Annotated in this window: 94 protein-coding genes, 1 tRNA gene, 1 other RNA gene and 4 pseudogenes (2 of these 100 cut by a window edge); 49 read left to right on the top strand and 51 right to left on the bottom strand. The window is 39.1% G+C overall.

The annotated features are described in order from the left end of the window. Together bla and CBM24_RS08645 are read left to right on the top strand one after the other, a co-directional pair. Positions 1 to 733 carry the 3' portion of a BlaB/IND/MUS family subclass B1 metallo-beta-lactamase gene (gene bla / locus CBM24_RS08650; protein WP_088160893.1) on the top strand. The gene continues 20 nt to the left of window position 1, outside the view, so 733 of the gene's 753 nt are visible here — the last part of the coding sequence; its start codon lies off the left edge, out of view; it ends in the stop codon at positions 731 to 733. 219 nt (positions 734 to 952) lie between these two features. Further along, positions 953 to 1,026: transfer RNA gene (locus CBM24_RS08645), tRNA-Ala, on the top strand. A 63-nt stretch (positions 1,027 to 1,089) separates the two neighbouring features. Here CBM24_RS08645 and CBM24_RS08640 read toward each other — a convergent pair. Further along, on the bottom strand, positions 1,090 to 1,518 hold the full coding sequence (locus tag CBM24_RS08640) for a nuclear transport factor 2 family protein (RefSeq protein ID WP_083663549.1): 429 nt from the start codon (positions 1,516 to 1,518) through the stop codon (positions 1,090 to 1,092). Positions 1,519 to 1,860: 342 nt separating this feature from the next. Here CBM24_RS08640 and CBM24_RS08635 point away from each other — a divergent pair, with 342 nt between their 5' ends. Further along, entirely contained in the window at positions 1,861 to 3,063 is a 1,203-nt protein-coding gene (locus CBM24_RS08635) for a hypothetical protein (protein WP_232475793.1), read from the top strand. Positions 3,064 to 3,066: 3 nt separating this feature from the next. Here CBM24_RS08635 and CBM24_RS08630 read toward each other — a convergent pair whose 3' ends face one another. After that, on the bottom strand, positions 3,067 to 4,191 hold the full coding sequence (locus CBM24_RS08630; RefSeq protein ID WP_088160892.1) for a lipid II:glycine glycyltransferase FemX: 1,125 nt from the start codon (positions 4,189 to 4,191) through the stop codon (positions 3,067 to 3,069). 260 nt (positions 4,192 to 4,451) lie between these two features. Between CBM24_RS08630 and CBM24_RS08625 the strand changes: the two genes are divergently transcribed. Together CBM24_RS08625 and ybaK are read left to right on the top strand one after the other, a co-directional pair. Further along, on the top strand, positions 4,452 to 6,113 hold the full coding sequence (locus CBM24_RS08625; protein WP_088160891.1) for a DNA polymerase/3'-5' exonuclease PolX: 1,662 nt from the start codon (positions 4,452 to 4,454) through the stop codon (positions 6,111 to 6,113). A gap of 3 nt (positions 6,114 to 6,116) precedes the next feature. After that, complete coding sequence (gene ybaK, locus CBM24_RS08620; protein ID WP_088160890.1) at positions 6,117 to 6,593, top strand: Cys-tRNA(Pro) deacylase; 477 nt, start codon at positions 6,117 to 6,119, stop codon at positions 6,591 to 6,593. Position 6,594: 1 nt separating this feature from the next. Here ybaK and CBM24_RS08615 read toward each other — a convergent pair whose 3' ends face one another. From CBM24_RS08615 to CBM24_RS08580, 8 genes are all read right to left on the bottom strand, one after another. After that, positions 6,595 to 7,362, bottom strand: a complete 768-nt coding sequence (locus CBM24_RS08615) for a methyltransferase domain-containing protein (RefSeq protein WP_088160889.1) — start codon at positions 7,360 to 7,362, stop codon at positions 6,595 to 6,597. Positions 7,363 to 7,404: 42 nt separating this feature from the next. Then, entirely contained in the window at positions 7,405 to 8,388 is a 984-nt protein-coding gene (locus CBM24_RS08610; protein WP_070569302.1) for a lipoate--protein ligase, read from the bottom strand. A 133-nt stretch (positions 8,389 to 8,521) separates the two neighbouring features. After that, on the bottom strand, positions 8,522 to 9,526 hold the full coding sequence (locus CBM24_RS08605) for a glutathione synthetase (protein ID WP_088160888.1): 1,005 nt from the start codon (positions 9,524 to 9,526) through the stop codon (positions 8,522 to 8,524). A gap of 13 nt (positions 9,527 to 9,539) precedes the next feature. Then, positions 9,540 to 11,372, bottom strand: a complete 1,833-nt coding sequence (locus tag CBM24_RS08600; RefSeq protein ID WP_088160887.1) for a flavohemoglobin expression-modulating QEGLA motif protein — start codon at positions 11,370 to 11,372, stop codon at positions 9,540 to 9,542. Continuing rightward, a complete protein-coding gene (locus tag CBM24_RS08595) occupies positions 11,362 to 12,141 on the bottom strand; it encodes an N-formylglutamate amidohydrolase (RefSeq protein ID WP_088160886.1) in 780 nt (259 codons plus the stop codon). Before CBM24_RS08595 ends, CBM24_RS08600 begins: the two co-directional genes overlap by 11 nt. 818 nt (positions 12,142 to 12,959) lie before the next feature. Then, entirely contained in the window at positions 12,960 to 14,246 is a 1,287-nt protein-coding gene (locus CBM24_RS08590; protein ID WP_232475730.1) for a Glu/Leu/Phe/Val dehydrogenase dimerization domain-containing protein, read from the bottom strand. Continuing rightward, entirely contained in the window at positions 14,218 to 15,345 is a 1,128-nt protein-coding gene (hppD, locus tag CBM24_RS08585; RefSeq protein ID WP_088160885.1) for a 4-hydroxyphenylpyruvate dioxygenase, read from the bottom strand. Before hppD ends, CBM24_RS08590 begins: the two co-directional genes overlap by 29 nt. A 31-nt stretch (positions 15,346 to 15,376) precedes the next feature. Beyond that, positions 15,377 to 16,534 (bottom strand): homogentisate 1,2-dioxygenase, encoded by a 1,158-nt coding sequence (locus CBM24_RS08580; RefSeq protein WP_075991796.1) that lies wholly within the window; start codon positions 16,532 to 16,534, stop codon positions 15,377 to 15,379. 317 nt (positions 16,535 to 16,851) lie between these two features. Here CBM24_RS08580 and CBM24_RS08575 point away from each other — a divergent pair, with 317 nt between their 5' ends. Then, a complete protein-coding gene (locus CBM24_RS08575; protein WP_088160884.1) occupies positions 16,852 to 17,826 on the top strand; it encodes a fumarylacetoacetate hydrolase family protein in 975 nt (324 codons plus the stop codon). A 10-nt stretch (positions 17,827 to 17,836) separates the two neighbouring features. Continuing rightward, positions 17,837 to 18,736 carry a flavin reductase family protein gene (locus tag CBM24_RS08570; RefSeq protein WP_088160883.1) on the top strand — a complete coding sequence of 300 codons (900 nt, stop codon included), beginning with the start codon at positions 17,837 to 17,839 and terminating at the stop codon, positions 18,734 to 18,736. A gap of 106 nt (positions 18,737 to 18,842) precedes the next feature. Here the strand turns inward: CBM24_RS08570 and CBM24_RS08565 are convergent, their stop codons facing one another. The 10 genes from CBM24_RS08565 to CBM24_RS08520 all read right to left on the bottom strand — a co-directional run bounded on the left by CBM24_RS08565 (position 18,843) and on the right by CBM24_RS08520 (position 29,380). Continuing rightward, positions 18,843 to 20,357: an FAD-dependent oxidoreductase gene (locus CBM24_RS08565; RefSeq protein WP_232475729.1), complete on the bottom strand. Its 1,515-nt coding sequence runs from the start codon at positions 20,355 to 20,357 to the stop codon at positions 18,843 to 18,845. A 79-nt stretch (positions 20,358 to 20,436) separates the two neighbouring features. Then, the gene (locus tag CBM24_RS08560; protein ID WP_088160881.1) at positions 20,437 to 21,954 is read right to left on the bottom strand and encodes a polyamine aminopropyltransferase; all 1,518 of its coding nucleotides are present in this window, start codon (positions 21,952 to 21,954) and stop codon (positions 20,437 to 20,439) included. Beyond that, complete coding sequence (locus tag CBM24_RS08555; RefSeq protein ID WP_088163497.1) at positions 21,947 to 22,165, bottom strand: DUF350 domain-containing protein; 219 nt, start codon at positions 22,163 to 22,165, stop codon at positions 21,947 to 21,949. Before CBM24_RS08555 ends, CBM24_RS08560 begins: the two co-directional genes overlap by 8 nt. Before the next feature lie 13 nt (positions 22,166 to 22,178). Next, positions 22,179 to 23,597 carry a hypothetical protein gene (locus CBM24_RS08550; protein ID WP_088160880.1) on the bottom strand — a complete coding sequence of 473 codons (1,419 nt, stop codon included), beginning with the start codon at positions 23,595 to 23,597 and terminating at the stop codon, positions 22,179 to 22,181. 3 nt (positions 23,598 to 23,600) lie between these two features. Further along, positions 23,601 to 23,960, bottom strand: coding sequence for an S-adenosylmethionine decarboxylase family protein (locus CBM24_RS08545; RefSeq protein ID WP_088160879.1), 360 nt, complete (start codon positions 23,958 to 23,960; stop codon positions 23,601 to 23,603). Between the two features lie 81 nt (positions 23,961 to 24,041). Continuing rightward, positions 24,042 to 25,799, bottom strand: coding sequence for an aromatic amino acid hydroxylase (locus CBM24_RS08540; RefSeq protein WP_088160878.1), 1,758 nt, complete (start codon positions 25,797 to 25,799; stop codon positions 24,042 to 24,044). Between the two features lie 133 nt (positions 25,800 to 25,932). Then, positions 25,933 to 27,132 carry a tyrosine--tRNA ligase gene (gene tyrS / locus CBM24_RS08535; RefSeq protein ID WP_088160877.1) on the bottom strand — a complete coding sequence of 400 codons (1,200 nt, stop codon included), beginning with the start codon at positions 27,130 to 27,132 and terminating at the stop codon, positions 25,933 to 25,935. Between the two features lie 240 nt (positions 27,133 to 27,372). Beyond that, the gene (locus tag CBM24_RS08530; RefSeq protein ID WP_075991791.1) at positions 27,373 to 28,212 is read right to left on the bottom strand and encodes a hypothetical protein; all 840 of its coding nucleotides are present in this window, start codon (positions 28,210 to 28,212) and stop codon (positions 27,373 to 27,375) included. A 229-nt stretch (positions 28,213 to 28,441) separates the two neighbouring features. Then, complete coding sequence (locus CBM24_RS08525) at positions 28,442 to 28,861, bottom strand: SH3 domain-containing protein (RefSeq protein WP_046675658.1); 420 nt, start codon at positions 28,859 to 28,861, stop codon at positions 28,442 to 28,444. 12 nt (positions 28,862 to 28,873) lie between these two features. Further along, a complete protein-coding gene (locus tag CBM24_RS08520; protein ID WP_088160876.1) occupies positions 28,874 to 29,380 on the bottom strand; it encodes a BON domain-containing protein in 507 nt (168 codons plus the stop codon). A gap of 233 nt (positions 29,381 to 29,613) precedes the next feature. Here CBM24_RS08520 and CBM24_RS08515 point away from each other — a divergent pair, with 233 nt between their 5' ends. From CBM24_RS08515 to istB (CBM24_RS08500), 4 genes are all read left to right on the top strand, one after another. Further along, positions 29,614 to 30,717, top strand: a complete 1,104-nt coding sequence (locus CBM24_RS08515; RefSeq protein WP_075991789.1) for a DUF695 domain-containing protein — start codon at positions 29,614 to 29,616, stop codon at positions 30,715 to 30,717. A 61-nt stretch (positions 30,718 to 30,778) separates the two neighbouring features. After that, a complete protein-coding gene (locus tag CBM24_RS08510) occupies positions 30,779 to 31,294 on the top strand; it encodes a murein L,D-transpeptidase catalytic domain-containing protein (protein WP_198386066.1) in 516 nt (171 codons plus the stop codon). Positions 31,295 to 31,471: 177 nt separating this feature from the next. Next, positions 31,472 to 33,049, top strand: a complete 1,578-nt coding sequence (gene istA, locus CBM24_RS08505; protein WP_232475728.1) for an IS21 family transposase — start codon at positions 31,472 to 31,474, stop codon at positions 33,047 to 33,049. Between the two features lie 39 nt (positions 33,050 to 33,088). Next, entirely contained in the window at positions 33,089 to 33,805 is a 717-nt protein-coding gene (istB, locus tag CBM24_RS08500) for an IS21-like element helper ATPase IstB (protein ID WP_070568336.1), read from the top strand. A 70-nt stretch (positions 33,806 to 33,875) separates the two neighbouring features. On the opposite strand, the gene CBM24_RS08495 is transcribed toward istB (CBM24_RS08500), so the two are convergent. The 4 genes from CBM24_RS08495 to CBM24_RS08480 form a co-directional block, all read right to left on the bottom strand. Further along, on the bottom strand, positions 33,876 to 34,904 hold the full coding sequence (locus CBM24_RS08495; protein ID WP_088159862.1) for a tyrosine-type recombinase/integrase: 1,029 nt from the start codon (positions 34,902 to 34,904) through the stop codon (positions 33,876 to 33,878). After that, on the bottom strand, positions 34,891 to 35,895 hold the full coding sequence (locus CBM24_RS08490; protein ID WP_070568342.1) for a tyrosine-type recombinase/integrase: 1,005 nt from the start codon (positions 35,893 to 35,895) through the stop codon (positions 34,891 to 34,893). Before CBM24_RS08490 ends, CBM24_RS08495 begins: the two co-directional genes overlap by 14 nt. Then, a complete protein-coding gene (locus CBM24_RS08485) occupies positions 35,888 to 37,120 on the bottom strand; it encodes a tyrosine-type recombinase/integrase (RefSeq protein ID WP_070568339.1) in 1,233 nt (410 codons plus the stop codon). Before CBM24_RS08485 ends, CBM24_RS08490 begins: the two co-directional genes overlap by 8 nt. Before the next feature lie 484 nt (positions 37,121 to 37,604). After that, positions 37,605 to 39,107, bottom strand: a complete 1,503-nt coding sequence (locus tag CBM24_RS08480; RefSeq protein ID WP_088160874.1) for a hypothetical protein — start codon at positions 39,105 to 39,107, stop codon at positions 37,605 to 37,607. Positions 39,108 to 39,248: 141 nt separating this feature from the next. On the opposite strand from CBM24_RS08480, the gene yiaA reads away from it, so the two are divergent. Continuing rightward, positions 39,249 to 39,716 (top strand): inner membrane protein YiaA, encoded by a 468-nt coding sequence (yiaA, locus tag CBM24_RS08475; RefSeq protein WP_046675653.1) that lies wholly within the window; start codon positions 39,249 to 39,251, stop codon positions 39,714 to 39,716. Between the two features lie 99 nt (positions 39,717 to 39,815). Here the strand turns inward: yiaA and CBM24_RS08470 are convergent, their stop codons facing one another. Together CBM24_RS08470 and CBM24_RS08465 are read right to left on the bottom strand one after the other, a co-directional pair. After that, positions 39,816 to 41,561, bottom strand: a complete 1,746-nt coding sequence (locus CBM24_RS08470) for a sensor histidine kinase (protein WP_088160873.1) — start codon at positions 41,559 to 41,561, stop codon at positions 39,816 to 39,818. After that, entirely contained in the window at positions 41,558 to 42,895 is a 1,338-nt protein-coding gene (locus CBM24_RS08465) for a sigma-54-dependent transcriptional regulator (protein ID WP_088163495.1), read from the bottom strand. The genes CBM24_RS08470 and CBM24_RS08465 overlap by 4 nt, the downstream gene beginning before the upstream one ends. Positions 42,896 to 43,123: 228 nt before the next feature. Between CBM24_RS08465 and CBM24_RS08460 the strand changes: the two genes are divergently transcribed. The 3 genes from CBM24_RS08460 to CBM24_RS08450 all read left to right on the top strand — a co-directional run bounded on the left by CBM24_RS08460 (position 43,124) and on the right by CBM24_RS08450 (position 47,381). Next, positions 43,124 to 44,719 (top strand): ABC-F family ATP-binding cassette domain-containing protein, encoded by a 1,596-nt coding sequence (locus tag CBM24_RS08460; RefSeq protein ID WP_088160872.1) that lies wholly within the window; start codon positions 43,124 to 43,126, stop codon positions 44,717 to 44,719. Between the two features lie 288 nt (positions 44,720 to 45,007). Then, entirely contained in the window at positions 45,008 to 46,744 is a 1,737-nt protein-coding gene (locus tag CBM24_RS08455; protein ID WP_088160871.1) for a GMC family oxidoreductase, read from the top strand. A 4-nt stretch (positions 46,745 to 46,748) separates the two neighbouring features. Beyond that, positions 46,749 to 47,381: a gluconate 2-dehydrogenase subunit 3 family protein gene (locus CBM24_RS08450; RefSeq protein ID WP_088160870.1), complete on the top strand. Its 633-nt coding sequence runs from the start codon at positions 46,749 to 46,751 to the stop codon at positions 47,379 to 47,381. Positions 47,382 to 47,437: 56 nt separating this feature from the next. Here the strand turns inward: CBM24_RS08450 and CBM24_RS08445 are convergent, their stop codons facing one another. Continuing rightward, entirely contained in the window at positions 47,438 to 48,337 is a 900-nt protein-coding gene (locus tag CBM24_RS08445) for a flagellar motor protein MotB (protein WP_075994703.1), read from the bottom strand. Between the two features lie 103 nt (positions 48,338 to 48,440). Then, complete coding sequence (locus tag CBM24_RS08440; RefSeq protein ID WP_088160869.1) at positions 48,441 to 48,965, bottom strand: hypothetical protein; 525 nt, start codon at positions 48,963 to 48,965, stop codon at positions 48,441 to 48,443. Between the two features lie 476 nt (positions 48,966 to 49,441). Here CBM24_RS08440 and CBM24_RS08435 point away from each other — a divergent pair, with 476 nt between their 5' ends. From CBM24_RS08435 to CBM24_RS08420, 4 genes are all read left to right on the top strand, one after another. After that, positions 49,442 to 49,816, top strand: a complete 375-nt coding sequence (locus CBM24_RS08435) for a hypothetical protein (RefSeq protein ID WP_088160868.1) — start codon at positions 49,442 to 49,444, stop codon at positions 49,814 to 49,816. A 65-nt stretch (positions 49,817 to 49,881) separates the two neighbouring features. Beyond that, complete coding sequence (locus CBM24_RS08430) at positions 49,882 to 51,855, top strand: transglutaminase domain-containing protein (protein ID WP_088160867.1); 1,974 nt, start codon at positions 49,882 to 49,884, stop codon at positions 51,853 to 51,855. Then, the gene (locus CBM24_RS08425) at positions 51,852 to 53,753 is read left to right on the top strand and encodes a DUF3857 domain-containing protein (RefSeq protein WP_088160866.1); all 1,902 of its coding nucleotides are present in this window, start codon (positions 51,852 to 51,854) and stop codon (positions 53,751 to 53,753) included. Before CBM24_RS08430 ends, CBM24_RS08425 begins: the two co-directional genes overlap by 4 nt. Before the next feature lie 28 nt (positions 53,754 to 53,781). Beyond that, complete coding sequence (locus CBM24_RS08420) at positions 53,782 to 54,498, top strand: HAD family hydrolase (protein ID WP_232475727.1); 717 nt, start codon at positions 53,782 to 53,784, stop codon at positions 54,496 to 54,498. A 122-nt stretch (positions 54,499 to 54,620) separates the two neighbouring features. Here CBM24_RS08420 and CBM24_RS08415 read toward each other — a convergent pair whose 3' ends face one another. Both CBM24_RS08415 and rnpB read right to left on the bottom strand, forming a co-directional pair. Beyond that, positions 54,621 to 56,012: a sigma-54-dependent transcriptional regulator gene (locus tag CBM24_RS08415; RefSeq protein ID WP_088160865.1), complete on the bottom strand. Its 1,392-nt coding sequence runs from the start codon at positions 56,010 to 56,012 to the stop codon at positions 54,621 to 54,623. Between the two features lie 67 nt (positions 56,013 to 56,079). Further along, positions 56,080 to 56,459, bottom strand: an RNA gene (gene rnpB / locus CBM24_RS08410) — RNase P RNA component class A. 151 nt (positions 56,460 to 56,610) lie between these two features. On the opposite strand from rnpB, the gene CBM24_RS08405 reads away from it, so the two are divergent. Beyond that, positions 56,611 to 57,639, top strand: coding sequence for a helix-turn-helix transcriptional regulator (locus tag CBM24_RS08405; RefSeq protein ID WP_088160864.1), 1,029 nt, complete (start codon positions 56,611 to 56,613; stop codon positions 57,637 to 57,639). A gap of 40 nt (positions 57,640 to 57,679) precedes the next feature. Here the strand turns inward: CBM24_RS08405 and CBM24_RS08400 are convergent, their stop codons facing one another. The 3 genes from CBM24_RS08400 to argS are packed head-to-tail and all read right to left on the bottom strand — an operon-like array spanning position 57,680 to position 61,751. Then, a complete protein-coding gene (locus CBM24_RS08400; protein ID WP_088163493.1) occupies positions 57,680 to 58,870 on the bottom strand; it encodes an NAD(P)/FAD-dependent oxidoreductase in 1,191 nt (396 codons plus the stop codon). Between the two features lie 15 nt (positions 58,871 to 58,885). Further along, positions 58,886 to 59,962 carry an oxidoreductase gene (locus tag CBM24_RS08395; RefSeq protein ID WP_088160863.1) on the bottom strand — a complete coding sequence of 359 codons (1,077 nt, stop codon included), beginning with the start codon at positions 59,960 to 59,962 and terminating at the stop codon, positions 58,886 to 58,888. Positions 59,963 to 59,966: 4 nt separating this feature from the next. Continuing rightward, positions 59,967 to 61,751: an arginine--tRNA ligase gene (gene argS / locus CBM24_RS08390; RefSeq protein WP_088160862.1), complete on the bottom strand. Its 1,785-nt coding sequence runs from the start codon at positions 61,749 to 61,751 to the stop codon at positions 59,967 to 59,969. Between the two features lie 108 nt (positions 61,752 to 61,859). On the opposite strand from argS, the gene CBM24_RS08385 reads away from it, so the two are divergent. Beyond that, on the top strand, positions 61,860 to 63,251 hold the full coding sequence (locus CBM24_RS08385; RefSeq protein ID WP_046675638.1) for an arginine decarboxylase: 1,392 nt from the start codon (positions 61,860 to 61,862) through the stop codon (positions 63,249 to 63,251). A 533-nt stretch (positions 63,252 to 63,784) separates the two neighbouring features. On the opposite strand, the gene CBM24_RS08380 is transcribed toward CBM24_RS08385, so the two are convergent. After that, positions 63,785 to 64,291 carry a thioredoxin family protein gene (locus CBM24_RS08380; protein ID WP_232475726.1) on the bottom strand — a complete coding sequence of 169 codons (507 nt, stop codon included), beginning with the start codon at positions 64,289 to 64,291 and terminating at the stop codon, positions 63,785 to 63,787. A 450-nt stretch (positions 64,292 to 64,741) separates the two neighbouring features. Here CBM24_RS08380 and CBM24_RS08375 point away from each other — a divergent pair, with 450 nt between their 5' ends. The 3 genes from CBM24_RS08375 to CBM24_RS08365 are packed head-to-tail and all read left to right on the top strand — an operon-like array spanning position 64,742 to position 68,606. After that, the gene (locus tag CBM24_RS08375) at positions 64,742 to 66,319 is read left to right on the top strand and encodes a glycerol-3-phosphate dehydrogenase/oxidase (RefSeq protein ID WP_088160860.1); all 1,578 of its coding nucleotides are present in this window, start codon (positions 64,742 to 64,744) and stop codon (positions 66,317 to 66,319) included. Positions 66,320 to 66,356: 37 nt separating this feature from the next. Then, a complete protein-coding gene (glpK, locus tag CBM24_RS08370; protein WP_088160859.1) occupies positions 66,357 to 67,856 on the top strand; it encodes a glycerol kinase GlpK in 1,500 nt (499 codons plus the stop codon). A 9-nt stretch (positions 67,857 to 67,865) separates the two neighbouring features. Next, on the top strand, positions 67,866 to 68,606 hold the full coding sequence (locus CBM24_RS08365) for an MIP/aquaporin family protein (RefSeq protein ID WP_088160858.1): 741 nt from the start codon (positions 67,866 to 67,868) through the stop codon (positions 68,604 to 68,606). A 77-nt stretch (positions 68,607 to 68,683) separates the two neighbouring features. Here CBM24_RS08365 and CBM24_RS08360 read toward each other — a convergent pair whose 3' ends face one another. Together CBM24_RS08360 and CBM24_RS08355 are read right to left on the bottom strand one after the other, a co-directional pair. Then, positions 68,684 to 69,643, bottom strand: a complete 960-nt coding sequence (locus CBM24_RS08360) for a GNAT family N-acetyltransferase (RefSeq protein ID WP_075991769.1) — start codon at positions 69,641 to 69,643, stop codon at positions 68,684 to 68,686. A 5-nt stretch (positions 69,644 to 69,648) separates the two neighbouring features. After that, positions 69,649 to 70,482: a 1-acyl-sn-glycerol-3-phosphate acyltransferase gene (locus tag CBM24_RS08355; protein ID WP_088160857.1), complete on the bottom strand. Its 834-nt coding sequence runs from the start codon at positions 70,480 to 70,482 to the stop codon at positions 69,649 to 69,651. Between the two features lie 252 nt (positions 70,483 to 70,734). Between CBM24_RS08355 and CBM24_RS08350 the strand changes: the two genes are divergently transcribed. The 13 genes and pseudogenes from CBM24_RS08350 to CBM24_RS27245 form a co-directional block, all read left to right on the top strand. Next, positions 70,735 to 71,397: a CBS domain-containing protein gene (locus CBM24_RS08350; protein WP_075991767.1), complete on the top strand. Its 663-nt coding sequence runs from the start codon at positions 70,735 to 70,737 to the stop codon at positions 71,395 to 71,397. Positions 71,398 to 71,443: 46 nt separating this feature from the next. After that, complete coding sequence (locus CBM24_RS08345; protein ID WP_088160856.1) at positions 71,444 to 72,328, top strand: NAD kinase; 885 nt, start codon at positions 71,444 to 71,446, stop codon at positions 72,326 to 72,328. A gap of 310 nt (positions 72,329 to 72,638) precedes the next feature. Continuing rightward, the gene (locus CBM24_RS08335) at positions 72,639 to 73,376 is read left to right on the top strand and encodes an isoprenyl transferase (RefSeq protein WP_088163492.1); all 738 of its coding nucleotides are present in this window, start codon (positions 72,639 to 72,641) and stop codon (positions 73,374 to 73,376) included. 113 nt (positions 73,377 to 73,489) lie between these two features. Then, complete coding sequence (bamA, locus tag CBM24_RS08330; protein ID WP_075991764.1) at positions 73,490 to 76,054, top strand: outer membrane protein assembly factor BamA; 2,565 nt, start codon at positions 73,490 to 73,492, stop codon at positions 76,052 to 76,054. A 423-nt stretch (positions 76,055 to 76,477) separates the two neighbouring features. Beyond that, complete coding sequence (locus tag CBM24_RS08325; protein ID WP_046671928.1) at positions 76,478 to 77,011, top strand: OmpH family outer membrane protein; 534 nt, start codon at positions 76,478 to 76,480, stop codon at positions 77,009 to 77,011. A 103-nt stretch (positions 77,012 to 77,114) separates the two neighbouring features. Beyond that, entirely contained in the window at positions 77,115 to 77,681 is a 567-nt protein-coding gene (locus CBM24_RS08320; RefSeq protein ID WP_088163491.1) for an OmpH family outer membrane protein, read from the top strand. 361 nt (positions 77,682 to 78,042) lie between these two features. Continuing rightward, positions 78,043 to 78,717 (top strand): TetR/AcrR family transcriptional regulator, encoded by a 675-nt coding sequence (locus CBM24_RS08315; RefSeq protein WP_070569195.1) that lies wholly within the window; start codon positions 78,043 to 78,045, stop codon positions 78,715 to 78,717. Positions 78,718 to 78,963: 246 nt separating this feature from the next. Further along, positions 78,964 to 79,986, top strand: a complete 1,023-nt coding sequence (locus tag CBM24_RS08310; RefSeq protein ID WP_157698597.1) for an IS5 family transposase — start codon at positions 78,964 to 78,966, stop codon at positions 79,984 to 79,986. 227 nt (positions 79,987 to 80,213) lie between these two features. Further along, complete coding sequence (locus CBM24_RS08305; protein ID WP_088160854.1) at positions 80,214 to 81,512, top strand: 4Fe-4S dicluster domain-containing protein; 1,299 nt, start codon at positions 80,214 to 80,216, stop codon at positions 81,510 to 81,512. Positions 81,513 to 81,519: 7 nt separating this feature from the next. Next, a complete protein-coding gene (locus CBM24_RS08300) occupies positions 81,520 to 82,314 on the top strand; it encodes a (Fe-S)-binding protein (RefSeq protein ID WP_075994698.1) in 795 nt (264 codons plus the stop codon). A 428-nt stretch (positions 82,315 to 82,742) separates the two neighbouring features. Then, positions 82,743 to 82,990, top strand: a pseudogene (locus CBM24_RS08295) (heterodisulfide reductase-related iron-sulfur binding cluster); the annotation flags it as partial. A gap of 428 nt (positions 82,991 to 83,418) precedes the next feature. After that, positions 83,419 to 83,666 (top strand): annotated as a pseudogene (locus tag CBM24_RS08290) (heterodisulfide reductase-related iron-sulfur binding cluster); the annotation flags it as partial. A gap of 428 nt (positions 83,667 to 84,094) precedes the next feature. Further along, positions 84,095 to 84,335: pseudogene (locus tag CBM24_RS27245) on the top strand (heterodisulfide reductase-related iron-sulfur binding cluster); the annotation flags it as partial. Positions 84,336 to 84,578: 243 nt separating this feature from the next. On the opposite strand, the gene CBM24_RS08285 reads toward CBM24_RS27245, so the two are convergent. Next, positions 84,579 to 84,923, bottom strand: a complete 345-nt coding sequence (locus CBM24_RS08285) for a hypothetical protein (protein ID WP_088160853.1) — start codon at positions 84,921 to 84,923, stop codon at positions 84,579 to 84,581. Positions 84,924 to 85,121: 198 nt separating this feature from the next. Next, a complete protein-coding gene (locus CBM24_RS08280) occupies positions 85,122 to 85,712 on the bottom strand; it encodes a TIGR00730 family Rossman fold protein (RefSeq protein ID WP_075991760.1) in 591 nt (196 codons plus the stop codon). 285 nt (positions 85,713 to 85,997) lie between these two features. On the opposite strand from CBM24_RS08280, the gene CBM24_RS08275 reads away from it, so the two are divergent. Beyond that, positions 85,998 to 88,361 (top strand): glycoside hydrolase family 127 protein, encoded by a 2,364-nt coding sequence (locus tag CBM24_RS08275; protein ID WP_088160852.1) that lies wholly within the window; start codon positions 85,998 to 86,000, stop codon positions 88,359 to 88,361. Positions 88,362 to 88,464: 103 nt separating this feature from the next. Here the strand turns inward: CBM24_RS08275 and CBM24_RS08270 are convergent, their stop codons facing one another. Continuing rightward, complete coding sequence (locus CBM24_RS08270) at positions 88,465 to 90,450, bottom strand: glycoside hydrolase family 97 protein (protein WP_088160851.1); 1,986 nt, start codon at positions 90,448 to 90,450, stop codon at positions 88,465 to 88,467. Positions 90,451 to 90,719: 269 nt separating this feature from the next. On the opposite strand from CBM24_RS08270, the gene CBM24_RS08265 reads away from it, so the two are divergent. Further along, positions 90,720 to 91,388 carry a DinB family protein gene (locus CBM24_RS08265; protein ID WP_157698411.1) on the top strand — a complete coding sequence of 223 codons (669 nt, stop codon included), beginning with the start codon at positions 90,720 to 90,722 and terminating at the stop codon, positions 91,386 to 91,388. Between the two features lie 4 nt (positions 91,389 to 91,392). After that, positions 91,393 to 91,824, top strand: coding sequence for an SRPBCC family protein (locus CBM24_RS08260; RefSeq protein ID WP_088160849.1), 432 nt, complete (start codon positions 91,393 to 91,395; stop codon positions 91,822 to 91,824). A gap of 192 nt (positions 91,825 to 92,016) precedes the next feature. Here the strand turns inward: CBM24_RS08260 and CBM24_RS08255 are convergent, their stop codons facing one another. After that, on the bottom strand, positions 92,017 to 93,042 hold the full coding sequence (locus CBM24_RS08255; protein WP_088160848.1) for a hypothetical protein: 1,026 nt from the start codon (positions 93,040 to 93,042) through the stop codon (positions 92,017 to 92,019). A gap of 221 nt (positions 93,043 to 93,263) precedes the next feature. Continuing rightward, positions 93,264 to 93,578, bottom strand: a complete 315-nt coding sequence (locus CBM24_RS08250) for a hypothetical protein (protein ID WP_157698410.1) — start codon at positions 93,576 to 93,578, stop codon at positions 93,264 to 93,266. A 383-nt stretch (positions 93,579 to 93,961) separates the two neighbouring features. Between CBM24_RS08250 and CBM24_RS27240 the strand changes: the two genes are divergently transcribed. After that, positions 93,962 to 94,153 carry a hypothetical protein gene (locus CBM24_RS27240; protein WP_157698409.1) on the top strand — a complete coding sequence of 64 codons (192 nt, stop codon included), beginning with the start codon at positions 93,962 to 93,964 and terminating at the stop codon, positions 94,151 to 94,153. 655 nt (positions 94,154 to 94,808) lie between these two features. Here the strand turns inward: CBM24_RS27240 and CBM24_RS08245 are convergent. Then, entirely contained in the window at positions 94,809 to 95,135 is a 327-nt protein-coding gene (locus CBM24_RS08245) for a hypothetical protein (protein ID WP_198386065.1), read from the bottom strand. Positions 95,136 to 95,514: 379 nt separating this feature from the next. Here CBM24_RS08245 and istA (CBM24_RS08240) point away from each other — a divergent pair, with 379 nt between their 5' ends. The 5 genes from istA (CBM24_RS08240) to CBM24_RS08220 all read left to right on the top strand — a co-directional run bounded on the left by istA (CBM24_RS08240) (position 95,515) and on the right by CBM24_RS08220 (position 101,236). Continuing rightward, complete coding sequence (gene istA / locus CBM24_RS08240) at positions 95,515 to 97,080, top strand: IS21 family transposase (protein WP_088160845.1); 1,566 nt, start codon at positions 95,515 to 95,517, stop codon at positions 97,078 to 97,080. A 59-nt stretch (positions 97,081 to 97,139) separates the two neighbouring features. Then, on the top strand, positions 97,140 to 97,868 hold the full coding sequence (istB, locus tag CBM24_RS08235; protein ID WP_088160844.1) for an IS21-like element helper ATPase IstB: 729 nt from the start codon (positions 97,140 to 97,142) through the stop codon (positions 97,866 to 97,868). 123 nt (positions 97,869 to 97,991) lie between these two features. Next, positions 97,992 to 99,224 (top strand): tyrosine-type recombinase/integrase, encoded by a 1,233-nt coding sequence (locus tag CBM24_RS08230; RefSeq protein WP_070568339.1) that lies wholly within the window; start codon positions 97,992 to 97,994, stop codon positions 99,222 to 99,224. Beyond that, positions 99,217 to 100,221: a tyrosine-type recombinase/integrase gene (locus CBM24_RS08225; RefSeq protein WP_070568342.1), complete on the top strand. Its 1,005-nt coding sequence runs from the start codon at positions 99,217 to 99,219 to the stop codon at positions 100,219 to 100,221. The genes CBM24_RS08230 and CBM24_RS08225 overlap by 8 nt, the downstream gene beginning before the upstream one ends. Next, a complete protein-coding gene (locus CBM24_RS08220) occupies positions 100,208 to 101,236 on the top strand; it encodes a tyrosine-type recombinase/integrase (protein ID WP_088160843.1) in 1,029 nt (342 codons plus the stop codon). Before CBM24_RS08225 ends, CBM24_RS08220 begins: the two co-directional genes overlap by 14 nt. A 70-nt stretch (positions 101,237 to 101,306) precedes the next feature. Here the strand turns inward: CBM24_RS08220 and CBM24_RS08215 are convergent. After that, positions 101,307 to 101,693: pseudogene (locus tag CBM24_RS08215) on the bottom strand (ATP-binding protein); the annotation flags it as partial. Positions 101,694 to 101,868: 175 nt separating this feature from the next. Between CBM24_RS08215 and CBM24_RS08210 the strand changes: the two are divergent. The 3 genes from CBM24_RS08210 to CBM24_RS08200 are packed head-to-tail and all read left to right on the top strand — an operon-like array spanning position 101,869 to position 105,114. Next, positions 101,869 to 103,110: a tyrosine-type recombinase/integrase gene (locus CBM24_RS08210; RefSeq protein ID WP_088159863.1), complete on the top strand. Its 1,242-nt coding sequence runs from the start codon at positions 101,869 to 101,871 to the stop codon at positions 103,108 to 103,110. Positions 103,111 to 103,118: 8 nt separating this feature from the next. Next, positions 103,119 to 104,111, top strand: a complete 993-nt coding sequence (locus CBM24_RS08205) for a tyrosine-type recombinase/integrase (protein WP_088159864.1) — start codon at positions 103,119 to 103,121, stop codon at positions 104,109 to 104,111. Further along, entirely contained in the window at positions 104,098 to 105,114 is a 1,017-nt protein-coding gene (locus CBM24_RS08200) for a site-specific integrase (protein WP_088163413.1), read from the top strand. Before CBM24_RS08205 ends, CBM24_RS08200 begins: the two co-directional genes overlap by 14 nt. Positions 105,115 to 105,189: 75 nt before the next feature. Here the strand turns inward: CBM24_RS08200 and CBM24_RS08195 are convergent, their stop codons facing one another. The 8 genes from CBM24_RS08195 to CBM24_RS08160 form a co-directional block, all read right to left on the bottom strand. Continuing rightward, positions 105,190 to 105,537 carry an ATP-binding protein gene (locus tag CBM24_RS08195; protein WP_088160841.1) on the bottom strand — a complete coding sequence of 116 codons (348 nt, stop codon included), beginning with the start codon at positions 105,535 to 105,537 and terminating at the stop codon, positions 105,190 to 105,192. A gap of 31 nt (positions 105,538 to 105,568) precedes the next feature. After that, positions 105,569 to 107,101 (bottom strand): IS21 family transposase, encoded by a 1,533-nt coding sequence (gene istA / locus CBM24_RS08190; RefSeq protein ID WP_232475725.1) that lies wholly within the window; start codon positions 107,099 to 107,101, stop codon positions 105,569 to 105,571. Between the two features lie 218 nt (positions 107,102 to 107,319). After that, positions 107,320 to 107,799, bottom strand: a complete 480-nt coding sequence (locus CBM24_RS08185) for a hypothetical protein (protein WP_088160839.1) — start codon at positions 107,797 to 107,799, stop codon at positions 107,320 to 107,322. A gap of 837 nt (positions 107,800 to 108,636) precedes the next feature. Next, positions 108,637 to 109,698, bottom strand: coding sequence for a restriction endonuclease (locus CBM24_RS08180; RefSeq protein ID WP_088160838.1), 1,062 nt, complete (start codon positions 109,696 to 109,698; stop codon positions 108,637 to 108,639). Between the two features lie 15 nt (positions 109,699 to 109,713). After that, positions 109,714 to 112,878: a hypothetical protein gene (locus CBM24_RS08175; RefSeq protein ID WP_088160837.1), complete on the bottom strand. Its 3,165-nt coding sequence runs from the start codon at positions 112,876 to 112,878 to the stop codon at positions 109,714 to 109,716. Next, positions 112,868 to 113,425, bottom strand: a complete 558-nt coding sequence (locus CBM24_RS08170) for an ABC-three component system middle component 1 (protein ID WP_088160836.1) — start codon at positions 113,423 to 113,425, stop codon at positions 112,868 to 112,870. Before CBM24_RS08170 ends, CBM24_RS08175 begins: the two co-directional genes overlap by 11 nt. Next, positions 113,403 to 114,716, bottom strand: a complete 1,314-nt coding sequence (locus tag CBM24_RS08165; protein ID WP_088160835.1) for an ABC-three component system protein — start codon at positions 114,714 to 114,716, stop codon at positions 113,403 to 113,405. The genes CBM24_RS08170 and CBM24_RS08165 overlap by 23 nt, the downstream gene beginning before the upstream one ends. Continuing rightward, positions 114,709 to 115,343: the 3' portion of a ComEC/Rec2 family competence protein gene (locus CBM24_RS08160; RefSeq protein ID WP_088160834.1), read on the bottom strand. The gene runs 433 nt beyond the window's last position; 635 of the gene's 1,068 nt are visible here — the last part of the coding sequence; the start codon falls outside the window, past its right edge; it ends in the stop codon at positions 114,709 to 114,711. The genes CBM24_RS08165 and CBM24_RS08160 overlap by 8 nt, the downstream gene beginning before the upstream one ends.

The raw sequence follows: 115,343 nt of genomic DNA, 5'->3' as shown, positions 1-115,343 counted from the left end.
TCATATTCGCGCAACATTTGCTGGTGTATGCCTGAGCATTGGTTTACTCGGTCTTTCCCCATCTCTACAAGCGCAAGAAAAGCCTCTTTTAATAGAGAAGATAAATCCGCAACTGTATCTTTACACGACCTTTAATACATTTGAAGGGACCAAATATGCTGCTAATGCGGTATACCTAATTACAAAAAAAGGCGTTATCCTTTTTGATACACCATGGGATTCCACACAATATCAACCCTTATTGGACAGTATCAAACAGAAACATAATTTACCCGTCATTGCTGTTTACGCGACACACTGGCACGAAGACCGGGCAGGTGGCTTTGCTTATTACAACCGCATTGGAATTCCAACCTATGCAACAAAAATGACGAACGAACTGCTAAAAACAAATCACAAAGCCCAGGCCACTCATCTTGTTTCCACCAATAAAACCTACAGCGTCGGCGGACAATCTTTTGTTTTGAACTTTTTTGGTGCCGGACACTCCATGGACAATGTTGTTGTCTGGTTTCCCAAATATAAGATCCTAGACGGTGGTTGTTTTATAAAAAGCTCCGAAGCCCAAGATCTAGGATTTACGGCAGATGGGGATATAAAATCCTGGAAGCCATCCCTAGCGAGGTTATTGGCAAAATATCCCGAAATTAATATGGTTATTCCTGGGCACGATGCCTGGAAAGATAAAGGTCAGATAAAGCGAACCGAAGCGCTGCTTACAGGAGGACACTAATACATTGTTCATATCCTCCAGTACGCCTGTAAACTCTCTTGTTTTTCAATAGGATAAAAATATCTTTAAGGAACCAAATAGATAAAACCATTGATTATAATGCATTTAGATCGTCAAAAAAAAGCAACTAGAAAACAGATCTACAAAAAACAGTAGAAAAATAAAAAAGAGGCTTAGTTTATCCAAAAAAGTACTATCTTAGCGACACCAAATAAAGCAGGGGCATTAGCTCATTTGGCTAGAGCGCTTCGCTGGCAGTGAAGAGGTGATCAGTTCGAATCTGATATGCTCCACAAAAAAAGGGTACTTAAGTACCCTTTTTTTATTTTTAATCGACCAATTTTGACAGCAAATTCTTATTTATAAGAGTTTACAGATTTAGAAATTTTCCAGGTTCCGTTTTCTTTAACAAGTGTGATCAGATCTGTTTTAGCAAAACCATCAAATTGCATCGTAACTTTCGCTATTGCATAATCAGGTAATTCTTCAACGATCTGTGTTGTTGTTCTGCAGTTCATCTTGATTCCTTTTTGTTTTTTCAAAAATTCAATCATCTCATGACGGCTATGTTTCAAATCTTGTTTACCGCAAATTTTCTGGTCAAAATCAGCTGTAAAAAGCTTGTCCAAATTAGCTACCTGACCTTCGGTCATTGCTCCAACGTATTCATCGATGGCTAAATCAGCAGTAATTAAATTGCGTTCTTCTGGTTTAACTGAAGCCATTGAGCAAGTAGAGATTGCAATCATTGCCGCTGCTACAAATGTTTTTACTAAAGTTTTCATATCTTTTTCAATTTTATAATGTATTAGTATATTTTCTTATTTTATTGTCGCTTACTATATAAATTTGTTGCGTACTTTTTTTATTTATTTTCTGATTCAAAGTTAAGACAACTCATATATTGATTTCATTACATTTAGATTAACATTACATTAAAATCGGTAAATGATATTTTTTTCTAGGCGAATGAAATTTCCAATCAATTCTCTTTATAGCCAAAACGTGACAGAATGAATAAATTATTGGTTTGAATATTGTTATTCTATCTATTTCCTGCTAGATTGCATTCTTTCATGACACACTACGATAGCGCATATATTTTTTATATTAAATGTTCTATTTTGATGGTTCTACTTGTACTTGCCGATACTGCATATGCACAACGTCCCGTCAATGAAATAGAAACTACCAAACATCTCGCTGATACAAGTAAACAACGGGACCTGATTGATATTGGAAAAGAAATATTACATATCAAGCCACCCCAAACAGTCGATAGTACAGGAAAGAAAATCTATTTTTCCTTTTTACCCTTTTCGACAAATGTTCCTGGAGGCGGGCATGCTTTAATTACAAGTACAACCGCAGGGTTTTATTTAGGAGATCGTTCCGATACCTATATGTCCAAAATGACATTTACGCCCTACACAAATTTTGGAAAACGATTTGGCCTGCCAATCCGTTCTTACATCTGGTTAAAAGAGAATACATGGGTGATTGATGGCGATATCCGCCTACTAAAATATCCGCACGAAACTTGGGGTATCGGCAAAGAGCATCATGGTGATCAGCAGATTAATTTAGATTACACCTACTTTCGTTTATACCAACATGCATTAAAAAGAATTCATGGAGGCCTTTTTATGGGCATTGGTTATGACCTGGATTATAGAATGAATATTAAGTCTACGAGCAATACCAAGCTCGAAGACTACACTTCCTACCCTTATGGAACAGATTTAAAAGACAATACCATGTCTTCAGGAGTCAGCTTCAATTTAATTTACGATACGCGCGCCAATTCGATCAATACCTGGTCGGGTAACTATGCCAATTTACAGTTCCGTGTAAATCCGACATTTTTAGGAAGCGATCAGAACTGGAAATCGCTATTTCTCGAAGTTAGACGATACCATAGGCTTACCCAAGACAGAAATCGCCAAAATATGATTGCCATAAGGAGTTTCTTCTGGACGGTATTTAATAGTAAAGCGCCCTATCTTGATCTTCCGAATTTAGGATGGGATCCATACAATAGTTCGGGAAGAGGCTTTCCAGTCAGCCGCTTTCGTGGCAAATCACTTTACTATTTAGAAACGGAATATCGTCGTGATATCACCCAAAATGGCTTATTTGGATTTGTTGCATTTATGAACTTTACCACATTAAACGGACCAAAGAATTCCATGTTCGAAGACTGGAACGTCGGCACTGGTGCTGGTGCACGAATTAAATTTAACAAAAACTCGGGCACCAACATTGGAATCGACTATGGTATCAGTAAGAATCACCGCGGCGTTAGGCTCACCTTGGGTGAGGTCTTCTAATTTCTAACTTAAATGATAGCGCTGGTTTTTAAACTCCATTGACGCATAGTACTGATATTTCCTATTGTCCAAGGGATAATCCCAACAGCCCATACGATGGTAGATTTCACCACCAAATCCTGTTTTGAAACGATAAAGGCCATATAAAGGGTGTGAAGGATCTGCCTGTGGCGATACTCCAAAGAAATCATATTCCGTACAGCCTTTTTCTTTCGCAAGCTGCATCGCACGCCATTGCAAAGCGTATGTCGCCATATAATTACGATTTTCGGAAGCAGAAGCTCCATATAGATAAGTCCCCCGATTTGCCGCAATTACCAAAAACATAGCGGCCAAAGGCTGGTTATCCACTTCGGCTACTAAAAGATATACATCTGCGGGAGATAATGTATCACTTGCCCTTGCAGAAAGAACGATCTTAAAATAGCTTATATCATGTAAAAAAAAGTTGTTTCGAAGAGCTGTCTGCCGATAAAGCTCATACCAAACCGCCAAACTTTCAAGCCCCAGCGAACGCACACGTACTCCTTTTCGCTCTGCTAAATTGATATTATATCTCGTCTTAGATTTCATATTTCCAAGCAACATATCCTCACCCTTTCTAAGATCCATAAAAATAGTATTGGAAGGCAGTATATCTGTATTGGCTTTATGAAAGTTCCAGTTTTCTGTATTAAAATTAAAGCGCATTTCCTGAATACGTTTCTCCGGTACCCCTAGCCAGTTACCATGAAGATCATAACAATCATCCTCTTTAGCCCAATGTGATTCCCAAGATAGATCATAGCGTATCATTATACAATTTGGTGGCAGATGGGAACGTAAGCTCTCCGATAACTGTTCTAAAAAATAGCCCTGGTTTTCATCTGAAGGTTCAATCTCAGGCCCATAAGGTACATAGGCAATGCTATGTTCCTGATCTATGGCTTGTATGATAATTAATAGATCGCCGATAAAATAGGTATCGTCTTCGACCCCAACATACAGATCGGATTGTTTGGATTTAAAATTAAATGCCTTGGATTGTATACCTTGCATTTTTTTTACTGCAGACCAATAAGCAGTTTGTTGAATAATACCTGTTTTATAAAGCCCACTGATTTCTTTGTCACTAATGTCTGCTATCATGATATTTTACTATTTAATAGGGTTGTTTTTATAAGATATGCTCAAAATAACCACAATTTTAACACCCAAAAACGGCAAACATAGCCAAAATGTTTGGTTAAGCACACATGCATTTGTCACTTTGTTGTTAATTTCAAGAAATAGAGAAAAACAGGCATTTAAAGTAGCTTTTTTACATTATTTAACGCTATAATATCCGTATTTGAATTGTTATTTTGACCTAAAATTTAAGATATTTGTAGCTTAACAATTCAAATACGATGGACAATAAAGCGATCTCAAAAATTTTCAAATTATGTAGCCAATTGATGGAGCTTCACAACGAAAATCCTTTTCGAACAAAATCCATTGCAAGTGCCTCTTTTAAGTTGGACAAGCTACCTTTCCGTATTGAAGAGGCCAGTCTTGAAGATTTGAGTGCACAGCCAGGAATAGGAAAAAGTACGGCTGAAAAAGCCAAAGAAGTTGCCGCTACAGGAACTTTCAAAGAGCTTGAGGATCTTATTGAAAACACACCATCCGGTATTATTGAAATGTTAAATATTAAGGGCCTTGGCCCTAAAAAGATTCAAATTATCTGGAAAGAACTCGAGATTGAAAGTGTGGGCGAATTACTTTACGCCTGTAATGAAAACCGTCTCGTAGAAGCAAAAGGGTTTGGTCTTAAAACGCAGGAAGACATCAAAAAATCCATTGAGTTTTCTATTTCCAACAAGGGATGGTTTTTATATGCAAAAGTACTTCCACTGGCAGAAAAATTTTTCAACGAATTGAAATTGCATTTCCCTTCTTCGCTGCTGTCATATACAGGAGATTTCAGAAGAAAATGCGAGGTTTTGAGTACCGTAGATCTTTTAATATCGGAAAGTATAGACAACGTCGAAAAATTCCTCGATGGATTTACTTTAGTGGAAAAAACAGAAAACTCCATAGAACTGACCGATGAATTGGGGTTTACTTTCAAAGTATTCAGTAGTAATATCAATGATTTTTATCGCGACCTGGTTCTTAGTACTGGATCCACTGCACATCTCGATCTTCTATTTAATATTCTACCGGATCTTCCTTCACTTTCCAGTGAAGAGGCCATTTACCGTAACTTGGGTTTAGATTATATTGAACCCGAATTACGAGAGGGGTTGAATGAAATAGTGCAGGCTCAAACGCATTCACTGCCAAAGCTGATTCAATACAAAGATCTCAGGGGAACACTCCACAATCACTCCACCTATAGTGACGGCGTACATTGCCTCGAGCAAATGGCATTACATTGTAAAGATGTCCTGGGGCTAGAATATTTGGGTATATGCGATCACTCGCGAACGGCAGTTTATGCCAACGGCCTCTCCATTGAGCGATTGGAGCAGCAGTGGAATGAGATTGCGACATTAAACGAAAAATTGGCTCCATTCAAGATTTTCAGGGGAATTGAATCTGATATTCTAGCTGACGGTTCATTAGACTATCCCGATGAGGTGTTGGCTAAGTTTGACTTCGTTGTCGCCTCCGTACACTCCAATCTGAAAATGGACGAAGACAAAGCCACAACAAGACTAATCAAAGCGATCGAAAATCCGTATACAACAATCTTAGGCCATCCAACAGGAAGACTATTATTAAGTAGAGCCGGATATCCCTTAGATTTTAAACGGGTAATCGATGCTTGTGCGGCAAATGGCGTTGTCATTGAGATAAATGCAAATCCTTTACGATTAGATCTGGATTGGAGATGGCACCGTTATGCAGTAGAGAAAGGAGTTTTACTTTCCATCAATCCCGATGCCCATCGTACAGAGGGATTGCACGATATGCAATATGGTGTATTGGTGGCGCAAAAGGGTGGTTTGCAGGCAAGCAACTGTTTGAATGCATACGCGCTAGATGCCATAACGACCTATTTTAATAAGAAAAAACAAGGCTAGGGTATGTCGAGTAAAACAAATGCTGTTCGGCTGTTGGACACAGCAAAAATTAAGTATGAACTCAGAGCATATGAGGTAGACGAACAGGACGTCAGTGCTGAGCATGTCGCCGAAACCCTAGGTTTGTCACCCGAAACGCTTTATAAAACCCTGGTCTTAAAAGGCAACAAAGATCCTTATATTGTTGCCGTAATTCCCGGAAACGCACAGCTCGACCTTAAAAAAATAGCGAAGGCCTCTGGGAATAAAAACTGCGAAATGCTCCCAATGAAAGACCTTTTAACGGTGACCGGCTATATTCGTGGTGGCTGTTCACCTATTGGCATGAAAAAACAGTTCTCAACCTTTATTGAAGAGGCCGCACAATTGGAGACAGCGATTTCGGTAAGCGCAGGAAAAAGGGGGCTTCAGATTATTTTAGCCCCAACAGACCTGGCTACGATCACAGCTGCCCATTGGTCCGATTTGATCGATATGTGAATTACCCTTTACGCCCATATAATAAAATGCGCTTGAAAGAATAGATCGCTGGAAATTTAGTGAAATGTTTTTCGATACGTGTTTTAAATTCAGTTACAAACACAGACTTCTTATCTTCCTCCAATTGTTCCATGTAAGGAATCAAAGCAGACCCAGCGATAAAATTGTAAAGCATGTCTGCATCAGCAGCAATGAGCGGATATACACGAAGAGAAAGGTTTAATTGATCCAGGCCATTATCAAATAACAATTGCGCATAAGTATCCATATCCAATACCGAAGAAGGCCTATCCCAGCCCCTTAAATAGGATCGATAGGGTTCTTCCGTCGCCAATTCAAATAGAATTTTATTGAGTATATTTTCGGGCTGATAAGGCATTTGTATCGCCAATTGCCCGCCAACATTAAGCTTAGAAATAATTTGAGGGAAAAGAGCCTGATGATCTTCCAGCCATTGTAAAGCAGCATTACTGAATATAAGATCCCAGGTTTTTGGCTCTGCAATGAAGTTCTCAACGGAACTTTGCCTAAATTTCAGACGTTCCGTTTCCAACTTATGGCTTTTAGAAAGCATTTCCGCAGAAGAATCTATCCCAAGAAAGGTCGCTTGAGAGAATTGTTCGCTTAAGATAGCTGTCTGTTCACCTGTACCGCAACCTAAATCGACGGCATGTTCCATTTTATCGGTAGTAATTAGTTCAGATAAATCATAAAACGGTTTAAAACGGACATCTTTAAATTGATTGTATATAGCTGGATTCCAAGGCATATATTTATTAATTAACACCCGTATAGGGCAGTACTACATTTTCTATTTAAACAAAGTAAGAATTTCTGCGGGTTCAACTTTTCCAAAATACGTCGTCAAATCAATTGATTTCAGTAAGGTATCAATCTCTCCTACTTCATGCTTTTCACCAATCAATAAATTTTCAAGTTCATGAATTGATCGGGATGCAAAAAAATCACCGAAAATTTTAGCCCGTTCAATGTATCCTTTATGTACATCCAAATGCAACTCGATGAATCCCGCAGGGATCTTAATTGCTTTTTTAAAGTTATAATTTGGTGAAAAACCGAAGTTCCAATCCCATGTTTCATACTTCTCTTCAACCAATTTTTCTATATTTTTAATATCCGAAGCGGTAAACTCAATCATTTTGGCTGCCGGATTCTCACGTTTTATTTCTTCAATCAACAATTCCTTAAAATCTCCAGTCGTAAAACCAGCAGGTAGATATTCAATTAAGTTTGTGACACGTGCGCGATTCGATTTTACAGCCTTATCTACAAACTTCAATGGATTGACCTTTAAAGCATCGCTTAATACCTGCATCTGCGAATCAATCAATATCGTACCATGTTGAATCATCTTCCCATTTTTTGCAAGCTTGGCATTTCCACTAAACTTCTTCCCATCTACCAGGAGGTCATTTCTTCCTTCTAATTTTGCAGGGATATCCAATTTGTTCAAAATATGTACAATCGGCTGTGTAAAGGTAGAAAAATCCATAAAATCATGATTTCCCAATAAGGTATGAAAAGAAAAATTTAAGTTTCCAGCATCATGATAAACAGCACCACCGCCAGACATTCGTCGCACAACCTTAATCTGATGCTCGTTGACATAATCAAGATTGATTTCGGACAAGGTATTCTGAAATTTACCCACGATAATTGAAGGGTCATTTACATAGAGTAAAAAAATATCCTCTTCAGGAAATTTACCCAATAAATACTCCTCTGAAGCGATGTTAAAATAGGCGTTGCGGGATGGAGAATCGATAATCAGCATATTTTTCTTTTTTCAAAAATAACAAGAATTTAATTCCTGTAATTCATTTCAAATTCATAATTACCGCAAATCATCTAGCTTAGCACTCCCGCAGCGATTTCAACAACATCAATTTTCATCGATACAATTGTCATCAACCTCGTTCTCTGAAAGCAACCTTCTCCGCTAATTTTTCAATAATAAGCGCCGAAAAATCTTCTTTTACAATTTCTTCCGTCTGGCATAATGCACCAGGACTAAATACATTGATTTCCATAATACGATCTCCTACCACATCCAAACCAACAAAATACATTCCGTCTTGAACTAATTTATTCCGGATCTTATCAACCATAAGCAATAACTCCGGTGAAATAATAGCTTCTTGCGTCTTTGCACCTTGATGCACATTGCTCCGAATCTCATCCCCCTGTTGCACGCGATGAACAGCAGCATACTTACCATTGATCGAAATAGGCTCTCCATTTAGTAAAAAGAATCTAATATCACCGCGGGCAGCTTCCGGAAGATATTCCTGGCCAATCACATAACCATCTCGGGCAATAGCCTCTACAGTTTGCTTGAGGTTTTGCTGATTATCCTTATTGATTAAAAACACGTTTTTACCGCCGGACCCCTTCAAGGGTTTCAAAATAATAAGCTTATTCTGTTGTTCAAAAAATTCAATGACATCGGCATAGTTTCGGGTTACAATTGTTTTAGGTCGAATAGATTCATCAAATCCCTCGAGATACAACTTATTACTAGCCCGACTAAGGCTATCGGGATCATTGATAACCAATACACCTTTTTCTTTTAGGAGAGCGGCAAATTGTAGGGCTGAAGCGGCAGCCCAAGGTCGGCTAACCATATCCAGGACTGGATCAAACCGTAGCCAAACCACATCCATATCTTCCAACATCATCTTCGTTTTCTCTGTTGCGCGCAATACTTCCATGAGGCTATTGGTAGAGGTAAGCATCTGATCAGGGAGTACTTTTCGCACATGGGCGGCAATATGGGCCGACTCATAGTAGAAATTGGCCAAGCCAATATAATAAATTTCATGTCCCATTTGATGGGCTTTCAATGCCAAAACAGTCGTCGTGAAACGAGCAGTTTCTTTATGGGTTTGATTGATCACGAATGCTATCTTCATATAAACTATCTGATTACTGAATCATTTGAAATATTCCATTACTTTTTTTGAGCTGTAACAAGGCATCCTTGTATGGGTCCATTAGATACCTTGGTGTCAGGACCGGAGCCTTCAAGACACCCTTTAACATGAGTTCTTCAACGATTGGGATATAATCTTCGCGGATTTTACCCATCGTCAACAGGGATAGATCTCGCCCGCTCTTGATATAATTAGTCAATTCGATTAAACCACTCAAGTATAATGCATCTTTGGTAAGCCCACCACTTCGATAGACCCGCATTGTCATTTGAAAAGCTGTTTCGGTCAAAAATTGGTACTTGTCTACCAATACTGAAAATGTATCAATAAATGAACCGCCCTGCTGCATATGATGGACAGCGATAACTCTGCCTGCCAGAATACGTAGTCTATTATTTGTCAGACCGCCCACCAAATACTCAGCAAGTACAGCGAGGCCTTCCTGCAGTTTTTCATAACCGGGAACCCCTAATCTAAAGAGACTGAACGGCTGTTGCTTCCCATTATAGTAAGTAACAATATGTGTACCGACCTCATGTTGAATCAATGCCTTTACCCTATTCCTTGGCAAACTATACTGCTTACTTATATTGAGTACGCCTTGATTTACCATCACGCCATAAATATCATCCCGTAGCCGCACTGTGGTGCCAAAGCTTGGATCTTGGTTTTTCAGATAATCCAATTCTTCCTGGGCGAGCTTAGCGAACTCTTCGGCATAGACAATTTCCTCTTCTTTCGTTCTCACTTCTCGATCCGTTGTCGTAATGGTCAAAATTGCCTGAGCCTTTTCCAACAATTTTTCATTGACAGTACCAAAAACCTGCATACTGCCCAACAAAAATCCTTCTTTTCCCCGCTCACTCAACATGGTCATCATCTGATCAAGCTCCTTGCGTTTATCACGAAACAAATAAGCAATGGAAGGATCAAATAAATCTTCGATATGCAAGTTATAGAGGTTTCTCTTGATAATATCTGGATCAATAGGCATGGGCCTATATCGAAACACAGGAGTTTTTCGGTAATTCCCCTTCTTAAATTGCTGCCAAGCATCGTAAGAATTTGTTGGTGTAACCAATAATAAAAAATCAAATCGTTGACTTTCCCGCGCTAACTTCTGATCAATCTCCCAAGCTAAAGGAAGCATCTTTTTAGGCTGGCTTATTTTAAATGCCGTAGGTTTAGATAAGGTATGTATACGTATGAATTCAAAGAATGTTTTCGACAGACTCCTGGATATGGCTTCACGGAAATGACGCAGATCGATCGGTAAAATTTGCTGATCTACCCCTAAAAGGTATTTCGGTTTTATCTCCAGCCCCATGTAAAATATATTGGTGTTCAGATTATCCAACTGTACACTCGAAGGGGATAAACTTTGCGTTGCATTTGTTTTGGAATCTGTCAGTATCTCCACTTTGGAAATCGATTCCTCTGTTGTCAGTTGCTTACCTAGATACTGAGCGATAGCCTGTACATTTTTCCGCGCAATATGAATTTGAATATCTTCCTCCTGTGCGGAATCTGCTGCCCAAGCCTCAATAATCAAACAGGCACCAAACTCTTCGACAAGTTGATTGAGGATTGGAGCGATCCATTCAGAAACATTCATCTGTGGATCTCTTACCCTAAAGTAAGCTGGTTCTGATTTAACCAACTCTGCCAGCATAGGATCTTGACTAAAAAACTGTCTGTATAAAAACAGATAAGGAACAACTTGATTAAATACCAGTTTGTTTTTTGGCGGAATCTGTACGTGGAAAACCTCCTTATTTTTGATCATTTTTAAAATGCCAGCAAGTTGTTTCGCATTATCTTTCATAGGCAAAATAATTTTCCAGTGTTCCAATGCTGTGTAAGAGAAGTTGTTTATACTCCTGAAGCTTTTGTGGATATACTTCCCCAGTCCATTCGTCCATAAAGTCTTTCCGAAATTCGACAGAAAAAATACAGCCTTTATCACCAAACTTATCATTCAAATACGCAGAAAGGAATCCGCCCTTAAACTTGACATTCTCACGGACGTCGTAAACTTGTCCATCTTTTCCAGTCTGTAGTGCTTCCAAAATCTGATCAGTCAGCGTTCGCCATTTTTTATGATTATGTTGCGTCCCAATATTGATCTGAGGGTCGGTTTCATTATTTAAACTAGTTTCAGCCCCCCCGCGACGCATATTATAACTATGAATATCATATACGATAAAATAGCCATAATGATCAATCGTGTGCTGAATCGCTTGGCTTATTTCTTCATAAATGCCATCATAGGCTGCATACAGCTGACCTTTTAGTTCATTGGGTAGATCTGTTCGCCATACCCGCATCCCCCAAGATTGCTCAGGTGTAAGATAAATAGCATCTTCTCGTTTTCGATTAAGATCCAGTTGAAACCTCGAAGTTCCAGATACAAATCGATTACAGGGTAATTCGGCCAAAATAGCCGTATAAGGATCCTCTTCGCGTAATCGTTCCTCGTCTGAAATATTTATGTAGGGCATCAAATGCGCATCGATCTGATGGCCATCATGAATGGCAAAAGCCCAAAGTGGGCTATCGTAATTTTCAAATTGATAGCGATATGTTAAAGACATGTACCTTTTTTTAAACAGTTTACGTCAAATAGACAGCATTGATTGCTGACCTTTTTGTTTAGATAAACGCTTATGAGCAACAAAAGGTTTGAAAATTAACTGGATTGTCTTGAGAATTAGGGGCTCCCCTTCTTATCCGAAACGAGGCTGTTAAAAATCGTTAAACAGCTAACGGATTTAGTACATTGGCATCTTTGTTGAATATTGTTAAGTAGTTTCATAAATTTAGGTTAATAATTTAGTTAGTTTATAAAAAACCTGTTAGTCCCCGCTAACAGGTTTTTTATTTCCCCTAAAAAGAAAACAAAATAAATAGTAGTACATTTTATTGAAAATCAATAGCCAATAGTCAAAAAATGTTAAAAAGTAAAAAAAACTCCAATCAGATGAAACATTTCTTGAACTTACTACGTTATATAGGTACTTTTCATAAATTTAGGTTAATAATTGGTTAGGAAAACTCCTGTTGCTCCCCGCTTCGGGAGTTTTTGTTTATCAGTACTTTAAGAAAAATAAAAAACAAAAAATTTCATCAAGAGGACCAGTATTTGAAAACTACAGGATGAAATTTGTTTTTAGTCTACCCCGTTTTGATCTTTCAACAAAACTTCAAAAAAATCAAATTTCAGGCAGAAATTTTAATAACAAAAAAATGACAATATGTTCATACTAAGAAAATAAGTTTTGGCATAGGTATTGCACTGTTTTAAGCATTCATAAATTTAGGTTAATAATTGGTTAGTTAAAACACTTGAAGTTCCCCGCTTCAAGTGTTTTTTTTATAGCGTTATAGCAGAAGTAAATTAGAGTTTAGCCTCTTATTGTTCGTTACCGGTTTCCACCAACTGTTTTAATGCAATTTCATATGCTCTCGATGATATATGTGTCTTTTTAGAAGAAACGGTCCTAATTTTCTTTAATGCTTCAAAAATCACACTGGAAACATCCGAAAAAATTGCGTCATCACTAATTTCGATATTACGTTGCATTAAATAAGCAAATACTCTCGCCATACCACAATTCGCAATAAAGTCTGGTATGACCGCAACATGCTGATCTGCGAACTCCATAACAGGCCCATAAAATATTTCTTGATCTGCAAATGGTACATTGGCACCTGAAGCGATCACCTCAAGCCCATGATTTACCATGTGCTGGATCTGATCTTTTGACACTAGGCGGGAGGCCGCAGCAGGCACAAAAATATCCGTTTCCAGGCTCCATATTTCTTTTTGTATCTGATCAAAGGGAATCAGATCCGGAGAACAAAGCTCATTGCCTTTTCGCTCTAAAAACAAACGGGTAATATCTTCCTCTCCAAATCCTTCCGGATTGATCAGTCCGCCGACTCGATCAATTATACCAACTATTTTTACACCAAGTTTAGACAGATAAAATGCCGCTGCGGCAGCAACATTACCCCAACCTTGAATTACCGCTCGCTTTCCAAAGCAATTTTCGTCAAAAAGTTCATAATAATGACGAATTGACTCTGACACGCCATATCCCGTGATCATATCTGCCACTTTGTACTTGCGCTTCAGATCCGGGCTGTATGAGCTATCTTCCAATACTTTGGAAACCCCATAACGCAATTGTCCAATTTGATGAATACGATTGCTTTCATTCACCTTAAAGTGACCATTCAAAATGCCTTCTTGAGGATGCCATAGTCCATATTCTTCCGTCAACGGGATTACATCATGAATTTCATCGATATTCAAATCTCCACCTGTCCCATAATAGTTTTTCAATAGCGGTGTGACAACCTTAAACCAACGTTCTAAGACTTCATTTTTCCTTGGGTCATGTGGGTCGAAATCAATTCCAGATTTTGCTCCCCCTATTGCAGGGCCCGATACCGTAAATTTGACCTCCATTGTTTTTGCTAAGGATTCTACCTCATGCCTATCCAATCCAGCCCGCATTCGGGTGCCCCCGCCAGCTGCACCTCCACGTAAGGAATTGATAACAATCCATCCCCTGGCATCAGTTTCACTATCTTTCCATTCGAAAACAATTTCCGGACTTTTATGCTCAAAAGCCCGCAATAATTCCTTCATCCCTTCCATATTTCTATAAGTTTCCTCGGCGTTCTTGTTCACGTTCTATTGCTTCAAAAAGAGCCTTAAAATTTCCTGCGCCAAAACTTTGTGCCCCCTTACGTTGGATGATTTCATAAAATAAAGTTGGTCTATCTTCTACCGGTTTTGTAAAAATTTGCAGCAAATAACCTTCTTCATCACGATCAACTAGAATACCCAGTTCTTGGATGATCCGTATCTCTTCATCAATTTTTCCAACTCGTTCGGGCAACATATCGTAATATGCTTCGGGAGGAGCACCCAAAAATTCTACTCCCCTTGCTTTAAGTTCCCGCACGGTGGCCACAATATCTTTGGTTGCTAGAGCCGCATGCTGAACACCTTCACCTTCATAAAATTCAAGGTATTCTTCTATCTGCGATTTTTTCTTTCCTTCGGCAGGCTCATTAATTGGAAACTTAACAAAGCCATTTCCATTGCTCATCACTTTACTCATCAAAGCCGAATATTCTGTATTAATTTGCTTGTCATCAAAAGATAAAATATTGACAAACCCCATCACATCCTGGTACCATTTTACAGTTTCATTCATCTTATTCCAGCCAACATTACCCACACAATGATCAACATAAAGCAGTCCAGTTTCCGTTGGATTGTAATCGCTTTCCCATTTTTCATATCCTGGCATAAATGGACCAGCATAATTGCGGCGTTCAACAAACATGTGAACTGTTTCGCCATAGGTATAAATGCCTGCTGTCCAAACTTCTCCATTTTCATCCTTCAGAAGTTGTGGTTCCTGATAGACTTTCGCTCCCCTATTTGTTGTTTCTTCAAATGATTTTCGTGCATCATCTACCCAAAGCGCCAATATTTTGACACCATCACCATGTTTTTTAACATGTTCTGTTATAGGGTGGTCAGATTTCAACGCTGTGGTAAGCACTAAACGTATTTTATTTTGTTTTAACACGTAGGATACCCGATCTCGAACGCCTGTTTCCGGTCCGGCATACGCATCCGACTGGAAACCAAAAGCTGTTTTGTAATAATGTGCGGCCTGTTTGGCATTGCCAACATAAAATTCAATATAATCTGTGCCATTAATAGGTAGAAAATCTTGCGCTTGGGCAATCTTTTCTGCAAATGTATTTGCCATAATTTATATAAAGGTTATTCTTTTATTTTTCCTAACTCATCCAAGATTTATAATAATCTGGATCTTCTATATCGAGTGCTTCTTGGGTTAACATCAGTGGTCGAAAAGGATCGATCATCACGGCCAACTCCTCGGTTTTCACTTGCCCAATGCTTTTTTCCACCGTCCCTGGATGAGGTCCATGCGGTATACCACCTGGATGTAACGTTATCTGTCCCCTTTCCACGGATTTTCGACTCATAAAATCGCCATCCACATAATATAGGACTTCATCTGAATCTACATTACTATGGTTATATGGTGCTGGAATCGAATGAGGATGGTAATCATACATACGAGGGCAAAAACTGCATAAGACAAAATTGTCTGTTTCAAAGGTCTGGTGAACGGGTGGCGGTTGATGCAATTTACCTGTTATCGGCATGAAATCATGAATCGAAAATGCCCATGGAAAATGATAGCCATCCCAACCAACAAAATCAAATGGATGGCTCCCATAAACATACGGATAAATCATCCCTTGCTTCTTGATCTTCACTTCAAAGTCACCCAGTTCATCAAAAGTTTCCAAATTTTGAGGTACCCGAATGTCCCGCTCAAAAAAGGGCGCATGTTCCATCAATTGACCAAATTCATTGCGATAACGTTTGGGCGTACGTACGGGAGAGAATGATTCAACAATAAACAGTCGATTATCTTCCTGTTCAAATTCCATTTGATAAATCGTTCCTCGGGGGATTACCAAATAATCTCCATACTTGAAGGGGATACTCCCATATCCAGTCTTGAGTTTCCCCATCCCCTGATGGATGAAGACAATCTCATCTGCCTGGCTATTTTTATAAAAATAGTCATCCATCGACCGACGGGGAGCTGCTAAGGATATATGTAAGTCCTGATTAACCAACACAGGTGTCCTGCTTTCGAGGTAGTCATCTTTTGCCTGTACCTGAAATCCCTTTAGACTGGTATGTTTAAGATGTTTGTCGCGGGCAATCCGGGGAGACACATCATAAGGCTCTCTTATTTGTTTAACGAGTGTGGGTGGATGACAATGGTACACTAAGGAATAAAGACTGGAAAAACCATGTGTGGATACTAATTCCTCGGCATAAAGCGTGTTATCGGGCTTTCTAAAAACAGTATGTCGCTGCATTGGAATTTGCCCTTGTTTAACATAAAATGGCATAATTCTACGATTTAAACGGTTATAAAATTAAATGAATATCCAAATTGCCAATAGAACTATCGGCAAGTAGTAAAAGAGAAGATTAGTATTGTGCAAAAACGATATCAGCTATGATTGCTTTATTAAAAGCAACATAGGGCATGGAGGACGCAAAGCGATGTACACCACGATTGATCATTTTTTATAGTTTATAATGCTTTAATAAAGGTAAGAATATTTTTCTATTTTCAAGAGAAGAAATATTTTTTTCAAATCTTATACAATATATTTGTGTCGAATGCTAACAACATTGAATAACCAAATAGAACACTTCATATATGAGAATTGTCACTAGCACTAAAAATGGTCAACAAGAATTGGGCATTGTTATAGACGACCGCTTTTATAGTTGCTCAGTCATCGATCAAAACCTTCCCACAACGATGTCGGACTTCCTCAAAGGTGGCGAAGAGACCATGAATCAGCTACAAATCTTTGAAACAGCTTTGCGTCAAGGAGCTATGAACAGGCCCTATCGTCTACTAGACGATATCCAACTCATCGCCCCCGTGCCACAGCCAACATCTTTTCGTGATGCTTACGCTTTTCGACAGCATGTCGCAACCTCGAGAAGAAACCGCGGATTAGATATGATCCCTGAATTTGATGAATTTCCCGTTTTTTATTTCTCCAACCATCAGTCCATACAGGGACCTGGTCCCGTTCAATGCATGCCCTTACATTTAAATCAACTGGATTTCGAACTAGAAATTGCAATAGTCATCAACAAACCAGGAATCAATATCCCCGCTGCTCAGGCGGATGAGTATATTGCTGGCTATATGATTATGAATGATTTTAGTGCCAGAAAACTCCAAATGGAGGAAATGAAATTGAGTTTGGGCCCTGCCAAGGGCAAAGATTTTGCAACAGCAATTGGACCTTACTTGGTGACAAAGGATGAATTGGAACCTTATAAGGTTCAACCTGCAGCAGGACATATTGGCGACTGTTATGAGCTCAATATGACTTGTAAAGTAAACGGCACGCAAGTCTCAGCGGGTAATTTTGCGAGTATGCACTGGACTTTTGCAGAAATTATTGAACGTGTTTCCTATGGTGTACAAATTTCCCCTGGTGATATAATCGGTTCTGGGACAGTCGGAACAGGCTGCTTTCTTGAGCTCAATGGTACAGCACGCATAGCGGATCCTAATCATAAAGACCAATGGCTCGACCTTGGCGATGAGATTGAACTAGAAATCACGGCGCTCGGAAAACTTTCCAATTCTATTGTATTATACCATTCATAAATCTACGGATATGACCTCTTCCTTTGAAACCATCACCTTTGAATCTGTTAAAGACAAAGCTATTATAGATAATTTAATTAAGTATGCTGTTGCACCGCGGCCAATTTGCTTTGCAAGCACGATCGATAGCAATGGAAACATAAATTTAAGCCCCTTCAGCTATTTTAACCTGATGTCCCATCAGCCGCCAATCTGTGTTTTCTCTCCATTGCGACGCATGCGTGATGGTAGTACCAAACATACATTGGATAATATACAGGAGGTTAATGAAGTTGTCATCAATATTGTTAACTACGATATGGTCCAGCAACAATCACTTGCCAGTACCGAATATGGCAAGGAAATAAATGAATTTGATAAGTCGGGTTTTACGCCCATTCCCTCTATTCGAGTCGCACCACCTCGTGTAGCCGAATCCCCAGTCCAGCTGGAATGTCGGGTCAGAGAGATTATCGCATTAAGCGATGAGCCAGGAGCTGGAAATCTCGTTATCGCCGAGATCCTCTATATGCATGTCCATAAACACTTGTTGGGCAAGAACAATACCATTCAACAAAAAGATTTGGATCTGGTAGCCCGGCTCGGTGGTGATTGGTATTGTCGTGTAACCGACGAAAACTTATTTATTGTCCCGAAGCCCCTCCGTAGCCTGGGAATTGGCATAGACCAACTTCCAGAAAAAATTAGATTTTCGAATGTATTAACCGGAAATCACCTGGGGTTGCTGGCTAATGTAGAAACACGACCAACATTAAAAGACCCGCAGCAAGAAGATAAGTACTTCAACTATCTGAAGCTAAACTTTGAAGACAGCCCATCAAAGTTCACACAAAAAATTCACGAATATGCTGCCCAACTATTAGATGCGGGCAAACTTGATGAAGCCTGGCAAATTTTATTAAGGGGCTAGTATTAAAGTATCTTAGCATATAAATCTCTTTCACTTTCCTTGTGCTGCACTAAGTATATGGAAAGTGAAAACTTAACCAGACCGTTAGCTTTGTAACAACGCGCACTTAGCTAAGATCGGCAATCAGCTGATCTACGGCATCTAAACCTTGATAAAAAGCTTCCTCAAAAATCGAAATACCGCTTAAATCGGAGTGTGCAAAGTATACTTTGTCCCCAATCGATTTTGCTAGTTCAGTACGCGCTTGTGAAGTCAAAAATCCCTTGACTGGGCTAATCATACCATGCCCATGTCTAAATATTTCCATACTAATAATCTCCTTCTCTATTCCATAGTGAGCTTTTTCAAGATCAGTTAAAATAAAGCTCTTCCATTGTTGATCCGTCCAAGCAAATAACTGCTTTCGATTTTGTTTTAAATCGCCATCTCCTAAACTGTGATAATAACTAATTACAAATGGACTATTGAATTGCTTTAAGCTTTGATGCTGATCGTAAACGTATCCTAAACCATGCCCCTTATAGATGATATTCTCCCAAGAAAGAGGTACACCATCAGCAAAAGGAAAGCGACGCAAGACAATAGTGGCTACAATCCAGGGCGCATAATGAAATTCCCTAGTTATTGAAGTTCTATTCGGTAACAAATACTGATTGACGAATTGGGGACAGCAATTTATAATACGGTCTGCTTTTATAACTTTCGTAATTGCTTTAGCTACGTCATATACAGAAACTTCTACTTTCTCGGCTTTGAAGTCAATCCGAAAGGCCATATTCTTATTCAAGACTTTTCCTTTGACATATTTTTTGAGATGAGAGGCCAGCCGCCCATTTCCCTCTTGCCAAGTCAACACCAGATCCTGATAGTCGTCCCAATCGTGTTTGCGACTTGCAAAATAATGTATCCCTGCAAATGCAGAAGTACACTTTATTCCAGTACCATAGTCATCTCGGCAACAATAATTTACATATTCTAGAAGAGCTTCGGTATGATATCCCTGACTTTTCAGCCAAGATAGCATATCCTGCCCGTCAAGAACTGTTCGATCATGGGTCTGTGAAGCATTACGCATGGGAATATCAAATACATATTTACCATCGGCGCCTTTCAACTTTTTGAAATCTTGCATTTGCCGAAAGAACCGCGCAAGTTCTGCGGATTCAGCATCCGAAATCCCATAGCTGGGTACAATTCCCTCCTGCCATACATTATGAATAAACAGTCTTTCATGCGGTGCAAACGAAAGCTGTTCTTCATCAAAAATGGGCTTGCCTGTGCTAGTCCATTCTTTTATAATTCCCGATTCTTCCAAAAATTGAAGCAGTTCCCTATTGGAGGCATTGGGAATAGGAAGATAATGTGCGCCCAAAGGATAAGCACTATGTGCATTCTGACCATTCCGGGCATTTTCTCCAACCTCATCTTCTAAATCCAAAAGGATGAAATCAGAATAGCCCTTCTGTTGTAGACGGTAAGCAGCTGAAAGCCCTGCTATGCCGCCACCCACAATCAGGATGGGTACTTCTATTACTTCGGTCGAAGCGGGGAAATCCGGAAATCGAAGCCGGTGCCCCAAAATATGATTGGTTCCTGTTAGCTGCAGAAAAATATGGTTCACTTTCGTTCGACAGGCCTGTAAAAATTGAGCACCGAGTGCCAATAAAACTGTCGCTTTGAGAAATCCTCGCCTTGATTGATTAGATTTTACCCCATTCCTCATCAAAATACCGCACTAAAATTTGATTATCCAATCGATTTATTTCTACCTTTTCCGTTGTACGCATATCAGCTGGAAAATTTGTCAATTCTTCAAACTTATAATTATAATAACGAACTTTATCTACACGGCGACGTAATTGAGTAAAGCGTTGCTGCATATTCATAGAGAATAAACAAAAACCCCATTCTCCAAATGACGGTACATAAGTATGGTATGCAATATTATTCGGAAAAACCGAACCGATGGTCTCATGTATACACCAATAAGATTTGGGAGCGAAATAGGGCGAAGTTGTCTGTACCGAAACCATGGTGTTATCTGTCATTAGAGCTGCCAAAGTTTGATAGAAGCTGTTGGTGAACAATTTCCCTAAACTATAATTAGAAGGATCTGGAAAATCAATAATCATGACATCATATTTATCCTTTGCCGACTTGGCCCATATAAAAGCATCCTGATTGATGACAGTTACCCGAGGATCGTTTAGCGAACCTTGATTATACCGAACCAACAGCTCATTCGTCTTAAATAATCTTGTCATTCCTTCATCTAAATCGACCAACGTTACCTTTTTTACTTCAGGATATTTTAAGATTTCCCTTACAGCAAGCCCATCCCCTCCTCCAAAAACTAAAACATTGGAAATATCTTTAGCCATGGACATGGCTGGATGCACCAATACTTCATGATAACGATATTCATCTTTTGTGTTAAATTGTAGATTATTGTTTAGGAACAACTGATAATCACCTCTATTTTCTGTCAAGACTATACGCTGATAGGGCGTAGAATGTTTGTAAATAATATTATTCCCATATAATTGGCTTTCGGAATACTTCAACAGATCATCTGAATAAAAAAAAACTATGGATAGCAATACCAAACAAGAAACAGATTTCATCTTTATCCAAATTGGATTTTTCAATTTTTTTGAAAGGTAGAACGATAAAAATACACCAACCAAGATATTGATAATACCAAAAAATAACGATGTACCCATAACGCCAAGCTTTGGGATAAGCAGTATAGGAAATAAAACCGAAGCGATCAAAGCTCCAATGTAATCGAAGGCAAAAACATTGGAAACTAAATCTCTAAACTGTATTCTATCCTTCAAAATATTCATTAACAGCGGGATTTCCATTCCACAGAGGCAGCCTGTCAGAAACACGAAGAAATAGAGCACAAACTGAAAATGTTCGATCTGCTGGAACATCAAAAACAAAACGACAGAACTGCAACCACCAATAAGTCCGATCATCAATTCTATATCGATAAATCGATCAAATAAATTTTTGGTAATATACTTTGCCAAAAACGATCCCACCCCCATTGAAAACAGGTATGTACCAATTATAAATGAAAACTGCTTAACAGAATCTCCCAATAGGTAACTCGCCAATGCGCCAGCAACCAACTCATAGATCAGACCACAAGTAGCGATGATAAAAACTGCCAATAAAAGAAATATGGGCAGATTATTTCTCTTACCCATGTATTGCTGCAGCTATAATTATAGAGATCCCTAAAATAAATGCAGCAAAAACAATCGCCAAGGCCATATTTTTGTTCTGTACAATTTCCTGCCAGGATTTTTCCGGGGTTAAACGCTCAATAACCCAATAAGCCAACAACAATACAGCTATCCCTACAATTGAGTAGATTAATGAAGCTGCTACTCCTTTATAAAATAATTCGTAATTCATGTTTATATTGTTTTTATTTATGACCAGAACCGTCTTCATCATAGTATGATCGGTAGTAATGTCCCCTAGAACCCGTATAGGTATGATCCTCCAATGTATTTGTGCTGATTGTTGTTTTACAACTGGTCGACGAATTAACAAGGACTGTTATTACAATAAATGTGGCAACAAAAATGAACAAAACAAACCCTAAACCTCTAAATTTTAAAATACTAAAAAGATTTACGTGATCAAGTCTTATAAAAAAATCTTTATTTTTTAATTCTGAGGACCAATAGCGGTAGACCCACAGTAAAATAATCGCTCCTACCAAAAAGGAGATGAAAAGAAGGTAGCTTGTACCTCCATAGGTTAATTTATAATCCTCAGAGAGCTCAACATCAAGCGCCATATCTCGGGAAGCATTGGATAACGACGTTACAAAAACAAGATGATAGATACCAGGCTCCACACGACAAAAATCTACGGTCAATCCTCGCGCATAATTAATATCATTATCTTCATGTACAAAAGAATTTGTTTGGATCACCGCATTTGTTTTTTCATTTACCAGCTTAATCTCCAGAAAAAGAGGATAATTTTTAGCTTCAGATATACCTTCAAGCAGCAATGTTTTTGAAACCTCTCCTTTTAGTTCAAAAGACGTCCCTATAAATTCGCTACTGGCTTTCTTGACCTTAAACGTCTCATCAAAAGTATAGACATCACTTCCGATCTGTTTAAAATTTAATGCAAGAAAGATGGACGCTATTAATAAGACCAAAATAACCCCAAGTTTCTCAAACTTTCGCCCTACAAGGTCACTTGTGAATTTATAATCTTTATAAAAATCAAATAGACTAAAGTATGACTTCTCGTCAATATAAGAACCTTGATAGTATTCGATATCATCGTCTATAAACTCTTCTGAAATAAAACGATCTTCATCTATCGTTCGAATATAGGTCTTGACAGTAGATTCAGTATCTAAATCTTCAAACACAAAACCTTCGGCATAGATGACGCGCTGGCGATCTGTATATGTTAAATCATAATTTCCTCTCTCGAATTTACAAACGCTATCGGGGGTAACGATCACCTTTTTCTTAGAAATAGCATGTAGAACACTTGTGTAATCAACACCATCGGCTAAATAAATCGGATTTTTATTACCATTATTTAATCCTACATATTCATTGCCATAAGCCCCTGTTGTTGTAAGTCTAAGAATTTTGGTTATAATCCTATAATTCATCCGTTTAAATTGAATGGATTCATTCAATTTAGCCCATTGCAAGATTTTGGGAACTTCAAACTTTTTGACAAACGTCAGCGTCGCCAGTGTTGTTCCTTTAAAATAACTATGGCAGTTGACACATACAAAACCAGAGAAATCAGATACATCCACAATAAATTTATGAACATGGCCACAGTCAGCACAAACAACTTCCATATACTATCTATCTACGACTGTTTCGTTAATAACAATGGCATTAAAATAGTCCTTGAAAAGACTGCCTAATCGAAAGACTTTATCACTATTATCTTTCAGATAGTTGCACAAATAAATATCCAATGTGAGTTGTCCAAACTCAGGCCACGTATGGATACATATATGTGATTCCATTAAGCAAATTGCAGCTGTAAATCCTCCCCCCTGAAAAGTATGCGTCGAAGTGCCAACAATGTTTAAATGATTGACCTTAATCTGATCTTTCGTAAACTCCAAAAATGGATCCAAACTAGTTAATAACAATACGTCCTCAACTTGCAAAGTCAAAAGCAAGTGTCTCCCTGGAGTATACTTATCATTCATCAAAAATAATGCGGTTAATTTTGTTTCCGCAAATATAGAAAGTTTTACATGATTTACGATAATAATCCACGATCATCTAACCTAGTGGTTATTTAAATCTTCCTCCTTAGCAACACGTAACCCATCATCAATCAGTTTTTTCAAATTTGGATATCGGATAATAAATTCCAAGAGCCTCTGTTCGGCCTGAGTAGTTAATTCCCCTCCATCATTAGTCCGGGCAATTTCAAATAATTCAACCAAACCTAACCAATGATCTGCATTTTCCGGTCCCAATTGACTGAAAATCTCCAGCCATACTTTCTGATCAAAACCGTTGTCCCGCAAATTCCGTATCGCAGCATGACAATTCACTAGTTTTACATCTTCCGTCTCGGTAGATATTGTAGATAGATCCTGATCCAAATGCTCTTCCAGCGCATCATAGGCATCTTTATCTGCAGCGCCTGCAAATACAGATACTATTTCCGCTCCGACAGCCATATCGTATGTTCCCCATTCAGGTTTAAAATATACCTCTTCCCTATCGCTACGATATACCTCACATCCTATAAATGAAATCAAAACAATCTTGCCAAATTGACGTACAATCTTTTGAACAATTCCCGATACAATAATCCCTGAAGCAAAGTTTAACGAACACTGCTGCCCTTCCACTATACCATATTGAATCAATGTTGCTTCATCAAAATCGGCTAAGTTATGATCTGCACCACGCAAGTGTCCTACTGGAGAGCCAAACCCTTCGCTATGATAAATTATACCGTGCCCTTCAAGCTGTTTACCTGCTACAGCCAAAGCTGTAGGTCCTTGTGTTTGAATATAAGAAAGATTTTTATCCGCGTTGGCCAACTTAAAAACGCCCGACACCTGCAAACCGGAACTATATTCCACAGTGCAAACAGCTTTACAGTCTATTGCCTTGTCAAGGCTCTGTTTGCCCCCTACGCGAAAAGCCATGGTATCAGCAAATTTATCCAATACGAGCTTTAGGTGTTCAAAATCCGGTGTAACAAATAGCTGTGGTTGTGGTTTGGTAATATCATAAGGATATTCGATTGCATTTAAACCATACGCCAACTTGGGCACATCCTCCTGCATACAGCTTGCGCTTTCTCCAATGGAAGACAGTAAACCAGCTCCATAAATTTTGGGGTTATGAAGATCTCCAATAAGTCCATATTCCACAGTCCACCAATGTAACCTGCTCAACAATGCCATCTCCGAAGGCTCGCCCATATTATCTTGAATGATCTGCAAATTTTTCTCTGCTTCCGCCAACTCAGCCGCCGTTGTTGTAGCGTGTTCTTTTAAAATAGATAGGTGGCGAATAGCTTCGTAGAGTTCAAAATCTTTGCCCGAAGAAAGTGCTTTCGTACCAACCTCCCCAAAGTACTGCAAATATGCAGCATAATCTGGCTCACCGATTATAGGCGCATGTCCTGAAGATTCGTGAATAATATCTGGTGCCGGTGTATATTCGATATGTTCCAATTGACGTATGTCTGCAGCAATAACTAGTACGCGGTGCGCCTGAAATTCCATAAAAGCAGCCGGCGGAATAAATCCATCCACAGTCACAGCCCCCCAGCCAATTAATTTTAGACTATCGTTCATGTCCTGTAGGTTCGGGATGGTCGCGATGGATAATCCTGCTTTCTTCAATCCCGGAATATAAGGGTAGTAGGCTACATCTTTCAAGAAAGAATAATTCTGACGCATGACATAACGCCACAATGCTTGATCCAGCGCGGTATAACGTTCATATCGTTGGGCTACTACATAGCGTTTCAAATGTTTGGGCAACCGCTCCAAAACAATATTATTATATGTTTCCATCTATAATTGGTATGAAAATAAAGTATGAGACTCCTATATGAAGGTAGAAATTATTTATGGTTTAAGAAAGGACCACGATGTTATTTTACTACTTTTAGCAAAACATTAAAAAAGTATACCCTCACAAACCTTACTAGATAACTCTAAAATAAGCCCTTTTACCTAATTTAATTTTAAAACAAGTATTCAAATCAAGCATCAGCTCCGGATTCAGCTGTTTTATTGAATCGATCTGCACTGCACCGCCTATAATCAATCTTCGCATCGCTGACTTTGTTGCTCCCTTTAGGAAATGACATAGATCGACCAGTTTAATCTGTTCACCAAACTGTTCGCGCAATACTTGACCCGACACCTCCTCAAAAGCCTTTTCTTCTAATTTCTTGCTCTGAAATTGCTTAACAAAAAAATTAACCGCACTGGTCGCAAACTCTTCGCCATGGTATTGAGCAACTAGATTATGTGCAATAAGTTTCTTAATTTCCATTGGATTTTCGCCCATTTCAATACGGGTCTTCATGCCAAGTTTGGTTTCCTGATTGAAATCAGTTGTCAAGTCAATATATTCTGGAATTAAATGATCAGGAATAGACATGGTTTTACCAAACATTTCATTCGGTTCATCCAAAAGACCGATCGTATTGTTTAATGATTTGCTCATTTTTTCTTTTCCGTCCAGCCCGCGCAACAACGGCATACACAGTACTATTTGTGGATCCTGTCCAAAAGATTCCTGTAGCTGCCGGCCCATCGCGCAATTGAACAGTTGGTCCGTTCCGCCCATTTCGATATCACTATTGACATGTACGGAGTCAAAGCCCTGCAATATCGGGTAAAGCAATTCATGCATGGCTATTGATTGGTTTTCGTTAAAACGCTTATTAAAATCATGCCGTTGCATCAATTGAGCGACAGTGACTTTCGATACCAGCTGGATAATTTCTGTAAAATTTAGTTGATCCAACCAGTCTCCATTAAAAACAACTTTCGCTTTTGATACATCAATAATTTTAGACAGTTGCGCAATGTAAGTTGCCGCATTGTGCGCTATCGCATCCTGACATAAAGGTTTACGGGCTTTATTTTTTCCTGTAGGATCACCGATCCGAGCTGTAAAACTACCAACGAGAATCACGACTTCGTGCCCCAGCTGCTGAAACTGGCGTAGTTTCTTTAACACTACAGCGTGCCCTAAATGAAGATCCGGTGCTGTTGGATCAAAACCAAGTTTTATAATCAATGGTCGGTTCTTTTCTTCAGACTCCTTCAACTTCGATGCAAGCCCCTCCTTCGGTAAAATAATTTCGATATTTTCTTCTAACTCTTTTAACATGATGTTATATAAAATAAAAAAAGCCCGAACGTTATGTTCGGGCTTAGCTATAAATAATAATTTGAATTTCTTAATTTAATAGGCATAGGGGTCCCGAACGATTATCGGGCGATAATAATTAAAGAAAAATGGAAGACGTAATATGTTGTTCATTTTCTTCATTGCTTGACAAAGGTAGTGCTATATTTTTAAAATGCAAAAATATTGGCATCCATACTTGATTCAAGATGCATTTTTAAATTATCCGCCGGTATTTTTATTTATCAATTTTCCGGCTCCATTATAAACATACTTTTCTGTATTCCCTTTATCCTTTTTCTCCACGACCTTTTGCACTAACAATGAATTCTTAAAATACTCATGGTAAAAGCAGTTATTAAGGTTATATTTCCGCTCAACGAGATTATTATTCTGATACAGATCAGTGTAATCAATTTTAGCTTTCCGATAGGTATGTTTTAGTAATTGACCATTGGCATCAAATGACTTTGATTCCTGTATCTGCCCACCACAATTCAATTTGGCGCTGTACATTAAGGTATTGTCTAATCGGTAGTCAGCTCGGGTATGGTCAAAATCATTCTCAACCGTATAGTAATTATCAAAGAAGACTTTTGTCACTTTTTTACCACTATTTGCAGCTCGGTAGAATACCGTTTTTTCCTGACTGATTTTCCCATTCTTAAAATTGCGCTGCACACTTGAACTATCCGTTATGGTATATTGAAAGTCTGGCAATGCAGCAGATTTCACAGTCATTTGCTGCAATACACCATGTCTTACGATAACATCACCGGTACGCCCATCTTTTTCAATTTTAAAATCACCATCGACGATGCCATCCTGATTAATCGTAATAAATGCATTGGAAAGTCCCATAAATTGATTCTTTTGCAGAATATATTTACCCTGTTTCAACTTCGTTTCTTTACCTTTTTCAAGTACCCGGATTGTATCCTTTGGATATTCTGACAAATGCAATTGATAACGATCTTTGTCCAAGCGAACATACTCTTGCGCAACTCCCAACTGAACAGCTAAACACAAGCATAATGATATGATAAAACGTGATTTCGACATAATGTAATAAAATTGTTGCAATCATAGTAATACAATTATTACACCAAAAAATTAAAATTCGGTTGATTTTCCAAATAATTCCCCAATACGATAGATGCTGTAGTACCTCCATATTACAGAACAGACAAGCTTAATCGTGAAATGAAAAAAGGGGAGTTATTTATCAATAACTCCCCTTTTTTCAAAGCCAATTGGTACTGGTACCCATCATGCAAATAACATTCGAGAACTAAACAGACTCTAAATATTGTGCATAACAATACCCTTCTTCATTATCTTTGGTTCTGACCAACCACCATTGATCATTAGCCTTACTAATCAATGTGATGATTTCTCCTTTAGCAGCTTTTCCCACGATAGGCTGGTCTGTACCAGGGCCTTTTCTAATATTCAAATTGCTATTTTCTGTTATAACTTTCACCTGGCTTCCGGGCACTTCCGTTGCCACATCTACATTTAAGACCACATCTCCAGTTTGGAAATTAGGATCTATATTACCGTAGATTTCCCAGAGCTTATTTTTCACATCTGCTGTTGGTGCTGTACCACGAATTTGCAATACTCCATCCATTTCGGCGTAGTTCAGGTCATTTACACCTGAAGACTGTGCCGTATCTAAAAGAACCTTATATTTTTCCTGCAATGACATAACTTCACTATTTTATTTTTTGACAACAATACCGCTTAGATCCACTTTTTTTGGATTTAAGTTATCCAAACCTTGTTTTAAGGTGATTATCTTAGGCTGCTCCAAAGTACCTGTAACAGCGATCACACCATCCTTTACACTTGCCTGTACCGTAGGAAAATCCTTCATAAACGTATTCACTGCTGCTCCAAGCACCGCATCATTATTGGATACCTCAATAGGAGCTGGAGTCGACGACACTGGGGCGCTAACGATAATATTGTTTTGAATAGACTTGATGTCCTTATCGCCTGCTGTTTTAGCAATAGACTCCACTTGTTGCTTTTCTTCTTCGGAAGCAACCGTGCCACTTAAGATAACTTCCCCTTTTTTAACGTCGACGTCCACGGTTTTACGACCGGTAAGTGCATTTTCGATCTTTTCTTCCAACTTCTCATCAGATAAACCTGATTTGCAAGCCGTAAAGGAAAGCACAACTGTAGTTGCCAATAGACAAAATGTTAATTTGCTAAATTTCATAAGACCAATTTTAATTTATAATTCCAACAATAATCCTAACAAACTCCATACGCAATTGTTTGTCCAATTATTTTTAAACTTAAATTCCCTTGCCGGATTATAATTATATAATTAAATTTAGGAACAGAGGTATTCATGATTATTTCATTCGGATCATTTAATCCTCTGTGGTTATAAAAACGCTTTAAGTAACAGATACGCACTTTGATGATTCAATCAAACAGCTATTAATTATGGGATTTTTGAACAATATTTTTGGTAAAAAAGAAAATAAAAAGGACAGTATAGCGGATTTTTGGGATTGGTTTACAAAAAACGAACACGCATTTTTTCAAATCGTCAAGACTGGAGAACAAATTGATCAGAATTTTTTCAGCAAACTTTCGCCGAAGATCGATGCTCTTCGTAAGGAACTGTATTTCTTAACGGGAATGTACGATGATGACACTGCAGAACTTGTAGTTACCCCAGATGGTGTCATCAAAAACGTTGCGTTCGTAGAGCATCTGATTGCTTCTGCTCCAGCATTAGCACATTGGAAATTTACTGCATTAAAACCCGCTATTGCGGATATGGAAAAATTCAAAATCACGATGTATGGATTCACTTTTGACATCAAGGATATGTTTTTTTACCCCATTCAACACAAATACCATCCGGATGAAGTCGATATTGTTATTGTTCACCCCGATTTTACGGAAGAGAACAAAGCCAATATTTCCCATGGGATAGAAATATTTCTAGACAATTACATTGGTGAATTGAACTCGATCATAGCCATAGACAACTTGAATGTAACCTCAAAAGAGCTTGCAACAGAAGAGCTGATTCCTCTACTTAAATTAAAAGACTATTTGATCTGGCGGGAAAAGGAATTTGTGGAAAAATATACCGACGTTAGGCACCGGGCCGCAGATGACACATACACTGCTTTTGAGGGTATCCTGGAGAACGACTTACCTATCTTTGCCATCATCAATACGACGTTATTAGACTGGGACGGAAAAGCTTCTCACCCTTGGATAGTTACATTAAAGATTAATTATGACGGAACAGCAACTAATGGCATGCCCGATCAGGAGACTTACGATTTAATGGATAAATTTGAAGAAGAATTAATGGACAGTCTTCCAAATGATATTGGATTTCTTAATATCGGAAGAGAAACTGCCGATAACCTCAGGGAAATTTACTTGGCTTGTACAGAATTTCGAAAAGCCTCACGAACGATTGATCGATTAATCGAAGAATACAGGGACAATCTCCAAATTGATTATAGCATCTACAAAGATAAATACTGGAAAACCTTCGAACGATTTTATAAACAAATAGAATAGGTCTCTCGAACAGCAGACATAAGATTCAATAAAAGTACTTTATAAAATATGCTTTATTTACATGAATAAAATCATTCTTTTGGTTATTATCCTCGGAATTGGCCTTATCACATACAAAACCATTCAAAAAAACACGCTTTTAGCAGTTGTTGATAGGGAAGAAAATACTCCTTCAGACGCCTTTCGCTATACGATGGCAATAAAGAACGTAAAAAAACGCATCATAAACAACAAAAAGTATAATAGTGACATATCCTTTCTCTTGGATATGAAAAGACCCTCGGGAAGAAATCGTTTTTTTGTCGTAGATCTAAAAACAGATCGGATTCTAGATCAAGGGCTAGTGGCACATGGATCCGGCTCCGAAACCGGAAAAAAGAATCTTTTGCAATTTAGCAATACAGATAACTCTCATGCGACATCGCTAGGTAGTTACGCTATCGGCAGCTCGTATAACGGTAAATTTGGAAAAGCATATAAATTATATGGCTTAGATAGCTCCAATAGCAATGCATATGCTAGAAACATCGTTCTACTGGATATACTTGAACAAGCTGACCCCTCAAAATTGAATTAGAATTAGGGATGCGTAGTGCGTTTAAAGCTGTTATTCAACTGCCATACTGGCTGATGTTGACCCCCTAATTTATTTTTTCAGTTCATTGCGCTGGAGCATGCTGACCCCTTAGCAAGTAGTTTTTGTTACTTAGTGATCAAACAATTCGGATCACTGATGGCTGGAAAACCAAAACGAATGAGTCAGATAAAGCAATTAATCAGATTGTACCAGAGCGGTAGCGGGATAAAAACAATCGCCCGCATCCTTGGTATGAGCAAGAATACGGTGAAGTCCTATCTCAAAAAGATGGCCGACGGCGGTTTCAATACGGAAGAACTTCTTAAACAGGAGGACCCCCTGTTGGAAAAGTCGTTCTACGCAGGGAATCCTGCTTACAAGGCAGACAAGTTTGAGTACCTAAAAAGCCGTCTTGACTATTATGAAAAAGAACTTAAGCGTACCGGAGTTACCAAGCTGCTGCTCTGGCAGGAATATATAGAAAGTGATCCCACCGGTTATAGCTATCCACAGTTCAACTATCATTTAAGGCAACAGCTTGTCTCGCGCAAGGGCAGCATGGTGCTTGAACATACCGCCGGCGATAAATTATATATTGACTTTTCCGGAAAAAAGCTCCATTATATTGACAGGTCCACTGGGGAGCTGGTCGCTTGTGAAGTATTTGTGGCCTGCCTGCCCTTTTCAGACTATGCGTTTGCAATCGCTGTACCATCTCAGCAGACCCCTGACTTTTTTTATGCACTGAGCAGCTGCCTGGAGTCTCTTGGCGGTGTACCAAAGGCCATTGTCCCCGACAATCTCAAAGCAGCGGTCATCAAGGCCGATAAATATGAGCCGGTCCTGAACCAGTCCATGGAAGACTTTGCCAATCACTACGGCACAGCTGTGGTTCCAGCACGTGCAGGCCGCCCAAAAGACAAATCATTGGTAGAAAATCAGGTAAAAATGATCTATACCCGTGTTTTTGCACCACTGAGAAACAGGCAGTTCTTTGATATCCATACGCTCAATGAAGCCATAAAGGTCTGTATGTTAAAGCACAACCAGACCCGGATGCAGCAAAAGCCATACTGCCGGGAAGAGCGGTTCTTAAGTTCCGAAAAATCAACATTGGGCGAACTTCCCAAAGAACGCTTCGAGCTGAAGAGCTACGCTGAACTCAAAGTTGGAGATAACGGACATATCTACCTGCAGCGCAATAAACACTATTACAGCGTACCCTTCGCTTATATCGGAACAAAGGTAAAGATCATTTACACACGCAATATGCTCTGGATCTATTGTCGGGGCAAACAGATTGCCTCGCACATACGCAGTTACAGGGAAAATGCGTACACCACTCTGGCGACACATTTAAAGTCCGAACATCAGGCGTATAAGAACCGCTCGCATGAAACGTACCTAACAAGGGCAAAAGCACACTCTGCGGAGTTCGCCAGACTTCTGGAGATACTCTTTGAGCGGGCGCATTATCCCGAGCAGTTATTCCGTACCTGTGACGGACTGTTCAGGCTAAAACGGGACTTCCCGGCAGAACAGTTTGACAAAGCATGTAGTTACGTACTAAAAAATAAGCTATATACCTACTACTACTTTAGGAATGTACTTGAAAATGGAACAGCAAACAGTCAGCAGGAAACTTCCGTAAAAAGCTCCCTGCCAGAGCATGCCAATATCAGGGGAAGAGGGTATTATGCAGGCAGCCAGCCGACACTGTTTGATCAGTCAAACGATGGATCCGCAATACAGTGATGAATAGAATAGAATAAAATAAACAAATAATAAAATAAGATGAATATTGAAACACAGATGAGAGCGTTGCGCTTACATGGTATGGAGCGTAACTGGAAAGCATTGAATGAAACCCGCCGCAGTACAGAACTCACCCTTTCCGAAGGACTGTCCCTATTGCTGCAGGCAGAATCAGATGAACGGGATGAAAAAAGGTTTGAGCGTCTCAAACAGAATGCCGGGTTCCGCTATCAGGCTTCCATAGAGGAAATAAACATGGTCGCTACCAGAGGTTTGGACAAGGGATTGATCACTACGCTGGCTACCGGCGAGTACATCAAAAAAGGAGATCCGATACTCATCAGCGGTGCTACGGGCTGTGGGAAGAGCTTCCTCTCTTCAGCATTGGGCCATCATGCCTGCGCACAGGGGTATAAAGTCCTGTACTTTAACCTGCAAAAACTACTTCTAAAGACTAAAATGGCCCGCCTTGAAGGTACACTGCACAAGCTGATGGACAGGATATCAAAAGCAGACCTACTTATTGTCGATGACTTCGGCCTGGTAAATCTAGACCAGCAGCAAAGGCTGGATCTGATGGAAATAATTGAAGATAGACACGCTAAGGCCTCGACAATAATTGCCAGTCAGTTACCTGTGGCCAGCTGGTATGATGTAATCGGTGAAGATACAATTGCAGACGCAATACTCGATAGACTGATCCATGGATCTTACAGAATCGAACTTAAAGGCTATGACAACAATATGGATATGTAAAGTCCATTGAAAGGTACATTGATTCACAGAGCATTGCGTTACGGCTTTACATTTGGACTTTACATAATCGTTATTTCTTACCCAGCCCTTTCAGCCAAGTTATCAAGTTACTGTTATCGATCCATTCTCCGGTAACCTGGTTAGGTGTAAGGCATTCCGATGCCTGTTCTATAGCCTCTCTTTTCTGTTTTGAGTCGGCCCTTGCATATATCTCTGTGGTCTGGACCGAGGTATGCCCCAAAAGATCCCTTATCCAAACCAGATTTACACCAGATTGCAACAGGTGGATTGCGCGACTATGCCTTAACTGATGGCAACTGGTAACCTCGGGAATAAGATTAGAATCGTATATACGGGCCATATCTGCATATTTCTTTAAGATATAAGTTATACCGGCTCTGGTGAGTTTATTCCCCGCGCTATTACAAAAGATCGGTCTTTTTATATCAATCTCGTAGTCAACATTGTACCTTTCCATATACTTCTTGAGTATTACGACGACATGCTCAGAAAGCGGTACTATTCTCACTTTTCTTCCTTTTCCATATACCTTGATCGAGTATGGCTGATACTGTATTCGCATTGACACTACCGTCAGGTCAGCCAGTTCCTGTACCCGACAACCTGTATCATACATCAAAGCAAGGACCGTAAGGTGTCTCAGCCCTTGATAAGATGCACTATCCGGTTGTTCAAGTAGAAGCTTTATTCCTTCTTTTGTAAAGTATACCGGGGTAGGATGTGCTTTTTTCAGATTTCCAATCTTCAGGACTTTTTGCCACTGATCCAGGTATTCGATGCTATCATACTGAAGATATGCTACAAAGGAATGTATCGCTGCCAATCTATTATTGCGCGTCGCAATACTGTTTCCCTGCCGCTCAATCAGCCATCGTAGATATTCAACCACATTATCCCTATTAATATCTGACAAAATCGCATTTTCAATCTTTATCTGTTTCTCATCCCTCAAGAAGGAAAAAAAGGAGACAAAACCATCGCGGTACGCGGATATGGTATTGGGGCTGACGTTTCGCTCGTGCGGAAGATACACACCAAGGAAACCTGTGATATATTTTGCTATGTTATTCGTTGCCATCTTTTTGGGGATATATAAATTCATTGAGGGAAATACACATTTCCAATAGTTCGGGATATTCGTTGCAGGTGAGTCTCACATATTCTTCGGTGGATGTAAGAGACTTGTGTCCCAGACAAGCAGCCAGTAATGGAAGGGCAGTGTACACATCAAGCCCTTTTCTTATCATTTTTGCAAGAGAATGCGTTGCCATGGTGTGTCTTATATCATGCACCCGAGGACCAAAGCATTCACCTTTATATGCAATTCCACATTTCGTATATACCTTTTTGAACCAGTTGTATGCGTTGGCGGAAGACACGGCTGTACCATTCAATTTAATGAAGAATGGACGTTCGCTATCAGTAACGCCTTTTACGGGGAGCATGCTCCTGTAATGTAAATATTTCAGAAGGGCCTCCTTTAAAGAGCTGCATATGGGAACCAGGCGTTCTTCTCCATTTTTAGTATTGCCCCAAGTGCCAACCCTTAATACATTCCTGTCGGGATCCACATCCTTGTTTCGCAGCGAGGTTGCTTCTGTGATTCTTAGGCCTGTACTATATAAAAGTCGAAAAAGACAGGGTAGGGATATAATTGGGTCATCTTTTCGATGGCTTCCTCGCTGAAGCCCGTCAGATTCCCGGAATATGGCCAGCATCTGCTCTTCAGTGAAGATATAGGGTACAAAACCACGATCGTTCGTACATTTTGGCAAAGGCATGATATATGATTTAACCCCGTGCTCATTCATGTATTTCGCCAGTTGGGCCAGACGGGAGCATTTTCCATAGAATGTTCTACTACAATCATTTTCCCTGGACTTTGCCCAGGCACCTATCAGATCTTTCGTGATAACTGGATTTGATAAACCATATATTATGGTGAACTCGTCAAACTCTTTGTAAGTCCATTTGGTTGATAGCACGGTGGACCCACAGGATTCTTTGATCCGGATCAGGGCTTTCATATAAGGAGCCAATACTCCCCGATAGTCAAATGGATCAGTCATAGAACCACCCTCCTCTCTGCGTATAAAAGCAATCGCTGGATTCCGGAACATCTAGTACGCATCCCAGCATATGTGACAGGTCTATCCGGACATAGGTTCTTGTTGTATCTGCTTCGGAGTGACCCAGTGTTTCCGATATAATTGAGATTGGCGTGGATTTGTCCAGCATTCTTTGCGCCAGACTGAATCTCAATGCATGCCCTCCATGATGCCTGTTCCCGAATTCGATTCCAGAAGACTTAAAAACAATTAAGATGGCTCCATGAACCGCTCCTCCATTAAGTGCCCCATATGGAGGACGACAACTTAAAAACACTTTGTCTGACATGGATTTTGGGCGTGCATACCGAACATAGTCGATAATGGCATTACCAACTATAGGTAAAAGTGGAAGTGTCAATGGATTTCCGGTCTTATATTGCACAAGCGTTATTTTATTGGTTTCCCAATTTATGTCGCTAAAACTCAAATTGGCTATATCCGAGACGCGCAGCCCTAGACGGGAGCATAATAATAGCATAGCATAGTTGCGTTTTCCAATATTGCTTGAACGGGAAATCGATGTCTCTATCTTCTGTACTTCATCTGGAGCATAGAACGAAGGGGCCTTTACACGCTTGATTTTTTTACCAAGTGATTTTAGCATATAGGAATAGTCCTTTGCAATTATATTTTCGCGGAAGAGAAATAATAGAAAGCGGCGCGTAGTATCAATATACTCCTTCTGTTGATATTCGCGACTCTCAACATACCTCACTATATCTTCTTCGGTTATTCCCGAACGATTGTCTATTCCCAGTTCGAGTAGATATTCTATAAAGTTGCTCATTGTTTTTCTGTAACGCTGAAGTGTCTTCTTCTCATTTAAGCCCAGGGATTTCAAGTATTCAAGATACTGAATAGCGGCGGCGCCGATGTCACCCCGTAAGGGATGTTGTACCACATGCTGTCTTCTCCCTCCCAGATTGCTATCCAACAAAACATGGGTCAACACTTCAATACTTTTAATAAGGTCGCGATGATGGAATGTAACGTTGAAACCATCACGGCACGTCAGCATATATTCGTTGCCGACGTTTTCGTCGTAGTCAACCAAGCCTCTTGAGTGCATATAAACAAGGATGCCTTTCTTCCACAACCAATTATAGGTGTAGATACGACTGCCTGAATATCTGGCCTCTTTTAAAAGTTGGTTAGTACGTTCAATAAGATTTTGAATTTCCATAACTTTTACTATTTATGTTGATATATTGTAATATGCAACACTAACGTTATGGAAAGCAATTATGTGTAGTCGTATTAATAATTGGCTATAAATGAATTTTGAGAAGAGATCTGATAATGGACTTTACATATCCATATTGTTGTCATAGCCCTTATTATGGAAAGCTTTCCATAATAAAGGCGAAAGTCTAAGAAAAAAGAAGTAATATTGTCAGGTCATCAGTTGGACTGAAAAAAGCCTTGTTAGAGGGGTCAGTATGTCCAGCGGAGGGGTCAACTTCAACATTATATCCATTCTACACAAATATGACCGCATGCCTTACGATGAACAAGTAGATCCAATATGTCTCAGTGAAGGCTGTCCTATGGTAAACGTCGAATTCTACAAAAGACTACAGAACCTGATTGACTCTTCAAAGAAACAAATCGTCTTACATATTTATTATTGATCACCTTTATTATTGATCACCGGCTATCTTCTTTGATCACCAGCTATTTTCTTTAATCAAGTTCAATAAAACCTGATACGGACTTTGAGATACACTAAGAGCTTTCAACCAAGCAATAAATCCCATAATAAATAAATCTTTATTTTCTTTGTCCTCCGCCAAAGTTTGAACAGCTGCCCGAAAGGATTTCCCTTGAATAACTGCTGGATTTAAAAGATATTTCTCTACCAATTTGGCAAAATCAATCACTCTGTTTTCCTTGACATTCAGCAAGTATTTTTTATACCTACCGACAAAGCTTTTTAATTTCAAGGTTGCCAAATCGATGTGATCGAATTGAATATGGATCAGAATTTCAAGCAGACTCTTCCGAATCGTCCACAACATACCCATTTTCTTCTCGTACCAAGCATCTGTTCGAATCAACTGTCGAAGCTCAATCAATGCTGTTTTATCTTCAAATTGCGTTAAAAACATCACCAAACACAACTGTAGATCCGCAAGATCAACCTCACTTGATTTTAGTGAGGCTTGTTTAATCCCCGCCCTTAACACGGAAAGACCTTTTACTCCATCGCCAAGGTAATGGAAATTCAATGCCATCAACAAATGGCACCGCAGCTGAAACTGGACTCGAAAAACCGTATTTCCTTGAGATAAAACTTCATTCAAGCGCTCTAAATACCCGATGCTCTCATTAAAGAATCCGTTCCTCAAATTAAAATTGGCCAGATAATACAAAATATGAAGATAGTAAAATAGCTGATGCGCCGATTGTTCATCATACTTCATCAAAAAATTATCTGCTGTTTTTAAAAAAGAACGAACCAGTGTATAGTTTTGATGTATTGCGGCATACTCATTTGCGATATACAGAAGTTGATAGAGTGATTTAAATGATAAGAGATCATCCAAAGAAATACTGTATTTACGCAGTACACGCAAAATCAACTTATTGATATCAATTATTTTTGCTTTCAAATGAATATCCTGCAATGCTGAACGCAATAGCGCATAAGCAATCTGAAATTTTGCTTCTTGCTGCAGTTTTTGCTGATTTTCGGTAAAACGATCGATAAGCAATTCCAAATTGACATTCAAATCTAAATGTGCATATTGTAGTCTGATTTGCAAGATTTCGTTCAGCAAACTAAACTGCTCCAGAACTAGAGCCTTGTCCTCAGCCCGTTGAAGGCATTTGAATCCAATCTTAATGAACTGACTTTCCAATAGAAAACGACCCACAACAAATAATCTCAACGCTTCGTGGGCTTCATTGTTGTCTCGTTCAAAAACCTTATTTGAAAGAAAAAACAAAAGACTATCATGAAGCCTTTTCCTCAATGCGTGATAAGCATCCCGGTTTTTAATGGGATCATATAACTTTTTTAGCTTATTTATATCATCAGTTTCTATAATCTCAAGTAACTTGATATTTTTCACATCATTTCGCTTATTCTTTTGTTTCAAAAAGGTTTTAAAATCCCTAATATCATCTTTATTCAATAATAATAATAGATCCGATATCGCGTCCGCCATAGCTTAAATTTAGAATTAAACAAATATATTAAACAAAATTATATCGTCAGTATTCTTATAAATTCAAGTTTTAAAATAATTAGTTCCTATCGATATTTGAATCATAAAACAACAACAAATCAAAACTAAAACAAGAAAATTATGGAACCGCTAAAAAACATGATTGAAGAAAAAAAGGCTGAAAGAAATTTAGACAAAAGAAACCCATTTAAACCAACAGGAGCATTTATTGGAGCCTCATGGACTGCATTATTGGTTGGTACCGTTGGCTATTGTGTCGGCTTATGGAATGCAACAATGGCTTTAAATGAAAAAGGGTATTATTTTACAATTTTACTATTTGCGCTATTTGCGGTTATCTCCGTTCAAAAAAGTGTAAGAGATAAAGCAGAAGGACTAGCTGTTACCGAATTGTACTATGGTTTAAGCTGGTTTGCAACAATTGCTGCCGTCGTGCTATTAACTGTAGGCCTATGGAACGCGGATCTGCTGTTAAGTGAAAAAGGATTCTATGCAATGTCCTTCTCGTTGAGTATTTTTTCAGCTATCGCAGTACAAAAAAATACACGTGATGCAAAACTTATCGATGACAATGAAATAAAACTTTAGCGGGTGCCGATCCTGCAGCCTCTGCGTAGCAAGCTGCAGGATCTTTCAATCTCTCGTTAAGCAAAAAAGGAAGAGCTCAAGGAAAAGCTCTTCCTTTTTTTAAGTGGATTGTTTAAGCGGTGCAATAGGAAGGTAAACGAAAAATGCACTTCCAGTACCAAAAACACTTTGCACATCAATCTCTCCCCCCATGCTTTCGATAAATTCCTTGCTTATGCTTAAACCCAAGCCTGTTCCTTCCTTTGTACCCCCTGGAACACGGAAATACCGATCAAAAATCTTCGCTAAATATTGTACCGGGATTCCTTGTCCCTGATCTTCAACACGCAAAAGCACCCTGGCCCCCATTCTTTTGACAGCAAGACAAATCGCCCCCCCTTCATCGGAATAACGAATTGCATTGGACAGTAGATTCGTCAATACCCATGCGGTCTTCTCGTTATCAATAAAAACCATCGGCAGTTCCTCTTCCAGTTCAACCTGTAGTTGGATTTTCTTTTGGTCAAGCATTGAACGATTGGCTAAAAGGGCATAATCTATAATCGGTCCGATTGTCGCCGGATTCAGCTTCATCTGAATGGTACCGCTCTCCACTTGTGCAATATCCAAAAGTTCTCCCGTAATTTTCAGAAGCCGCTCTGTATCATCAGCAATTCCTTCAAGCAAGTCTTTTTGTTCTTCATTCAACTCTCCAATCCGCTTATTCTCGAGCAATTGGATCCCCATGCGTATTGATGCGATTGGAGTCTTCAGTTCATGAGATACCGTTCCAATAAAATTTGTTTTTGCGACATCACGTTCCTTAAAACTTGTCACGTTCTTCAACAAAATAAATTGTCCAATAAACTGCGAACTCTCCTCTCCCGTTGGTACAACATTAATGTCGATAACCTCCAGTTCAAAGTAGTTATCTTTTCCATAGGCAAAGATCTGAACCAATCCCAGATGTTCGGATTGCTGGTTTAAAGCGTTGATCCTATCGAGAAGCTTACGAATCAAATCATTGGAAGAAGCTATTTCCACTAATTTTTGCCCTTCAAATTCTGCGTGTTTTAACCCCGAGAGCAAACAAGCGGGTTCATTTGCAAAAAGCACTCTTTTTTCCTCATCTATCCCTATAACGGCATCATGCATATTATCAATAAGCGCTTCTATTCTCTTTTTATGCTGCAAGATCTTACCCAATTTACTTTCCGTATATTCCTCGAGTTTTTGAGCCATTGTATTGAACGATTGCGCCACTTCTCCAAATTCATCCTTTCGCTTAAAATGAAGTCTCCTTTTATAGTTCCCAGCAGCAATCTGTTTAATACTATCGGTTAATTGTACAATTGGACCAGCAATGGCTAGGGGGAGATTGACAAGTAATACAAACGCAATCATAAAACAGATCGCACCTACAATGGAGATCGCCAAAATAGCTTTTTCAGCTGTTGCATTGGCGATATTATTTTTGTTTTCAATTGCCTGCATATTAAGATACATTAGCTGAAATATATCTTTGTGTAAGTCAGCAGCAATTGTAGAATCTTTCAGCTGTTTCGCTAAACTCAAAAAGTGATGATCTATACGTTCGGTCACCGCTCGTTCTCCAGGCTCAGTTACATTGCGCTTTTGGAGGCTTAAATTATGTTCAAATTGCGCAATGCCCTTCTCATTCGTATGAAGATCCTCCAAGGCCAACAGCATATTTCTGGAATAATGCAGCGTATTATAATTGTCGACTAAAATATTATTGGTATCTTTTTTTAATCGATAAACATAATACCCACTCACTATTGCAAGCAGTAAGATCATAAAAAATAAAAATCCTACCCCAAATGTCAGCTTTGCTTTAAGTTTCATTGGATTTTATATTCTTCAATTTTTCGATATAAGGTAGCTATGCCGATTTCTAACAATCGAGCAGCTTCAGCTTTATTTCCATTCGTATGTTTCAATACACGTTGTATATGTTGCCTCTCCATATTGGACATTGAAAAGTTTGATAAGACGCTTGCCCCTTCTCTATACTCACGTTCACCGAAAGGAAGGCCCTCAACACCTAATATGCCACCCTCACTCAAAATCACACTGCGTTCAATCACATTTTTCAGTTCACGGATATTTCCCCGCCATAGGTTAGTTTCCAAAGCCTGCACAAACTCAGGGGTCATCCGCAAAGGTTTCAAGTTAGATTTTAAAGCAAAGATATCAGCGTAATATTGTGCCAAAGTCGCTATATCTTCAATACGCTCACGCAGTGGCGGCAATTCAATCGTGAAAACAGACAACCTATAAAATAGATCACTCCTGAAATGGTCAGATGCAATTTCGGTTTCAAGATTTCTGTTGGTCGCGGCTATGATACGTACATCCACTTTCGTTGGTTTGGAGTCCCCAACTTTTAAAAACTCGCCCGTTTCCAAAACGCGAAGAATTTTGGCCTGAAGTTCCAAGGCCATCTCCCCGACTTCATCCAGAAAAATAGTCCCCAAATGTGCTTCTTCAAACAAACCCCGCTGATCTTTAGTAGCACCGGTAAAGGCACCGGATTTATGACCAAACAGCTCGTTTTCCAGCAGATCTTTTGTAAATGCTGCACAATTAATGGCCACAAAACTACGCACTCTCCTGGAACTCGCCTGATGGATTGCCTGTGCAAAAACCTCCTTACCGGTACCCGTCTCGCCTGTTAGCAAGACCGTTGTATTTGTAACAGCAACTTTTTGTGCCATGCCGATGGCAGCCTTTATTGCACTAGATTTTCCAATAATCTTATCGAAAGAAAGTTTATCTCCTAATCGCTTTTCTAACTGTTGTACCCTTCTTGCCAATGCAACCTTTTCACTGGCTTTATAAAGTAGGGGTATAATGCGATTATTGTCATCTCCTTTGGTAATATATTCAAAAGCACCATTTTTTATCGCCCGAACACCGTCCGGGATATTCCCGTATGCTGTCAATAGGATAATCTCTACAATCGGATACCGTTCTTTAATTAATTTGGCCGTTTCCACCCCATTACCGTCAGGCAGCTTGACATCACAAAGTACAACGTCCACATCACTGACTTCAAGCTTTTTCAACCCCGATTTAATATCAGCAGCTTCAATCACATCAAAACCTTCCAGGCTAATAATTTTGGCCATCAATTTCCGAAGTTTCTCTTCGTCATCTATAAGGAGAACTCTATTCACAATATTCGTTTTTTCAAAAGTACAATTTGTCCGAAGCAAATAGTAGAAAAATAAACAATTTGACTATTCCTCAAAAACTTTCCCGTCATCAAAATAAAAACGCTATATTTGCTTCTCTCAACATCCTTAAAACTGCATGTAAGATTAAAATTCTTTAGAACGAAATAAATACCATCCATTGACAATACCTGTCCAAATGGTCTTTTCTAACATTTAAAGAATTTCAACATGCTTTCATTACAACAACTTTCTTATATACATCCGAATAAAGATTTATTGTTTGGGAACATAAATCTACACATCAATGCGCAAGAGAAAATAGCGCTCATCGGCCACAATGGTGTCGGTAAATCAACTTTATTGCGACTGATTGCCAAAGAACTATCACCTTCCAGTGGCAGCGTACAAGTCAGCACCAGCACCTATTATGTCCCTCAAGTTGTGGGACAATTTGAGGATAACACAGTCGCCGAAGCACTTGGCATTGCCCAAAAATTAGATGCACTCCACGCCATATTAGCTGGCGATGCATCTGAAGAAAATTTCAATAGACTTCAAGATGATTGGACCTTGGAGGAACGATGCCAAGAAGCTTTCGAGCAATGGGATCTGCACGATATCCAGTTGACACAGCAGATGTCGTCCCTTAGTGGTGGACAAAAAACAAAAGTCTTATTGGCCGGAATCCACATTCACCGATCCGAACTTATTCTTCTTGATGAACCCAGCAACCATTTGGATATGGATAGCAAAACGCTACTATACGATTGGATTCAATCAAGCAAAAACACAGTGATTATTGTCAGCCACGATAGAACCCTGCTTAATTTACTGGATGACATGGCCGAAATGACCCCAATGGGCATCAAGCGGTATGGGGGGAATTATGCCTTTTACGAAACTCAAAAAGAGACCGAGCGCCATACGTTACAACAAGATATTCACCACAAGGAAAGGGCGATCAAAATTGCAAAGGAGAAAGAAAGAGAAACAATCGAACGCCAAAATAGATTAAACAACCGCGGTCAAAAAAAACAGGAAAAGGCAGGTGTAGCGCGCATCATGATGAATACACTTCGCAACAATGCTGAAAAAAGTACCGCCAAGATAAAAAGTGTGCATCAGGACAAAATTGGAGATATCAAATCCGATTTACAGGAACTCCGAGGTTCACAATCTGCACTGGATGAAATTAAAATAGATTTAGGAAACAGTGTCTTTCCAACCGGAAAGAGTATGGTCAAAGTCGAAAATGTCAATTTCAAGTATGACTCACAAGGACTCTGGCCAGCTAATATCAACTTTCAATTATTCAGTGGAGATCGTATCGCACTACAAGGACAGAATGGATCTGGCAAAACGACATTGGTCAGACTTTTACTCGGCCAATTGACACCTGCACAAGGAAAAATTGAACGTCAATCATTTCGTTCGATCTATTTAGATCAAACATACTCCATTTTATCTTCGCATCTAAGTATTTACGAGCAGGCCCAGCAATTCAATAGCGACGCACTACCTGAACATGAGATCAAAATTAGGCTCAATCGATTCTTATTTGGAAAAGACGATTGGGACAAGCCCTGCCAACTATTGAGCGGTGGTGAAAAAATGCGTCTGATATTATGTTGCCTCACCATTCAGCAACAGTCTCCAGATTTAATTATTCTTGATGAACCAACAAACAATTTAGATCTTCAAAATATCCGGATTCTAACCCGAGCGATTCAGCTTTATAAAGGTACGCTACTCGTCATTTCACATGATGCGGTCTTTCTACAGGAAATCCATATCAACAAAGTCATCAAACTAAAAGACCTGTAAATGACAACTGCGTTTATTTCGTTGCAACGGAATAAACGCAGTATTCAATGACTGCCCTCCATAAAATTTTAATAAAACACGGTATTTTTTGTAACAATCCCATATTCTTTATTTAAAATCTGCTAAATCGATAAATTAAATTAAAAAAAACGAATTTTTATCGATATATTCACCATGATTTTAAACATGAAACAATAACCATTAAATTAATTGAACCTTCTCATTTACATCTTAAGCCTTAGGGCAAATGTAGCGTACAGGCCTCTCAATTAATTACTTCATTTAATTATGTCAGATTATCAAATTAAAGAAAATCCCGAATTATTTGACGCCATCGTAGTTGGTTCCGGCGCAGGTGGTGGTATGGCAGGTTATATACTTGCACATGCGGGGCTTAAAGTATTGATGCTGGAAGCAGGTCCTTTTTATGACCCAGCAAAAGATTCGTTACAACTACGCTGGCCTTGGGAATCTCCAAGAAGAGGTGCCGGTACCACAAGACCATTCGGGGATTTTGATGCAGCCTTCGGTGGCTGGCAAATCGAAGGTGAACCCTACAGCAAGGTAGCGGGAACTGAATTTGAATGGTTTAGAGCACGTATGCTTGGCGGCAGAACAAACCACTGGGGTCGAATTTCATTGCGTATGGGACCTGACGATTTCAAGCCAAAGGATGGTGTAACAGACGAATGGCCTATCACTTATGAAGAAGTTAAGCCATTTTATGACCGTGTAGATCGAATGATCGGAATATATGGCACGGCAGAAGGTATTCATAACGAACCCGATGGTATTTTTATGAAACCACCTAAACCACGCTTAAACGAATTATATATTGCAAAAGGTGCCAAAAAAGCTGGAGTTCCAGTAATTCCCGGAAGAGGAGCCGTGCTAACCGAAGTATCAAAAGATATTAAAGATCGAGGTACCTGTTTCTACTGTGGCCAATGTGGTCGTGCATGTAAAGTTTATGGGGACTTTTCTTCTTCATCTTGTCTGGTTATTCCAGCGATGAAAACAGGTAACCTAAAGGTGATAGACAATGCAATGGTAAGGGAAGTCATTACAAATGATGAAGGAATTGCAGTTGGTGTTTCTTATGTAAACACCAAGGATCTGCAGGAATATACCGTTAAAGGGAAAACCGTTATTTTGGGTGCTAGTGCCTGTGAAAGCGCGCGGATCATGTTAAATTCTAAATCAAAATCGCATCCTGGGGGTGTTGGTAATAGCAGCGGTTTAGTTGGAAAATATCTCCACGATTCTACAGGGGCCAGTTTATCTGGATTTTTACCACAACTACTTGACCGGAAGCGTTATAATGAAGATGGCGTTGGAAGTGTCCATATTTATTCACCATGGTGGGAAGATAATGCCAAGTTGAGTTTCCCAAGAGGTTACCACATCGAATATGGTGGTGGTTTACATATGCCCTCTTATGGATTTTTGAATTGGGTACCGAAAGTAAATGACCTGGCAAAAAATTCGGATGGGAAGTCAAAAGCCAAAGGCGGTTATGGTACTGCACTAAAAGAAGATTTCCGTAGCTATTATGGTGCAAATGTAGGTATGGCAGGCCGGGGAACGGCATTGGCAAGAAAAGACAATTACTGTGAAATTGACCCGGATAAAGTCGACAAATTCGGAATTCCTGTGCTACGTTTCAACTACAAATGGGCGAATGAAGAAATAGCACAAGCCAAACATATGCAAGAGACATTTCAGTCTATTATGCACGAAATGGGCGCTGTAATTACTTCTAAAATACCAGGGGCAGATACATTATATGGCCTGGAAGCTCCCGGAAAAATTATTCATGAAGGTGGTACCACAAGAATGGGAAATGACCCTAAAACCTCCGTTTTGAACAAATGGGGACAAGCGCACGATTGTAAAAATCTCTACGTCGTGGATGCGGGACCATTTGTACAACAAGGTGACAAAAATCTGACCTGGACAATACTCGCTTTATCAATGCGGACAGCAGAATATATACTTCAAGAAAAGAAAAAATTAAACGGTTAAAAGCATGAATAGAAGAGAATCTTTAAGAGCATTAGGATTAATTGCAGCTGGATCTGGTCTTTTAACCGCAGCTTGCAATTCAAAAGATGCTAAAAATGCGGTAGCAGACAATAGCAAAAAGTTACCTGGAGTCCAGGATTTTGAATACGAACGCACGGAACAATTATATGCCGAAAAGTTTTTTGACGAACATGAAATGGCTACAATCACTGTTTTGGCAGATATTATTATTCCTAAGGATAACATTTCAGGAAGTGCTTCTGAGGCGGGAGTACCCGATTTCATCGAATTTATCGTAAAAGATTTGCCTGATAATAAAATCCCTATGCGTGGCGGGCTTCGTTGGCTCGACCTCCAATCCAAAAAGCGTTACGGAACAGTATTTATCAAATGCGGCGCAAAAGATCAACTTGCATTAGTGGATGATATTGCCTACCCTGATTTGGCAAAACCGGAAATGAAACAAGGTGCCGCCTTCTTTTCATTGATGCGCAATCTGACTTCCTCAGGATTTTACACAAGTGAAATGGGTGTGAAAGATATCGGCTATGCCGGAAATAAACCTGGAGTCTGGAATGGCGTACCAGATGATGTGTTGAAAGAGCATGGTTTTGACCCGACTAAATTCTTTGGATAATAAAAAAAATCCTTTCCGAAAACGGAAAGGATTTTTTTTATTTACCGCATTAAAATCTATTGTGCCGATGGTACCTCAGTAGCTTCCGGAGCTTTATCAATCAACTCCATAAATTGATCCAATTTAGGAGTGATAATAATCTGCGTTCTTCTATTCCGTTGCTTACCTAGCGCGGTCGTATTATCTGCAATTGGATTATATTCGCCCCTACCACCTGCAGTTAAGCGTTTAGGATCCACACCATATTTATTTTGTAAAGCTTGTACCACAGAAGAAGCCCGTAAGGTACTTAAATCCCAGTTATTCCGAATATTAGGTTTAGAAATTGGATCGGTATCGGTATTACCTTCAATCAATACTTCATAATCTCTGTAATCCTGGATAATTTTCGCAATTTTACTTAATGTCTGATCGGCTCTATCATTAATTTCATAGCTACCGGATTTGTAAAGCATATTATCAGCAAGTGAGATATAAACTACCCCTTTTAATACCTGTACATCAACTTCCTGCAATTCCTCACGGCTAAGCGATCTTGTTAAATTATTGGTCAATACCAGATTCAAGGAATCGGATTTGTTTTTCGTCTCAACGAGATGCTTAATATATTTATTTGAAGCGTTAATTTCATCAACCAACTTGGAAATATTGATATTTCCCTGTGAATTCTGATTAATACTGTTATCGAGCGATTTCTGCAAAGCAGCATAAGCCGATCGGAGATCCGCATTATTTTGTCGTTCAGAGGCCAACTGATCTTCTAAACTCTTGATCCGTGTCCGACCTTCAGCCAATTGAAGCTGTCCATCCTGATATTGCTTGGTCAATTGACTGTGCTCCGTTTGTAATTTACTATAGTCGGACTGTAAACCAGCATATTGCTTTTTACTGACACCACATCCGATAACAAACAAACTGGCCGTTAATACAGTCATTGGAAAAACTAAATTCTTCATGATATACTCTTTTTGTAGATGTTGAATTAATTCATATAGCAAGATACGCAATATTCTAGCCAAAATACCCCATAGTCTTGTCAAATTAACAACCTTTAACGTCCTATTGGGCTAGCTCCTTCAGCTCTGTAGCGCTAAATACCTGCCCACCTTTAAGATAGGGATTTGCGCCTTTGAGATAATTATAAATAATTGATTTAGCCTCTTCATTGGGTAATTTATAAAGATTTTTAACAAGAAAACTTTTATCCTCAAGGATATTATTGTTATATCCCAAAAAAGAAGGCGCATGCACCTGTACGCTCCAACGTATAAACCGTGCTTCAATATGATTTGGATTTTCCTTAATCACTTCTTCCAAATGCTTTTTACCCTCTTTAAACTGCCCAACTTTCTTAAATGGATTGCCGATATGTTTCGCTAAAAGTATTTGATAAGCGGCCAGGTATACTTTCTCGGTCGGTGATTTGGCACCTTCTGTCAGCACCTCCAAATTATGTTCACATAGATCTTCGTCCTTCACGGCCTCCGCATATTCTTTTCGAATTTTATCAATATTCACCTGTTGGCCAAGTCCAACTTTTGTTAAAGTGAATAGAGCAATTGTCAATACTATTCGTGTTATCATAATTATAAATCAGGCTATTTCAACAATTTCATTTTCCGACTTAAATTACTAAAAAAATCGAATCCAACTATTAATTTTCAATTATCATACCACAAAGCCAAAAATTCATGTCATTGTATCGCCACAGCTAGCTTTAAATAAGATAAAAGTCTTCACTCAAGTATATTTTTAAAGCAATTTTGCTCCATGAAACCGATTTTAGTAACAAGCCCAGTATGGTTAAAGGTAATTTTGTCAATTCTATTGGGTGTTATATTAGGCTGCTTTTTAGGGGAGATAGTTTTCACCCTACTACAATTATAAACTATTCACTACAAATTAGTTATAGCTACCCCCTAGCGACCTCATACATTTCATATCCATAGATAGTCAGCTTATTATAGCTGCTCAGGCTAGTCCATAAGTTTCATTATCCTTGCCAAAAATCAAATTATTTTTGCTATATTGGTTATACCAATATAAATTTAAAGCGAGCTATGGAGACTAAAGCAGAGTATCAGATTTGGGACACTATTGTGAATAGCGCAAAAACTAAATTCGATTATAAGCATATTCGTGCGATGTTCAAAAAGGAAGATGACGAAATAACCGATAAGTTTCTATTCCATATTGTTGCAGGATTTGCCTGTGGTGAAAACCATCAGACCATTTCAACCAATCTTTTCAACGAACTACAAAGTATTCATTTTGAATGCAATGAAGAGCAGATCGACCGGTTTATCGCTGATAAGCATGTAAAATTCAGTCCTGAAATTTACGCCACCTATCTTGCATTCTCTATGCTGGAAGATGGTGAAGATGTCGATACCATCACCGAAATTATTAATAATCTTTTGCAACTAGACAAATAATTATTTTAAAGTATCGTTTAATTTTGGCTAAAAACTTATATTCGTGAATTATTACACCTATAGTTATGCGCCAGTTTTTAACGCTATTTTTAATATTTTCTATTTATACAAATAGTATAGCCCAAACTTTTGATTTTGGTAAAGTTTCTATTTCGGATTTCTCACGAACAGACCTGGATAGTAATGCCAATGCTATCGTGCTGAATGAGTTTGGACGAAGTTCTGTTTTTGTTGATGATTATGATAATCGTATAAAACTTCAACATGAATACCATGTACTTATCCGCATCAATAACAAAGAAGGGTTTAAAAAAGCTAATTTTGAAATCCCCTCGTATAAACGCGGAAGTTATATACGAGACTATTTTGACGAACTCAAGGCTGTTACATATAACTTAGAAAATGGCAGGATCGAGAAAACGGAGCTTGAAAATAAGAAAGTTTTCAGGGAAAATTACTCGGCCTATCTGGACCTTAATAAATTTACCCTTCCAAATATTAAAGAAGGCTCTATTATTGAAGTGTCCTATCGGACACTAGAGCAGGATTTATTTAATTTCAAGACATGGGAATTTCAAGATGACATTCCCAAAATACAAAGCCAATATATCGCTATTATTCCTGCTTCTTTCGCTTACAATGTAGTTTTACGTGGTCCGTACAAACTTACCGATCAAAAAGCCGAAGCATTGAAAGAATATATTTTCCTGGATGGACTGCGAATGGATTGTTCAAAATTGACCTATACAATGAAGAACATTCCGGCATTTGTTGAAGAGGACTACATGACTTCGCCAACCAATTTCAAATCTGCTATCTATTATGAGCTTGAATCGATCTTTTATCCGAGTACTGGTAGTAAGAAGACATTTAGCAAAACCTGGAAAGACGTAGATACAGACCTCATGAATGAAAAGGCTTTTGGAGGTCAATTAAAAAAAACAGACGTATTCAAAGCCAATTTAGCAACAATTGTATCCCCTACTGACAGCAAATTAGAAAAAGCAAAGAAGATCTATAACTATATCAACAAACAAATAAAATGGAATAACTATTTAGGCAAATATGCAGAATCTGGCATTGAAAAAGCATTGGAAAAACGAACTGGCAATATTGGCGACATCAATTTAGCGCTAGTAACTGCGCTATTAGCGGCAGATCTGGAGGCCTACCCTATTATTCTTTCAACGCGACGAAACGGAACTCCCAATGCCTTATTTCCCGTATTATCTGATTTCGACTATGTCATCGCTTGCGTAGATGTAGATGGCGTGAAATATAAACTAGATGCCTCCAATCCATACTTACCTTTTGGAGAGCTGCCCTTACAATGTCTAAATGAACGGGGAAGAATTATCTACTCCAAAAAGAGCTCAGACTGGTTTCCGCTTATGGTAGAAGAGTCTTCCGATGTAAGCTACGTATTGGAGGGAGCTTTAGATGAACAAGCTAAAATTAAGGGAAAACTGACCATAAGTAGCAGGGGTAACAAAGCCTTTTTAAAACGCCAACATATCGCCAAATTCAATTCTTTGGAGGAATACTGGGAAAAGCTGGACGAAGAAATGCCCAATGTAACTTTAACAAAATCGAGTATCCAAAACCTAGAAGAAATTGATCAGCTATTAATAGAGGAATTTGATGTCATTGTAGATGTCTCCAAACAGATGGAACAAGACATATTATTATTGGCGCCCAATATTATTGACAGGATTTCATACAATCCATTTAAAGCACAGGAAAGAACTTATCCGGTTGATATGGGTTTTAAATCCAAAACATTATACTCAGTCAAATTGACAATCCCCGATCGCTATGAAATTGCTGAGAAGCCTCAGAATGCATCGTTAGCACTCCCGGAGTCAACTGCAAAATATAGATATGTAACGCAGGTCAATGGCAATCAACTTGAAATACTACAGAGCCTCGCGTTTAACAAACCCATCTTTTCGGTCGATGAATATTTTTCACTCAAAGAATTGTATTCACGTATTATTCAACAACAAAAGCTAGACATAAAATTAATCGGTAAAAAATGAAAATCGTATTCATCAACTTACTATACTCCCTGCTTCCGATCCTCGCAATTGGACAAGATAACTACGACGTCGCCAATATTCCAAGTGCATTAAAGAGCAGAGCAGTAGCAACTGTACGCAATGATAAAACTGTGGTAGAAATGAAATCGCCCGAACAGGTCATCACAACCATAACGTGTGCTATCACAGTTTACAATAAAAATGGGGACCGCTATGCTTCACTTCCGGTCTATTATAATAAATCTAGCGAAATCAAGAGCCTTAAGGGCGCCATCTATAACGAAATGGGGATATTGCAAAAGAAAATTGCAACGAAAGATTTCAAAGATATTAGCGCTGTGGACAACAGTACGATGTTTGCAGATTCTCGGGTAAAATTATATGTACCTGACTATCACAGCTATCCCTATACCGTCGAATACCAATACGAAGTTAGAAGTAAACAAAACTTGATCATTCCATCTTGGACTCCTGAGGTCTCAAATAATGTATCCGTAGAGAAAAGCAGCTTTCAATTTATTGCACCAATTGGCACTGAATGCCGAATTGAAACAACGAACTATAAAGGAAGTATCAAAGAAGAGAAAAATGACAAGACTGAAAGTAAGACATGGAATACTGAACAGATCGCTGCAAAAAAGGATGAATCTTATAGCCCCAATCCTAACCTGAAAAGAATAAATGTACTCATCGTTCCCAAAAATTTTATTTATTATGGCAAGACTGGAAATTTCGGGGATTGGAAAGAATTTGGCCAATGGGTATCCAATAGCCTATTGAACAAAAAAGAAGATTTGACGGAAGCGTCTAAACAAAAATTTATAGCATTAACAAAAGACGCCAGCTCAGATAAAGACAAAGCAAAGATTCTATACAATTATTTACAAAAAAACACACGTTACATCAGTATTCAAATCGGCATTGGAGGCTTAGAACCATTTCCGGCTTCTGAGGTAGACCGCTTGGGCTACGGTGATTGTAAAGCACTGGCAAATTACATGCGAAGCATGTTGTCGGCCGTCAATATCCCTTCCTATTACTGTATTGTCGAAGCAGGCAGACGCAAAGAAAGTTTTCACAAAACCTTTGCAAATGCCCAGGACGGAAATCACGTCATTTTATGTATTCCATTTAAAAACGATACAACCTGGCTGGAATGTACGAGCCAAAACCTTCCATTTGGTTTTCTTAGCGACTTTACCGACGATAGAGATGTCGTTGCTTGTACCGAAAATGGCGGAGTTATCATGCATACGCCGAAATATATTAATTCAACCAATCTTCAACTGCGTTATGCCGACCTAAAACTTTCGGAAGACGGAAGCATTCAGGGCACCTTAAATACCAAGTTCTACGGAGCCCAATATGAGAACCATATGGACGTGCTTTTAGCCAGCAATAATGATAAAAATAAGCTTCTCACGGAATACTATAATATAGACAATATCAATTTCAATCAGGTAAACTATATTGAACATAAGGAGGAAAATCCATTTATTGAGGAGAACCTGAATATTTTTATCAAAAACTACGCTGTGAAAAATGGTAATAAACTTTTGATCCAACCTAATTTATTCAACACACATTCCAATATTGCAGAAAGTAGAAATAGAACGGAAGATATTTTCATTGAAAGGGGGTACGCTGATATCGATAGCATTAGCATTGCCCTCCCGGAAAATATGCTCAAAAACATAACTCCTGAAAAGAAAATTATTGAGAAACCATTTGGAAAGTATGAATTTAGGTCAGAAATAAAAGACAATAAACTATTCACCTACAGAAAACTAGAACTTTTTGAAGGCAGCTATCCTGCCAATACTTATGAGGACTTTTTCCAATTTCATAATGAGGTAAGCAGCTGCGACAAGGGACGCTTTAATCTCAGCTTTCTCTAGTCGGAAGAAAATATTTACCAGAATATGAATGAGTAAAATCGATCAAATAAGGCAATTATTGTATATTAGCTCAATGACAGAATACGCAGCGATATTTGACATGGACGGTGTCATAAGCCACACCAACCCTTTCCATGCGGAAGCTTTTAGAGCTTTTTTTAAAAACCACAATGTACAACAGGCTACAGAAGAGGAATTTGAACAGCATATGTATGGTAAGCATAATAGTTACATTATGCAGCATTTCTTTCAGCGTCCGATATCCCCTGAGGAACTGCGAACGCTTGAATTTGAAAAAGAGCAGCTTTTTAGAGTGATCTATAAAGAACACGTTGCCCCTATTAAGGGCTTAATTGAGTTTCTAACGGAATTAAAAAATAACGGTTTTAAGCTTGCTGTGGCGACATCTGCTCCCCGAGAGAATATGGACTTAATTTTGGATGAATTGAACATACGTCATTTATTCTCTTCCACGCTAAGCAGCGAAGATGTAAAACTCCATAAGCCACATCCTGAGGTTTACCTGAAATCTGCAGAGAATCTGCAAATTCCTGTTGACCGCTGTATTGTTTTTGAAGATTCTTTTTCGGGTATTACCGCAGCGAAAAATGCTGAAATGAAAGTTGTCGCCGTACTTTCAACCCATAAAAAAGAAGAATTACCTGCAAGTAATGATTATATAAATAATTATACAGAAATATCTGTTGCCAATATAAAGGCCATTTTAAAAACACAAGAAGTATAACCCGGTTAAGGATTGACGACGATAAAAAAAGAGATTCCTTAAGGAATCTCTTTTTTTATCACTTTGTCTGAGCAAACTGCAATTTTCGCTCACAGCTGCTAGACTAAAATATCTCTAAACGGTTAATCTCTTTTTAGACCGAACTTCTCTATTTTACTATACAGGTGACTACGTTGAATATCAAGATCATCGGCCGTCTTGGAGACGTTCCAATTATTTTTTTCCAACTTATATTTTATAAATTCTTTCTCCGCATGATCTTTATAATCTTGAAACGAATCAAAGGAGTCCATATCTAATCCGTAATTCGTTGCACTTTTTTCATGAGCTATACCATTCACAGGTTCGCGGGACGGGTTAGCAAAGGCAACAACATCTTTATCGGTAATCGACCTGTCGCTCAAAATAATTAAACGTTCAATCATATTGCGCAATTCCCGAATATTACCTGTCCAAGGAAGATGACTCAACTCTTTCATTGCAGCAGTAGTAATTTCCTTTACAGGTATCCCGTATTCCATACAGATCTCTTCACAGAAGTTTGTGGACAATAAAGGAATGTCATCGACACGATCAGTTAACGCTGGCACATGGATCAATATGACAGATAAACGGTGATACAAGTCCATTCTGAAATTACCATCTTCTATCTCTTTCAATAAATCCTTATTGGTCGCAGCTACTACTCTGACATTGACGTCAATTTCTTTGTCGCCCCCCACTCGCGTGATTTTATGTTCCTGTAATGCCCTTAGCACTTTAGCTTGCGCGGATAGACTCATATCTCCGATCTCATCCAAGAACAATGTTCCACCGCTAGCTTGTTCAAACTTCCCTATACGTTGTTTAATAGCCGACGTGAAGGATCCTTTTTCATGCCCGAATAATTCTGATTCGATTAATTCAGAAGGTATTGCGGCACAGTTCACTTCGATCAATGGGCCTTGTCCACGATTTGACTTTTCATGTAACCAGCGTGCAACCAATTCCTTTCCCGAGCCATTCGCCCCGGTAATCAATACACGGGCTTCTGTTGGTGCAACTCGGTCAATTGTTTCCTTAATACGTTTGATGGCCCCCGATTCACCCAGTATATCTTTTGTTTTCGAGCTGCTAACTTTTCGTTTCAGGACCTTGGTTTCTGTGACTAGGGAACTTTTATCCAGGGCATTACGAACCGTGATCAATAATCTATTCAGGTCCAGCGGTTTTTCTAAAAAGTCAAATGCTCCTTTTTTCGCCGCTTCAACAGCTGTTTCAATCGTACCATGTCCAGAGATCATAATAAAAGGGATATCCGGGCTGCTTTGGTGTGCTTCCGCCAAGACTTCCATCCCATCCATCGTATTCATCTTGATATCACAAAGAACAAGATCTATTTTTTCCTTTTTTAAAATATCTAATCCATCCCGGCCATTGTCGACATCTAAAATCGTATAATCTTCATATTCCAAGATATCACGCAACGAACTTCTGATGGCGCGCTCATCATCAATGATTAAAATTGTACTCATAAATCGAGAGTTATGCTATTTTTTCAATTACGGGAATCAATATAAGGTTTTTTTGGCAATTAGCGAAAAAGAAGCAAACCTTGTAAGCCGGGTTCTGTAGACCACCGAAGTGGAATTTCTATCATTTATCTAGATTTGCCATCGCTGACAAACTCAATCAACCTACCCATTACGAATTCCAATAAATTGAAAGAAGACGAGCAGCCTTCGAATTTCGCAACCTATTTGGTCTTTCAACACACGAGGTTTACCGTAATATATGTCACCATACAAGACCGTAAGCTCTTACCTTACGTTTTCACCCTTACTCCGAAAAGCGGTATATTTTCTGTGGCACTTTCTGTCTGCTATTTTCATAGCAGCCTTCCCGTTAGGAAGCGTGTTGCTCTATGTTGCCCGGACTTTCCTCTCCTCCCAAAAAAGAGCAGCGATAGAACCAGTTTGCTTCTGCGCAAAAGTAGCTATTTTACTCGGATAAACCCGAATTTCTTTTCAATTTCGAAAAGACCATTCATTTTGCATCACAGGCACAAAAATCTACGCAATTACCTTGCGCAGATAAAGAAAGTTTTTGTATTTTCAATCTATCAAAAAAAGCATGGCACTCAATAAACTAGCTCTTATACGGTATAAAACAATTGACCATTGCCTTCGTTTACGACATCGGAAATGGACCTTGGAAGATCTTATGGAAAAGGTTTCCGATGCACTCTATGAATTTGAAGGAATCAAAAATGGGATAAGTAAACGCACCATACAAGGTGATATTCAACTCATGCGTAGCAATAAGCTCGGCTACAATGCGCCTATTATCGTCTTGCACCGCAAATTCTACACCTATGAAGATCCCAACTATAGCATTAGCAATTCACCGATTTCCGTCGGTGACATGCAAAAAATGAAGGAGGCTGTAGAGGTACTTAAGCATGTGAGCGGTTTCTCCAGCTTTGATGAAATGAGCGATATTGTCGCACGACTTGAAGATAGCATCCATACAAAAAAGGACAATTCACCTTCTATTATACAAATGGAAAGCAACAATCTGCTAAAAGGCCTTTCTTTTATCAGCCCACTGCATCAAGCCATTCGTGAAAAAACGCCACTCCTGATCAGCTACCAATCGTTCAAAGCAATACAACAACAGGATCTCGTTTTCTCGCCCTATCTCCTAAAAGAATATCGTAATCGATGGTTTCTAATTGGTCAGCATAAAAAGAGTGAAGGATTGATGACACTAGCGCTCGATCGGATCAATGCTATCGAGGAAATGGGCAAAAATTCATACAGGGAATATACAGGGGTCGATTTCGAACGTTACTTTTCGGATGCTATAGGCGTAACGAAGACACAAAAGGACCGCGGGCACCGGGTGATATTGCAAGTCAATGCAAAAAATGCACCTTATGTAGCAACAAAACCCTTACATGCGTCACAGCAGATTTTAGACAAAAAGGAGGATGGCTCAATCTTAATTCGTATCGATGTTGTACTTAACTTTGAACTGGAAAGAGAAATTTTAGGTTTTGGCGAATCCATTAAAGTACTCTCCCCAAAAAAATTGCAAACGAGAATAAAACAGCGCTTGGCTGCTGCCACACAACTCTATGCGGAGAAATCTGTCGATTAAACGTCAAATTCAAGCCCTCTCGCTACCTCTCCAAAAATGCCTAAATATCTTGGGCGATGGCATAACCACTTGCCCAAGCCCATTGGAAATTATAGCCGCCAAGCCATCCCGTAATATCAACAGTCTCCCCTCCAAAATAAAGGCCTTCAACTTTTTTAGACATTAAGGTCTTGGGGTGTAGTTCTTCCGTTGAAACTCCTCCACGCATAACCTCAGCTTTATCATACCCCTTATCTCCCGCAGGTTTTACCTTGAAGCGATGGATAGTATCGACAATCATTTTCGCATCAGCTTTACTAAGTGAGGCAATTTTGGTATCCAATGCTAGAAATTTTCCAAGAGCATCGACCAATTTTCTACTGAAATAATCGTTTAACAATTGTGAAACAAGTCTTTTCCCGCCGTATTGCCGCTCCTGTTTAATCAGATTATCTAAATTAAAATTAGGCAGTAGATCAATCGTAATCTCCTGTCCAGGTCTCCAATAACTTGATATCTGAAGAATTGCAGGTCCGCTTACCCCCCAGTGCGTAAAGAGAATATTCTCTTCAAAAGACATTCCGGCAACAGACACTTTCGAGAACACCGAATTTCCAGCCAAAGAGCTATACCAATCAGCATCTTTTCCAGTTATTGTCAAAGGTACTAGTGCAGGCGCTGTACCGACGACATTTAAACCAAATTGTTTGGCTAGGCGTAATCCAAAGTCCGAAGCGCCGAGTTTTTGGACCGGAAGCCCACCGGAAGAAATAACAACTTTATGTGCATGATATCGGGACTCACCTTTTGCATTTTCTACCGTTACCATAAAGCCATTATCGTTTTTTTCTACAGATTTCACCAAGGTATTCAATGCAATATCCTGCCCTGTCTCGTATAAAATTTTTGAAAATACAGCAACGATATCTTTTGCTTTATTGGTCTCTGGAAACAACTGGCCCAGTGTTTTTTCCTGCCCTACAATACCATACTGTTCAAAAAATGTAATGGTATCGTCCACTGTCCATTGTTTGAATATACCATGTAAAAAATCTGGATTTTCAGAAATGAAATTAGCGGGACTATTACCGATATTTGTATAATTACAGCGTCCGCCTCCGGAAATCAAGATCTTCGCGCCGACCTTATCGTTTCGTTCAAGGACCAAGGTCTTCTTTCCAATCAGCCCTGCTTGGGCTGCACACATCAAACCACAGGCTCCCCCCCCAATAATGATAGCATCGTATAGTATACTCACAGCAACAATCTAATAAGCAATCAATGTATTTTCAACAGAAACAACTCTTCGTTCCAATTGACTCTGATATCCCAATTCAATAATTTTAATGACATCCCGTGCCTGCTCTGCCGATGCGATCAAGGTAGTTTTGCCCAATATACTATCCGCAACGTTCTGATAAAAATCAGGATAAGAACCTATTTCAGAAGGAACCATTTCTTCAATGTCATTCCCCTGTTCAACGATATTGAGCTTGCCGTATAGACTTGGGTCTTCTTGTCCCCAGGTTGGATCCTCATCAGGAAATTTGCCATCACGCAGTAAGGCTTCCTGTGGGTCGACACCATATTTTACAAAATTTCCGTTCATTCCAAAGACACGATAACGTGCTGTGGGTTCTTTTGCAAGCATAGAACCTTTCAGAGATACCCGTAAGTTATCGTAGTACAATAGGCAGTCGAAATTGTCAATGGTTTTCGCATGATCCCGTTGGACAGCCAAATCTGCAAAGACAGCATGCGGCTTTCCAAATAACTGCAAAGCCTGGTCGATGAGATGTGGCCCCAGGTCATAAAATATGCCCGAACCCGGTAAATTTTCCTCTCGCCATGCGTTAGGTCGCAAATAATTACGAAAACGATCAAACCTTGATTCCAAATTTACAATCCGTCCCAACCTTCCACTTTTGACCACTTTCTCCACTGTCCGATAGTCTGAGTTGAACCTTAAATTATGGTAGGGTGCCAAGACCAGATTTTTCTCCTTAGCCAGAGCGATAAGCTCATCGGCCTGCTCGACACTATTGGTAAAGGGTTTTTCTACGACAACGTGTTTTCCTGCTTCCAATGCACGTTTTGCGAAAGGATAATGCATTTCATTGGACGTTGCAATCACGACTAAATCAATGGTTGCATCATTAAAAATATCATCTGCAGACAAAGCAATTTCTGCCTGTGGATAGCGTTCCTTTAGCAAACTTTGCTGATCTGCTTTCCGAGCAGTCACTTTAACAAGAGCCAGTTCAGCTATCGAACGCATCACGGGAGCGTGAAAAACCTGACCTGAAATTCCAAAACCGATAAGTCCTACGCGAATTTTCTTCATAGTATTACATTCTTTCAGGTACACGAATACCCAATAAGTTCATTCCTTTGGCAATAACCTTTGCCGCAGAAGCCGAAAGGTGCAATCTAAAGTTTTTCACATCATGATCTTCCGCTTTCAAGATGGTTTCTTCATGATAGAATTTATTATAAAACTTGGCTACCTCATAGATATAATTTGCCAATTGTGCAGGACTGAACTCTTGCGCAGAAGCTTCAATAATCTCCGGAAATGCACCCAGTTGTTGAATTAAGTCACGTTCGTAAGAGGAAATCGTCGCCGGTACAGACACAGCACTATCAAAATCGAATTCAGCCTTACTTAAAACAGATTTGATACGAGCATGCGTGTATTGAATAAACGGTCCTGTATGACCTTGAAAATCGACAGATTCATTTGGATCAAACAACAGGCGTTTTTTAGGATCCACTTTCAATAGAAAATATTTCAGTGCGCCCATTCCAATCGTATCGTACAGAACGGCTTTTGATTCCTCGTCCAATCCTTCAGTCTTGCCAAGTTCCTCAGTACGTTCCTGAGCGGTCTTAAGCATCTCAGCCATTAAATCATCCGCGTCAACAACTGTTCCCTCCCGTGATTTCATTTTACCTGAAGGAAGATCGACCATCCCATACGATAAATGGAACAATCCGTCGGCCCAAGCTTTACCAAGTTTTTTTAAGATTAAGAACAATACCTTGAAATGGTAATCCTGTTCGTTACCGACAACATAAATAGAATCATTCATTTTGAATTCATCATATTTCAATTGTGCAGTCCCCAAATCTTGTGTAATATAGACAGAAGTACCGTCGCCACGAAGCACAAGCTTCTGATCCAATCCTTCGTCTGTTAGATCAATCCATACGGAGTTATCCTCTTTTTTAAAGAAAACCCCTTTATCTAAACCTTCCTGAATAATATCTTTACCCAGCAAGTATGTATTGGATTCATAATAATATTTATCGAAGTCGACGCCTAATTGTTTATAGGTCTTTTCAAACCCAGCGTACACCCAGCTGTTCATGGTTTTCCACAGTGAGATCACCTCTTCATTACCAGCTTCCCATTGTTGCAACATCGCTTGTGCCTCCTTCATCAAAGGTGCATTTTTCTTTGCCTCATCTTCGGTCTGCCCTTCAGCCTTCAATGTCTCGATTTCCTGTTTATATGCTTTGTCAAAGACAACGTAATATTTTCCGACAAGGTGGTCTCCTTTAAGTCCAGTAGACTCGGGAGTCTCACCGTTACCAAATTTTTGCCAAGCCAACATCGACTTACAAATATGGATACCGCGATCGTTCACCAAATTTGCTTTGATCACATCATAACCATAAGCTTTTAGGATTTCCGCAACAGAATATCCCAATAAATTATTACGGATATGCCCCAAATGCAGCGGTTTATTGGTATTTGGAGAAGAATATTCAACCATCAGTTTCTTTCCATTCGCAGGAAATACACCAAAGTCCTTCGCCGTTATGGTCTGATTCAACAACGTGATCCAGTAAGCATCGGAAAGAACAATATTCAAAAAGCCTTTTATCACATTGAAATCCGATATTTCAGCAATATGCTGTTGCAAATATGCACCGATTTCCTTTCCGGTTTGTTCCGGAGAAGATTTCGAAAAGCGCGTTACGGGAAAAGTTACGATTGTAATTTGTCCTTCAAACTCCTTTCGGGTAGCCTGTAAAGCAATTTGATTTTCTAAAATATCTGCATTGTAAAGCTCTTTTACTGCCTGTACAGTGACTTCAACAAGTCGCTTTTGAATAGAATTTGCCATTTAATGATTTTGTAATTTTTACAACTTCCTGATAGTGAATTGGAAATAAATAACATTCCTTATTTAGGTATTCACCATTAAAGTATATCTTTGCAAAAATAATAAAAAATGCAGAGCTATCAGGAATTTCTTGACTTAAGTGTTGGTTTTCCGCAAGACGGATTCGAAATCATCGACGACGAATTGTATTTCCACGATTTGAATTTAATGGAAATGATAGAAACGTACGGTACGCCGTTACGTTTTACCTATTTGCCTATCGTCAGCAAAAAAATTCAGCAAGCGAAAATCCTCTTTCAGACCGCAATTCTGAAACACAACTATCGCGGATCTTACAAATATTGTTATTGTACCAAATCGTCCCATTTCAAGCACATCGTAGAGGAAGCTTTGAAAAATGATATCCACCTGGAAACTTCATCTGCATTTGATATGCCGATGATCGATTCATTGGAAAGACAGGGCACAGTAACGAAAGACATTACAGTGATCTGTAATGGATTCAAAACCTACCAGTACAAACAATATATTGTCGATATGATCCACGACGGATATAAAAACATTATACCGGTACTGGATAACAAAGAGGAGTTTAACCTTTATGATGATGAAATCGAATTGGATGAGCCTTGTGCTTTAGGTATCCGTGTTGCTTCCGAGGAGCAGCCAGATTCTCAATTCTATACATCTCGCCTAGGGATTCGCCAAGAAGACGTCGTTGAATTCTATAACAACAAGATCGCCGACAATCCAAACTTTAAAGTAAAGTTACTTCACTTTTTCATTAATTCAGGTATCTCGGACACCCCGTATTACTGGAACGAATTAGAGAAATACGTTACTTTATATTGTAAATTCAAGAAAGTAAATCCGGATTTAGATACCCTAGATATCGGTGGTGGGATGCCATTTAAGGACTCACTGGTACACGACTTTGATTACGAGTATATGGTCAATGAGATTGTCAATCGTATCAAACAAATCTGTGCGCACCATGAGGTAATGGAACCAGATATTATTACTGAATTTGGCAAATATACTGTTGCTGAAGCATCAGGTATTCTCTATAAAGTTTTGGGACGCAAGCAACAAAACGATCGCGAACGTTGGTTTATGATTGACGGTTCATTCATTACAAATTTACCGGATGTATGGGCATTGAACCAAAAATATATTCTATTGCCGATCAATAACTGGGATTCAGAATATGAACGCGTCAATTTAGGTGGAATCACATGCGATGGACAGGATTACTACAATCAGGAGGCACACATGAACTCGGTATTTATGCCGAAGACCCGTAAGGTACAGTACTTGGGCTTCTTTCATACAGGAGCATATCAAGATGTATTAAGCGGATATGGTGGAATCCACCACTGCTTACTTCCTTCACCCAAACATGTGCTTGTACGCCGCAATAGAGATGAAACATTCAACTATGAGGTGTTTGGTGAGGAGCAAAACTCCAAACAAGTCATGAAATTATTAGGCTATCAATAAGATATTCTACAGGAGCAAAACCTCTTTTTAACTGCGGAATAAAATATCCTTGTAGAAAAAGAATGGTTTCAAGCCCATATAAAAAGGTCTCGATCTTAGGAACGAGACCTTTTTATTTTCAGTCGATCCTATGACTGACTAGCTGGATTAAATCAAATTCGAAAACCAAAGTCATAGACACAACCCGATATTCGTCACTGGAAACAACGACGGTAAGCCTTGAATTAAATTTAAAATAACACGGACTTTATCCGTACCTAATAGGGACTTCATAGGGACCTCATTCGGATGAATGCGTATAAAACACCTGCTAATTCCGATTAAGCTTATGCGGAAATTCGGATAATTTAGTATGCTGATCACCAATCTTTCCCGACTTACTGTACAAAGAAAGGCTAAGTTTTACGGGAGTAACCCTTATCCGATCTTCCAACTTATTACATCAAAACAAAAGCCCCTTAAAAGGGGCTTTTGTTTTATTTACGCACTACTGTTAATTTAGTGGAGAATAGCAATATGATAGTCGGTAATTTTTATTTTGCGACCCAAGCTTTAAAGAAATTAAGCACTTTTTCTTCATCATAACCCTTCCCTTTTTCCAGGCTGCCGCTCTCCTGTACATGCAACGTTTTTCCATTTCTATCCAAAACAATAAAAAATGGATAACCTAGTTTATTCCCTTCAGGAGCATACTTTTGAAACACAGCCTCATTTTTATTCTCTTTTGAATAATTGAGGTGATAATAGAGGAAATGACTCTTTAACAACTTGTCGACACTTGCCGTTTTATGGATATAATCATTAAACCTTAAACACCAGACACACCAATTCCCACCAGCCTGGATGATGATATTTTTCTTTTCTTTCTTTGCCTGAACCAATAGTTGATCAATATCATTCTGTGCATTAGCGTCTGGATTGTAAGGCTTTGAAACATCCTGAGCTGTAGCAAGCTGCTGTGAGAACGCTTTGGACTGTACGAGTACCGTCCCAAAAAACACGATAGCTCCACACAGTAATAATCTTATATTTCTCATCATAAATAAATTAAATAGTGATCTAAAATTACAAAATCATTTCCCCAAACCAAAACATAAGCAGCATATAATGGTTAAACATTATATAGCTATTGACCATGAAAAAAAAACACCCAAGATCACAACAGACCTTATTTCAGCGGGTTTATAAAAACGCGATTAAGTCGTACACACATCAGCTTAAGCGATCAGAATGCAGTCAATATTAAAGACAACTCTATTGTGGAGAAGTAAAAAACAACCTGTTGATACGCCATATCCTGTCACTGGCAAAAACTAGAAAGGCTTCCTTTTGCTAAAATAAAAACAAAACAAAACAAAAACAAACACCTTACCTTAACATAAATATTATTTAATTTCCTTTAAAATTCGACAAATATAGCATAACTTAGTATAAAGGAAGTAGTAAAACAAGTACAGAAGATTCACTACAAAAATCCAAAACGAAACAAAATGAAACACCAAGAATTCAAAAGGTCAAAACTGATCGAAAAAATAAGAGATACGAGCGCATGGGATGTTATCGTCATAGGTGGCGGCGCCAGCGGATTGGGTGTTGCATTAGATGCCTTAAGCCGAGGGTTCAGAACAATCTTGTTGGAGCAGGTTGATTTTGCAAAAGGAACTTCGAGCAAGGCAACGAAGCTTGTTCACGGCGGTGTACGTTACTTGGCTCAGGGCGACATCTCCCTGGTTAAAGAAGCACTTCACGAAAGAGGTCTACTTCAAAAAAACGCTCCCCATCTTGTCAAAAATCAATCCTTTATTATCCCCAATTACAGTTGGTTCGATGGCCCATTCTATACCATAGGAATGAAAATATATGACCTGCTGGCAGGTAAATTAAGTTTGGGAAAATCCATTCATATCAACAAAGAAGAAACCCTTAACCGCATAAGCACCGTTAGACCTAAAGGGCTATATGGCGGCGTGGTTTATCAAGACGGACAATTTGACGACTCAAGACTTGCGCTCAACGTTGCGCAAACCTGTATTCAAATGGGCGGCGTCGCGCTGAATTACGTAAGAGTCAATAACCTCACCAAAGACAGCGGTGGTCGAATAAATGGTGTCATCGCTAATGACACCGAAACGGGTGAAGTTTTCACCCTACAAGGCAAGGCTGTTATCAATGCTACAGGAATATTTGTCGATGACATCCTAAAAATGGACAGACCGGAAGCAAAACAAATGGTACGTCCCAGCCAAGGGGTCCACCTGGTATTTGACAAATCGTTTCTTCCTGGCGACGACGCCATTATGATCCCAAAAACGGATGATGGACGGGTCCTTTTCCTGGTACCCTGGCACAATCGGGTCATTGCGGGAACAACGGACACCCCTATAGACGAGCATAGCCTTGAACCGGTAGCTTTGGAGCAGGAGATCGATTTTATTCTGAAAACTGCGGGACGCTACCTGACAAAACAACCAACAAGAGCCGATGCATTAGCCGTATTCGCCGGCCTACGTCCGCTGGCAGCCCCTACAGGCAACTCCAACAAAACCAAAGAGATCTCACGAAGCCACAAGGTTATCGTCAGCGACTCCAAATTACTTACTTTAACGGGTGGAAAGTGGACAACATTCCGTCGAATGGGCCAAGATACCATCGACAAAGCGATAAAAATTGGTTGTTTGCCACAAAAAGAAAGCCGGTCTGCCAGTCAAAAGATTTATAGCGCCATTCCGACATCAGACAGAAGCAATCATATGTATATTTATGGCGCCGACCAAGATGCGATCAACGCATTGGCGCAAGAAAATCCGGAATGGAACGAAAAATTAATAGCACATCTTGAATTCAAAAAGGCTGAAGTTGTTTGGGCGGCACGCAATGAACTTGCCAGAACTGTGGAAGATGTCCTATCCCGTCGAGTACGGATACTATTTCTTGATGCGAAAGCTGCAATTGAAGCTGCTCCTGAAGTCGCAAAAATACTCGCACAGGAGCTGGAAAAAGATCAAGATTGGCAAAATGATCAAATAGCGCATTTTCAAAAAGTTGCAAAAAATTATATCTTAAAGTAATACAAAAAAATAACCAGCAATACTCAATTACTCAATTATGGAACAACAATACATCTTGGCAATGGATCAAGGCACCACTAGCTCCAGGGCTATAATTTTTGATAAGGACAGAAATATAGTCTCCGTTGCCCAGAAGGAATTTACACAAATATTCCCACAACCGGGATGGGTCGAACATGATCCACATGAAATCTGGTCAACGCAGGCAGGTGTCACAGCGGAAGCAACCACAAAGGCAGGATTAAACGGCAAAAATATTGCCGCCATTGGTATTACCAATCAACGCGAAACTGTGGTCGTTTGGGAAAAAGAAACAGGAAGGCCCATTTACAATGCCATTGTATGGCAAGATAAACGCACCGCAGATTATTGCGACGAGTTACGTAGCTCTGGAAAACATGAGCTAATCCAGGAGAAAACAGGTCTGATATTAGACCCCTATTTTTCTGCAACCAAAATAAAATGGATTCTGGATAACGTGGAGGGTGCACGGGAAAAAGCACAAAACGGAGAATTAATCTGTGGAACCATAGACACTTGGCTCGTCTGGAACCTCACGCGTGGCGATGCGCACATCACAGATGTAACGAACGCTTCCCGCACCTTACTCTTTAACATCCATAGCATGGAATGGGATAAGGAGCTACTCGAATTATTTGACATCCCCGCTGCCATGCTGCCCGAAGTAAAAGAAAGCAGTGAAATATATGGAGAATCCCGGACAACCATTTTTGCACACAAAGTCAAGATTGCAGGAATTGCCGGCGACCAGCAGGCAGCACTTTTCGGACAGCAATGTATTGAAAAAGGGATGGTCAAAAACACCTATGGTACAGGATGCTTTATGCTAATGAACATCGGTGATAAACCAATCCGTTCAAAGAATAACCTTTTAACTACTGTCGCCTGGAAAATCAACGGGAAAACAGAATATGCTTTGGAGGGAAGCATCTTTATCGGTGGCGCACTGGTCCAATGGCTACGCGACAACCTCAACATCATCTACAAATCGGCGGACGTAGAGCAATTAGCACTTACAGAGAAGGATAACGGCGGCGTCACATTCATCCCTACCTTTGCTGGACTGGGAGCGCCGTACTGGAATGCTCGTGCACAAGGGACGCTATTTGGCCTGACGCGTGCAACCACCAATGGGCATATAGCACGCGCCTCACTAGAGGCAATCTCCCTCCAGACACGTGATGTGCTGCAAGCAATGGAAGCGGATAGTGGCATACCGATCAAAGAGCTACGTGTAGACGGCGGCGCAACGGCAAATAACCTACTCATGCAGATTCAGGCCAATGTGCTTAACAGCAAAGTTGTACGCCCTAAAATCACAGAAACTACAGCTTTGGGGGCAGCATACCTCGCAGGGCTGGCCGTGGGATTCTGGAAAAATGAGGATGAGATATCAAAGTTTTGGGCACAGGATCGTATATTTGAACCCGAAGCAGAGCAAGAAGAGCAAACAAAAAAGATCATTAAGCTCTGGACCAAGGGTGTCAAAGCATTACAGTACTGGGCCGAAAACTAACCAACAAGCATGAACCATTATTTAGCAGAATTTATCGGCACAACCCTCCTCCTTCTTTTAGGCAATGGGGTTGTGGCCAACGTTATCTTGAAAGGAACAAAGGGAGAAAATGGAGGATGGATTGTAATCACCACCGCATGGGCACTTGCAGTCTATGTCGGTGTTGTATTTGCTGGCCCCTATACCGGAGCCCACCTCAATCCTGCGGTAACCATTGCCGTCGCTCTCAATCATGGTCTTCCCTGGATGGAAGTACCTGGCTATATTCTCGCGCAAATTGCCGGTGGTTTCTGTGGCGCCATGTTAACCTACATCATGCACAAAGACCATTTCGATGCAACAGCAGACCCAACCACCAAGCTTGGTGTTTTCGCTACGATACCCAACATCCGAAATACGTCAACAAATCTGGCAAGTGAAATCATTGGAACCTTTGTTTTGATTTTTGTTATTTTCTTCATAACAGGACAAGATGTGACCATCGACGGAAAAACAGCTCCTATTGGCATGGGCTCTCTTGGTGCTATACCCGTTGCATTTCTCGTATGGGCCATCGGCCTCTCGCTGGGTGGAACTACGGGATATGCCATCAATCCTGCCCGGGATTTGGGGCCGCGCTTATTTCATGCCCTTTGGCCTATCAAAGGGAAAGGAAGCTCCGACTGGTCTTATGCCTGGATTCCAATCCTAGGACCTATCTTGGGCGCTATTTTAGCCTTTGCACTTTATACCTGTATAAAACCGGCCTAATCAAGATCACTGTACCTACGAAATAAAGGGGGATTCAATAATTGAATCCCCCTTTATTTTGTTATCCACGCTTGTTGTTACCCACGTTTGGGTTTTCTATGACCGTATTCACGATCCCGATCAAACGTGTTCATATGACGTTCCTTTTTCACAGGATACACGTCATCAATTACAATCAGTATACCTTTTTCTTCTACCGTACCAAACTCGTCATTACGCGCAGTGCCAAATGATTTCATCGTAGGTGATAGGTTCATATACGTATTTATCAACGGTGGAATATTCTCACCCAACGCTCTCACATGACTATTTAACACCTTATATCCTTCTTTATAATCCAGTCCATCAAACACGCCTACAAAACGTTCGTAATCATTTTTGATTTCCAATTCCGGAAGAGGAAGCACCAATTTATCATGATCAGGAAAATAGTAATCCATAAAATAAAGCAACATATCCCGTGCATCTTTATTGTAATGTGGATACATGGTCACTTTACCAAAGAGGTATTTAATTTCAGGGTTAAGCATCACCAAAGCCCCTAAACCGTCCCAAAGATTGTCCAATGAAAAAATTCCTTTTCTATTGTCGATGGCCGGTTGGTATTTAGGTTGTACAAACGATCTTCCCAATTCTATGGTGTAAGGTAGATATTCGTTCGTGAACAATTCGGAAAACTGAAAATAATGTGCTGTTGATAAATTGGGTATACCATTTACTTCACCAGCCTCAGCACATTTGATTACCCTATAACCAGCAACCACTTCTTCATCTTCGGGATTCCATGCGATCAACTGATCGTAACAATCTTCGCATGTATCATTTTCATCGATATCAATTGAAAGTCCTGTACCTCCCCCTGCTCCACGAAAAGTCAACTCTCGCAAACGCCCAATTTCACGCATGACATTTGGCGAATTATGATAGTTGATTAAATATATCTCGTTATTTCCATTGTTGGTATATCGTAAGAAGACGTCTTTATTCAATTCGGTCTTCAATAATTCTCTATCAACTGGAGGTATAATTTCTTGCATAAATTCTATTTTTCTTGAGCCAATCCATAAACCCTTCTTTTCACTTCCTCAGCCCAAGTTTTTTCGTTTTTTGATTGATCAAACGCTGTATAAGGGATTCTTTCTCCTACTATAATATTGACGGTATGTCCGCGTTGGGCAAACATTTCATCAGGTAAATATAACATTTCAATGTTTACCTTGAGACCCAATTTCTGTCTAAGCCTTGCAAAATTATAAAAAAACTTAGAGTTTTTACCGTCAATCAACACCGGAATGACATCTTTTTTATATTTTTTTGATTTGCTAATAAAACTTTTTTTCCATTCGAGGTCTTCTATGTGGCCATCGTTTTGTTTTCTGGAAACCAAACCTGCAGGAAACACCAGTAGCGCATCGTCCGCTCCATAGGCCTCCTCAATCGCAGAGATCGCCTGTTTCCCTTGCCCCCCTAACTTATTGACACCGACAAACAAAGGCCTCAAATTACCTATATTTAAAAGAATATCATTAACCAAGAACTTCACATCGCGTCTATACTTACCTATAGCGTGCATAAATGCAATACCATCCAATCCTCCCAAAGGGTGATTGGACGCAAAAATAACCGGATCCGATACGGGAATATTTTCTGCCCCATACAAATTGACCTTGACATCCAGATCGTTGATCAATGCATCAACAAAATCCAAGCCTTGAAGATCTGCAAAGCGCGTCATAATATCATTTATCTCGTCTTCATGAATTGTCCTTTTTAAATAATTAAGTAAAAAAGACGGAATCCATTTAGCAAGCCCCGCATTTTTTTTGTGAATAACTTCACGTATATCAATAAACTTTTTACTCTCGCTTGTGATCATCAATCTTACTGTTCCAATTAAAAATACTTCTCCTCCATTTAGGCCCCGTTTTATGCCTATTCCAATTCGTTGACAAAAATAATAACAGAATGGTAATAAAAGTACAATTTTAAACTTTAAAATTGTACTTATTTGCAATTATGTAATCTTTCGCTGTTCTTCGTATTTTAGGTATTACAAGCAATCAATGAATTAAGCATAAATCTGATCTGTAAAATTTCTTTTCACCTACTTTTTTTATTAAGTTTGAGTATGCTAATAAGTCAATTTCTTTCAAATGCTGATTTCAGTATTCAAAATGCTGATTCAATACAACAAGCGCTAGAGAAGCTGCAAGATATGCTTTGTAAAGAATTAGTCGTTTTAAATGGTGACGACTATATTGGCCTGGTTAATGAAACCATCTTATTGGATGCGGAAGATGAAGATGCTCCCCTTTCATCCATAAAAATAAATACAGCCCCCATACAGCTGAAGTTTAATCAACACCCTTACGATGCCTTGGTGATGATAACTGTATATAATAGTACAATCATTCCTGTTTTAGATCAAGACAACAAATATATTGGTGTGTCAACGCAATTAGATATATTAAAGGCAATAAGTTCAATTCAATCGCAAAATGAATCTGGGGCTATTATTGTGTTGGCAATTGGCTTACATGATTTTTCACTTTCACAGATTGCGCACCTTGTTGAAAGTGACAATTGCAGAATACTTAATTGTGCGACCAAAATAAATTTGGAAAGTGACCATATTGAAGTTACCCTTAAAGTCGACAAGTCGAACATTAATGCATTACTGAATTCATTCCTAAGACACAACTATTTAGTTCTTGAAACCCATAATACCATAGCTGCATTTGACGACACTGCCGACCGTTATCAGCAGCTCATGAATTATATTAACATTTGATTAGGATTAGTTTTTTCTCATCTTTGCCCCATAAATTGAAAACAATATGAGAATCGCAATATATGGAAGAGAGTTTCAGCCCTCTGTTATACCACATGTGAAACACTTATTTGAATATCTTGTCGATAAAAATATTGAGATCTGGGTCTATGATCCATTTCATGAATTTCTGCTATCACAATTTGAATGTACCTTTAACTTCTCAACATACAATACCTACCAAGAAATCAAAGACGATATTGACATTATGTTGAGTCTGGGCGGAGATGGAACCATGTTATCTGCTGTTTCCCTGATTAAAGACTCCGGAATTCCAATTGCAGGTATAAACTTTGGACGCCTCGGTTTTTTAGCTTCTATCAATAAAAATGATTTTGAGGATGCCATCGACGATATACTGAACCAACGTTTTACGATACAGAAGCGCGTGTTGCTCTCTGTTGAATCTGAACAGGTTAATTTGTTTCAAGGCAATCACTATGCGCTCAATGATATTACCGTATTTCGTTATGACAGCTCGGCCATGATTACGGTCAATGCACGCATCAATGGCGAACTACTGAATTCATACTGGGCTGATGGACTAATTATCGCTACCCCCACCGGATCCACAGCTTATTCGTTGAGTTGCGGCGGACCTATTATTATGCCAGAAAGTGGCAATTTTGTCATTACCCCCATCTCTCCGCACAACCTCAATGTGAGACCCATTGTCATCTCCAATCAGTTTACTCTTGAATTGGAAATAGAGAGTCGAAGCAATCAATACATCCTTAGCTGTGATTCCAAAAACGAATCCATTGATACATCTGTAAAATTAACCATTAAACAGGCTCCATTTACTATTAATCTCATTAGGCTCCCGCATGAAAGCTTTTTCAGCACGCTGCGGGAAAAATTACTTTGGGGCATCGATGTCAGAAACTATTAGGCTATTAATAGCTTCGTACAGCCTCGCTTTGCATGAAGGAAAAGAGATAATCTGCTAGATGAAGATGCTTCAAACAATCTTTCTACATATTGTACTTCTGAATTTCCAATTAAAAATCGATATTTGGAAGAAATAAAGGAAGACGGAATAAGAATATCCATAATAGAAATCCAGGTGCAATAATTAATCAATGAAAAGTACGTTAAACAAACAATAATCATTGATAACAATACAAGAAACCAAAAATAGGTTTTAAAACGCCAAAATAGCATTTATGGCTAAGGTGTTAATTTTATTGAAAACAGCAAAAATGAGTTTTTTAGATCAGATAGATACTATTAAATTGCCACAGCATATCGCCATCATCATGGATGGCAATGGCCGTTGGGCAAAACAGAAGGGGAAACTTCGTGTATTTGGGCATCAAAATGGTGTAAAAGCAGTACGAGAAGCATTAGAAGGATGTGTAAAAGCCAATATTAAATTTCTGACACTTTATGCATTTTCTGCAGAAAACTGGAATCGACCTAAACTTGAGGTGATGGCACTGATGGAACTATTGGTTACTTCCCTTAAAAAAGAAATCAAAACTTTTCAGGAGAATGGCGTCCGCTTGAATGTTATTGGTGATATCACCAAATTACCCTCAAATGCACAAAGAAAGCTGCAGGAGACCATTGAAGCAACGAAAGAAAATACACACTGTACGTTGACATTAGCTTTGAGCTACAGCTCTCGACAAGAAATTGTGGACGCTGCTCGAAATCTAGCGCAACAAGTAAAAGACGGAAAACTCCATGCAGACGAAATTAACGATGAATTATTCGCTGCAAATCTCTATACACAAAACCTACCCGATCCTGACCTTCTGATACGTACCAGCGGAGAATTGAGAATAAGTAACTTCCTACTTTGGCAAATTGCCTATTCAGAATTATGCTTCCTAGATAAGATGTGGCCTGAGTTTACGAAAGAAGATTTATTTAAATCCATCGTCGATTATCAGCAACGCGAAAGAAGGTTTGGAAAAACAAGTGAACAGTTATAAAGATTTTATTAAATTTGACCACTGATTTGAAAAAAAGCAAGCTGGTTAAATTTTCTTAATTAACAAAAATTAACAAACGATTGGTGTACTTTAGCGCCAATAATTATAGATAAATGAAGCGTATACTACCCGTAATACTATTTTTTGGTCTCTCATCAATGCAGCTTGTCTACGGACAAGACAAAGGTGCGTTCAATTTAAATGACCCAGAAAAAATCAGCTATCTCAATCCTAAAAACTATGTAATTAGTGCTATTGATATAACTGGAACACAATTTTTAGATAAAAATGTATTAATTACGATCTCTAAATTGTCAGTAGGTCAATATTTGGAAGTTCCAAGTGAGGCGACTGCAAAAGTAGTGAAGGATATGATGGCTCAAGGCCTCTTTGATGATGTCGAATTATGGGCAGATAAAATTGAAGGTGAAAATATATTTTTGACCATCCGTGTAGTAGAACGTCCTCGTTTAACTCGTATTGATATCAACGGTCTAAGTAAAAGCCAGACCGAAGAAGTTCGCAAACGTTTAAATAGTAACACTGGTAAGATTGTCAACGAAAACTTGATGAACACCACACGTGCTACAATCCAACGGTTCTTAAAAGAAAAAGCTTTTTTATATCCGGAGATCACCCTAAAAACAGTGAAAGACTCGGCACAGGCTAATAATGAAATACTTATTGCCGATGTGGATAAAAAACATAAGGTAAGAGTCAAAAAAATGACTTTTACAGGGAATGAACATTTTTCTCAAAAAGAATTGAGAAAAATGGCCAAACCTATCAAGCAAAAAATGTGGTACCGTATTTTCGGTCCTGGAAAATTCAAGGAAGAAAAATACAAAGAAGGTAAAGAAAACCTAATCAAGAAAATGGCAGCCAAAGGCTATCGTGATGCGACGCTCTTGAAAGATACGGTTATTCGCGAGGGTGAAAAAAATGTGTTGGTTAATTTTGACATCTATGAAGGTCCTAAATATTATGTAGGTAATATTGTTTGGACAGGTAACGCGAAGTATTCTGACACCTTACTAAATAAAATTTTAGGTATCAAACGTGGTGATGTTTTTTCGGAAGAAAAATTAACAGCAAAATTGATGGGTCCTACAAAAAATAGTGATGACATCTCTTCAATCTATATGAACGATGGTTATCTTACGTTCTCAGTAGACCCCGAACAAACGCGTATTTATAACGATACCATCGATTTAAATTTACGTGTTTATGAAGGTGCTCAATATACCATCAATAACGTTATTGTTAAAGGTAATGATGTAACCAACGACCGTGTTGTATTACGTTCTATTTATACAAAACCTGGTCAAAAATTCTCAAAAGAACAAATTATGCGCAGTGTGCGTGAGATTGCGCAGTTGGGAAATTTTGATGAGCAAAAGACAAACCCAGTACCGACAAATCTAAATTATGCGGATGGTACAGTGGACATTGTTTATAATGTTACTGAAAAACCTTCGGATCAGGTTGAACTTTCGGGTGGTTATGGTGCCGGTCAGATCATCGGTACCTTAGGTTTAACATTTAACAACTTCTCTACCAGTAATTTCTTTGATAAAAGTTCCTGGAAACCGCTACCACGTGGAGATGGACAGAAGTTGAGTGTCCGTGGTCAAACTTCAGGTAAACGTTATCAATCGTATAGTTTCTCTTTCTCCGAGCCTTGGTTGGGTGGTAAAAAACCAATTTATTTTGGTTTGAGCGCCTATACTTCGAGTTCATCATATGGTGGATTTAACTACTATACTGGCGAGCAAATTGTTAAGGATTCCGAGTTGAATCGTATTTGGATGACTGGTATTACCGCCACATTAGGTAAGCGTTTGCAATGGCCAGACAACTGGTTCCAGGCAAACACCTCCTTGTCATTCCAACGTTATAAGCTTCAGAACTATGGAAATTACTTCCTATTTGATAATGGTACAGCTTATAACATCAACTTGACGCAAGAGTTTAGCCGTAATTCGATCGATGCTCCTATCTATCCTACTTCGGGTTCAAACATCAAATTCTCGGTGCAATTGACGCCTCCATATTCATTGTTTAACAACATTGATTATAAAAATGGTTCGGCTCAGGAACGCTACCGTTGGACAGAGTACCACAAATGGAAATTTGACTCGCAGTGGTATGCAAAAATTGCGGGAAAACTTGTTTTCAAAGCACAAGCTCAATTTGGTTTCTTGGGTAAATACTCCAGCAAAACTGAAATATCAACTTTCGAGCGTTTCAAAGTCGGTGGGGATGGTATGCAAGGGTTTGATTACCTACAAGGATCTGAAATTGTTGCGTTACGTGGTTATGCAAATGGTGTAATCATTCCTGAAGGAACACAAAATGTGAATGTGGCACGAAATTCAGGTAGTCCAATCTATACGAAATATCAAATGGAATTACGTCACCCGGTGATGTTAAATGATCAGGCAACAGTTTACGTATTGGCTTTCGCTGAAGCGGCAAATACCTGGAACAAGTTCACCGAATACAATCCATTTAAAGTACGTCGTTCTGCAGGTGTTGGTGCCCGTATCTTCTTACCTATCTTCGGTATGCTAGGAATAGATTACGGCCATGCATTCGACCCTATCCCGGGTTTACCAAGCAGTACATGGAAACAAAACTTTACATTTAGTATCATGCAAAATATGGGTGGATTCTAATCTTTGTTGATCCAATCCTGTCGAAATAAAATAAAAAGCTATCGCAAGAAATTGTAGATAGCTTTTTTGTTTTAAGATTATTTTCCAGTAAATCATGCATTTTTCTTTCATGTCCACCCGATGGGATTAAATGCGAAATCACCCTATATATCTTATAAATTTTCTTATATTGAGTACGGTTATGATCCCCGAGAAAAGAAGCCATAAACAGCACTCAGGCAACTAGCATTGGAGCATTCTTCAACAAGTTAAATAGTGTTAAACCCGAGAAATATCTGTTAGATTGCTTCTTTTTTCTTATTTTTGAGCCGTAAATTTACGTAGAGCGATTTTCTCGAATTAAACTTTTGGGATTATCCGAAGTCATAAGGTAAATTAGTGTTAAATAATAAAAAGTATAGTCTATAAAAACTTACAGGAAATATGAAAAAAATATTGTTAGTTATAGCTTTTGTAGTCGTGAGTGCTACAGCGACATTTGCCCAACAACTTGCATATGCTGATTCAGAATATATCCTAAAACATATCCCTGAATATACGACTGCACAGAAACAGTTAGATGACCTATCTAAGCAATGGCAGGAAGAAGTGGATCAGAAATATGCTGAGATTGAAAAACTATATCAGGCTTATCAAAAGGACCAGGTTTTATTAAATGAAGATATGCGTCGTCGCCGTGAGGATGAAATCGTGACAAGAGAAAAAGAAGTAAAAGACTATCAAAAGCAAAAGTTTGGATTTGAAGGTGACCTCTTTAAAAGACGGACTCAATTGATGAAGCCTATTCAAGACCGTGTAGCAAAAGCTATCCAAGATGTTGCTTCTGCTCAGGGAATTGATTTTATTATGGACAAGGGCAATGAGTCTACTTTTCTCTATGCCAATCCCAAATTGAATAAAAGTAATGATGTCATTACAAAATTAGGATATAAACCCAATCCGAGTCTTGCAAACTAAGCGGGAGTTTATTATCATTGTGGACACAAATAGTAATAGTAGTAATTAATTAGAAAACTAAAAGATTGCCATAAAGATGGCTCATTAGATTAAAATGAAAAGCATGAAAAATTTATTAAAGGGTGCGGTTGCTTTAGTGGCAGTATTTTTCTCAACTCAATTCGCAAATGCGCAGCAAAAAATTGGTCATATCAATTTTGCTGAAATTATTCAGTCTACATCTGAATTTAAAGCAGCTGAAGGGCAGTTGAAAACATTGAGCGATGGTAAAACCAAAGAAATTCAAGATATGGTTACCATCTATCAAACAAAACAAAAAGATGCAAACGATAAATTGCGTAACAGAAGTGAAGCAAATAAAGAAACTGTTGATCCAGAAATCAACAAAATAGGTCAAGAGTTACAAGATATCCAAGCGCGTATTCAAACAGCACAACAAACCGCTCAAGATGAATTAGGTAAAAAAGAAGAAGAATTAATTGCACCTATACACAAAAAAGTTGGTGAAGCTGTAAATGCTGTTTCTAAAGAAAAAGGCATGGCTTATGTATTTGATATTTCTAGTACAAATATTCCTTATTTCCAAGGTGGAGAAGACTTAACTGCTGCAGTAAAAACGAAATTAGGTATTTCAGCTACAGCTACTCCTGCTGCTCCAGCAAGAAAATAAGCTAGTATACAAGGCAATAAAAAAGGGATTATCGCTATCGATAATCCCTTTTTTATTGCCTATCTATTTTCCCAATGGCAAGTGAATAGCAATCAGCGTACAGCGCCGACAGCACCAAATACGCTCCAGTTCTACAGCCAAAAGAATAAGGGAAACTCAAAAGCTTATCGAATCAGTCAAATTATAGTGTAAATAAAAATCTGCTGCTTGATTTTCTTGCATTTACCAGCTAAATTGTAGATATTGGTTCGGAAAACAAACATATCTACCCTAATGAAAACTTCATGGTCCCAAATTTGTTCATTAACTGACGAATATAAGGTACCCAGGAAAGCTTCGTCGTTAAAATGATTTTATTCGCATGAAAAAGAAAGTAATTGAGGATAATCCTAAAAAAGAAAGAAAGGTAACTTCCGGTCCTATTCGCGACAAGGAACGCACCAAGGCGCGAATGATCGCTGCTGTCGGAAAGGTAATTCAGAAAAAAGGATACCATGCATTGAATGGGCCTAATATTGCTTTGGAATGTGGACTGAACAAAGCATTAATATGGAATTATTTTGGCGGTCTCGATCAACTGGTGGAAGCTTACCTAACACAAAAAGATTTCTGGCAAATCGGAGACAAGGGCGTATTGGAACAAATGATCACAAACCCGGGCTCCATCAGTATCTCCTTGATAGAAGAATTGCTTAAATCTCAATTTAACACCTTTTTGAAGGATAAGACGAAGCAAAAAGTTATTCATTGGGGACTGGGCGAAAAAACAAAAGCGCTTAAAAATATAGCCGACAGAAGAGAATTGCTCGGCGAAGAACTATTTAAACATGTCGATTCAAAATTCGAAAACTCCGAAAACGACCTTAGAGCGACATTAGCGATTTTAGTCAGTTCAATTTATTATTTGAGCCTTCAGGCAAAATCTACAGGTAGTACATTTTGCGGTATTGATGTAAATACCGAAGCAGGAAAAGAACGAATTCAGAAAACGATGCGTAAAATATTAGAACAGACATTTTCTGATGTTGAGCTGTAGTCTACTCAGATACAACTAGAGAAAACGTCCAAGAAGAAATAATTCCTTCTTGGACGTTTTTCATTACAGCCTAAATTCACCATTAAAAATTTCCAATAATTTATTAAGACCGTTGCAAAAGTGTTTGGTTTTTATTTTATTGATATTCAAGTTTTTAATTTGTTTCTTGTTGATTTTCGTTATATTTAAGGTATGGAAAAGACAGAAAAAGTTAGCTTTGTTGATTACATGGTTCAAAGACGGAAAATCAAGCAGGAATTCTTCGATCAGATCAATACATTGGTAAATTGGCATCCGATTTCAAATATTATCAACAAGCATTACCACAAAGGGGAAAGCAAAATGGGACGCCCTAGTTATTCTGGTCTTGTCCTCTTCAAAATGACACTTCTACAGACCTGGTATGGTCTGAGTGACTACGAAGTAGAAGACCGTATAAACGACAGTATCTCCTTTAGTCGCTTTGTTGGCATCAGTTTGGACGATTCGGTTCCCGATCACAGTGTTATTAGCCGTTTTCGCAGCTCGCTGACAGAAAAGGGTGTTTATGAGAATCTATTCAAGGAGCTGAACAAGCAGTTGAATAAACATAAAATATTGGTAAAACGTGGAGCTATCGTTGATGCCAGTATTGTTGATTCTCCGCTAAAACCAAAAGGCAAAGTTATTTACGAGATCGAAAGTGACCGTAGTGAACATCCTCGCGAAGATTCTGAGCTGGATAAAGAGAATAGTGAACAGTTATTGATCCAACAAGAGAGCCCGGGTGTTGACCATGAAGCTCGTTGGATAAAGAAGGCTGGGAAAACACGTTATGGCTATAAAAAGCATTATGTCACCGATACAGAAGGCCTGGTTCTGGGCGTGGTAACCACTCCAGCAAATGTAAATGAAATTGCCAATCTTCAACAGGTAATATCTTCGGCTGACCTTCCAAAGGGCATCCATATCTATGCTGACAAGGGATATCGTTCCTCTAAAAATGAGGAATTGATCAAATCAGGAAAGCTAAAAAGCAGGATCTTGCATAAGGCAAAGAAAGGAACAGCGTTAACCGAAAGAGAGAAGTTAAGAAACAAACTGATCGGCAAGATCAGGTTCAAAGTTGAACGGACCTTCGGGAGCATCCGGCGATGGTTCAACTCAAGCTGTGCAAGGTATAAGGGGATCGCCAAAATGCATACACAAAATCTAATGGAAGCCATGGCGTACAATCTTTACAGATCACCTGGGATACTTGTGTCCAATGCAATAAAAAACACAAATTAAGCAGTTGAAAAGGCCTCAAAAAGAGGATTTTTCAAGAAAACGCAACTAGATTTCCGAATCCAAATCGGAAAAAACTGCAAAAAAAAGCAAAAATAACCGATCAGAAAATATCAACATTATTTTGCAACGGTCTTTTATCGTGTTAGGTCCTCATTTTTGATTTATTTTTACTATGTTAGCATAACAAAATAATATAGTATATTTGTTTATAACCAAGATACAAGCATATGATAGGTCAACTAATATTTGCGGTTTGTTTCGCTGTAGCATTGTTTCTTTTTAGCAAAAATGCACAACAGATTTATCGTAATATCAAGCTAGGCAGACCGGCAGATCGTTCGGACAGATCCGCGGAGCGTTGGAAAATGATGTTCCTCGTCGCCTTTGGTCAAAAGAAAATGTTTAAGCGTATTTTCCCCGCAGTCCTACATTTATTTGTATACCTTGGATTTGTCATCATCAATATTGAGATGTTGGAGATTGTCATCGACGGGCTTTTTGGTACACATCGTATCTTTTCATTTCTAGGGAGTTTTTATAATTTCCTGATTGGGGCATTTGAATGGCTCGCGCTGGGTGTACTGGTATCCTGTCTCATCTTTTTATTTCGGAGAAATATTGCTAAAGTAGCTCGCTTAAATAGCGCGGAATTGAAACATTGGCCCAAGACGGATGCAAATATTATTTTAATCACAGAGATTCTTTTAATGTCGGCTTTCCTGCTGATGAACGCTTCTGATCTTAAATTGCAACTCTATGGCTTTGCACATTTTAAATCGGCAGGTTCCTTTCCAGTAAGCCATTATCTTCTTCCATACCTTCCTACTTCGACGGAGGCCTTATTTTTAATAGAGCGGTCTTGTTGGTGGTTTCATATCCTAGGTGTACTTGCCTTCTTAAACTACCTCCCCTATTCCAAGCACCTGCATATTATTTTGGCTTTTCCGAACACCTATTTTTCTAATCTGAACGCAAAAGGCAAACTATCCAATATGCCAGCTGTGACCAATGAGGTTAAGGCAATGCTTGATCCGAGTTTCACCCCGCCTCCAGCAGATGCAAATGCACGCTTTGGAGCCAAAGATGTCCAGGATTTAACCTGGAAGAGCTTATTGGATGCATATACCTGTACTGAATGTGGACGTTGTACATCTTCCTGCCCCGCAAATATAACGGGAAAGCTGCTGTCCCCACGAAAAATCATGATGGATACACGGGATCGACTCACTGAAGTCGGTACGAATATCAAAACAAATGGAAGCTTTCAGGATGACGGAAAATCTCTCATTGACACTTACATCAGTCGAGAAGAGTTATGGGCCTGTACAAGCTGTAATGCATGTGTAGAACAATGCCCGGTCAATATTAATCCTTTGGATATTATTATTGAGCTACGCCGCTTTGCTGTTATGGAAGAATCACAAGCTCCTGCGAGTATTAACAATATGTTTGGAAATATTGAGAACAATGGTGCCCCATGGAAATATGCGCAATTGGACCGCGCCAATTGGACTCAACAACAATAGTTTTATGATGGAAAATGAATTAAAAGTTCCCACAGTTGCAGAACTGTTGGCCAAAGGAGAAACTCCTGATATACTATTTTGGGTAGGTTGTGCAGGGAGTTTTGACGAACGTGCACAGAAAATTACGCGCGATATCTGCAGAATATTACAACATGTCGGTTTAAAATATGCCATCTTAGGTACAGAAGAAAGTTGTACAGGTGATCCTGCCAAAAGAAGTGGAAACGAATTTCTATTTCAAATGCAGGCCATGATGAACATCGAAGTACTCAATGGCTATGAAATCAAAAAAATAGTAACGGCTTGCCCACACTGTTTCAATACCTTGAAAAATGAGTATCCATCCCTAGGTGGTAACTATGAGGTCATTCATCATACACAATTGATCCAAAACCTGATCGATGAAGGAAAATTAAAACCAGCGGATAACAACGTATTCAAAGGAAAGAAGATAACCTATCATGATCCCTGTTATCTTGGCCGTGCAAATGAGGTCTATGAGGCACCGAGAAAAGTATTGGAAAGCTTGGATGCCCAGTTGATCGAACTGAAACGTTGTAAGAGCAATGGACTTTGCTGCGGTGCTGGGGGCGGACAAATGTTCAAAGAACCAGAGCCCGGAGCAAAAGACATTAACATCGAACGTATCGAAGAAGTCATCGATGCAAAGCCTCAAGTTGTCGCTGCAGCATGTCCTTTCTGTATGACGATGTTAAAAGATGGCGTAAAAATAAAAGAAAAAGAATCAGAGATTGAGGTGTTGGACATTGCGGAAATAACTGCCCGAGCAAATCAATTGTAAATTACATTAATTACGAAATAAAAGAGGCCCGATCATACGATCGGGCCTTTTGTGTAGGGAGAAGAATATCTCCTGTCCACGCTTAAATTAGGGGAATCCCAAAGCCGGTTAAAATATAGGGGATTCCCCCGAATCGAAGATCAGCGCTGTATTTATGCTGATCAAACAACTCTAACATCTAGCCATAACAAAGGTATCACCTCTAATTCGATTGATTGTTGTTCATTTCTTCTAAAATGTTGTTCAAAAATTAACCATTGAAAAAAAATGATATTTATTTCCAGCCATTCAACTAAGTAACGAACCTAAAAGCATCTTTCTCGTCGCGTTAGATAGTACGTGCTTTATCTCATAAGTGGTCATTCGATAGCTCATTACAATAGATTTATAATTCTGTCCGCCTTTTCTTTACCATTAAGCCTATAAGTTGTAAGAGCAATGGACTTTGCTGTGGTGCTGGGGGCGGACAAATGTTCAAAGAACCAGAGCCCGGAGCAAAAGACATTAACATCGAACGTATCGAAGAAGTCATCGATGCAAAGCCTCAAGTTGTCGCTGCAGCATGTCCTTTCTCTGTATGACGATGTTAAAAGATGGCGTAAAAATAAAAGAAAAAGAATCAGAGATTGAGGTGTTGGACATTGCGGAAATAACTGCCCGAGCAAATCAATTGTAAATTACATTAATTACGAAATAAAAGAGGCCCGATCATACGATCGGGCCTTTTGTGTAGGGAGAAGAATATCTCCTGTCCACGCTTAAATTAGGGGAATCCCAAAGCCGGTTAAAATATAGGGGATTCCCCCGAATCGAAGATCAGCGCTGTATTTATGCTGATCAAACAACTCTAACATCTAGCCATAACAAAGGTATCACCTCTAATTCGATTGATTGTTGTTCATTTCTTCTAAAATGTTGTTCAAAAATTAACCATTGAAAAAAAATGATATTTATTTCCAGCCATTCAACTAAGTAACGAACCTAAAAGCATCTTTCTCGTCGCGTTAGATAGTACGTGCTTTATCTCATAAGTGGTCATTCGATAGCTCATTACAATAGATTTATAATTCTGTCCGCCTTTTCTTTACCATTAAGCCTATAAGTTGTAAGAGCAATGGACTTTGCTGTGGTGCTGGGGGCGGACAAATGTTCAAAGAACCAGAGCCCGGAGCAAAAGACATTAACATCGAACGTATCGAAGAAGTCATCGATGCAAAGCCTCAAGTTGTCGCTGCAGCATGTCCTTTCTCTGTATGACGATGTTAAAAGATGGCGTAAAAATAAAAGAAAAAGAATCAGAGATTGAGGTGTTGGACATTGCGGAAATAACTGCCCGAGCAAATCAATTGTAAATTACATTAATTACGAAATAAAAGAGGCCCGATCATACGATCGGGCCTTTTGTGTAGGGAGAAGAATATCTCCTGTCCACGCTTAAATTAGGGGAATCCCAAAGCCGGTTAAAATATAGGGGATTCCCCCGAATCGAAGATCAGCGCTGTATTTATGCTGATCAAACAACTCTAACATCTAGCCATAACAAAGGTATCACCTCTAATTCGATTGATTGTTGTTCATTTCTTCTAAAATGTTGTTCAAAAATTAACCATTGAAAAAAAATGATATTTATTTCCAGCCATTCAACTAAGTAACGAACCTAAAAGCATCTTTCTCGTCGCGTTAGATAGTACGTGCTTTATCTCATAAGTGGTCATTCGATAGCTCATTACAATAGATTTATAATTCTGTCCGCCTTTTCTTTACCATTAAGCCTATAAGTTGTAAGAGCAATGGACTTTGCTGTGGTGTTGGGCGCGGACAAATATTCAAAGAACCAGAGCCTAGAGCAAAAGACATTAACATCGAACATATCGAAGAAGTCATCGATGCACAGCCTCAAGTTGTCGCTGCAGCATGTCCTTTCTCTGTATGACGATGTTAAAAGATGGCGTGAAAGTAAAAGAATCTGAGATTGAAGTGTGGACATTGCGGAAATAACTGCCCGAGCAAATCAATTGTAAATTACATTAATTACGAAATAAAAGAGGCCCGATCATACGATCGGGCCTTTTGTGTAGGGAGAAGAATATCTCCTGTCCACGCTTAAATTAGGGGAATCCCAAAGCCGGTTAAAATATAGGGGATTCCCCCGAATCGAAGATCAGCGCTGTATTTATGCTGATCAAACAACTCTAACATCTAGCCATAACAAAGGTATCACCTCTAATTCGATTGATTGTTGTTCATTTCTTCTAAAATGTTGTTCAAAAATTAACCATTGAAAAAAAATGATATTTAGGCCCTTTTCCCAGTGGACGCATATCAACACCATTATGCTGCGCGCTGATATAGCTGCCACGGGAATAGATATCTGGAGATATACGATTATGCCGTTCCTCCCGAAATGTACCACTGCAGTTTCGGGTAGCACTTTCATTGAGGTTGAGTACCACCTGATCCCTAAAAATCTCGCTGTTCACCACTTGAATATGCTGTGGTATATTTAACAATGAGGCTTCTAGCCGCATTGCTTCTGACAGTTGTTTCGGATTATATCTTTTGTAATACTTCGAACTAATTTCGACTTCGTCAATTCTGAACGATTTCATAGTATCCTGAGATACTGTTTGAGCAATAAGCCCAAACAGAGAAACGATAAAAATACAGGCTAAAAAAACCGAGATTGTAACATATGGAGGAATAAGAAATTCTGTTACAAATCTCTAAATCGAAATTAAAAAGCGATAAGAATGCTATTAGTCAGAAATAAGAGCAGGATTAAGATGATATAAAAATTTACCGAAGCCCTAAATTTCATCCTTCTCAATCCATTTTGGAACCAGTGGTGCTTCATACTGTTGCATTTTCTCGATCAGCTCTTCAATCGTATCAGCGACCAATAACATTGCTCTATTTTCCTGCTTAAGAAGCCCTTCTTCGACCATGTGATCAATAAATTGAATTAGATGATTATAAAATCCATTGATGTTTAATAAACCAACTGGCTTTTTATGTAAACCCAATTGAGCCCATGTAATCATTTCAAAAAGTTCTTCCAATGTACCAAAACCGCCCGGCAGTGCAATAACCCCTTCGGCGTAATCGCTCATAATTCGTTTACGATCATGCATGGTATCTACAGTAATCAGTTTTGTTACACCCCTATGCTCTCTTTCTTTCGAATTCAAAAAATCGGGAATCACACCTATTACTTCACCTCCGTGCGCAAGAGCTCCATTCGCAACAGCCCCCATTAGGCCAACCCTTCCGCCGCCATAAACCAAACGGATACCGTATTCAGCCAAAACCTTTCCCACATAGGAGGCTTGCTCTTCATACACGGCCGAATTCCCTAAACTGGAAGCACAAAAAATAACAATACTATTAATTTTATTCATATACAAGTATAGCTAAAAATAAACGGATCAGCTCTTTTTTATTGCGATCTTATCAGCAGGCCAGGATTTTACCTTCCTAAACACAAAATAAGCAAAACTCTAATTATCAAATAAATACAACTTAAAACTATTCATCATTTTTCTCTTGCATAGATAAATGTAAAAAAAACACTTAAAATAAATAACACATTTAATATCTTTGATTTACCGGTCTTTTTTATACATAACGGCTAACCAGACAAGCTCATCAGATCTTGTTAATAACAAATGATAATTTCAGTCCATATGATCTTCAAAAACAAATTTTTGCACAGTGCTCTCTTAAGCTTATTTTGTCTGGCGCTATCTGCTCAAACAACTCCTCAATTAAATTATTTCGATTTAAGAGAGGTAAGGTTGTTACCTGGAGTTTTTAAACATGCTGAAGACCTGGATATCACTTATTTATTGGAAATGGATCCGGACCGATTGTTGGCTCCATTTTTACGCGAAGCCAATTTACCGCTTAAAAAAGACTCTTATACCAATTGGGAAAATACAGGACTAGATGGCCATATCGGAGGTCATTATCTATCTGCGCTGGCTCATATGTATGCCGCTACAGGAGATCTTCGCATCAAGGAACGCCTGGATTACATGCTGGTCAACTTGAAACGTTGTCAGGAAGCAAATGGAAACGGATACATTGGCGGGGTGCCTGGGGGTAAAATTAGTTGGACAGAGATTCAACAAGGCCGGATCAACGCCGGTAGCTTTAACTTGAATGGAAAATGGGTACCGCTATATAATATACACAAAACCTATGCTGGCCTGCGAGATGCCTACTTGTTGACAGGCAATGAATCTGCGAAAGACATGCTTATTCAGATGACTGATTGGGCGCTTAAGTTGGTTGGTCAACTTTCCGAAGCTCAAATACAGGAGATGTTACGAAGTGAACACGGTGGACTGAACGAAACCTTTGCTGATGTCGCTGCAATTACCCAAAACCCAACTTATCTCGAGCTGGCTCGTAAATTTAGTCATCAATCCATACTTGAGCCCTTATTAGCGCATCAAGATCATTTAACAGGATTGCACGCAAATACACAAATTCCAAAAGTTCTCGGTTTTAAACGCATCGCTGACCTTTCCCACAACGAAAAATGGGCTGAGGCTGTTCGGTACTTTTGGGACAATGTCGTTGAGCAACGCTCGATTGCTATTGGTGGAAATAGTGTGAGTGAGCATTTTAACCCTACGGACGATTTTTCAAAGATGTTATATAGCATTGAGGGACCTGAAACCTGCAATACGTACAATATGTTACGGCTCACAAAAATGCTCTACCAAACTGATCCGCAAGGAAAATACCTCGATTTTTATGAACGTGCTCTTTACAACCACATCTTATCGACACAACATCCCGAACATGGTGGATTAGTTTATTTCACACAAATCCGTCCGGGGCATTATCGCGTTTATTCACAAACACAGACAAGTATGTGGTGCTGCGTTGGATCAGGGATGGAAAACCACGCCAAATATGGTGAAATGATCTATGCACAACGCAACAATGACTTGTTCGTCAATTTGTTTATTCCTTCACGCTTGGACTGGAAAGAGAAAAACATGGAAGTTATTCAAGAAACGAACTTTCCGAAAGAAGCCAATACAAGCATCCGAATCAACCCCAAAAAACCGACTTCATTCAGCTTGTTTATTCGTAAACCCAACTGGCTGACAGCAGCTCCGCATGTATTGATCAATGGAAAGCCTTACCACAATTTCAGTTCAACGAATGATCATATCCAAATCAAACGTACATGGCGAAAGGGGGATATCGTCAGTCTTGAATTGCCTATGGGGATACATACTGAGCAGTTGCCTGATAAAAGCAATTATTATAGTATTTTATATGGACCTCTTGTTTTGGGTGCCCGTAGTGGACAGGAAGATCTTTTGGGACTTCAGGCCGATGACAGCCGAATGGGGCACATTGCATCGGGAAAACAAATCCCTTTACGTGATCTCCCAATTCTTAAAGCTGAGCCGAACAATATTCCGGCACTTGTAAAACCAATAGCATCCAAGCCCTTACATTTTACGCTCTCAGATCTTTATTTGGAAAAAAAAGGTATTCAAATGGAACTAGAACCCTTTTTCGGTATTCATGATTCCCGTTATATGATCTATTGGCCTCAAGCAACAGAAAAGGAACTACAGGCGTTACAGGAGAAAATGAACAGTGATGAAATAGAAAGCTTGGCGCTAGCTGCCAAAACAGTCGATAAGGTTGTCGCTGGAGAGCAACAACCGGAATCAGATCACTTTTTTCGCGAGCAAAATAGCAATGCTGGGGCATTCGGCGATACACGCTGGCGCGATACAAAAGACTGGTTTAGTTATGTGATGAAAATAACGCCCGAGACCCAACTGATAGCAATCAAATTGCTGGCAGACAACTCATCAAGGATAACGGAGGTTATGGTCGATGGTAAAACCATTAGCACACTGGAAGACAAGGATGAGAAGTCAACCATTAAAACAATACGTATACAGCTTCCCAATGATGGTATAGGGAAAACCAAAATAGAACTAAAAATTAAGGCCGGGGCAGGATCCACAAGTCACAAGATCCTAGAAATCCGGACTCTTCGTCCTGACTAATGGAAACTTTCTCAAAGTTTCCATTAGTCAGGAGTGATTCACTTAGTCTTGATTAACTGTGTTAATCAAGAACAATTCAGTTAGTCAGAAGAGCGCAGTTGTTTTATTTTCCGATTAAAACAACTGCGCCATCCGGTTGCAATGTCAATTTGATGGTCTTTGTTTTGGAAAGTCGAATTTGTTTCTGTGTTGATTCCCGGGCGATGTTATCGTCGATTAGCTGTACCGCATCCGTACTCAACATGGGCAAATTCACCGATACCGTCTTTTCTTTGCCCTCGGCATTTATACCCGCTATATACCATGTATCACTCTTTCTCCGGGCAAGTATGACATATTTACCTGGATAACCATCAATAAAAATTGTTTCATCCCAGGTTGTAGGTACCTGTTTCATAAAATCAATCACATGGGCTGGCATTTCCTGTAAATTATTGGGTGTCAACCCAAAATTTTGCACTGGAGTCTGAAATAAAATCGCAGTTGCCAATTGAAATGTTTCTGTCGTTTTGCGAATAGTACCACCGTTATTCTCACGGTTATGACGTTTGTTCAACAAAACCGGACCAAAATCCATTGCCGCCACGGCGTTGCGAATAAATGGATGTAAAGTCGCATTAAAGGCCTCCGTATCATTTGCATGTTGTGTGAAAATCAAGTTTTCGGAGGCCAATACAGCTTCACTACCCACGAAATTCGGATACATACGCTCCCAACCCCGCGGTAAAGTACATCCATGAAATATAACTGTTAATCCATAATCATTTGCATCCGAAAGAATATCTTCGTAAAGCTTAAGTGTTTCCTGTTTATCACCTCCAAAAAAATCAACTTTGATTCCTTTAATGCCCACACGCTGCATCCATTGCATCTCGGCTTTACGTGCGATCGAAGTATTCATTTTATTTTTTGGTGTTTGCGGTGCGTCGTTCCAGAATCCGTTCGAATTATACCACAGGCAAATACCTACGCCCCGCTCCTTTCCATAAGCCACCAATTGTTCAATTTTTTCGTGGCCGATCTTTGTATCCCACCAATTGTCGATCAATACAAATTCATAACCCATTGAAGCTGACAGATCAATAAACTTCTTTTGGTCTTCAAAATTAATACTACCATCCTGCCATTCCAGCCAACTCCACGTTGCCCGTCCGAATTCGTATTTCTTCGACGCCGGATATTGCGGCTCAACAACATCGAAAGGAATGGTCGTCTCCACAATGGGTTTTAGATTGCGCCCGATAGTCAGTGTACGCCAAGGTGTATAACCGGGTAATGAAATTGTGGGAGCTGCACGTCCAATGCCATTGTTCTCCCTTTCTTCCGGGAAAGCAATACTATAAAGACCATCCTTGGTGCCTTCGCTTAACTTGGATGCACAATAAGCACTTGATACACCCGTTTCCGAAACAAGTACCCATCCACGATCCCCAACATGAAAGAGTGCAGGAAAAGTATATCCAACACCATACTTCGAAGGTATCCCTAAAGCCTGATCTGCCTGATACTCCTCTTCGTAACTTGGCTTTGTTTTCATCCAACCTATCATCGGGGAAGCTTGAGCTGTTAAAAATGTTGTTGTAATGAGTGGAAATTTAAAGCCACTCTCCTCCTTTATTAATGCAAAATTGGCCGGCTCGCCTACCTGAGGCACATAATATCGGAAGGCAATATTGTTGTTACTAACACGGAAAGTAACCTCAATCTGTTGCTTTGAAGCATTCTCCAACAAATAACGCAATTCATTCGCTTTATACGCTACCTGACTGCGTTTGATTTTTGATTCGTTATAATTGCTCGAAATTTCAGCTCTTTTTTCTGCTATTGGATGCAAATTATCACTTAAATTTATCGTCTTGCTTTGGAGCCCAAGCGGAGAAGCTTCCAACATCGTTTTCCCTTCCAGTTCAACCTCATAGAATAGATTGCCGTTTTTCAGATCCAATTTAACGGTCAAAGTTCCATCAGGACTAGATACCGATGTCTGCTGTGCTACAGCAATTGTGCCCAATAAAGACACGATACATACCAAAACATAAGGTTTTAATGGTAAACGTCTAAAATAGCGCGTATAATTGTGATTTAACATAGATTAACTCAAATAGTAGGTTAGTTATTCTGTTAAAGATAAGGTTTTATTTTAATAAATGTACAAAAAACACTTATTATGCAATACGACACTTATCCAGCACTTGATGCCACTATCTAAGGAGTTATGACCTTCTTGTTAGGGAGCCGGCCCTCCCGCCTTTTCTTGCCTTATGGAAAGATATAGAAAACAAAAATGTGTTATAATTGTAAAGAAGTAGTGACATTTATTTTTACGATTTTAACACGTATTAAACTATGAATCTAATTATGAACATGATAGCAATTGCAAGTATAGCAACTGCTTCCTTAGCTCCATTGTCAGCCAAATCACGATTATTGTTCGAGCAAAAGAACCAAAACATTGCGCTGATATTAAAAAAACAGGCCTTAAAACGTAATTATGTGGGAACCGACTCGCTATTACAATACTTTAACCAAACAACTGCAGAACTTGAAAAGCAGGTTGCGGGTTTAAGCGAAGCGCAGCTCCAATTTAAACCAGCGCCTGACAAATGGTCTATCAGTCAATGCCTTGAACATATTATTCGTTCAGAACGAATGATATTTGACATGGCAAAAAAAGGCCTGGATCAAGATCCACAACCTGAAAGGCGGAAAGAGATCAAGATGACCGACGACAATCTCAAGAATGCACTCACAGACAGGAGTCACAAATATCAGGCACCCAAGGAACTCCAACCAGAGGGCATTTATAAAAATGTGAAAACGGCACTCGCTGATTTCAATGCCGCGCGTAAGCCAGTACTTGATTATATCAAAAAAGCTGATGCGGAAGATCTTAGAAATCATGTCAGCGACTCCCCAACCGGTCCAATTGATGGTTACCAAGCCCTGATGTTTATTGCCGCACATTGTGCACGTCATACCAAACAAATCGCTGAAATAAAAGCCGATCCCAATTTTCCAAAACAATAGAAAGATGAAGAAATTGACCTATCAAATTAAGATTGATGCTCCTGTCTCACGGGTTTTTAAAACAATGCTCGATAAAGAAACGTACAAACAATGGACCAGTGCCTTCGATCCGAGCTCTGATTTCGAAGGCGTTTGGGAAAAGGGACAAAGAATTCATTTCACTGGCGTCAATGAAAATGGTGAAAAAGGCGGAATGGTAGCAGAGATTGCTGAATATATTCCAAATTCATATGTATCTATTCGCCACCTTGGCATCTTAGATAAGGGCCAGGAAATTTTATCCGGACCAACAGTTGAAGATTGGGCAGGAGCATTAGAAAACTATTCTTTTTCAGCCATCGAGGGACAAACATTATTGAAAGTGGATGTTGATACAAACGACGAATACATCGATTACTTTAATGAAGCTTGGCCAGATGCTTTGCAACTTTTATAAGAGTTGAGTGAAACTAAATAAGTTAAATTAGGCGCTTAATGATCAAGCGCTCGCTAGACTGATCAAAAACACATATTGACTCAATAAAAAGGGGGATCTAAATCCCCTTTTTATGTTTTTGCTTTATGCATTTAAGCAAACCTAAGAAAGTCAACTTCTTTAAAATATGCCCTTTATATTTTTAGCATTAGTTTACTTTTCCTTTTTGACGTGAATATCAAAAATATTGTAATACTCTAACGTACTATAATCCTTGAGGCTCATGAAGTCATAAGTAAGTGGATAATTAAAGATATTCTCCGTCTGGCTTACATAAAGGAGCATATCGCGGAGTGCTGTTCCAATAGCCTGGGCTCCTTTTGGATACTGAATAAAACTGTTCTTCCCGCCACCACGATAGTAGATCAGCAAATTACTGCAATCGAGGACTTTGGTATCTATATCATCCAGTGCTTGCTTTTCCAATATTTTGTCTATCGCTGTATTGAGTCTTGCCCGTGTTGAATCAGTTTCTCCCATCAGAATCATATGAGTACCATAAGTCACCGAAGCAAGCACATAAGGAGAATAGCCGGCTTTAGTTAAAACCGCAACCTCCGATTCGGGGTAGGCGTCAAAATATTCCGTGTGATCAATATAAATTGTAAGCTTATTGACATTGCCTATCCGAAGCATACTATTGGGTTTACTGATCGTCGTCGAGTCGGCATGTCTCACAAGGGATAAGGCCTTCTTTACATCCTTCGAATTACCAAGAAATCCCTGTATTTCGGCGTAATCTTCAAAAGTGCTAGAGGAGAAATTTATGCTGCTCGCCTGTTTCGATTTTTCGAACTTATTGGCATAAGCAAGGCCATTCGCATAGCTTGGTTCAAAGAACCCCATATCTACGGAGAAATCGTTGTAAGACAAAAAATGGAATTTAACTTTTTTTGCTTTTGTTTCCAGGCTTTCTAGTCGCGGACCATCAAGGGTATCTTTGAGGCTCCAAAGTCCACCCAGAAAAACCTTTTCATCAATATAGTCATCGGCGAACAGTTTATTCATCTGAAACTCTACTTTTCGAATTTCGTACTTATCTGTAGGGACGGTTGGTTTATTTTTGGTGGTATCCGTGGGGACCACTTCTGGGGGCTCTATCGTTGGCTCGATGGGATCTTTTGTACAACTTAGCCATATCAGTGAGCTAAGAAGAAGTAAAAAATTTCTAGTGTGCATATTGAAGTTCTTCGGTTTCAAATTCTGTTATCATTAAAAACAGGGATCACGTGTGCTTTTTTATCTGATAAATTAAATATAATAATCGAAGGTAACATTTTTTTTCATCAGTCCAAAACAAAAAAAGCGGGGATTTTCACCCCGCTTAGAATTAATCTTTTGTAACACCGTGAAAATGCAGAAGCCTCTCAGCTGGTTGAAATCAAGAGCGAGCGACTGCATTAAACACCCCAAAAAGCTCTACACGCTCTAAAGAACGATCCACAACCACCACTCGTATAGGTGTCTGAAGTATGTGTACCGACCAATTGTGCCGTATCATAGTCATAAAAACTCAATACAAAAACACAATGCGTTAATTGGCCCTTACTTTCTTTGACCTCTTCGGTGACCTTCGCGAGGGTGTTCGTTTTAGGAAGGCGGTAAGTCGTCGTTTTAACATTGACATTTTCTTTTGGAGCCTTTTCTGTTGTCTTTGCAGAAGCCACTGTAGATAGCAGCGCAACCGCCATCAAACTCATCATTAATTTTTTCATTGTTTCTATTTTTTTGTTAAACCATGACATGCTTTTGAAGCAGGCCATTATTTTATGGAAGTAAAAATAGAAACGTCTTTAACTAATTTTACGGTGATTTATTATTTGCTATAGCCCCTTCATTATTCGTGGTTGATAGTCTATTATTTGCAATACGACTGTTTGTACTGTATAGGTTAATCATTACAGCGAGTCTTATTTTTATACATTGTATGTCTCCAGCATTATTTGTATTTTTAGGGGTCTGATTCAAAATAAACTACAGTTCAGCGGCCCAATTATTACAGCATCGGACAAATTCGTTAACAATGCCCAAATATACTAGCGCAAATGGGGTTAAAAAATTAGAATAGCGAACCGTAAATATTGCTTTTTATAAGAAAATGGAAAATAATAGAGAAAGCAGAAAGATAAGGTACAAAAAAAGAAAACAAAGCGATAAAGGCTCTCGCGGCTTACACATCATTTGGCGCATTACTATACTCGCCTATATCGTTATCCTACTCTATTTTCTATTTACCTGTGGTGGTAATGGCGCTAATTGGTTTCCCGGAAAACCTATCTATACAAGATAAATACCACGAATAAATTATAGAATAGCTTCTTATAAGACTAGGTCCATAAACTTCGAACCGGCCCCGGTGTAAATTTTTATCCAAATAAACCAATAATGCTTTATTATTATCAAATTTATCATATGCCTTGGATGTGAGATATATTTTTGTTCATAAAAAAAGGAGACTACTATTGACTAGTGTCTCCTTAAGTGCCGGTCAGCATACTTTTTTCACATGATTTTGAGCAAGATTTGAAGAATTTGTTGGAGGCATTAAGCTGAAGATTTCTTTATTATTTGCTTCCTTATTTAATGTAAAACTTAGTATATTTTAAACCTTAATACTCGTAATTCCAATGGATATTCCGTAGGGGAATCGAACCCTACCTGCATCAATCTATTTATCAGTAATTTACAAACCTTTCATTCACCTGCTCACCGAATAACTCACTGGTTTGATATACGTTTTAGCTGCAAGTGCTATAAGTTAAATTTATATAAAATATTTGTTAATTCCCAAATTGGTATTTAGAACAATAAACCGTAAATATAGTTAATTAAAAAGGTTGGTTTGATGGAACTTCAAAATTTTAACATGTAAAATACTCATACCATGGGCATCTTCTAGTTTATATAGATTTGGCTTCATACTTTATCGTTTCTGAGATTTATTGTTAATAATTGTGTTCTATAAATTTCACTAGCTGCATTACAGAGAAGTCTATCTTCATTATGTATTCATCTTCTCCGGCATAATCCCTTAATAATCTATCAGAGAATCCCCAACCTCCATTTTCTTTTGCTTTTTTTAATACTTGGCTTAAAGGATAAAAAGTATATCTATATTTACCTTTGTTTGATTTTGATGACGGTAAACATTCTTTTGTATCACAAATAATCCAATATCCTTTATCCTGTCCGAACTTAACAGCAGAGTAAACAGAATTTGTGAAACTAGCAATATATTCTGCTTTAGATTTCCGTGAGATACTTCTAATCAATATTGGTTTTGTTTTAGGAAGAAAATTTTTCAGTACAATTTCCCATACATCATAATAAGCTTTGAATTTTTCAGAACGATCAGTTAAGATCCAGTTTCCAATAAATATTCTAGTGTCATATGTAGGTGGGATTCCTTTATCAATAATGTCTATTAAATTTTGAGCTATTTCCTCCTTTTTTGACTTACTGTAATCGGTAAATCAGAATACACAACTTTTGGCAATTTAGAGTGCAGCAAAAATGGCAATAACGGTGCAGCGTTTTTGGCAATAAGGAATGCAGCATAATTGGCACTAATCAATACATAGTTCATCTTTTGGGACGCGGTGTCCCAAAAGAAAAAACAAGCTTTGTCGCAGCAAAAAGACAAAGTTATTTATGAACTATTATTTAAGTAAACTTATGACCTATCACGAGGTTCACAAAATGCACCGGGAAGGCAGTTCGATTCGCAGGATTTCCGAACATCTCGGCCTGAACTGGCGTACTGTAAAAAAGCTTCTGAACAAAGACGACCGAAGTTACCAAAAAGAACTGGAAGCGCCCCCTTCCAAGAAAAAGTTACTGGATCCCTACCGTGATTTTGTAAAGGAAAAGCTGTCGCTGTATAACGATACCTCAGCGGCCCAGATGCATGACTGGCTCAGGGAGCATTACCCTGACTTTCCGCAAGTCAGCCCCAAGACCGTATTCAACTTTGTTCAGGGTATCCGGACGGAGTTCAACATCCCCAAAGAAGTGAGCGGCCGCGATTTCCAGATGGTCGCGGAGCTTCCCTATGGTGATCAGGCGCAGGTTGACTTTGGTTTTTATAACATGACCACTACGCGCGGTAAGCAGAAAAAAGTACAGTTCTTTACTTTTATCCTCTCAAGGAGCCGCTATAAGTTTGTTGTTTTCAGCGATGTGCCCTTTACCACGGCTATGGTGGTCGCTGCCCATGAAGAGGCCTTTCGGTTTATTGGCGGACTGCCCCGCGAGATCGTCTATGATCAGGACAGGTTATTTATGGTGTCGGAAAACCTCGGTGAGATCGTACTTACCTCCGAGTTTTCCAGCTATGTACGCGATCGTGGCATCAAACTTCATTTCTGCCGTAAAGCCGACCCCCAGAGCAAAGGGAAAGTGGAGAATGTGGTCAAATACGTAAAGCAGAACTTTCTTTACAATAGGCCTTACCGTGATCTGGATACGCTCAACGATGAATGCCGGGCCTGGCTTTTCCGTACGGCCAACAATCTGCCCCATGGTACCACGAAACTTATCCCACTGGAAGAACTGCACCGCGAACAGCTATTGCTGGAAATGTGGTATGAAATAGCCCCGCAGACTCCGGTAAAAAAGCTTTACGCTGTCCATAAAGACAACAAAGTGTCGTATAAGGGCAATTTCTATAGTGTTCCTATCGGCACCTACAACGCGGGAACCATTAAAGTGCAGCTGAGCGAACTTGCGGGTAAGCTACTCATCCGGGATCTCTGTGGAAAAGAAATATGCACGCACGATATATCCAGCCTTAAGGGCAAAAAGATCATACTGCGCAGCCATGGCCGGGACATGGAGCCTAAAATAGCAGAAATAGTAGACCGGATCTCTAATCTGTTCGAAGATCCGGATAAGGCAAAGCAGTGGATACTGTCCATAAAACTTCACAAAAAGCGGTATATACGGGATCAGTTGCAGATGGTCGAGCGTACTGTAAAGAATAACAGTGCTGCACAGATATCGCGCGCGCTGGATTATGTACATGCCAACAACATCCTGAGCGCTACGGATTTTAAAGCCTATCTGGAATACATCCGCTCGGAAAAAAAGCAGGAGTCTGAGCTGGATACCAAGATCATACGGCTCAACCCTCTGGATGGAAACAGCAGTATACAATTGGATATTGAACCCCAGAAAAGTGACTTAGATGATTACGAGGCGCTTTTCGGCTGCAACTAAAACAATCACTCCCTGTCGTTGCTTCGACAGGGATATATAAATCTTATCAGGCAATAACTATGGACAATCAAAAACAACAGGTAAAACAACTCTGCGCCGACTTCAGGCTTTCAGCGATAGCTGCCGGCCTGGATGATATCTTATCGGGGGCAGAAAATGAGCAGATAGGCTATCTGGAGCTACTCTCCCGTCTTTTCAGGGCCGAGCAGCAGCACCGCCGGCAAAGGGATGAGAGCAGACGGATGACATCTGCTTCTCTGCCAAAAAACAACGACCTCTCGCTCTACGAAGCCAAACGTAACGGGCTTACCGACAAACGGCTCGCTGCACTACGGGAACTTAACTGGATCGACCAGCTGTTTAATCTCGTGCTGATGGGACCCAGTGGAACTGGAAAAACAATGCTTGCAGCAGGCCTGGCAAGAGACGCTGTCAAGGCAGGTTATCATGTGTATTTCAGAACGATGGAAGAGATCGTTTCTACCTTAAAGACAAGGGACTTTGTACGTTCACAGGCTGCTGAATACAAAAAAATGCTGCGGGCGAGCCTCATCGTTATTGATGATGTCATGCTGTTCCCGCTGGAAAAAAATGTCGCGGTCGCTTTCTTCAATTTCATCAACCAGATCTACGAATCTACTTCGATCATTGTTACGACAAACAAGAAGCCGACAGAATGGGCTAAAATGCTGGAGGATGAAGTTATTGCAACGGCACTTTTAGATCGGATATTGTTCCGATGCGAAGTGATAAACCTCACAGGCTATGACAACAATATGGATATGTAAAGTCCATTATCAGATCTCTTCTCAAAATTCATTTATAGCCAATTATTAATACGACTACACATAATTGCTTTCCATAACGTTAGTGTTGCATATTACAATATATCAACATAAATAGTAAAAGTTATGGAAATTCAAAATCTTATTGAACGTACTAACCAACTTTTAAAAGAGGCCAGATATTCAGGCAGTCGTATCTACACCTATAATTGGTTGTGGAAGAAAGGCATCCTTGTTTATATGCACTCAAGAGGCTTGGTTGACTACGACGAAAACGTCGGCAACGAATATATGCTGACGTGCCGTGATGGTTTCAACGTTACATTCCATCATCGCGACCTTATTAAAAGTATTGAAGTGTTGACCCATGTTTTGTTGGATAGCAATCTGGGAGGGAGAAGACAGCATGTGGTACAACATCCCTTACGGGGTGACATCGGCGCCGCCGCTATTCAGTATCTTGAATACTTGAAATCCCTGGGCTTAAATGAGAAGAAGACACTTCAGCGTTACAGAAAAACAATGAGCAACTTTATAGAATATCTACTCGAACTGGGAATAGACAATCGTTCGGGAATAACCGAAGAAGATATAGTGAGGTATGTTGAGAGTCGCGAATATCAACAGAAGGAGTATATTGATACTACGCGCCGCTTTCTATTATTTCTCTTCCGCGAAAATATAATTGCAAAGGACTATTCCTATATGCTAAAATCACTTGGTAAAAAAATCAAGCGTGTAAAGGCCCCTTCGTTCTATGCTCCAGATGAAGTACAGAAGATAGAGACATCGATTTCCCGTTCAAGCAATATTGGAAAACGCAACTATGCTATGCTATTATTATGCTCCCGTCTAGGGCTGCGCGTCTCGGATATAGCCAATTTGAGTTTTAGCGACATAAATTGGGAAACCAATAAAATAACGCTTGTGCAATATAAGACCGGAAATCCATTGACACTTCCACTTTTACCTATAGTTGGTAATGCCATTATCGACTATGTTCGGTATGCACGCCCAAAATCCATGTCAGACAAAGTGTTTTTAAGTTGTCGTCCTCCATATGGGGCACTTAATGGAGGAGCGGTTCATGGAGCCATCTTAATTGTTTTTAAGTCTTCTGGAATCGAATTCGGGAACAGGCATCATGGAGGGCATGCATTGAGATTCAGTCTGGCGCAAAGAATGCTGGACAAATCCACGCCAATCTCAATTATATCGGAAACACTGGGTCACTCCGAAGCAGATACAACAAGAACCTATGTCCGGATAGACCTGTCACATATGCTGGGATGCGTACTAGATGTTCCGGAATCCAGCGATTGCTTTTATACGCAGAGAGGAGGGTGGTTCTATGACTGATCCATTTGACTATCGGGGAGTATTGGCTCCTTATATGAAAGCCCTGATCCGGATCAAAGAATCCTGTGGGTCCACCGTGCTATCAACCAAATGGACTTACAAAGAGTTTGACGAGTTCACCATAATATATGGTTTATCAAATCCAGTTATCACGAAAGATCTGATAGGTGCCTGGGCAAAGTCCAGGGAAAATGATTGTAGTAGAACATTCTATGGAAAATGCTCCCGTCTGGCCCAACTGGCGAAATACATGAATGAGCACGGGGTTAAATCATATATCATGCCTTTGCCAAAATGTACGAACGATCGTGGTTTTGTACCCTATATCTTCACTGAAGAGCAGATGCTGGCCATATTCCGGGAATCTGACGGGCTTCAGCGAGGAAGCCATCGAAAAGATGACCCAATTATATCCCTACCCTGTCTTTTTCGACTTTTATATAGTACAGGCCTAAGAATCACAGAAGCAACCTCGCTGCGAAACAAGGATGTGGATCCCGACAGGAATGTATTAAGGGTTGGCACTTGGGGCAATACTAAAAATGGAGAAGAACGCCTGGTTCCCATATGCAGCTCTTTAAAGGAGGCCCTTCTGAAATATTTACATTACAGGAGCATGCTCCCCGTAAAAGGCGTTACTGATAGCGAACGTCCATTCTTCATTAAATTGAATGGTACAGCCGTGTCTTCCGCCAACGCATACAACTGGTTCAAAAAGGTATATACGAAATGTGGAATTGCATATAAAGGTGAATGCTTTGGTCCTCGGGTGCATGATATAAGACACACCATGGCAACGCATTCTCTTGCAAAAATGATAAGAAAAGGGCTTGATGTGTACACTGCCCTTCCATTACTGGCTGCTTGTCTGGGACACAAGTCTCTTACATCCACCGAAGAATATGTGAGACTCACCTGCAACGAATATCCCGAACTATTGGAAATGTGTATTTCCCTCAATGAATTTATATATCCCCAAAAAGATGGCAACGAATAACATAGCAAAATATATCACAGGTTTCCTTGGTGTGTATCTTCCGCACGAGCGAAACGTCAGCCCCAATACCATATCCGCGTACCGCGATGGTTTTGTCTCCTTTTTTTCCTTCTTGAGGGATGAGAAACAGATAAAGATTGAAAATGCGATTTTGTCAGATATTAATAGGGATAATGTGGTTGAATATCTACGATGGCTGATTGAGCGGCAGGGAAACAGTATTGCGACGCGCAATAATAGATTGGCAGCGATACATTCCTTTGTAGCATATCTTCAGTATGATAGCATCGAATACCTGGATCAGTGGCAAAAAGTCCTGAAGATTGGAAATCTGAAAAAAGCACATCCTACCCCGGTATACTTTACAAAAGAAGGAATAAAGCTTCTACTTGAACAACCGGATAGTGCATCTTATCAAGGGCTGAGACACCTTACGGTCCTTGCTTTGATGTATGATACAGGTTGTCGGGTACAGGAACTGGCTGACCTGACGGTAGTGTCAATGCGAATACAGTATCAGCCATACTCGATCAAGGTATATGGAAAAGGAAGAAAAGTGAGAATAGTACCGCTTTCTGAGCATGTCGTCGTAATACTCAAGAAGTATATGGAAAGGTACAATGTTTACTACGAGATTGATATAAAAAGACCGATCTTTTGTAATAGCGCGGGGAATAAACTCACCAGAGCCGGTATAACTTATATCTTAAAGAAATATGCAGATATGGCCCGTATATACGATTCTAATCTTATTCCCGAGGTTACCAGTTGCCATCAGTTAAGGCATAGTCGCGCAATCCACCTGTTGCAATCTGGTGTAAATCTGGTTTGGATAAGGGATCTTTTGGGGCATACCTCGGTCCAGACCACAGAGATATATGCAAGGGCCGACTCAAAACAGAAAAGAGAGGCTATAGAACAGGCATCGGAATGCCTTACACCTAACCAGGTTACCGGAGAATGGATCGATAACAGTAACTTGATAACTTGGCTGAAAGGGCTGGGTAAGAAATAACGATTATGTAAAGTCCAAATGTAAAGCCGTAACGCAATGCTCTGTGAATCAATGTACCTTTCAATGGACTTTACATATCCATATTGTTGTCATAGCCTTTAAGTTCAATCCTGTGAGACACATGGACAATTCTATCTAGTATTGCATCGGCAATAGTATCCTCACCGATTATATCATACCAACTTGCCACGGGTAATTGACTTGCTATGATGGTAGCCTTTCTGCCATGTCTGTCCTCAAAGATCTCCATGAGATCCAACCGTTGCTGTTGTTCCAGTCGCACAATACCGAAGTCATCCAGGATGAGAAGGTCCGTTTTGGCTAGTCTGTCCATAAGTTTTTGTAGGCTTCCTTCCAATCTTGCCATTTTTGAACGTTGCAATAGCTTCTGCAGATTGTAATAAGCCACTCTTTTTCCCTGTGCACAAGCCTTCAATCCGAAAGCGGAGGCCATAAAAGATTTTCCTGTGTAATGTAAACTTTTACATTACACAGGAAATGTAAACCATATGATAATGTAAAGTAATTTGCTAATGTATAACCAGAACCTTTAAACGGTATGGGATTGTCTAAAGTTTACTTTACATTACATTTCTCATCATCATGATGTTATTGTCTGTAAACAATATATCATGAATACAAAAAAACAAACAGTGGATGATTTGATGAACGACTTCTTTAATTACATGAGAAGCATCTATCGCACAGAAGGAAGCCTAAAGCGTTATAAGCGCATATGGCAAAGAATAAAAGATTTCATGTCTGCTCAAAAGCTTAAATACTACAATCCAGCAGTAGAACAGGCGTACTTAAAACATGAACTTGGAGATTACGATTATTATCAGCTTGATAGGAAAAAAAGGGATCTAATAAATATAACTGAGGCCCTCGGAGAGTTTCAGAAAACAGGCCGGCTGTTTATGGGGGCAAGAAAACATCGCCCTAAAGAGTTTCGTGGATCAGCTGCAGCAAGCATCAAAGCCTTCATTAATTATAAGCAGGTTGTGTTAGGCTTATCAGAAAACACTATTGGATCTTATATTTTCCATCTTTATGCATTTTGCAACTATATACATAGAAATAAGATCAATCTAAAAGCGATAAAAGCTTCAGAAGTCTTGCTTTATGTAGAGCAAATGAATGCCAATAAACCGGCAAACAGGTATGTGTCACTGAATATCCTGCGGAACTATTTCAAACATCTGTACGAGAATAATACGTTGTCCTTGGATTACTCCAGAATTATTCCCAAGGACAATTATAAGCAGCAGCCTAAGTTGCCATCCACATTTACAGATCAGGAGATAGCAGCCCTGTTAAAATCAGTAGATCGTGGTAATCCAAAGGGGAAACGGGATTACGCCATGTTGCTATTAGCAATTAGGTTAGGTCTTAGAGCTTCAGATATATGTGAACTGACCTTTGATAATATCATTTGGGAACAAAACATCATCCAGATCATTCAGTACAAAACAGGAAAAGCATTAGAGCTTCCGCTCTTGGCGGAGGTTGGCAACGCCATCGTAGATTACCTTAGATATGGCCGTCCCGTTACCAAGGATAATCATTGTTTTATTCACGTACAGGCTCCTTATGAAAGAATCCATTCCACAGATATGGGCAATATGGTTCGAAAATATATGACGCTATCTAAAATAAACTATTCTAACCGGAGGCATGGCCCCCATTCCCTACGTCATAGCTTCGCCAGCGCCCTTCTGAGAGAAAAATTACCGTTGCCAATCATATCAGAAGCCTTGGGGCACAGTTCTATGGAATCAACTATGCTGTATTTGCGTATTGACAAGGACTCCCTAAAAAAATGTGCAATTGAAGTTCCCCTAGTTCCAGTGTCGTTTTATAAACAGAAGTGAGGTAAGCTATGAACAGAATCTATTATAGCCTGTATGGGCCCTACATTGTGAAATTTATAGCTTTAAAAAACAGCCTTGGCTACAAATATAAAGACGGAGGAAATGCACTAAGGTTGCTGGATAACTTGGCGTTGAGAGAGGATGTCACTGAAGTTCCTATCACAAAAGAACTTACTAGTAAATATGCTGAAATAAGACCTAATGAATCAGAAAAGACCCGGTATAACAGAATGCAGATATTAAGGCAGTTTGCCCAATTCCTATGTGATTTAGGGCTGAGATCTTATATCCCCAGGCTTCCAAAACTAAGCCGTACGTTCATTCCCTACATCTTTTCACAGGATGAAATTCAAGCCATCTTTGCCGTTTGCGACGGGCTTTCACCATCCTGCCGTAACCGTAATTCCGGAGTATTCCAGATCCCTTTTTTGATAAGACTACTTTATGGTACAGGAATAAGGATCAACGAGGCTCTTTACTTGTCATACAATGATATAAACCTTGCTGAGAAATACCTTGTACTAAGAAAAACCAAAAATGGAAAAGACAGGATGGTACCAATGTCAGACTCCCTAAATGATGTATGCAAAGACTATCTAACCTACCGATCCCTGTTTACTGGAGCTGATAAAACAGAGAGAATATTCATGCTGCCCGATGGGACCCCATTGAATCAGTATACTTCTTATAAATGGTTCAGAAAGATTATCTGGTGGGCAGGCATATCTCACGGAGGAAGAGGAAAAGGCCCTAGACTACATGATCTGCGTCATACTTTCAGCGTTCACTCCCTAGCAACAATGGCAAGAGAGGGACTTGATCTGTATCACTCTATGCCTCTATTATCGACCTATCTTGGGCACCAATCTCTTGAAGCGACAGATGGTTACGTACGTTTAACTGCTGAAATGTATCCATACCTCATCAAAAAATCAACCGACTTATCCGCCAGTGTATTCCCTTTGCTTCACCTAAACCAAGATGATCATGAAACCGACTGACTTTTCCCGACATCTGACTAACTTTCTTTCACGCTATCTTCCGGGAGAACGTGGAATGAGTAACCATACGATATCATCCTACAGGTTTACCTTTATTCTGTTTATCTCATTTATTGAGCAGGTAAAAAAAATACGTGTTTCCAAATTGGTATTGAGCGATATTACTAAAGAAATAGTTGTAGAGTTCCTTGATTGGCTGCAGTCAGAAAGAAAATCCTCCGCTGCTACCCGAAATGTGCGGCTGGCCGCATTACATTCCTTCTTCAGTTTTATGCAATACCAGCAGCCAGATCACATGGCAGAATGGCAACGTATCCTCTCCATAAAAGTTAAGAAGATCGCAAAAAATGCTGTCAGTTATCTTTCTGTAGAGGGTCTTAAGCTCCTATTGGAACAACCTGACACCTCTAGTCGTAAAGGAAGAAGGGATCTTTCCATGCTGGCCTTGATGTATGATTGCGCTGCCCGGGTACAGGAGATAATTGATGCGGAACCATCCTTTATCCGATTAGATAAACCCTTTACAATGAAGATTACTGGTAAGGGAAACAAGGCCAGGGTAATTCCTTTGATGGATGAGGCGATTGTTCATATAAAAAGATATATGGATGAAAACCACTTACTGGAACCGCAAATGCGCACATCCCCCTTGTTCTGTAACAGTCGCAGAGAAAAACTGACTAGGGCAGGAATCAACTGCATACTGAAAAAGTACGCCTGCATGGCCAGGAACAAGAATCCAGGACTTATACCAGAAAAGATAAGCTGCCATTCATTAAGACATTCTAAGGCGATGCATCTTTTGCAGTCTGGAGTACATCTCGTTTATATAAGAGACTTCCTGGGACATGAATCCGTTCAAACTACGGAAATATATGCCCGTGCCGATTCACAACAAAAAAGAGAAGCTATAGAAAAAGCGTATGTAGATGTGGTTTCCAAGGAAATACCTGAGTGGGTTGAAAATAATGACCTTTTGGAGTGGCTGAAGGCCTTTAGATAAAGGCTAATATAATGTAAAGTGGATTGAATGATAAAAGCTTAACATAAGGATACTAAGTATAAAAAACTTTCTGCTTTACATTATCATATGGTTTACATTTCCACAGCCAGCTGCCCCTGTGATAATGATTGGTTCGGCTTTCTCCATATAACCCCCAGTTGCAAGATCGGTAATAAGCGAGTGGTCAATACCTCGAGTGGCATCCATATTGATTTCTTCAATAGAGGCCTGATAGCGGAATGCAGCATTCTTTTTCAACCTGTCATAGCGTTTACTCTCACGATCATCGACTTCAGACTGCAAAAGCATCTCCAGCCCTTGCTCAAAGTTCAGTGTGCCATGTTGGCGTGTTTCTTTCATCGCTCTCCAATGTTGCTCCATGCCATTCAGACGAAGCATTTTTAGGTGTTTTTCAATGTTCATTTTATATCTATTTTATCATTTAATGGTTCTGTTAACTATAATAACCTGCACCTCTGATGTTGTTATGATGAGGCATTGGCATTTCATTTTCTTGAGGTTCATTCCATCCCGCCATACCGCTGGCCAGCATATTTCCAACCGATTTAGAACTGAACATGCTGTTTTCTACAGCCATGTTGCAGGCCTTATCGAACATGGCTGCGGAGTAAGTACGTTGCAAACGAAACAGCCCATCACAGGTACGGTAGAGCTGCTCGGGATAACGTCCCTTTTGATTGAATATCGCTATGATAAGCTGCTCGAATGAATGGGATATCTCAGAAGCTTTCTTGCGATATTTTTCAGGACTAATATCCATGTATTCACGATGACTGGACTCTAGATGTTCTGGGTTGGTGGTATATGAGTTTGGACGCAGGCTACGCTGATGTACAGCTACCTGATTGCCTTGCACAAAGATGTAGACCATACGATCAGTGTATACGACCTGCGCTTTTTTCCTGCGGTAGATATGCGGTACACTATAAGAGTGACGGTCGCGGCCCAAGTAAATATGGCCGTTGTCAGCCACTTTAAGCTCGGTATAGTGCTTCAGCTCAAAGCGGCTCGCAGGAAGTTTGCCCAATAGATGCTTTTCACTGCTGATAAAGCGTTCCTGACGGCAGTAACTGCGGTTTTGCATTCGTGTCTGGTTGAGCTTGTCTATGCACGAGGTGATGGCTTCATTGAGCGATTCTAGGTCAAAGAACCTACGGTTGCGTAATCGTGCGAATACCTGTGTGTAGACGATTTTGACATGGTTCTCAACAGCACTTTTGTCCCTTGGCTTTCCTGCCCGAGCAGGAACCACAACGGTATCGTAGTGATTGGCCAGATCTTCCATACTTCTGTTGATATCAGGTTCATAACGATCGCTCTTGGTTACAGCCGACTTTAGATTATCCGGTACCAGTGCCTTGGGAACTCCGCCCAGGAACCACAGGCAATCGTTCAGCGCTCCAATAAAATCAGGGATTGTTTGGCTACGCACAGCTTTTGCATAACAGTAATTGGAATAAGGAAGACAGGCGACAAATACCTCGCAATTAATAAGTTCACCTGTCTCAATATCAATATAATGCAACTTCTTGCCGGAGAAGTCGATATAGAGCTTGTCTGCAGCTTCATGTTGCATTACCATGGTTCCTGAACGGGAAGAAACACTTAGCTGTGAAAAGTGATAACAGAACTGAGAGTAACCATACCCCTGGGCATAAGATACTTTGTATTCTTCCCAAAGCAGTTTACGCGTTACGCCAACTCTTTTAAGTTCTTTCTCCAGATGTGGCAAACGCTCTTTGAGATCCTCGAACCTAGGGTCACGATAGGCCGGATTACCTGAATGCAGCAGACCTTCCAGCACGGGATCTTCCACAGCCAGAAGGTCGGTCATGTTTAACTTTGCCTCACCTATCTTAAAGAGATAGGACTTTACGGTATTCTTACTTATACTAAGGCTGCGCGCTATAGCTTTTATAGCATAGCCTTGCTGGTGCAGCCTGATCATCTGTTTTATCTGACTCATGGGTCTGGTTTTTCCGGCCATTGGGTAATATCATTTTCCCAAAAGTAAAACCAAAATCAGAACCCAGACAAGGGGTCAACATCTTCCGGAATCTAGGAGCTCCCAAAGTGCTAGAGGGGTCAATATGCTCCGGAATATAAGTTGTTAAACAGAAAGATATTACTTGGAGAGGTAAAAATGCCTCCAAATATCATACTGATTGAACAACAAAGGGGTCATTATCTGACGGAATGCCATGCGATAGCAGCGCTTAAACAAACATGATATCCTAAATTATGTCCGGAATCAGGGGGGCAGCATGCTCCGGTATATGCATTCAAAATGTGCTTTAGCCTTTGGCCCACGTATTTCAGCATATTTTCCAATATTCGGAATTTGGAGAATATCCTTCTGCATCTTGAAATTATATATAATAATTGCAACCTCCTTAAAACATTAGCCAAAATACGTTCCAAAGTTGAGTGTCCGTCAAGTCTATCAATAGCGCAATCAGATGTTCCTTTTCCAACGTAAAGGACTTCATGGTTTGAGATTACATCTGGAATTCCCTGCAATAAATGAACAAAATTTGATATTAGGGTTGTTGAAACAAGATTTCCATTTTCATCATAGTTTAAAATAGAGTTATAGGGATAAGCTGAAACTTTTACCCGGCCTCCAAAATCTGCTATTAATCCCGGGGGTTTCAGCACCATCATTTCGAAATTTCAAGTCAAATTTAAATTGATCACCATCTTTCTTAAATGTTTCTGGTACAATCGAGATTATAGGCCTACTGCAAATTAAATAGATCATACAATTCCTCAATCTTTCGGTTATTTCTGTAAAAAATCCATCCAGTTCATTTCTATCAGCAAAGCGATAAAGAAATCTATCATGAGAACGAAATCGAAGTAGAACCGAAGAAAAATATTTAGTAGGTTTCATAGGAGCTAAAATACTCAATCTATATCAGAAATATTAAAACTGTCCAATACTTTGCAATTTCAATCGCATTGTTTCTTAAAAATAATATATAATTTATTTTAGCATTTTTATCCTATGGAAGCACTGATTTTTTTTCTCAAACATTACCTACCGAATAGACGAAGAATAGCTTCATATTAAGGCCTGAGTGTAAATTTGGAAATATTTGATAAAATCAAGATAGCTAATCTTAAGGATTTATTATTTCATTATCATTAAGTTTGGGATAATTGAATGAAGCGTCTAATGAAATTAATTATCTATTTAGTGCCGCCAACCAAAAGCCTATACTAGGCTCAGTCATAAGTTAGGTAATTTGAGCAATGTCTTAGACACCACGTCCGAAACACATACTACTGAAAATAAAACACTTATATTGACATCTAAATTTCGCAAAGGGGGACAAATATACCATTGTCGACTTCCCTTGTAAAGGAGACAGCACCCATCAAAAGAAAGCAATCGTATTAGCACGGCGGAAATCCCAATCACATTTAAGTGAGTATTTCAGATTTCTCCCTGCCAGAGAAGAATATTATTTAACAAGACAAACTTACAGATTATAGATTTTAACTTTCGGGACCAAACACTGTCTGCATTTTACGATCAAAATCCCAACCAATCCCGCCAGTTTTGTAATGGTCTTCCTTGTAGTAAATTTCTTCATAAGGCATTCCGTCCAAACCGTCAAACTGGCAAAAAAGATGCGGACATGAGGTATATTCATCACCGTCCTTAATGAAATTAACGATTCTATGATAAGGAATGCGGCCGATCATTTTTGCAGGTATAACCTTATATTTAGCCTGCTTGAGCCCCGGATCAGAAAAAGTATGTACTGGCTCCCAGTAACCATCATCATCCATGATAACAAACGAACCTATACCTGCATTTAGTAGAAATTCGACACCATTAAAATATATATCATGAAAAAACGTTCGGTAAGATGTATTAAACGTTCCCGATGGACTGGAGACTCCTGTACCGTAAGTAATATCATCCACTGCCCTAATATAAACTTCCTCACAAATAAATTTCGAACTAGGTTTATTTATCAAGGAATTTCCATTAGCTGGGGCTTTAATAAATTTATGATCTATAATCGCTTTCAGCAGCCGTTCCTTCATCTTCAAGCCCCGATTTAGCCGTTGAACATTTTTCTTTATTTCTTTTTCTTTGTCAATACCAAATGCCACTTTAAGTATTTTTGGATACTCATAAAGATAAGTTTCCAAATTTGTAGCGGTCCAAATTTCGGGAATGGCAATTCCCCTAGATTTACAATGTACCTCCAGAATTTCTCGATTTCTTTTCGACACATCGCAAGATACAATTATCAAAAGCTTATCGTGTGATACTCCACTTGCTTCAATAAGATCAACAATTACTTTTAATTCATTTCCAGAAATACTTTTTTGTCTTTTGCATTGGATTATCCAAACATCAGATTTACCAGAAGGTAGCGTAATATTTCCTTTAATATCTATTCCTGAATCATTTCCAGTGCGACCAGTATGTTCCAGTTTTATTCCCTTACATTTAGCATTTACCAACATAAAGCAGATATCCTCAAATCTTAAAGGATCAAGGTCTGAAAAATGTAGCCTATTCGTCGTTTTTGTAGGTTGCATGAACAATATTAATCGTTAATAAGTTGATCGAACAGTTCCGAAGGTCTCTAACTCAATATATTTTGCGTTGAACAGCGACGCCGGTATTTTTCTTCTAAGTAAGTTATGAAAGTTTTCATCATGAGTGGACAGAATAATCTGCTTGTTGAATTTGACAACAATACTTCTGAATAAATCTATTGTTGACAAAATATTAATGCTATCCATTGATTGAATTGGATCGTCAATAAAAATACAATTTACAGGATTTCCATCATTATCCTCAGCATTTAATGCTTTCGCTAAAAAAATACTGAGACTTAGAATATTCATTTGTGCCGTACTGAAGTACAAATTTGGCACCAGCGGGTTATCTCCATTTTCTCCAGTTACAAAAACATTTAACTTAGGCTTGTCATTACTAAAATCACATTTAAATTTGATTTTCTTATATTCAGGGTGTGGATCAACTTTTCGGTAGAGCACATTTATCAGATCCTCATAAAAGAAAGATTCTACCTGTTCATGTATAAATTTGGATATTCGATCTCTTTCTACACATAAATTTTTCCCGATTTTATCCCGTAGTAACTTAATACGTTTTTCTAACCCATCTGCTGTTTTGACAAATTTTTGATGATTTAAATAAGGCATTACGTTTTCCTGAAGCCTTTTCAGAAGCAGTAAATTTTGCGTAGTAACTTTATTCATCTCTATGCGTTTTTTAAGATCTGCCATTTCATCTTTTAGGAGGAATTCTAGGTGTTCTAAAGAGATCGATCTTTCAAATTTTAGCGCAAGAGATTCTGCAGACTGTTCAAATTTGTTGATAACCCTTAACAAATCACTATTTAATCTTTCACGCTTTACGATATCTGCATTTACTTCATCTATTAATATGGAAAGATTCTGGCCATTTGATGTCTCCAAAGATTTCGTGAGATGACTTTTCCTAGAATCTGCCTTTTTCTGATCTTCTTGTATTTTTGCTATAAGTTCATCCAATAATTCTAGCGAAATAGCTTTTCCGGGAAATTGTTTACGAAAAAATAATACAACAGACGAGTATTCTAAATCCTCCCGTAATTGCCTCAATGTCTCTTCTCTTTCGGCAACACTATTTTTAAGATCGTTGATAGATTTCTCTACTATCGCGATTTCTTCCCTAATGTTTTTGGTTGTAGTTTGTAATTCTAATAGCTCAGATGTTAGCAAATCTATCGTGGTCTGTTTATTCGAATTGAAATGGTCTGGTGTCAAACCTTGTAGTTTAGCTGACCATTTGACCAATGCTTCGGTATTATCTTCAATTTTTTTCTGTAAATTTTTGCTTTGATTATCTAGTCCTTCAATAAGTTCGTCTCGCACTTTAATCTCATAATTTGCGTTATTAATCAAACCATCAATACGATCTGCCAAAAGTTTTAGTTCGGAAACTATACGATTGCTAATTTCATCCAAAAGTTCTCCCTTATTCGATCTTTCTTCAATTAAGGCTTGCATCACTTGACTGAGTGCAGTGTTGTTATTAATGGCAAAGGTCAAATCTTCAAATGACTCAAATTCACTATCGCATAGTGGACAGTGATTACTTTTGGCATTATTAACTATTTCTGCTCCTCTTAAAATAAACTGCTGGATATCCTCACTTAACAATTCCTGCTGGGTGATTGCCCGTTGAATTCCATCTATTTCGAACAAAATTTTCTCCCTTCTTTGTATGAGTTTTTCCGCACTGGCGATCTGCTTTGCAAATTCTGTGCGGAGATCTTGTGGAATTAATGAAAATTTATGCTCAATGAAACAACTTTGGGCTCGTTTAAGTTCAGCTAAGCCATTCGACAAAGCACTCTTCTCAGCTTTTCTCCCATTCAGAGCTTTAGTAATTTCCTCCAACTCTTTGTTAAATTGAGACTGCTTTGAAATCAATTCTAATCTTGTATATTCTTCTAATTCAGGATTTACGAATTGTTGACGCATTTCCTCAATTTCTGCAAGTATTATTTTAATTCGTTCATCCCCCCGTTTTATCTGTAGATCTGATATTAATAATTTATTTTGTTCACTTACAAGCTTTTCACCTTCCGCCTTTGATAAAGCCAAAACTTCAGCTTGTTGAAAAATCTGGGTAACGTATTTACCAAAAGCCGATTTGATTTGATTTGCTTCTAATGTCAGCTTCGACAACGATTCAAGATTCCTATTTATCTTGTCCAACTCGCTTCTATCAGTTTTCGTCGCTAACAGTTGCTTCAAAGTATTTTGAAACTCATTTAACTGTTTAATTCCTTCCGCTATTTTTTTAGCAGCATCTATATATTCGGCGATACCAGCTTCTTCTGTTGAACCAATTAACAAACTCTCGATTTTCTTTTCATTTTCAATGACTTTTTCGAGTGAAAAGTTCAGTTTTAACATTCGAGTATCAATTAAATCTGATAATTCTAGAAAGTCTTTATCAGTGAAATCAGTGTCTATTCTTCTAAACCCCAAATTATCCTGATTCAACAAATCTATATGGGAATTGATCTTCTTTAAAATGTCCTTGTCACCTTCAAAATTCAACTTCAATTGACATTTTTGAAGTTCAGTTTTTAAACTGGTGATGTTAACATCGTTAGCTTTGATCAAACCGACAACGTTTTTATAGTACTCATCCAGATTTTTATCCCCGAAATAGGTTATAAATTTCTCATATCGTATATTTGAATCATCCTCTTTAAGAAAAGCATCTATCCATTCCTGGGAAAGTAAAACGTCTTGAAAATATTCTGTACCTTTCTTTGTCTCCGACAGTTTAAACTTGAAATCCGGTTGACCTGATCGAACATCAGGAATAGTATTTACAATGGTTTTATCGGAAACAGTTGTAGAAAGTCTTACGAATCCTTCCAAATCTGGATCGGAAAATTTATTACGAATAATATGCTGCTTTTCTTTAGTTCCGAAATCTGCTTTATAAGTTCTTTCGGCTTTTGCAGCATCAGCATTCTTACCATGCTTCCTGAGAAATCTATTAATGTTATTGGTAAATCCCCATTCTACTGCATCATAGAAAGAGGTCTTACCAAAACCATTTGGTGCATAAATAGAAATAAAGTCGGCTATTTCGCCAGTTTCTTGATCAGAAAAGTCGAAAGTCCCATTTTCAACCTTATCATAAGCCCTAAAAGCCTGTATTTCAACTTTTTTAAACTTCATTATTATACTTCTCTTCTAGTTCAGTTAGTATTTTTTGAATATCAGTTTCGGCATTTTTCTTGGTAGTGGTCAATTTGTGTGTACTGATCAGCTTTGTTAATTGTTCATCTTTTTTAAAAGTTATCGATTTATTTTGAACAGTCGCTGTTATATTCAGATCAGTATTTGTTATATGATGGCTAATTATTTTTTCCACTGCCTCGTCATTTACCTCTTCTTTATAATTCCCTAATACAATTTTCCTGCATGCAAACCTATCATTTTCAATCTTATATTGCAGTTCTTTTTCAACTGATTCACGGCAGACGTAGAAAATATACATATTCCACCGTTCAAATTCGGCAGAAGAGGGCAAGTCAGCCTGAAAATACGCAGCAATGGAGCTGTAAAGATCTTTCCATTGTTCTTTCAGAAGATTTTCCGTTGGAAACAACAGTGTAAATACGTTAATAGTACCCAAAAAGGATACCTGATAAAGGCCGACCTTTACACCTGGGTATATTTTTTCTATGGATTTCACGTTCTCAGTGTCTGAGCAATTCTTCATATTCTGCTTTTAATTTTGCTATTAATTCCTGTTCCGACAAACTATTATAATCACGATAATCTTCTTCCTTTTCAATGATACATTTCTTTTGAAAAGCATATAGATGTATTAATTTATAACTTTTAAAAGGATGTTCGACCCCTTCATCAATAAGCATCTCCACTGCTTGAACATTATTAGCACGAATAATGTCATCTATTGCGTTAGATGGGATGATATATTTATCCGGCTTGGATTTTGTACTAACGATTATGCATCCGTTTTGTGACAAGCCACGAAAATCCGATTGTGTAATTTCTTTAAACTGTGCAGACCAGTCCTTCGTTGTGTTAGAAAAAAGTATCCTAAAGGAATTAAAGTTCTCTTCTAAGGTGCCTTCGGTAATATCGTTATCCTTCACTAAATTTAAGATGATCAGGTACTCGAGCCAAGTTATCCAAAGTTCTTTTGATAACAAATCATTTTTACTTGGCTTATTCCCGATTAGCAATTTTTCATTGAAAAAATTCTTTACGAATAGTGGTGTAAGATTATTGTTGACAATTTTGTCTGTGATATTCCTCAAAAAATCCCTGGTGTAGGCGACGTTTCCTGGTACTAGGCAATTTTCAATCTTCATCACCTGATTTTTTAATAACGAGAAGGAGGTAAGATAATAAGGCAGCAGCTCTATTAGATCATCATTAACAGCGACTATCTCGTCAAAGAAAGCCATCGGCATAAAATCGATTCTTCCCAAGGTTTCCTGCCCATCTGGAACAGACATTTTTTTTTGTATTCCAGCAAGATAATAGTGTCCATTATCTATATTTATTATGCCACCACCAGACTGCCCAACGATTTCTTTATGCGTGGCCACACGTTCTAACTCACCTTCAATGTAGTTTAAGGGCTTCTTTATCTTAAGAGTAAGATTATTGTCACGATAAGAGAAATCCTCTCTACTTCTTGAATTAGGGTGACCTGCCAAAACAAAGGTTCCCAATGCAGCAAAAGGCTTATCCAATCGCAACAATTCAGTAATACTATCATCAACCTTCTGAATTTTTATGATGGCTGCGTCAATATTCTTAAAATCGTTATGATAGTATGGTTCCCCTATCATCTCGAGTTCTTCGTTCACCAAATCACCTTCTTCATTAACAGTTTGCCTAACTATCGATAAGGGTAGTGGAGAATCTTTAATAACGTGCCTGGCGGTTAATACATAAGAATATTGATCAGACATTGGTTGAAATAAACAACCACTACCAGATCCCACCTTGACAGTAAAAATGGGTAACTTATTCATGTATTATAAATTCGTGATCAATAGGCAATATTTCAAGGTTTGGAAATGATACGTAATCTGCTTTAGAAAATATCTCTTCAGCTAAGTGGTCATAATTAAAGTAGAGACTCAGAGTTTTTTTCTCATTAAGCAATCTTGCAAGACATTGTTTATGGGGAAGGGCGCTTCCCGAACCATCACTACTAATCACATAAACAGGTGACTCAATAAGACGTAAAAGTTCCACATTAGTATTAAACTTACTACCATGATGAGCCATTTTCACAAACTCACATTCCAATTTATTTTTTTCCGTAAAGCCAAAATAATTTAGGCCGGCAATGATCTTCTCAGGATGAGCATCTGCGAGAAATAACATATTTTTACCCTTAAAAGTTAATACAAAAGCAATTGAACTGCCATTATGAGGCGATCTATCCTTGACGAAAAGATCATTTTCAATGTGAGAGAGTAAGCTTTGTTTGTAGTCTGTTGGTCTTGAAGTCACACTTTCAGGCATTTTTTTTTCCCATTTAGTTAGCAAAGCTTCAAGTCCGCTCTCATCAGGCGATAATATTTTTAATTCAACCCCATAAAACTTAATCACTTGTTCAGCCTTAATAATCTTCCTAGTCCAAACTCCGGCAT

Source organism: Sphingobacterium sp. G1-14 (assembly GCF_002196555.1).
Taxonomy (GTDB): domain Bacteria; phylum Bacteroidota; class Bacteroidia; order Sphingobacteriales; family Sphingobacteriaceae; genus Sphingobacterium; species Sphingobacterium siyangense.
This window is presented reverse-complemented; position numbering and strand designations above follow the sequence as displayed.

Bases quoted from the DNA above. Each gene is read 5' to 3' on its own strand.
- CBM24_RS08640 (WP_083663549.1), bottom strand. From the start codon at position 1,518: ATGAAAACTTTAGTAAAAACATTTGTAGCAGCGGCAATGATTGCAATC.
- CBM24_RS08635 (WP_232475793.1), top strand. From the start codon at position 1,861: ATGGTTCTACTTGTACTTGCCGATACTGCATATGCACAACGTCCCGTC.
- CBM24_RS08630 (WP_088160892.1), bottom strand. From the start codon at position 4,191: ATGATAGCAGACATTAGTGACAAAGAAATCAGTGGGCTTTATAAAACA.
- CBM24_RS08625 (WP_088160891.1), top strand. From the start codon at position 4,452: ATGGACAATAAAGCGATCTCAAAAATTTTCAAATTATGTAGCCAATTG.
- ybaK (WP_088160890.1), top strand. From the start codon at position 6,117: ATGTCGAGTAAAACAAATGCTGTTCGGCTGTTGGACACAGCAAAAATT.
- CBM24_RS08615 (WP_088160889.1), bottom strand. From the start codon at position 7,362: ATGCCTTGGAATCCAGCTATATACAATCAATTTAAAGATGTCCGTTTT.
- CBM24_RS08610 (WP_070569302.1), bottom strand. From the start codon at position 8,388: ATGCTGATTATCGATTCTCCATCCCGCAACGCCTATTTTAACATCGCT.
- CBM24_RS08605 (WP_088160888.1), bottom strand. From the start codon at position 9,526: ATGAAGATAGCATTCGTGATCAATCAAACCCATAAAGAAACTGCTCGT.
- CBM24_RS08600 (WP_088160887.1), bottom strand. From the start codon at position 11,372: ATGAAAGATAATGCGAAACAACTTGCTGGCATTTTAAAAATGATCAAA.
- CBM24_RS08595 (WP_088160886.1), bottom strand. From the start codon at position 12,141: ATGTCTTTAACATATCGCTATCAATTTGAAAATTACGATAGCCCACTT.
- hppD (WP_088160885.1), bottom strand. From the start codon at position 15,345: ATGGCAAATACATTTGCAGAAAAGATTGCCCAAGCGCAAGATTTTCTA.
- CBM24_RS08580 (WP_075991796.1), bottom strand. From the start codon at position 16,534: ATGCCATTTTATGTTAAACAAGGGCAAATTCCAATGCAGCGACATACT.
- CBM24_RS08575 (WP_088160884.1), top strand. From the start codon at position 16,852: ATGAGAATTGTCACTAGCACTAAAAATGGTCAACAAGAATTGGGCATT.
- CBM24_RS08570 (WP_088160883.1), top strand. From the start codon at position 17,837: ATGACCTCTTCCTTTGAAACCATCACCTTTGAATCTGTTAAAGACAAA.
- CBM24_RS08560 (WP_088160881.1), bottom strand. From the start codon at position 21,954: ATGGGTAAGAGAAATAATCTGCCCATATTTCTTTTATTGGCAGTTTTT.
- CBM24_RS08555 (WP_088163497.1), bottom strand. From the start codon at position 22,165: ATGAATTACGAATTATTTTATAAAGGAGTAGCAGCTTCATTAATCTAC.
- CBM24_RS08550 (WP_088160880.1), bottom strand. From the start codon at position 23,597: ATGGAAGTTGTTTGTGCTGACTGTGGCCATGTTCATAAATTTATTGTG.
- CBM24_RS08545 (WP_088160879.1), bottom strand. From the start codon at position 23,960: ATGAATGATAAGTATACTCCAGGGAGACACTTGCTTTTGACTTTGCAA.
- CBM24_RS08540 (WP_088160878.1), bottom strand. From the start codon at position 25,799: ATGGAAACATATAATAATATTGTTTTGGAGCGGTTGCCCAAACATTTG.
- tyrS (WP_088160877.1), bottom strand. From the start codon at position 27,132: ATGTTAAAAGAGTTAGAAGAAAATATCGAAATTATTTTACCGAAGGAG.
- CBM24_RS08530 (WP_075991791.1), bottom strand. From the start codon at position 28,212: ATGTCGAAATCACGTTTTATCATATCATTATGCTTGTGTTTAGCTGTT.
- CBM24_RS08525 (WP_046675658.1), bottom strand. From the start codon at position 28,861: ATGTCATTGCAGGAAAAATATAAGGTTCTTTTAGATACGGCACAGTCT.
- CBM24_RS08520 (WP_088160876.1), bottom strand. From the start codon at position 29,380: ATGAAATTTAGCAAATTAACATTTTGTCTATTGGCAACTACAGTTGTG.
- CBM24_RS08515 (WP_075991789.1), top strand. From the start codon at position 29,614: ATGGGATTTTTGAACAATATTTTTGGTAAAAAAGAAAATAAAAAGGAC.
- CBM24_RS08510 (WP_198386066.1), top strand. From the start codon at position 30,779: ATGAATAAAATCATTCTTTTGGTTATTATCCTCGGAATTGGCCTTATC.
- istA (WP_232475728.1), top strand. From the start codon at position 31,472: ATGAGTCAGATAAAGCAATTAATCAGATTGTACCAGAGCGGTAGCGGG.
- istB (WP_070568336.1), top strand. From the start codon at position 33,089: ATGAATATTGAAACACAGATGAGAGCGTTGCGCTTACATGGTATGGAG.
- CBM24_RS08495 (WP_088159862.1), bottom strand. From the start codon at position 34,904: ATGGCAACGAATAACATAGCAAAATATATCACAGGTTTCCTTGGTGTG.
- CBM24_RS08490 (WP_070568342.1), bottom strand. From the start codon at position 35,895: ATGACTGATCCATTTGACTATCGGGGAGTATTGGCTCCTTATATGAAA.
- CBM24_RS08485 (WP_070568339.1), bottom strand. From the start codon at position 37,120: ATGGAAATTCAAAATCTTATTGAACGTACTAACCAACTTTTAAAAGAG.
- CBM24_RS08480 (WP_088160874.1), bottom strand. From the start codon at position 39,107: ATGGCGGACGCGATATCGGATCTATTATTATTATTGAATAAAGATGAT.
- yiaA (WP_046675653.1), top strand. From the start codon at position 39,249: ATGGAACCGCTAAAAAACATGATTGAAGAAAAAAAGGCTGAAAGAAAT.
- CBM24_RS08470 (WP_088160873.1), bottom strand. From the start codon at position 41,561: ATGAAACTTAAAGCAAAGCTGACATTTGGGGTAGGATTTTTATTTTTT.
- CBM24_RS08460 (WP_088160872.1), top strand. From the start codon at position 43,124: ATGCTTTCATTACAACAACTTTCTTATATACATCCGAATAAAGATTTA.
- CBM24_RS08455 (WP_088160871.1), top strand. From the start codon at position 45,008: ATGTCAGATTATCAAATTAAAGAAAATCCCGAATTATTTGACGCCATC.
- CBM24_RS08450 (WP_088160870.1), top strand. From the start codon at position 46,749: ATGAATAGAAGAGAATCTTTAAGAGCATTAGGATTAATTGCAGCTGGA.
- CBM24_RS08445 (WP_075994703.1), bottom strand. From the start codon at position 48,337: ATGAAGAATTTAGTTTTTCCAATGACTGTATTAACGGCCAGTTTGTTT.
- CBM24_RS08440 (WP_088160869.1), bottom strand. From the start codon at position 48,965: ATGATAACACGAATAGTATTGACAATTGCTCTATTCACTTTAACAAAA.
- CBM24_RS08435 (WP_088160868.1), top strand. From the start codon at position 49,442: ATGGAGACTAAAGCAGAGTATCAGATTTGGGACACTATTGTGAATAGC.
- CBM24_RS08430 (WP_088160867.1), top strand. From the start codon at position 49,882: ATGCGCCAGTTTTTAACGCTATTTTTAATATTTTCTATTTATACAAAT.
- CBM24_RS08425 (WP_088160866.1), top strand. From the start codon at position 51,852: ATGAAAATCGTATTCATCAACTTACTATACTCCCTGCTTCCGATCCTC.
- CBM24_RS08420 (WP_232475727.1), top strand. From the start codon at position 53,782: ATGAGTAAAATCGATCAAATAAGGCAATTATTGTATATTAGCTCAATG.
- CBM24_RS08415 (WP_088160865.1), bottom strand. From the start codon at position 56,012: ATGAGTACAATTTTAATCATTGATGATGAGCGCGCCATCAGAAGTTCG.
- CBM24_RS08405 (WP_088160864.1), top strand. From the start codon at position 56,611: ATGGCACTCAATAAACTAGCTCTTATACGGTATAAAACAATTGACCAT.
- CBM24_RS08395 (WP_088160863.1), bottom strand. From the start codon at position 59,962: ATGAAGAAAATTCGCGTAGGACTTATCGGTTTTGGAATTTCAGGTCAG.
- argS (WP_088160862.1), bottom strand. From the start codon at position 61,751: ATGGCAAATTCTATTCAAAAGCGACTTGTTGAAGTCACTGTACAGGCA.
- CBM24_RS08385 (WP_046675638.1), top strand. From the start codon at position 61,860: ATGCAGAGCTATCAGGAATTTCTTGACTTAAGTGTTGGTTTTCCGCAA.
- CBM24_RS08380 (WP_232475726.1), bottom strand. From the start codon at position 64,291: ATGATGAGAAATATAAGATTATTACTGTGTGGAGCTATCGTGTTTTTT.
- CBM24_RS08375 (WP_088160860.1), top strand. From the start codon at position 64,742: ATGAAACACCAAGAATTCAAAAGGTCAAAACTGATCGAAAAAATAAGA.
- glpK (WP_088160859.1), top strand. From the start codon at position 66,357: ATGGAACAACAATACATCTTGGCAATGGATCAAGGCACCACTAGCTCC.
- CBM24_RS08365 (WP_088160858.1), top strand. From the start codon at position 67,866: ATGAACCATTATTTAGCAGAATTTATCGGCACAACCCTCCTCCTTCTT.
- CBM24_RS08360 (WP_075991769.1), bottom strand. From the start codon at position 69,643: ATGCAAGAAATTATACCTCCAGTTGATAGAGAATTATTGAAGACCGAA.
- CBM24_RS08355 (WP_088160857.1), bottom strand. From the start codon at position 70,482: ATGATCACAAGCGAGAGTAAAAAGTTTATTGATATACGTGAAGTTATT.
- CBM24_RS08350 (WP_075991767.1), top strand. From the start codon at position 70,735: ATGCTAATAAGTCAATTTCTTTCAAATGCTGATTTCAGTATTCAAAAT.
- CBM24_RS08345 (WP_088160856.1), top strand. From the start codon at position 71,444: ATGAGAATCGCAATATATGGAAGAGAGTTTCAGCCCTCTGTTATACCA.
- CBM24_RS08335 (WP_088163492.1), top strand. From the start codon at position 72,639: ATGAGTTTTTTAGATCAGATAGATACTATTAAATTGCCACAGCATATC.
- bamA (WP_075991764.1), top strand. From the start codon at position 73,490: ATGAAGCGTATACTACCCGTAATACTATTTTTTGGTCTCTCATCAATG.
- CBM24_RS08325 (WP_046671928.1), top strand. From the start codon at position 76,478: ATGAAAAAAATATTGTTAGTTATAGCTTTTGTAGTCGTGAGTGCTACA.
- CBM24_RS08320 (WP_088163491.1), top strand. From the start codon at position 77,115: ATGAAAAATTTATTAAAGGGTGCGGTTGCTTTAGTGGCAGTATTTTTC.
- CBM24_RS08315 (WP_070569195.1), top strand. From the start codon at position 78,043: ATGAAAAAGAAAGTAATTGAGGATAATCCTAAAAAAGAAAGAAAGGTA.
- CBM24_RS08305 (WP_088160854.1), top strand. From the start codon at position 80,214: ATGATAGGTCAACTAATATTTGCGGTTTGTTTCGCTGTAGCATTGTTT.
- CBM24_RS08300 (WP_075994698.1), top strand. From the start codon at position 81,520: ATGGAAAATGAATTAAAAGTTCCCACAGTTGCAGAACTGTTGGCCAAA.
- CBM24_RS08285 (WP_088160853.1), bottom strand. From the start codon at position 84,923: ATGAAATCGTTCAGAATTGACGAAGTCGAAATTAGTTCGAAGTATTAC.
- CBM24_RS08280 (WP_075991760.1), bottom strand. From the start codon at position 85,712: ATGAATAAAATTAATAGTATTGTTATTTTTTGTGCTTCCAGTTTAGGG.
- CBM24_RS08275 (WP_088160852.1), top strand. From the start codon at position 85,998: ATGATCTTCAAAAACAAATTTTTGCACAGTGCTCTCTTAAGCTTATTT.
- CBM24_RS08270 (WP_088160851.1), bottom strand. From the start codon at position 90,450: ATGTTAAATCACAATTATACGCGCTATTTTAGACGTTTACCATTAAAA.
- CBM24_RS08265 (WP_157698411.1), top strand. From the start codon at position 90,720: ATGAACATGATAGCAATTGCAAGTATAGCAACTGCTTCCTTAGCTCCA.
- CBM24_RS08260 (WP_088160849.1), top strand. From the start codon at position 91,393: ATGAAGAAATTGACCTATCAAATTAAGATTGATGCTCCTGTCTCACGG.
- CBM24_RS08255 (WP_088160848.1), bottom strand. From the start codon at position 93,042: ATGCACACTAGAAATTTTTTACTTCTTCTTAGCTCACTGATATGGCTA.
- CBM24_RS08250 (WP_157698410.1), bottom strand. From the start codon at position 93,578: ATGAAAAAATTAATGATGAGTTTGATGGCGGTTGCGCTGCTATCTACA.
- CBM24_RS27240 (WP_157698409.1), top strand. From the start codon at position 93,962: ATGGAAAATAATAGAGAAAGCAGAAAGATAAGGTACAAAAAAAGAAAA.
- istA (WP_088160845.1), top strand. From the start codon at position 95,515: ATGAACTATTATTTAAGTAAACTTATGACCTATCACGAGGTTCACAAA.
- istB (WP_088160844.1), top strand. From the start codon at position 97,140: ATGGACAATCAAAAACAACAGGTAAAACAACTCTGCGCCGACTTCAGG.
- CBM24_RS08230 (WP_070568339.1), top strand. From the start codon at position 97,992: ATGGAAATTCAAAATCTTATTGAACGTACTAACCAACTTTTAAAAGAG.
- CBM24_RS08225 (WP_070568342.1), top strand. From the start codon at position 99,217: ATGACTGATCCATTTGACTATCGGGGAGTATTGGCTCCTTATATGAAA.
- CBM24_RS08220 (WP_088160843.1), top strand. From the start codon at position 100,208: ATGGCAACGAATAACATAGCAAAATATATCACAGGTTTCCTTGGTGTG.
- CBM24_RS08210 (WP_088159863.1), top strand. From the start codon at position 101,869: ATGAATACAAAAAAACAAACAGTGGATGATTTGATGAACGACTTCTTT.
- CBM24_RS08205 (WP_088159864.1), top strand. From the start codon at position 103,119: ATGAACAGAATCTATTATAGCCTGTATGGGCCCTACATTGTGAAATTT.
- CBM24_RS08200 (WP_088163413.1), top strand. From the start codon at position 104,098: ATGAAACCGACTGACTTTTCCCGACATCTGACTAACTTTCTTTCACGC.
- CBM24_RS08195 (WP_088160841.1), bottom strand. From the start codon at position 105,537: ATGAACATTGAAAAACACCTAAAAATGCTTCGTCTGAATGGCATGGAG.
- istA (WP_232475725.1), bottom strand. From the start codon at position 107,101: ATGAGTCAGATAAAACAGATGATCAGGCTGCACCAGCAAGGCTATGCT.
- CBM24_RS08185 (WP_088160839.1), bottom strand. From the start codon at position 107,799: ATGATGGTGCTGAAACCCCCGGGATTAATAGCAGATTTTGGAGGCCGG.
- CBM24_RS08180 (WP_088160838.1), bottom strand. From the start codon at position 109,698: ATGCAACCTACAAAAACGACGAATAGGCTACATTTTTCAGACCTTGAT.
- CBM24_RS08175 (WP_088160837.1), bottom strand. From the start codon at position 112,878: ATGAAGTTTAAAAAAGTTGAAATACAGGCTTTTAGGGCTTATGATAAG.
- CBM24_RS08170 (WP_088160836.1), bottom strand. From the start codon at position 113,425: ATGAAGAATTGCTCAGACACTGAGAACGTGAAATCCATAGAAAAAATA.
- CBM24_RS08165 (WP_088160835.1), bottom strand. From the start codon at position 114,716: ATGAATAAGTTACCCATTTTTACTGTCAAGGTGGGATCTGGTAGTGGT.